Source organism: Methylosinus sp. is20ea (assembly GCF_059718135.1).
The window spans coordinates 2,372,501-2,485,483 of sequence record NZ_AP046088.1 but is presented as its reverse complement, the minus strand read 5'-3'; the positions used below and the strand labels follow the sequence as shown (position 1 = coordinate 2,485,483).

Annotated in this window: 97 protein-coding genes, 1 tRNA gene and 3 pseudogenes (2 of these 101 only partly in view); 59 read left to right on the top strand and 42 right to left on the bottom strand. The window is 66.8% G+C overall.

Annotation, left to right across the window (positions count from 1 at the left end):
• From AC6IY7_RS11435 to AC6IY7_RS11425, 3 genes are all read left to right on the top strand, one after another.
• Positions 1-412 carry the 3' portion of a DUF1214 domain-containing protein gene (locus tag AC6IY7_RS11435; RefSeq protein WP_497779188.1) on the top strand. It extends 158 nt beyond the left edge of the window, so 412 of the gene's 570 nt are visible here — the last part of the coding sequence; the start codon falls outside the window, past its left edge; its stop codon occupies positions 410-412.
• Entirely contained in the window at positions 409-1,002 is a 594-nt protein-coding gene (locus tag AC6IY7_RS11430; protein WP_497779186.1) for a DUF1254 domain-containing protein, read from the top strand. Before AC6IY7_RS11435 ends, AC6IY7_RS11430 begins: the two co-directional genes overlap by 4 nt.
• Before the next feature lie 119 nt (positions 1,003-1,121).
• On the top strand, positions 1,122-1,418 hold the full coding sequence (locus AC6IY7_RS11425; protein WP_497779184.1) for a hypothetical protein: 297 nt from the start codon (positions 1,122-1,124) through the stop codon (positions 1,416-1,418).
• 50 nt (positions 1,419-1,468) lie between these two features.
• Here the strand turns inward: AC6IY7_RS11425 and AC6IY7_RS11420 are convergent, their stop codons facing one another.
• Positions 1,469-2,551, bottom strand: coding sequence for an alkene reductase (locus AC6IY7_RS11420; RefSeq protein ID WP_497779183.1), 1,083 nt, complete (start codon positions 2,549-2,551; stop codon positions 1,469-1,471).
• Positions 2,552-2,687: 136 nt separating this feature from the next.
• Here AC6IY7_RS11420 and AC6IY7_RS11415 point away from each other — a divergent pair, with 136 nt between their 5' ends.
• The 3 genes from AC6IY7_RS11415 (at position 2,688) to AC6IY7_RS11405 (ending at position 4,767) form a co-directional block, all read left to right on the top strand.
• The gene (locus tag AC6IY7_RS11415) at positions 2,688-3,611 is read left to right on the top strand and encodes a polyprenyl synthetase family protein (RefSeq protein ID WP_497779181.1); all 924 of its coding nucleotides are present in this window, start codon (positions 2,688-2,690) and stop codon (positions 3,609-3,611) included.
• 8 nt (positions 3,612-3,619) lie between these two features.
• Positions 3,620-4,327: a DUF1345 domain-containing protein gene (locus AC6IY7_RS11410; protein WP_497779180.1), complete on the top strand. Its 708-nt coding sequence runs from the start codon at positions 3,620-3,622 to the stop codon at positions 4,325-4,327.
• A 77-nt stretch (positions 4,328-4,404) separates the two neighbouring features.
• Positions 4,405-4,767, top strand: a complete 363-nt coding sequence (locus AC6IY7_RS11405; RefSeq protein WP_497779179.1) for a cupredoxin domain-containing protein — start codon at positions 4,405-4,407, stop codon at positions 4,765-4,767.
• 119 nt (positions 4,768-4,886) lie between these two features.
• Here AC6IY7_RS11405 and AC6IY7_RS11400 read toward each other — a convergent pair whose 3' ends face one another.
• The 9 genes from AC6IY7_RS11400 to AC6IY7_RS11360 all read right to left on the bottom strand — a co-directional run bounded on the left by AC6IY7_RS11400 (position 4,887) and on the right by AC6IY7_RS11360 (position 13,982).
• Positions 4,887-6,071 (bottom strand): MbnH family di-heme enzyme, encoded by a 1,185-nt coding sequence (locus AC6IY7_RS11400; protein WP_497779177.1) that lies wholly within the window; start codon positions 6,069-6,071, stop codon positions 4,887-4,889.
• On the bottom strand, positions 6,068-7,051 hold the full coding sequence (locus AC6IY7_RS11395; RefSeq protein ID WP_497779176.1) for an MbnP family copper-binding protein: 984 nt from the start codon (positions 7,049-7,051) through the stop codon (positions 6,068-6,070). The genes AC6IY7_RS11400 and AC6IY7_RS11395 overlap by 4 nt, the downstream gene beginning before the upstream one ends.
• Positions 7,052-7,638: 587 nt before the next feature.
• Positions 7,639-8,877, bottom strand: coding sequence for a BatD family protein (locus tag AC6IY7_RS11390; protein ID WP_497779174.1), 1,239 nt, complete (start codon positions 8,875-8,877; stop codon positions 7,639-7,641).
• Entirely contained in the window at positions 8,877-9,662 is a 786-nt protein-coding gene (locus tag AC6IY7_RS11385; protein WP_497779171.1) for a tetratricopeptide repeat protein, read from the bottom strand. Before AC6IY7_RS11385 ends, AC6IY7_RS11390 begins: the two co-directional genes overlap by 1 nt.
• 86 nt (positions 9,663-9,748) lie before the next feature.
• Positions 9,749-10,660, bottom strand: a complete 912-nt coding sequence (locus AC6IY7_RS11380) for a VWA domain-containing protein (RefSeq protein WP_497779169.1) — start codon at positions 10,658-10,660, stop codon at positions 9,749-9,751.
• Entirely contained in the window at positions 10,657-11,622 is a 966-nt protein-coding gene (locus AC6IY7_RS11375; RefSeq protein WP_497779166.1) for a VWA domain-containing protein, read from the bottom strand. Before AC6IY7_RS11375 ends, AC6IY7_RS11380 begins: the two co-directional genes overlap by 4 nt.
• On the bottom strand, positions 11,619-12,068 hold the full coding sequence (locus AC6IY7_RS11370; RefSeq protein WP_497779163.1) for a DUF4381 family protein: 450 nt from the start codon (positions 12,066-12,068) through the stop codon (positions 11,619-11,621). Before AC6IY7_RS11370 ends, AC6IY7_RS11375 begins: the two co-directional genes overlap by 4 nt.
• Positions 12,052-12,987, bottom strand: a complete 936-nt coding sequence (locus AC6IY7_RS11365) for a DUF58 domain-containing protein (protein WP_497779160.1) — start codon at positions 12,985-12,987, stop codon at positions 12,052-12,054. The genes AC6IY7_RS11370 and AC6IY7_RS11365 overlap by 17 nt, the downstream gene beginning before the upstream one ends.
• Positions 12,984-13,982, bottom strand: a complete 999-nt coding sequence (locus tag AC6IY7_RS11360; RefSeq protein ID WP_497779158.1) for an AAA family ATPase — start codon at positions 13,980-13,982, stop codon at positions 12,984-12,986. The genes AC6IY7_RS11365 and AC6IY7_RS11360 overlap by 4 nt, the downstream gene beginning before the upstream one ends.
• A gap of 369 nt (positions 13,983-14,351) precedes the next feature.
• On the opposite strand from AC6IY7_RS11360, the gene AC6IY7_RS11355 reads away from it, so the two are divergent.
• From AC6IY7_RS11355 to AC6IY7_RS11345, 3 genes are read left to right on the top strand one after another with little or no spacing between them, the layout of a single operon-like run.
• Positions 14,352-17,771 (top strand): response regulator, encoded by a 3,420-nt coding sequence (locus AC6IY7_RS11355; RefSeq protein WP_497779157.1) that lies wholly within the window; start codon positions 14,352-14,354, stop codon positions 17,769-17,771.
• Positions 17,768-18,598 carry a CheR family methyltransferase gene (locus AC6IY7_RS11350; protein ID WP_497779154.1) on the top strand — a complete coding sequence of 277 codons (831 nt, stop codon included), beginning with the start codon at positions 17,768-17,770 and terminating at the stop codon, positions 18,596-18,598. Before AC6IY7_RS11355 ends, AC6IY7_RS11350 begins: the two co-directional genes overlap by 4 nt.
• Positions 18,595-20,232, top strand: a complete 1,638-nt coding sequence (locus AC6IY7_RS11345) for a hybrid sensor histidine kinase/response regulator (RefSeq protein ID WP_497779153.1) — start codon at positions 18,595-18,597, stop codon at positions 20,230-20,232. The genes AC6IY7_RS11350 and AC6IY7_RS11345 overlap by 4 nt, the downstream gene beginning before the upstream one ends.
• Positions 20,233-20,360: 128 nt before the next feature.
• Here AC6IY7_RS11345 and AC6IY7_RS11340 read toward each other — a convergent pair whose 3' ends face one another.
• The gene (locus AC6IY7_RS11340; protein WP_497779151.1) at positions 20,361-21,341 is read right to left on the bottom strand and encodes an LLM class flavin-dependent oxidoreductase; all 981 of its coding nucleotides are present in this window, start codon (positions 21,339-21,341) and stop codon (positions 20,361-20,363) included.
• Between the two features lie 242 nt (positions 21,342-21,583).
• Here AC6IY7_RS11340 and AC6IY7_RS11335 point away from each other — a divergent pair, with 242 nt between their 5' ends.
• Genes AC6IY7_RS11335 through AC6IY7_RS11325 form a run of 3 tightly spaced genes read left to right on the top strand, consistent with a single transcriptional unit; the run spans position 21,584 to position 25,307 of the window.
• Positions 21,584-23,941 (top strand): Orn/Lys/Arg family decarboxylase, encoded by a 2,358-nt coding sequence (locus AC6IY7_RS11335; protein WP_497779148.1) that lies wholly within the window; start codon positions 21,584-21,586, stop codon positions 23,939-23,941.
• Positions 23,938-24,507, top strand: a complete 570-nt coding sequence (locus AC6IY7_RS11330) for a GNAT family N-acetyltransferase (RefSeq protein ID WP_497779146.1) — start codon at positions 23,938-23,940, stop codon at positions 24,505-24,507. Before AC6IY7_RS11335 ends, AC6IY7_RS11330 begins: the two co-directional genes overlap by 4 nt.
• Before the next feature lie 47 nt (positions 24,508-24,554).
• Entirely contained in the window at positions 24,555-25,307 is a 753-nt protein-coding gene (locus AC6IY7_RS11325) for a phosphodiester glycosidase family protein (RefSeq protein ID WP_497779145.1), read from the top strand.
• A 2-nt stretch (positions 25,308-25,309) separates the two neighbouring features.
• Here AC6IY7_RS11325 and AC6IY7_RS11320 read toward each other — a convergent pair whose 3' ends face one another.
• The 3 genes from AC6IY7_RS11320 to aroC form a co-directional block, all read right to left on the bottom strand.
• Positions 25,310-25,621 carry a hypothetical protein gene (locus AC6IY7_RS11320; RefSeq protein ID WP_497779144.1) on the bottom strand — a complete coding sequence of 104 codons (312 nt, stop codon included), beginning with the start codon at positions 25,619-25,621 and terminating at the stop codon, positions 25,310-25,312.
• A gap of 106 nt (positions 25,622-25,727) precedes the next feature.
• Positions 25,728-26,765 carry a histone deacetylase family protein gene (locus tag AC6IY7_RS11315; RefSeq protein ID WP_497779142.1) on the bottom strand — a complete coding sequence of 346 codons (1,038 nt, stop codon included), beginning with the start codon at positions 26,763-26,765 and terminating at the stop codon, positions 25,728-25,730.
• Positions 26,766-26,768: 3 nt separating this feature from the next.
• Positions 26,769-27,857, bottom strand: coding sequence for a chorismate synthase (gene aroC, locus AC6IY7_RS11310; RefSeq protein WP_497779138.1), 1,089 nt, complete (start codon positions 27,855-27,857; stop codon positions 26,769-26,771).
• A gap of 134 nt (positions 27,858-27,991) precedes the next feature.
• On the opposite strand from aroC, the gene AC6IY7_RS11305 reads away from it, so the two are divergent.
• Entirely contained in the window at positions 27,992-28,486 is a 495-nt protein-coding gene (locus tag AC6IY7_RS11305; protein ID WP_497779137.1) for a DinB family protein, read from the top strand.
• A 152-nt stretch (positions 28,487-28,638) separates the two neighbouring features.
• Here the strand turns inward: AC6IY7_RS11305 and AC6IY7_RS11300 are convergent, their stop codons facing one another.
• Positions 28,639-32,739 carry a Pls/PosA family non-ribosomal peptide synthetase gene (locus tag AC6IY7_RS11300; protein WP_497779135.1) on the bottom strand — a complete coding sequence of 1,367 codons (4,101 nt, stop codon included), beginning with the start codon at positions 32,737-32,739 and terminating at the stop codon, positions 28,639-28,641.
• Between the two features lie 548 nt (positions 32,740-33,287).
• On the bottom strand, positions 33,288-33,722 hold the full coding sequence (locus AC6IY7_RS11295) for a copper chaperone PCu(A)C (RefSeq protein WP_497779132.1): 435 nt from the start codon (positions 33,720-33,722) through the stop codon (positions 33,288-33,290).
• Between the two features lie 405 nt (positions 33,723-34,127).
• Here AC6IY7_RS11295 and AC6IY7_RS11290 point away from each other — a divergent pair, with 405 nt between their 5' ends.
• From AC6IY7_RS11290 to ribB, 3 genes are all read left to right on the top strand, one after another.
• Positions 34,128-34,310 carry a hypothetical protein gene (locus AC6IY7_RS11290; RefSeq protein WP_497782827.1) on the top strand — a complete coding sequence of 61 codons (183 nt, stop codon included), beginning with the start codon at positions 34,128-34,130 and terminating at the stop codon, positions 34,308-34,310.
• A 94-nt stretch (positions 34,311-34,404) separates the two neighbouring features.
• Positions 34,405-34,743 (top strand): FAD-binding oxidoreductase, encoded by a 339-nt coding sequence (locus AC6IY7_RS11285; protein WP_497779130.1) that lies wholly within the window; start codon positions 34,405-34,407, stop codon positions 34,741-34,743.
• Positions 34,744-34,808: 65 nt separating this feature from the next.
• Positions 34,809-35,891, top strand: a complete 1,083-nt coding sequence (ribB, locus tag AC6IY7_RS11280; RefSeq protein WP_497779128.1) for a 3,4-dihydroxy-2-butanone-4-phosphate synthase — start codon at positions 34,809-34,811, stop codon at positions 35,889-35,891.
• Between the two features lie 48 nt (positions 35,892-35,939).
• On the opposite strand, the gene AC6IY7_RS11275 is transcribed toward ribB, so the two are convergent.
• Positions 35,940-36,554, bottom strand: coding sequence for a L,D-transpeptidase (locus tag AC6IY7_RS11275; RefSeq protein ID WP_497779125.1), 615 nt, complete (start codon positions 36,552-36,554; stop codon positions 35,940-35,942).
• Positions 36,555-36,897: 343 nt separating this feature from the next.
• On the opposite strand from AC6IY7_RS11275, the gene AC6IY7_RS11270 reads away from it, so the two are divergent.
• Complete coding sequence (locus tag AC6IY7_RS11270) at positions 36,898-37,830, top strand: histone deacetylase family protein (protein WP_497779123.1); 933 nt, start codon at positions 36,898-36,900, stop codon at positions 37,828-37,830.
• Between the two features lie 100 nt (positions 37,831-37,930).
• Here AC6IY7_RS11270 and ykgO read toward each other — a convergent pair whose 3' ends face one another.
• A complete protein-coding gene (gene ykgO / locus AC6IY7_RS11265; RefSeq protein WP_497779121.1) occupies positions 37,931-38,056 on the bottom strand; it encodes a type B 50S ribosomal protein L36 in 126 nt (41 codons plus the stop codon).
• 202 nt (positions 38,057-38,258) lie between these two features.
• On the opposite strand from ykgO, the gene AC6IY7_RS11260 reads away from it, so the two are divergent.
• Entirely contained in the window at positions 38,259-40,448 is a 2,190-nt protein-coding gene (locus tag AC6IY7_RS11260; protein ID WP_497779120.1) for a TonB-dependent receptor, read from the top strand.
• A gap of 65 nt (positions 40,449-40,513) precedes the next feature.
• Here the strand turns inward: AC6IY7_RS11260 and AC6IY7_RS11255 are convergent, their stop codons facing one another.
• Entirely contained in the window at positions 40,514-41,959 is a 1,446-nt protein-coding gene (locus AC6IY7_RS11255) for a lipopolysaccharide biosynthesis protein (protein ID WP_497779119.1), read from the bottom strand.
• A 269-nt stretch (positions 41,960-42,228) separates the two neighbouring features.
• On the opposite strand from AC6IY7_RS11255, the gene AC6IY7_RS11250 reads away from it, so the two are divergent.
• The 4 genes from AC6IY7_RS11250 (at position 42,229) to AC6IY7_RS11235 (ending at position 47,311) form a co-directional block, all read left to right on the top strand.
• Entirely contained in the window at positions 42,229-44,028 is a 1,800-nt protein-coding gene (locus AC6IY7_RS11250) for an alpha/beta fold hydrolase (RefSeq protein ID WP_497779116.1), read from the top strand.
• A complete protein-coding gene (locus tag AC6IY7_RS11245; RefSeq protein ID WP_497779113.1) occupies positions 44,025-45,005 on the top strand; it encodes a glycosyltransferase family 2 protein in 981 nt (326 codons plus the stop codon). Before AC6IY7_RS11250 ends, AC6IY7_RS11245 begins: the two co-directional genes overlap by 4 nt.
• Before the next feature lie 11 nt (positions 45,006-45,016).
• Complete coding sequence (locus AC6IY7_RS11240) at positions 45,017-46,291, top strand: O-antigen ligase family protein (RefSeq protein ID WP_497779111.1); 1,275 nt, start codon at positions 45,017-45,019, stop codon at positions 46,289-46,291.
• Positions 46,292-46,384: 93 nt separating this feature from the next.
• Positions 46,385-47,311 (top strand): DUF6492 family protein, encoded by a 927-nt coding sequence (locus tag AC6IY7_RS11235; protein ID WP_497779110.1) that lies wholly within the window; start codon positions 46,385-46,387, stop codon positions 47,309-47,311.
• A gap of 122 nt (positions 47,312-47,433) precedes the next feature.
• Here AC6IY7_RS11235 and AC6IY7_RS11230 read toward each other — a convergent pair whose 3' ends face one another.
• Positions 47,434-48,762 (bottom strand): MFS transporter, encoded by a 1,329-nt coding sequence (locus tag AC6IY7_RS11230; RefSeq protein ID WP_497779109.1) that lies wholly within the window; start codon positions 48,760-48,762, stop codon positions 47,434-47,436.
• A 276-nt stretch (positions 48,763-49,038) separates the two neighbouring features.
• Between AC6IY7_RS11230 and AC6IY7_RS11225 the strand changes: the two genes are divergently transcribed.
• From AC6IY7_RS11225 to AC6IY7_RS11200, 6 genes are all read left to right on the top strand, one after another.
• Positions 49,039-49,758, top strand: coding sequence for a response regulator (locus AC6IY7_RS11225; protein WP_497779107.1), 720 nt, complete (start codon positions 49,039-49,041; stop codon positions 49,756-49,758).
• A complete protein-coding gene (locus AC6IY7_RS11220; RefSeq protein ID WP_497779106.1) occupies positions 49,755-51,239 on the top strand; it encodes a sensor histidine kinase in 1,485 nt (494 codons plus the stop codon). Before AC6IY7_RS11225 ends, AC6IY7_RS11220 begins: the two co-directional genes overlap by 4 nt.
• A 147-nt stretch (positions 51,240-51,386) precedes the next feature.
• Positions 51,387-51,752, top strand: coding sequence for a c-type cytochrome (locus AC6IY7_RS11215; protein WP_497779105.1), 366 nt, complete (start codon positions 51,387-51,389; stop codon positions 51,750-51,752).
• Between the two features lie 70 nt (positions 51,753-51,822).
• Entirely contained in the window at positions 51,823-52,455 is a 633-nt protein-coding gene (queE, locus tag AC6IY7_RS11210; protein WP_497779104.1) for a 7-carboxy-7-deazaguanine synthase, read from the top strand.
• A complete protein-coding gene (locus AC6IY7_RS11205; RefSeq protein WP_497779102.1) occupies positions 52,452-52,829 on the top strand; it encodes a 6-pyruvoyl trahydropterin synthase family protein in 378 nt (125 codons plus the stop codon). Before queE ends, AC6IY7_RS11205 begins: the two co-directional genes overlap by 4 nt.
• 238 nt (positions 52,830-53,067) lie before the next feature.
• The gene (locus AC6IY7_RS11200; protein ID WP_497779100.1) at positions 53,068-54,333 is read left to right on the top strand and encodes an Hsp70 family protein; all 1,266 of its coding nucleotides are present in this window, start codon (positions 53,068-53,070) and stop codon (positions 54,331-54,333) included.
• Between the two features lie 7 nt (positions 54,334-54,340).
• Here the strand turns inward: AC6IY7_RS11200 and AC6IY7_RS11195 are convergent, their stop codons facing one another.
• Together AC6IY7_RS11195 and AC6IY7_RS11190 are read right to left on the bottom strand one after the other, a co-directional pair.
• The gene (locus tag AC6IY7_RS11195) at positions 54,341-55,693 is read right to left on the bottom strand and encodes an ATP-binding protein (RefSeq protein ID WP_497779098.1); all 1,353 of its coding nucleotides are present in this window, start codon (positions 55,691-55,693) and stop codon (positions 54,341-54,343) included.
• Positions 55,690-56,352 carry a response regulator transcription factor gene (locus tag AC6IY7_RS11190; RefSeq protein WP_497779094.1) on the bottom strand — a complete coding sequence of 221 codons (663 nt, stop codon included), beginning with the start codon at positions 56,350-56,352 and terminating at the stop codon, positions 55,690-55,692. Before AC6IY7_RS11190 ends, AC6IY7_RS11195 begins: the two co-directional genes overlap by 4 nt.
• A gap of 131 nt (positions 56,353-56,483) precedes the next feature.
• Here AC6IY7_RS11190 and AC6IY7_RS11185 point away from each other — a divergent pair, with 131 nt between their 5' ends.
• Genes AC6IY7_RS11185 through AC6IY7_RS11175 form a run of 3 tightly spaced genes read left to right on the top strand, consistent with a single transcriptional unit; the run spans position 56,484 to position 62,074 of the window.
• Positions 56,484-57,608, top strand: a complete 1,125-nt coding sequence (locus AC6IY7_RS11185) for an efflux RND transporter periplasmic adaptor subunit (protein WP_497779093.1) — start codon at positions 56,484-56,486, stop codon at positions 57,606-57,608.
• Between the two features lie 12 nt (positions 57,609-57,620).
• Complete coding sequence (locus tag AC6IY7_RS11180; RefSeq protein WP_497779090.1) at positions 57,621-60,758, top strand: efflux RND transporter permease subunit; 3,138 nt, start codon at positions 57,621-57,623, stop codon at positions 60,756-60,758.
• Entirely contained in the window at positions 60,755-62,074 is a 1,320-nt protein-coding gene (locus AC6IY7_RS11175; RefSeq protein WP_497779089.1) for a TolC family protein, read from the top strand. The genes AC6IY7_RS11180 and AC6IY7_RS11175 overlap by 4 nt, the downstream gene beginning before the upstream one ends.
• Positions 62,075-62,115: 41 nt before the next feature.
• Here the strand turns inward: AC6IY7_RS11175 and AC6IY7_RS11170 are convergent, their stop codons facing one another.
• From AC6IY7_RS11170 to AC6IY7_RS11155, 4 genes are all read right to left on the bottom strand, one after another.
• Positions 62,116-63,693: a L,D-transpeptidase family protein gene (locus AC6IY7_RS11170; protein ID WP_497779087.1), complete on the bottom strand. Its 1,578-nt coding sequence runs from the start codon at positions 63,691-63,693 to the stop codon at positions 62,116-62,118.
• A 656-nt stretch (positions 63,694-64,349) separates the two neighbouring features.
• Positions 64,350-64,955: a TPM domain-containing protein gene (locus AC6IY7_RS11165; RefSeq protein ID WP_497779084.1), complete on the bottom strand. Its 606-nt coding sequence runs from the start codon at positions 64,953-64,955 to the stop codon at positions 64,350-64,352.
• Positions 64,955-65,758 carry a TPM domain-containing protein gene (locus AC6IY7_RS11160; protein ID WP_497779083.1) on the bottom strand — a complete coding sequence of 268 codons (804 nt, stop codon included), beginning with the start codon at positions 65,756-65,758 and terminating at the stop codon, positions 64,955-64,957. Before AC6IY7_RS11160 ends, AC6IY7_RS11165 begins: the two co-directional genes overlap by 1 nt.
• A gap of 79 nt (positions 65,759-65,837) precedes the next feature.
• The gene (locus AC6IY7_RS11155) at positions 65,838-66,434 is read right to left on the bottom strand and encodes a LemA family protein (RefSeq protein ID WP_497779082.1); all 597 of its coding nucleotides are present in this window, start codon (positions 66,432-66,434) and stop codon (positions 65,838-65,840) included.
• Positions 66,435-66,742: 308 nt separating this feature from the next.
• On the opposite strand from AC6IY7_RS11155, the gene AC6IY7_RS11150 reads away from it, so the two are divergent.
• The 7 genes from AC6IY7_RS11150 to ispG all read left to right on the top strand — a co-directional run bounded on the left by AC6IY7_RS11150 (position 66,743) and on the right by ispG (position 76,029).
• Complete coding sequence (locus tag AC6IY7_RS11150; RefSeq protein ID WP_497779081.1) at positions 66,743-67,636, top strand: hypothetical protein; 894 nt, start codon at positions 66,743-66,745, stop codon at positions 67,634-67,636.
• A complete protein-coding gene (locus tag AC6IY7_RS11145; protein ID WP_497779079.1) occupies positions 67,633-68,709 on the top strand; it encodes a GSCFA domain-containing protein in 1,077 nt (358 codons plus the stop codon). The genes AC6IY7_RS11150 and AC6IY7_RS11145 overlap by 4 nt, the downstream gene beginning before the upstream one ends.
• A 175-nt stretch (positions 68,710-68,884) precedes the next feature.
• Positions 68,885-70,267, top strand: coding sequence for a M20/M25/M40 family metallo-hydrolase (locus AC6IY7_RS11140; RefSeq protein WP_497779077.1), 1,383 nt, complete (start codon positions 68,885-68,887; stop codon positions 70,265-70,267).
• An 82-nt stretch (positions 70,268-70,349) separates the two neighbouring features.
• Positions 70,350-72,875: a cation-translocating P-type ATPase gene (locus tag AC6IY7_RS11135; protein ID WP_497779076.1), complete on the top strand. Its 2,526-nt coding sequence runs from the start codon at positions 70,350-70,352 to the stop codon at positions 72,873-72,875.
• Between the two features lie 16 nt (positions 72,876-72,891).
• A complete protein-coding gene (locus tag AC6IY7_RS11130; protein ID WP_497779074.1) occupies positions 72,892-73,632 on the top strand; it encodes an N-acetylmuramoyl-L-alanine amidase in 741 nt (246 codons plus the stop codon).
• Positions 73,629-74,498 carry an SDR family oxidoreductase gene (locus tag AC6IY7_RS11125; RefSeq protein ID WP_497779073.1) on the top strand — a complete coding sequence of 290 codons (870 nt, stop codon included), beginning with the start codon at positions 73,629-73,631 and terminating at the stop codon, positions 74,496-74,498. Before AC6IY7_RS11130 ends, AC6IY7_RS11125 begins: the two co-directional genes overlap by 4 nt.
• Before the next feature lie 235 nt (positions 74,499-74,733).
• Positions 74,734-76,029: a flavodoxin-dependent (E)-4-hydroxy-3-methylbut-2-enyl-diphosphate synthase gene (ispG, locus tag AC6IY7_RS11120; RefSeq protein ID WP_497779071.1), complete on the top strand. Its 1,296-nt coding sequence runs from the start codon at positions 74,734-74,736 to the stop codon at positions 76,027-76,029.
• 111 nt (positions 76,030-76,140) lie between these two features.
• Here the strand turns inward: ispG and AC6IY7_RS11115 are convergent, their stop codons facing one another.
• On the bottom strand, positions 76,141-76,962 hold the full coding sequence (locus tag AC6IY7_RS11115; RefSeq protein ID WP_497779069.1) for a uracil-DNA glycosylase: 822 nt from the start codon (positions 76,960-76,962) through the stop codon (positions 76,141-76,143).
• Positions 76,963-77,215: 253 nt separating this feature from the next.
• On the opposite strand from AC6IY7_RS11115, the gene AC6IY7_RS11110 reads away from it, so the two are divergent.
• Positions 77,216-77,506 carry a hypothetical protein gene (locus AC6IY7_RS11110; RefSeq protein ID WP_497779068.1) on the top strand — a complete coding sequence of 97 codons (291 nt, stop codon included), beginning with the start codon at positions 77,216-77,218 and terminating at the stop codon, positions 77,504-77,506.
• 11 nt (positions 77,507-77,517) lie between these two features.
• On the opposite strand, the gene AC6IY7_RS11105 is transcribed toward AC6IY7_RS11110, so the two are convergent.
• From AC6IY7_RS11105 to AC6IY7_RS11095, 3 genes are all read right to left on the bottom strand, one after another.
• Complete coding sequence (locus AC6IY7_RS11105; protein WP_497779066.1) at positions 77,518-77,724, bottom strand: YbdD/YjiX family protein; 207 nt, start codon at positions 77,722-77,724, stop codon at positions 77,518-77,520.
• A complete protein-coding gene (locus tag AC6IY7_RS11100) occupies positions 77,711-79,804 on the bottom strand; it encodes a carbon starvation CstA family protein (RefSeq protein ID WP_497779064.1) in 2,094 nt (697 codons plus the stop codon). The genes AC6IY7_RS11105 and AC6IY7_RS11100 overlap by 14 nt, the downstream gene beginning before the upstream one ends.
• A 553-nt stretch (positions 79,805-80,357) precedes the next feature.
• Positions 80,358-81,731: a PQQ-dependent sugar dehydrogenase gene (locus AC6IY7_RS11095; RefSeq protein WP_497779063.1), complete on the bottom strand. Its 1,374-nt coding sequence runs from the start codon at positions 81,729-81,731 to the stop codon at positions 80,358-80,360.
• A 170-nt stretch (positions 81,732-81,901) separates the two neighbouring features.
• Here AC6IY7_RS11095 and fae point away from each other — a divergent pair, with 170 nt between their 5' ends.
• Entirely contained in the window at positions 81,902-82,441 is a 540-nt protein-coding gene (gene fae, locus AC6IY7_RS11090; RefSeq protein WP_497779061.1) for a formaldehyde-activating enzyme, read from the top strand.
• A 133-nt stretch (positions 82,442-82,574) separates the two neighbouring features.
• A complete protein-coding gene (locus AC6IY7_RS11085) occupies positions 82,575-82,967 on the top strand; it encodes an HU family DNA-binding protein (RefSeq protein WP_497779060.1) in 393 nt (130 codons plus the stop codon).
• Between the two features lie 320 nt (positions 82,968-83,287).
• On the opposite strand, the gene AC6IY7_RS11080 is transcribed toward AC6IY7_RS11085, so the two are convergent.
• A complete protein-coding gene (locus AC6IY7_RS11080) occupies positions 83,288-85,606 on the bottom strand; it encodes a transporter substrate-binding protein (protein WP_497779058.1) in 2,319 nt (772 codons plus the stop codon).
• A gap of 205 nt (positions 85,607-85,811) precedes the next feature.
• On the opposite strand from AC6IY7_RS11080, the gene AC6IY7_RS11075 reads away from it, so the two are divergent.
• Positions 85,812-87,080, top strand: coding sequence for an alpha/beta hydrolase (locus AC6IY7_RS11075; protein WP_497779057.1), 1,269 nt, complete (start codon positions 85,812-85,814; stop codon positions 87,078-87,080).
• Between the two features lie 19 nt (positions 87,081-87,099).
• On the opposite strand, the gene AC6IY7_RS11070 is transcribed toward AC6IY7_RS11075, so the two are convergent.
• Positions 87,100-87,792: an SDR family oxidoreductase gene (locus tag AC6IY7_RS11070; RefSeq protein WP_497779056.1), complete on the bottom strand. Its 693-nt coding sequence runs from the start codon at positions 87,790-87,792 to the stop codon at positions 87,100-87,102.
• Between the two features lie 215 nt (positions 87,793-88,007).
• On the opposite strand from AC6IY7_RS11070, the gene AC6IY7_RS11065 reads away from it, so the two are divergent.
• Both AC6IY7_RS11065 and AC6IY7_RS11060 read left to right on the top strand, forming a co-directional pair.
• Complete coding sequence (locus AC6IY7_RS11065; protein ID WP_497779055.1) at positions 88,008-89,213, top strand: YjgN family protein; 1,206 nt, start codon at positions 88,008-88,010, stop codon at positions 89,211-89,213.
• 12 nt (positions 89,214-89,225) lie between these two features.
• Positions 89,226-90,290: a M48 family metallopeptidase gene (locus AC6IY7_RS11060; RefSeq protein WP_497779053.1), complete on the top strand. Its 1,065-nt coding sequence runs from the start codon at positions 89,226-89,228 to the stop codon at positions 90,288-90,290.
• 6 nt (positions 90,291-90,296) lie between these two features.
• Here the strand turns inward: AC6IY7_RS11060 and AC6IY7_RS11055 are convergent, their stop codons facing one another.
• A complete protein-coding gene (locus AC6IY7_RS11055) occupies positions 90,297-91,454 on the bottom strand; it encodes a GNAT family N-acetyltransferase (protein WP_497779052.1) in 1,158 nt (385 codons plus the stop codon).
• A 435-nt stretch (positions 91,455-91,889) separates the two neighbouring features.
• On the opposite strand from AC6IY7_RS11055, the gene dxs reads away from it, so the two are divergent.
• Complete coding sequence (gene dxs / locus AC6IY7_RS11050) at positions 91,890-93,818, top strand: 1-deoxy-D-xylulose-5-phosphate synthase (RefSeq protein ID WP_497779051.1); 1,929 nt, start codon at positions 91,890-91,892, stop codon at positions 93,816-93,818.
• Between the two features lie 239 nt (positions 93,819-94,057).
• On the opposite strand, the gene AC6IY7_RS11045 is transcribed toward dxs, so the two are convergent.
• Positions 94,058-94,528: a hypothetical protein gene (locus AC6IY7_RS11045; protein WP_497779050.1), complete on the bottom strand. Its 471-nt coding sequence runs from the start codon at positions 94,526-94,528 to the stop codon at positions 94,058-94,060.
• Between the two features lie 168 nt (positions 94,529-94,696).
• Between AC6IY7_RS11045 and AC6IY7_RS11040 the strand changes: the two genes are divergently transcribed.
• A complete protein-coding gene (locus AC6IY7_RS11040; protein ID WP_497779048.1) occupies positions 94,697-95,872 on the top strand; it encodes a lytic murein transglycosylase in 1,176 nt (391 codons plus the stop codon).
• A gap of 7 nt (positions 95,873-95,879) precedes the next feature.
• On the opposite strand, the gene AC6IY7_RS11035 is transcribed toward AC6IY7_RS11040, so the two are convergent.
• Both AC6IY7_RS11035 and AC6IY7_RS11030 read right to left on the bottom strand, forming a co-directional pair.
• A complete protein-coding gene (locus AC6IY7_RS11035; RefSeq protein ID WP_497779046.1) occupies positions 95,880-96,512 on the bottom strand; it encodes an FMN-binding negative transcriptional regulator in 633 nt (210 codons plus the stop codon).
• Between the two features lie 29 nt (positions 96,513-96,541).
• Positions 96,542-97,867 carry a dihydroorotase gene (locus tag AC6IY7_RS11030; protein ID WP_497779044.1) on the bottom strand — a complete coding sequence of 442 codons (1,326 nt, stop codon included), beginning with the start codon at positions 97,865-97,867 and terminating at the stop codon, positions 96,542-96,544.
• A 185-nt stretch (positions 97,868-98,052) separates the two neighbouring features.
• Between AC6IY7_RS11030 and ygfZ the strand changes: the two genes are divergently transcribed.
• Both ygfZ and AC6IY7_RS11020 read left to right on the top strand, forming a co-directional pair.
• Positions 98,053-98,895 carry a CAF17-like 4Fe-4S cluster assembly/insertion protein YgfZ gene (ygfZ, locus tag AC6IY7_RS11025; RefSeq protein ID WP_497779042.1) on the top strand — a complete coding sequence of 281 codons (843 nt, stop codon included), beginning with the start codon at positions 98,053-98,055 and terminating at the stop codon, positions 98,893-98,895.
• 193 nt (positions 98,896-99,088) lie between these two features.
• Positions 99,089-99,835, top strand: coding sequence for an outer membrane protein (locus AC6IY7_RS11020; RefSeq protein ID WP_497779040.1), 747 nt, complete (start codon positions 99,089-99,091; stop codon positions 99,833-99,835).
• Between the two features lie 97 nt (positions 99,836-99,932).
• On the opposite strand, the gene AC6IY7_RS11015 is transcribed toward AC6IY7_RS11020, so the two are convergent.
• A complete protein-coding gene (locus AC6IY7_RS11015; RefSeq protein ID WP_497779039.1) occupies positions 99,933-100,523 on the bottom strand; it encodes a hypothetical protein in 591 nt (196 codons plus the stop codon).
• A 196-nt stretch (positions 100,524-100,719) separates the two neighbouring features.
• On the opposite strand from AC6IY7_RS11015, the gene sppA reads away from it, so the two are divergent.
• The 6 genes and pseudogenes from sppA to AC6IY7_RS10985 all read left to right on the top strand — a co-directional run.
• Positions 100,720-101,694: a signal peptide peptidase SppA gene (gene sppA / locus AC6IY7_RS11010; protein WP_497779038.1), complete on the top strand. Its 975-nt coding sequence runs from the start codon at positions 100,720-100,722 to the stop codon at positions 101,692-101,694.
• A 44-nt stretch (positions 101,695-101,738) separates the two neighbouring features.
• Complete coding sequence (ihfB, locus tag AC6IY7_RS11005; RefSeq protein WP_497779036.1) at positions 101,739-102,029, top strand: integration host factor subunit beta; 291 nt, start codon at positions 101,739-101,741, stop codon at positions 102,027-102,029.
• Between the two features lie 44 nt (positions 102,030-102,073).
• Positions 102,074-102,436: a LapA family protein gene (locus AC6IY7_RS11000; protein ID WP_497779035.1), complete on the top strand. Its 363-nt coding sequence runs from the start codon at positions 102,074-102,076 to the stop codon at positions 102,434-102,436.
• Positions 102,437-102,653: 217 nt separating this feature from the next.
• A tRNA-Thr gene (locus tag AC6IY7_RS10995) sits at positions 102,654-102,729 on the top strand.
• A 393-nt stretch (positions 102,730-103,122) separates the two neighbouring features.
• The gene (locus tag AC6IY7_RS10990) at positions 103,123-104,256 is read left to right on the top strand and encodes an IS256 family transposase (RefSeq protein WP_497779033.1); all 1,134 of its coding nucleotides are present in this window, start codon (positions 103,123-103,125) and stop codon (positions 104,254-104,256) included.
• Positions 104,257-104,897: 641 nt separating this feature from the next.
• Positions 104,898-105,092 (top strand): annotated as a pseudogene (locus AC6IY7_RS10985) (transposase); the annotation flags it as partial.
• 28 nt (positions 105,093-105,120) lie between these two features.
• Here the strand turns inward: AC6IY7_RS10985 and AC6IY7_RS10980 are convergent.
• The 4 genes and pseudogenes from AC6IY7_RS10980 to AC6IY7_RS10965 all read right to left on the bottom strand — a co-directional run.
• Positions 105,121-105,284 (bottom strand): annotated as a pseudogene (locus AC6IY7_RS10980) (transposase); the annotation flags it as partial.
• Positions 105,285-105,384: 100 nt separating this feature from the next.
• Positions 105,385-105,642, bottom strand: a pseudogene (locus tag AC6IY7_RS10975) (ATP-binding cassette domain-containing protein); the annotation flags it as partial.
• 81 nt (positions 105,643-105,723) lie between these two features.
• Entirely contained in the window at positions 105,724-106,575 is an 852-nt protein-coding gene (locus AC6IY7_RS10970; protein WP_497779031.1) for an energy transducer TonB, read from the bottom strand.
• A gap of 21 nt (positions 106,576-106,596) precedes the next feature.
• Positions 106,597-108,645 (bottom strand): TonB-dependent hemoglobin/transferrin/lactoferrin family receptor, encoded by a 2,049-nt coding sequence (locus AC6IY7_RS10965; protein ID WP_497779030.1) that lies wholly within the window; start codon positions 108,643-108,645, stop codon positions 106,597-106,599.
• 329 nt (positions 108,646-108,974) lie between these two features.
• Here AC6IY7_RS10965 and hemP point away from each other — a divergent pair, with 329 nt between their 5' ends.
• The 4 genes from hemP to AC6IY7_RS10945 are packed head-to-tail and all read left to right on the top strand — an operon-like array spanning position 108,975 to position 112,013.
• Positions 108,975-109,151, top strand: a complete 177-nt coding sequence (gene hemP / locus AC6IY7_RS10960) for a hemin uptake protein HemP (RefSeq protein WP_497779028.1) — start codon at positions 108,975-108,977, stop codon at positions 109,149-109,151.
• 8 nt (positions 109,152-109,159) lie between these two features.
• Positions 109,160-110,074, top strand: a complete 915-nt coding sequence (locus tag AC6IY7_RS10955; RefSeq protein WP_497779027.1) for a heme/hemin ABC transporter substrate-binding protein — start codon at positions 109,160-109,162, stop codon at positions 110,072-110,074.
• Positions 110,071-111,168: a FecCD family ABC transporter permease gene (locus AC6IY7_RS10950; RefSeq protein ID WP_497779026.1), complete on the top strand. Its 1,098-nt coding sequence runs from the start codon at positions 110,071-110,073 to the stop codon at positions 111,166-111,168. Before AC6IY7_RS10955 ends, AC6IY7_RS10950 begins: the two co-directional genes overlap by 4 nt.
• Positions 111,165-112,013 carry a heme ABC transporter ATP-binding protein gene (locus AC6IY7_RS10945; protein WP_497779025.1) on the top strand — a complete coding sequence of 283 codons (849 nt, stop codon included), beginning with the start codon at positions 111,165-111,167 and terminating at the stop codon, positions 112,011-112,013. Before AC6IY7_RS10950 ends, AC6IY7_RS10945 begins: the two co-directional genes overlap by 4 nt.
• Positions 112,014-112,310: 297 nt before the next feature.
• Here AC6IY7_RS10945 and AC6IY7_RS10940 read toward each other — a convergent pair whose 3' ends face one another.
• A complete protein-coding gene (locus AC6IY7_RS10940) occupies positions 112,311-112,496 on the bottom strand; it encodes a hypothetical protein (RefSeq protein ID WP_497779024.1) in 186 nt (61 codons plus the stop codon).
• Between the two features lies 1 nt (position 112,497).
• Between AC6IY7_RS10940 and AC6IY7_RS10935 the strand changes: the two genes are divergently transcribed.
• Positions 112,498-112,983 carry the 5' portion of a carbon-nitrogen hydrolase family protein gene (locus tag AC6IY7_RS10935; RefSeq protein ID WP_497779022.1) on the top strand. The gene runs 129 nt beyond the window's last position, so only the first 486 of its 615 coding nucleotides appear in the window; the start codon lies at positions 112,498-112,500; its stop codon lies beyond the right edge, outside the window.

Genomic DNA, 112,983 nt, shown 5'->3' with positions numbered 1-112,983 from the left:
TGCGCGCGCTGTGCTGGCGCGCTCGGGCGAGGCGCCGCTCGGGCGCGATCAGGGCCTCGCCTTCTTCGCCCGCACGGATTCGAGCGGCGCGCCACTCGACGGACGCTGCGATTATCGCATCCTCGATTCGACTCCCGCGGCGCGCTTCTGGACGCTCGGCGCGGCGAGCGCCGCGGGCCGGCTCATCGACAATCCCGCCGATCGCTACGCCTTCACCTCGAGCGAGATCACGCGGCGCGAGGGCGGCTCCTTCGAGATCGAGATCAGCGCGCAGGCGCGTCCCGGCAATTGGCTGCCGGTCGCCAAAGACCCCTTCGTGCTGGTGCTGCGTCTCTACGACACGCCGCTCGATGTCGAGTCGGCGCCCGACCCCGCGACATTTCCGAAGATCGTGAAGCTCCATTGCGCATGAAAATGTCTCGCGACTATCTCGATTGGCTGCCCTGGGCGCTCGCGACCATCTGCGTCGCGGGCTCCGTTCACATCGTCTCCGTGCTGCTGATGCCGGAGGTCGCGCCGCGCAACGCTTTCGCGCGTCTCGCCGCCGCGGCGCAGAGCGCCGAGACGACGCCGAGCGGCGTCGCGCTGCTGCCGCGCGCCAAGCCCGGCGCGGAGATCACGCCCTTCGAGGATTCGGCCTTTGTCGAGGGCGTCTGCCTCTTCGATCTCTCCAAGGGTCTGATGCGCGTGCGCGCGGACGCCGATCCGGAGGATCTTCTCGCGCTCTCCTTCCATGCGCGCACGGGCCGAATCTTCCATTCCGTGACCGATCGCTCAGCGATCAAGGGCAAGATCGACGTGCTGATCGGCGACGCCCGCCAGATCGAAGCGGTCGAGGGCGAGGACGAGGAGGCCCCGCCGCAGCAGGTGCGCGTGACGGCGCCCTCGCCGCGCGGCTTCGTGCTGCTGCGCTCTCTGGCCAGACGCGCCAGCGACCGCGACCGCGCCGAGCAGCGCCTGCGCGCGGTCTCCTGCGAGACAGTCGCCGAGCCGGAGAGCTGAAGGCGCGACGACCAGCCCAAAGGACATGACGACACGCCCAGGACATGGCGCCGCATTGCGATTCTCCCTCCCCGCGCCCACTTCCAGAGAGGAGGCCGCAGCAATAGCGAGGGCAAGCGATGAAAAAAATCATTCCCGCATTAGCGGCGTCTCTTCTGGCGGTGGCGATCGCGCCAGCGCTCGCCGAGACCACCGTCGAGACCAAGCCGCTCGCTCCGCAAGAGGAACATGGCGGCGCCGGCCATGAGGGCTGCTGCAAGATGATGCATGAGATGCGTCAGATGCACGAGCAGATGATGATGGATCACATGAAATCCATGCATCAGGGCCATGGCGAGCGAGGAGCCGGCGAGCACGGCAGTGGCGATCATAGTGGCGGCGGCCACGAGCACGAAGGCGCGCCCAAGGCCGAATAGGCGCGCGCAAGGCTCGTTTCCCCACGCCGGGAGAAACGAGCCGCGCCGAGTTACGCCGTCAGCGTCGGATAATCCGTATATCCTTTGGCGCCTTGGGCGTAGACCGTCTGATAGTCGACCTCGGCGAGCGGAGCGCGACGGCGCAGACGCTCGACGAGATCGGGATTGGCGATGAACGGCCGCCCGAAGGCGATGAGATCGGCGCGCCCGGTCGCCAGCGTCTCCTCCGCGAGCTCCAGCGTATAGGCGTTATTGGCGATATAGGCGCCGGGAAAGCTTTTCCGCAGAGCGAGATAATCGAAAGGCGCAACGTCGCGCGGCCCTTGCGTCGCGCCTTCGATCACATGGATGAAGCCGAGCTTCTTTGCCGCCAGACGCCCCACGAAATAGAAGAACACCGCCTGCGGATCGCTGTCCGACATGTCATGAACGGGACTGACGGGCGAGATGCGCACGCCGACGCGCGCGGCCTCCCATTCCTCGAGCACGGCGTCCACGACCTCGAGGCCGAAACGCGCGCGATTTTGCGGCGAGCCGCCATAGGCGTCGGCGCGCTTATTGGAGCCGTCGCGCAAAAATTCGTCGATCAGATAGCCATTGGCGCAATGAATCTCGACGCCGTCGAAGCCGGCCTCCTTGGCGTTGCGGGCGGCCTTGCGATAATCGGCGACGATTCCGGGGATTTCGTCGAGCGCGAGCGCGCGCGGGGTCGAGCAGTCGACGAAGCCCGTCTCGATCGCCACCTGCTTCGTCGTGGCGATGGCCGAGGGCGCGACCGGCGCGCCGCCGCCCGGCTGCAGCGAGACATGCGACACGCGCCCGACATGCCAGAGCTGCAGGATGATGTGCCCGCCGGCCGAATGCACGGCGTCGGTCACCTCGCGCCAGCCGGCGACCTGCTCCGGCGAATAAATTCCCGGCGTGAAGGCGTAGCCCTGCCCCTGCTGCGAAATCTGCGACGCCTCGGCGATGATGAGCCCGGCCGCGGCGCGCTGGCGGTAGTGCTCGGCCATCAGCGCATTGGCGGCGTTGGTTCCATGGGTGGCGCGCCGGCGCGTCAGCGGCGCCATGACGATGCGATTGGGCAGCGGCAGATCGCCGAGCCGAATGGGTTCGAATAAAAGATCGGTCATGTCTGTGAATTTCCTCGTGGTCCCGCGCTTCGCGCGCAACAAGTCCTTCGCCCCGCTTTCCCTCGCCCACTTGGGGATTGATCGCAAATTTGTTAGGTCCAGACCAGATGGAATGATTTTCTCGGGAAAGGGTCAGATGACCGACGACGCAGACTTCCGCCGCCGCCTGGACGAGGCCGCCAGCACGACCGAGGCCACGCTCGAGGCCCTGCTCGGGGCGCAGCCGCTCCCCGGCGAGATCGCCCGGCCGGCGCGGCTCATGGAGGCGATGCGCTATGTGGCGCTCGGCGGCGGCAAGCGGCTACGGCCGTTTCTGGCGCTCGAATCCGCCCGACTCTTCGGCGTCGAAGGCGAGGGCGCGCGGCGCGCGGCGGCGGCGATCGAGATGATCCATTGCTATTCGCTCGCCCATGACGATCTCCCGGCCATGGACGACGATGATCTGCGCCGCGGCCGGCCGACCGCCCATAAGGCCTTCGACGAAGCGACCGCCATTCTCGCCGGCGACGGCCTGCTGACCTACGCCTTCGATGTTCTGGCCGATCCGGCGACCCATTCCGACCCGCAGATCCGCGCCCGCCTCGTTCTGGCGCTGGCCCGCGCGGCCGGGCATGGCGGCATGGTCGGCGGCCAGGCGCTCGATCTCGAGGCCGAGAAGGCGACGAGCCCGCTCTCCCAGGAGGAGACGCTCCGCCTCCAGGCGATGAAGACCGGCGCGCTCTTGCGCATCTCGGTCGATTTCGGCGCCATTCTCGGCGGCGCCTCGGCTCCGGTGGCGGCCGCGCTCGGCCGCTATGGCGACGCGCTCGGCGCCGCCTTTCAGATCGCCGACGATATTCTCGACGCCGAGGGCGACGAGGCGGCCCTCGGCAAGCGCGCCGGCAAGGACGCCGAGCGCAACAAGGCGACGCTGATCGGCCTGCTCGGCCTCGACAAGGCGCGCGAGCGGCGCGATGCGCTCGTCGAGGCGGCCATCGCCGCGCTCGGCGAGACCGGGCTCGGCGCGGCGACGGGCGTGCTCGCCGAGGCCGCGCGCTTCGTCGCGCTGCGCAGCAATTGAGCGGCGCGATGAGCCGCGACGCAAACGGCCACCCGCGCTCGCGGCGCCCGCTGCTCTGGCGCGTCGTTAAGGCGCGTTCGCGGCTCTTCCTCAGCCTTTTGGCGGGCGCGGTCGTCGGCCTCCTGCTGCCCGAGAGCTGGCGGGACGTCACCCGCGCGCTCATCGGCTGGGACGTCTTCGCCACGCTCTATCTGCTGCTCTCGGCGGAGCTGATGGCGCGCTCGACGCCGCACACCATGCGCCGCCGCGCGCAATTGCAGGACGAAGGCCGGCTCGCCATTCTGGTGATGACCATCGCCACCGCCTGCGCCTCCATAGGCGCGATCGTCGCCGAGCTCGGCCCGGTCAAAAATCTCGAGGGCTTTTCCAAGCACGCGCATATTTCCCTCGCCGTGCTGACCGTCGTGCTCTCCTGGCTCTTCGTCCATCTGACTTTCGCGCTGCATTATGCGCATGAATATTATTTCGAGCGCGCCAGCGCGCCGGACCGCGCGCCCGAGCTGCGCGGCGGGCTGATCTTTCCGGGAACCGAGCAGCCCGGCTATATCGATTTCCTCTATTTCGCCTATGTGATCGGCGTCGCCTCGCAGACGGCCGACGTCTCCACCTCTTCCGCCACCATGCGCGCGGTGGCGCTGGTCCAGGGCGTGCTGGCCTTTTTCTTCAACACCGCCATTCTGGCGCTCACCGTCAATATCGCCGCGGGCTTCGTCTGAGCGCGACGGAGCGCGCCTTGCCCGTCGCGCGGAAAAAGGGCATGAGCCCGGCCACGAGCTGTAACGAGGAGCGGCGGATGAGGAGTGGAAAGGATGTGCTCGGCAAAGCGTTCGCGGCGACGCGCTTGGCCGTTCTGATCGCCGCCTCGGTGAGCCTTTGCGGCGCGGTCCCCGCGCCGACGGTCAATGTCGAAATCGAGCGTTTCGCTTTCTCGCCGGCGCGTCTCACCATAAAGGCGGGCGCGGCGATCGTTTTCGTCAATCGCGATCAGGTTCCCCATTCCCTGATCGGCGTGATGAGCGGCGAAGAAATCTTCCACTCGCCCGAGCAGGTGGACGAGGACGAGAGCTTCCGCGTGGTTCTCACGCGCCCCGGCGAAGTGAGTTATCGCTGCGGGCTGCACTCCCATATGACCGGGGTGATCTCCGTCGTCCCGTGACGGTGTCTCGCGCCTCGCAATGACGGTTTCGCCGCCTGCGAGCGACGGCCCCGCGTCGCATCGAAAAGCGTCGCATCGAAAAGCGTCGCATGGGGACCGGCCCCATGCGACGCCCCAGCTCATTTCTTCGCGGCCTGCGCCGTCCACGGATCGGAGAAGCGCGGCGAGGTCAGCAGCGTCTCATCGGTCAGCGCCTTCAGAAAGGCGAGCAGATCGGCCTTTTCCTGCGGCGTCAGTTCGACCTTGACGATCAACGGGCTCTTCAACGGATTCAACGCGCCGTCGCCGGCGTTCGGCCCCGTCTCGATCTTGCGCCCGCTGCGCGCATAAATGTCGATGACCTCTTCGAGCGTCGCCACCGACCCGTCATGCATATAGGGGCCGGTCACCGCTATGTTGCGCAGGCTCGGCGCGCGGAACTTGCCCATGTCGTCCGGGTCCTGGGTGATGTCGTAGAGGCCGTGATTGGGCTCCGGATAGGCGCCTTTTCCGTCTATGTCGTAGAGACCCGTATTGTGGAAGGGCGTCTCCGCCTCGCGCGTCTTGGCGTGCACGAATTGATCGTCGAGATTGACGCTGCCATGGCAGTGATGGCACTCCGCCTTCTCGCCGAAATAGAGATCATGTCCACGCTGCTCCGCCTCGCCGAGCTTGATCTTGCCTTGCAGATATTGATCGTATCGGCTGTCGAAGGAGATGACGCCGCGCTGGAAGGCCGAGATCGCCTTGATGATCGTGTCGAAGGAGATCTGGTCGGCCGGCTTTTTTTCCGGAAAGGACGCCGTGAACCACTTTTTGTAATCCGCATCGGCGCGGAAACGCCCGACGATCTCGGCCTTATTGGCGTCATTGACGCCCATCTCGATCGGCCGCTCGCCATAGAGCGGATTTTCCATCTGGCGCTCGAGCGTCACCAGCGCCGGATTGGCCCAGGTGAATGTCGCATGCCAGCCGGAATTGACGATGGACGGCGCATTGCGCGGCGTCTTCTCGCCGGTCGAGCCGACGCTGACGACGCGCCCATCGGTGAAGGCGCGCTCCTGCAAATGGCAGGAGGAGCAAGCGATCGTCCCATTGCCGGAGAGGCGCTTGTCGAAGAACAAACGCCGACCGAGCTGGAACTTTTCCTCCGACATAGGATTGTCGGCGGGCGCGCGCGGCGGCGGAACATATTTGGGCAGGCCCCAATTCCATTCCGCCTGCTTGTCCGCCTGCTTATCCGGCTGCTTGGCCGTCTCGGCCGAGGCGGCGAAAGCCGCCGCGACGCCGAGCGATGCGAGACCGATGAGCCAGCCGCGCCTCATTGCTTGGAGCCCACGACTTTCGCCGGCGTCCCGCCGCCGACCTTGAATGCCGGCGAGACGCCAGCCTTGGTCTGCTTGCCGGCGTCGCCCGCCCCTGCCGCGCTGTCGCCGAGATTGAGCCCGAGCGCCGCGAACACCGCCGAACATTCCGGATCGTCGAGCGCGCTCATGCAGCCGATGGCGCCGCCCTTGTCGGCGACGATGTCGGAATTCTCGAAGAGCCGCGTCAGATCGAATTCGACGCGCTGCGTCTTGGGATCGAAACGATCGAAGGCGACGGTGAAACGATTCTCATGCGCGCAGGAGACGATCTCGCCGGTCGCCGGATTGCCCTTGCAGCCGGTGGAGCCGATATGCACCATCCATGTCCGCGCCTTGGAGCCGTCGGTCTTCACCACAGGGGTCGGCGGATCGATTTCGAGAGCGATGAATCGGCGGCCCGCCTGCCAGTTCCAGGCCATGCCGACCACATCGAGAGGCGGCGGCGCGGTCTCGACATTGGAATGGTTGATGGAGACGGGCTTGCCGTCGATTATGGTCTCCACCGGCGCGCCGACCGCGAATTCGAGGCCGACATAGGAGCCCGCCGGCGCGACGCCGACGAGCTTGGTGTTCTTGGCCGGATTGCCCGCGGCGCAGGGCGCATTGCCGCCACGCGCATCCTTGAAGTCGAGCAGGGCGACGTCGCCATATTGCCACTCGTTCTGCTCCAGGGCCACGGGCGTGCGCGCGCCTTTGGCGTCGATGAGCTTCACGCCGTAAACGTAGAAGCGCGCCTCACGGAGCTTCGTCTCCAGATGACCGCTGCCGAGATTGCGCAGGAGCGCGCCGCAGCCGACCTCCTTGCCATCCGCCGTCAGCGCAAAAGAGACGGCGACGGGCTGCGTCTCGCCGCCCGCGGCGAGAGCCGCCCCCGAAGCGAGGAAAAGACATTCCGAGGCCGCCACGGCCGCAAATCCGACATTTCGCAATTTCCGCATCTCGACTTCCTCCGCCTTTTCGGCCGGGCGTTTCGCCGTCCGCAACATGCCTCGGGGGCGCCGCCTGCCTTATGAGACGAGCGAATACGCCAAAACGGAACCTCGGAACGAAAGATTTTTTGCCGCAGCGCGCAAATCCCGGTCGCGCGGCCTCACGGGATCAGAACTCCACGCGCAATGATCCGAGGAAGGTCCAGGGGCGATCGATCGCTCTGCGAGAAGCCGAGGCGCATGCTACGCGGAAAGGCGGCAGACGCCGAAATTGGTCGGCCCGTCGAGGGAAGGCCTGCATGCGAATCCGCCAAACGAACGCGGGCGCCATATAAAAACTTTAGCGACGAGCGCCAACCTCGGCGATCGCGACTTCGTCGCGCAGCAACTCGCCTCTGGGAGCGACCAAGCGCGGCGGCTCTCTGAAATCGACCGGCATTTCACGGATAGACGTTATCGGCCAAATTCGGTGTGCTCCTTGTAGAATAGCGCCGAGAGCCGGCTCCGCTCAGTTCTGATTTCTGCGACCAAGGTCTTCAGGATCGGCCCGCGTCGGACGGCCGCTTCTGGCGCCCTGCGGAAATTCGAACCGACTCCTACCCACGGCCTCGCAATTCTCCGCCTCTTCTCGCCCAGGCCGAGGCGATCGCGCGCCCGAGCTGCGCGAGCGTCGGGGGCCTCGCGGCCGAGTCCCGCCCATAGAGAAAAGCGTCGAGCGCGGCGAGCTGCGCTCCAATGTCCTCGTGCGTGGCGACCGCCCGCCAGCCCTCGCGATCTGCCTGCGCCAATTCACTCGCCGCGCGACGAAAAGCGGCGGCGTCGCCGGCGCGGGCCGCGCGGCGCAACGCCGCGAGCGCCGCCGGGCGGCGCGCGAGAGGTCGCGCGGAGTAAGCGGCGACGAGAAGAAAGACGAGAGCCGCCGTCGCGACGAAGCTCGCCAGAGCGGCGATCAGCGGTTGCGGCGCCAGCAGGCCGGGGCTCTCGCGCAGCCTCGCGGCGGCCCGCTCGTGCGCCGCCTCGAGGAAGGCGACGCGGCGCTCGGGCGCGGCCGCCTCGCGCATCCGCCGCGCCACGACGTCGAACCAGGCGATGCGGATCGGCGGCGCGGTGGCCGCGATCGACGACACGGGCCGCACGCTCCAGCGATAGACGGCGCGCGCGATCGGCCCCTGGTCGGTGACGATCGTCCGCCGCTCGACCGGCGCGGCGAAAGTGATGACGCCGGGCGCGCGGAAATTGGGCAGCGGCGGCAGGCGGTCGGCGGTAACGCCCTCGGCCTCCACAGTGACCGTGCGCCGCGCCGTCTCGCCGAAAGGGATTTTATCCGGCTCCGGGTCCCAGGAGTCCGAGATGCGCAGACTCTTGGCCGGCAAAAAACTCTCTCCCGGCGGGACGAGGCCGTCCCGCGCGCGCACCTCGATCTCGAAAGGCGCGGAGGAATATTCCGCCTCGACCTTGCCGCTCTCTTCGATGCGATAGGCGATGCGCCGCGTGAAGGGCGGGATCGTCAGCCGCCCGGCGCGCAGCGGATAGATCATCAGCACGCGCTCGACGACCGGCGTCCAGAATCCGTCGATCATCTCCTCGCTCGAGGAATCGACGCCGAATTGCTGCCAGTCGAAATCGACGAGCGAGGGCTGGATGATATGGTCGAGCAGAATGCGGCCGCGTATGGCGGAGCGCAGCACGAGCCGCAAAGGCTCGCCGACAAAGGGCGTCTCGGCGGGCTGCTCGACGCGCACCTCGACGCGTCCGACCGGCGCATCCCCCTGCTGCGCCGCGGCGCGCGCGAAGGGCAGCACCAGAAGACAGAGAAACAGCGCGAGCCGCAGCATCAATCGTCCTCCTCCAGCGGGCCGCCGCCGGCGCGCAGCCGCCGCGCCTTTTCGGCGGTGATGCGCAGCTTCAGAAAACGGCCGGGATCATCGGCGAGGCTCTGCAGCCATTCCGGGCTCGGCCGCACGGAGCGCGCCTCGAGGCGCCGGCGCACGCGGCGGTCGCGCTCATGCAGCAAAGCGGCGACGTCGATCTTCTGGCCGCCGGTGCGGCCGGCGCCCTCCGAGGCGCCGACGGCGCCCGTCGCGCCGCTGCCGCTCTCCGTCGCCTCGCCCTGGCCCTTGCCGACCTTGGACGCCTTGGCGCCGCCCCGCTCGCCCGGGCGCGAGCGCGTCTCGCGATCGCCGGCGGCGCCCTCGCCCGAGCCGCTGGCGTCATCGTCGGAATTGGCGCGCGCCCGCTGCTGGGCGGTGGCCGGCGAATTGGCCGTGGCGGCGCCATCGGCGCTCTCGCGCTCGATCAAGGCGAGGAGCAGAGCCTTATTGTAGGCGGCGTCCTCATCGTCCGGATCGGAGCGCAAGGCGCGATCATAGGCGGCGATCGCCTCCGGGTAATGCCCGGCGAGCGCCAGGGCATTACCGAGATCATAGGCGCTCTCAAAATCGTGCGCAAAGGCCGCGGCCGCCTCCTCCCACCGCCCCGCCGCATAGAAGGCGACGCCCTTCCAGGCCGGATCGGCGAAGACATGGGCCGCGGCGGACGAAAGCCCCGCCGCCAGCAGCGCGCGGCCGGCGAGCTGCTGGCCGAAAGTCCAGCCGGCGACGAGCAGCGACAGGATCAGCAAAAAGAGGGCGAGCCTGAAGGCTCGCGGTCCAGGGCGCGCATCGGACCGCGGGCCTTCAGCCTCGCTTCGCAAAGGATCGCGCGAGATCACTCGCCCCTCCCGCGCAGCGCGAGCAGCAGAGGCGCCGCCGCCAGCAGGAGAACGAAGCGCCCATAGTCCCGCCATTGCAGCGCGCGCAGCTCGCCTCGTCCGACATGGGCGACGCCTTGCGCGGCGATGTCTTCGGCGATCTCCTGCGGATGGGCGGCGTCGCCGGCGCGGCCGCGGCCGGCGGCGGCGAGCGCCGACATGGCGGCCCGGCGAGCCGGATCGCGCGCATCCGCCCCGCCGCGCGCGGAGACGAACAAAGTGTGGAGCCTGCGCCCCTCCCGCGCCAGCGCGGCGGCGAGACGCTTGGCGCGCGGATCGAGACCCTCGCCATCGGAAATCAAGGCGACATCCGCCGACACGATCTGCGCTTCGCGCAGCAGGCGCCGGGCGAAGGCGAGCGCGCGATCGGGCTTGGTCCCGCCGTCGGGAATTGTCGTGTCGTCTATGGCGAACAGCAGGGATTCGAGCGCTTTCGCATCATCGGTCAGCGGGCTCGCGAGATAGGCGTCGCCGGCGTAGAGCGCGAGGCCGAGTTGCCGCGCGCCCGAGCGCTCGAGCAGCAATTGCGCCGCCGCCACCGCCTGCGGCAATCGCTCGGCGCGGGAGACGTCGAGCAGGATCAAAGTGGCGTCGAGATTGCGGAACTGCTCCGCGCCGGGCGTTTTCACCGCCGGGCCGCAAAGCGCCACAGCGATGAGCGCGACGCTCCAGAACAGCGGGCGCTCGCGCCGCGACGCGCCGCCGATCGCGTGACGACGCGACATGGCGGCGAGCAGCGCCGGATCGACGACGCGCCGCCAATCGCCCAGCGCATCGCGTCGCCGCGTCGCGGCGATGACGAGAGCGAACGCCGGCAGAACGAGCAGCCAGAGCGGACGCAGCAGAGCGAAATCGCCGAAGTCGATCATCGCCGCTCCCGGGTCGAGAGCGCGAGCGCCATTGCGGCGCAGAATGCGAGAACGCCCGGATAGATCCAGAGCTCGCGGAAGACGATCGTCGGCGGCGCGGGAGCGGGACCTGCGACGAGCGACTCGATCGCGCGCGTCGCGGCGTCGAGCTCGGCGCTGCTGCGGGCGCGAAAGGCGGCGCCGCCGCCGATCTCGGCGATATGCTGCAAGGCGATGAAATCGACGGCGTCGGGATCGTCGGGATTGCTCGACGTGTCGTCCACGCCGAGGCCGATGGTGAAGATTTTCACCCCCATGCCGCGCGCCAGCTCGGCGACGGCCGCGGGCTCGCTGGAGCCTGTGTTATTGGCGCCGTCGGAGAGAAGAATCACCAGGCGCGAGGGCGCGCTCGAATCGGCGAGCCGCTTCAGCGCGAGGCCGAGCCCTTCGCCGATCGCGGTGGAGCGGCCGACGAGGCCGATCTCCATTTCCGCGAGCGTCGCGCTCACCGCGCGAAGATCGAAGCTCATCGGCGCGGCGGCGAAGGCCGTCTCGGCGAAGACGACGAGGCCGACGCGATCGCCGGCGCGGCGGCGGATCAACTCCGAGCCGACATGTTTCAATACGGCGAGGCGGCTCGCGGCGGCGCCGTCGAGCTGAAAATCGGTCTTCGTCATGCTGCCGGAGAGATCGAGCGCGAGCATGATGTCGCGTCCTGCGGCCGGCAGAGCGGCGACGGCGCCCGCGACGCGCGGCCCGGCGAGCGCGAGCACGAGGCCGATCCAGGCGAGCGCGCCCGCGATCTCGCGCCAGGAGAGTCGCAATCTATTCGCAGAAACGCCGGCGCCGAGCCGCTCGCGAATGGTCGCCGGAAGCGGCAGCCCGCCGCCCGGCGCCGCGCGGGAGCCGAAGAGAGCGCGCAGCAGCAGCGGCGCGGGCAATAGCGCCAGAGCGAGAGGCGTCGCCAGCTCGAGCCCGTTCATCGGTCGAGCCTCGTCAACAATTTGTGCAAGGCGCGATCGAGCGCCTCGCTCGGATCATCCGTGCGCGGACGATAGAGCGCGTCGCCATAGGCGCGGCCCTCCCCTTCGCTGAACAGAGTCGTCGTAAAAGTCGCGTCGAGCCGCGCGAGCCATGCTTCCCCATGGAGGCGCGCGACGCCGCCATCGAGCGCGCCGACGACATCGCGCAACATTTGCGCCTGCGCCGCGAGCCGCTCGGCCGCCGGCAGAGCGCGCGCGGCCGTGAGCGCCGAGAGCGCAGCGCGGCGCAGCGGCCGGCGACGCGCGCGCCAGAACAGAAAGGCGAGAGTGAGCGCCGCGGCGGCGATGCAGCCGATGAGCGCCATGACGAAAATCTCGGCGGCTCCATCCGGCGGCGGCGCGCGCAGCGGCCGCAATTGCGTGATGAGCTCAGACGGATCGGCCATCGAACCGCTCCCCGTCGAAATGCGCGAGAACGTGCGCGATCGTCTCGGCGTCGAGGGCGGCGTCGATCTCGAGCGCGCGCGCGCCGAGCCGGCGCAGACGCGCCTGACGCGCGTCCAGCGCCGGCGCCGCGCCGCGCGGGATGCGCAGCAGACCGGCCTCCGCGCCCGTGCGAAACGGATAGAGGCCCGGCGGCGGCGCCAGCTCGAAACGATCGGCGATCAGTAGAACATCGAGATCGCGTCGCCGCGCGATGCGCCCGGCGATCGCGTCGAAAGCTTCGCCCGGCGCATCGAGCGCGGTGGCGAGCGTCAGCGAGGACGATCCGCCGACGCTCTCCATTTCCTCGAACGCCGCGGCGAGCGGCGGCGCCGCGGCGAGCGGCGGCTCCGCGGTCCCGGCGCTCTCGTCGAGAGCGGCGCGATGCGCTTCGGCGAGCGCGACCAGCAGCGGCGGAAGGTTTCGCGCGCCCGCCGCCCAGCCGAAGCAGCGCGCGCCCGCAGAGCCGATCGCGCCGAGGCCGACGCGGCCTTGTCCATCGATCACGCGCCAGGCGGAGGCGACGGCGGCCTCGGCCGCCGCGACCGAGCGAAAGGCGCGGCGCGTGCCGAACAACATGGATGCGCGAAAATCGACGAGATAGAGCACGCAGCGCTCGCGCTCGTCGTGAAAGGTGCGGACATGCGGCGCGCCTGTGCGGGCGGTGACATTGCGGTCGAGGCTGCGCATATCGTCGCCGTCCGACCAGGGCCGCACGTCATAGGTCTCGGCGCCGCGCCCGCGCCGACGCCGCGCCACGCCGCCGAGCGGCGCCGCGGCCGCGGCTCTACGCGCATCGCTGCGCGCGGAGAGCAGCCGCAGGCGCATCAGCGCCTCGACATCGAGATCGACTCCGATGGCGCGCTCCTCCGCCGCGCTCATGCAGGCGGAACCACATCGAGATAGGCGCGGATGATCGCGCGCGGCGTCTCGCCCTCGGCGAGCGCGCGCCAGCCGAGAATGGTGCGATGCGAGAGAACATCGACGGCGAGCGCGCTCACATCCTGCGGCGCGACATAATCGCGCCCGTCGAGAAAGGCGCGCGCCTTGGCGGCGGCGGCGAGCGCCAGCGTGCCGCGCGGCGAGGAGGGATGTGCGATCTTCGCCGCCAGCTCCGGCGCGATCTTCGCGTCGCGCGGCGCGGTGACGAGGCGCACGATATAATCCTTGATCGCTGCGGAGAGATAAACCGATTTCGCCGCATGGCGCGCCGCGGCGATCTCCTCCGCCTCCAGCGCAGGTGGCGCGATGAACTCGCCTTGATCCTCACGCTCGACGAGATCGAGAATGAGGCGCTCGGTCGCGGCGTCCGGAAGAGCGAGCTCGACATGAAGCATGAAACGGTCGAGCTGCGCCTCGGGCAGCGGAAACGTGCCTTCATGCTCGATGGGGTTTTGCGTCGCCACCGTCATGAAGGGATCGGGCAGCGCATGGGTCGCGCCGGCGATGGTCGCCTGACGTTCGGCCATGGCCTCGAGCAGCGCCGATTGCACCTTGGGCGGCGCGCGATTGATCTCGTCGACGAGCAGCAGCGAATGAAAGATCGGCCCAGCGGCGAATTCGAAGACGCTTTTGTCCTGCCGCCAGATCGACGTGCCGGTGATGTCGGCCGGCATCAGGTCCGGCGTGCATTGAATGCGCGCGAATGAGAGATCGCACGCACGGGCGAGCAGCTTGACCGCGCGCGTCTTGGCGAGGCCCGGCGCGCCCTCGAGCAGCACATGGCCGTCGGCGACGAGGCCGATGAGCAGCCGCTCGACCAGCGCATCCGCGCCGATGAGACGCTCTTGCAAAAATGTCCTGATCTCCGCGAGCCGGGCGCCGGGATCGCCGGCGCGGCCTTGGGCGAGAATGCGAAGCGGTTCCGTCAGATTCATGCGATGGGTCCATCGGCGGCTGTTGCGCGGCGCCGACGGACTTTCGCCTCTGAGGCGCGCGCTGTCGAGGGAAAACTGGCGCGAGGAAACGGGCATTTTTCCCGATTAATCAGGGCATTCGACCCATGACGCGGTGGTCGCCGCATCCGCCGCCCACTCGTCCGCCGCCCGACCGGCCTATTGACGGCTCGATCCCACCATCTATACCGATGATACGAATGGTCGTTTCGACGTCCGTTCGGGCCATTTCGCAACCGTAAGCCTTTTCACCGTGCGGGCCCCAATGATGCGGCGCTATCTCGCGAGACTCCGGCCCGTCCGAGGCGGCGCATTTGCCCGAGCCGGGGCATCCGCGCGCAGGGGCCGATAATGTCCCCCGGCGAGACAGACGCCATTTTCCTCGTGGACCAGACCTCGCTGCGCGCGACGCATGGGCTCGACGAGACGACCTTCGAGGATGTGCGCTTCGTCGGCGCGTCGCTCTCGGTCCGCGTGCCGGAGCTGATCGAGGATTTCTACGCCTGGCTGCGCGGCTTCAGCGATTTCGCCCATTTCTTCGCAGATCCGCGCATGCTCATGCGCGTGAAGGCGCAGCAGAGGGATTATTGGACCGATTTCCTCGCCGCGGAGGTCGATGACGCCTATGTGGAGCGTCGCCGCGTCATCGGGCGGACGCACGCCCGCATCGAGCTCGGCCTGCTCATCTATCTGCTCGCCATGGAATTCGTCTCGGCCTGGCTGCGCCGCGAGATCGAGGCGGATGCGCGGCTGCGCGAGAACGCCACCGCCGCTCTTTCCGTCCGCAAGCTGATCGCCTTCGACTCGGCCATCGTCGTCGACACCTATGGCGCGCTCACGGCGCAAAATCTCGAGGACCATCGCGAGCGCCTGCATCATGTCGCCAGCGTGATGCGCGCGGTGACGGAGGGCGATCTCGACCGCCGCATCGATCTCGCCGGCCCCGGCGACATTCTGGGGCTTTCGCTCAATGATCTCGTCGACAGCCTGCGCGGCGTCGCCGGAGAGATGGAGACGATCGCCGGCGGCGATTATTCCGCGCAGCCGGCGCCGCGAAGCGAGAAGGATCAGCTCGGCAAATCGCTGCAGACGATGACCCGCGCGCTGCGCGAGGCCTCCGAGCGCAACGAGCGCCAGATGTGGCTCGCCGAGAACGAGACCGCGCTCGGCCAGGCGATGAGCGGCAATCCGACGATGCGCGAGCTGGCGCAGCGTGTGCTGTCGCTGCTCTGCCGCGCGCTGAACGCGCAGGTCGGCGCGCAATATGTCGCCGAGGACGGCGGCGCGACGCTGCGGCTCGCCGGAGCCTATGCCGCCGTCTCCGGCATGCGCGAGCGATGGCGACTCGGCGAGGGGCTGGTGGGCCAGGTCGCGCTGGAGAAGCGGCGCATCATCGTGAGCGACATTCCCGAAGACGGGTTCAGCATTCATTGGGGCCTCGGCGAGACCCCGCCCCGCCATCTCATGATCTTTCCGCTGCTGCACGAGGGCGAGGCGCGCGGCGTCATCGAGCTCGGCGCGCTGACGCCCTTCTGCGAAAGGCGTCTCGAATTTCTCGACATCGTCTCGGCGAGCGTCGGGCAGGCGATCGGCTCCGCCGAGGCGCGGGCGCGCATCGAGCAATTGCTGGAAGAATCGCGCGCCCAGGGAGAAGAGCTCACCGCGCAGCAGGAGGAGCTGCGCCAGGTCAATGATACGCTGGAGGAGCACACGCGGGCGCTCGAGCTGCAGAAGGAGAATCTGCTCGCGACCGAATCCGCGCTGCGGCAAAAGGCCGACGAGCTCGAGCGGACGAGCCGCTACAAATCGGAATTCCTCGCCAATATGTCGCATGAGCTGCGCACGCCGCTCAACAGCTCGCTCATTCTGGCGAAGCTGCTCGTCGACAACAAGGGGGGAAATCTCGCGCCGGAGCAGATCAAATATGCGCAGAGCATCTATTCGGCCGGCAATGATCTCCTCGTGCTCATCAATGATATTCTCGATCTCTCCAAGATCGAGGCCGGCAAGATCGATCTCGATATGGAGCCGATGGCGATCGCCACGCTTCTCGCCGATCTCGAGCGCCGCTTCGAGCCGCTCGCGGCGGAGCGGCGGCTGCAATTCTCCGTCGGCGTCGAGCCCGGCGCGCCCGAGACGATCGAGACCGATCGCCAGCGCCTGCAGCAGATCCTCTCCAATCTGCTCGCCAATGCGGTGAAGTTCACCGAGCGCGGCGGCGTTCGCCTCCTCGTGCGGCGCGAGGATTCGCAGCGCCTCGCCTTCATCGTAGAAGACACCGGGATCGGCATTGCCGACGATCAGCAGGAGACGATCTTTCAGGTCTTTCGCCAAGCCAATGGCGCGATCAACCGCAAATTCGGCGGCGCCGGCCTCGGACTCTCCATCTCGCGCGAATTCGCCGAGCTGTTGGGCGGCGTGCTCACCGTGCGCAGCGAGCCGGGACACGGCAGCGCCTTCACTCTGCTGCTGCCGCTGCGCGCCGATGGCGCGCCGGCGCCGCCGACGCCCGTCGCAAAGCGCGAGGAGGCGCCGCCGCCAGCCGCGGAACGCGCGCCGACGCCGATCGCCGACGACCGCGACGCGGGCGCCGATTCGCGCCGCATCGCGCTGATCGTCGAGGACGATCCCGCCTTTGCGGAAATCCTCCGCGATCTCGCGCGCGAGCTCGGCTTCAAATGCATCGTCGCGGGCGCGGCCGGCGACGCGCTGCTGCTCGCGCGGCGGTTCCGGCCGGAGGCGGTCGTGCTCGACATCGGGCTTCCGGACCAGTCGGGCCTCACCGTGCTCGAGATGTTGAAGCGCGACCCCTCGATCCGCCATGCGCCGATTCATGTGGTCTCGGTGCACGACTATCAGAAAGTCGCGCTGGAGATGGGCGCCGTCGGCTATATATTGAAGCCCGCCAAGCGCGAGCAGCTCGTCTTGGCCTTCCGCCTGCTCGAGGAGCGGCTGCAACGCGACAAGAAGGCGATCCTGATCGTCGAGGACGAGGGCGTGCAGCGCGCCGCGCTGATCGACCTCTTGTCGTCCGCCGGCGTCGAGATCGTCGCCGTCGCGACCGCCGAGGAGGCCTTGCGCGAGATCGACAGCCGGCCCTTCGACTGCGTCGTTCTGGACCTCATGCTGCCGGGCGTCAGCGGCTTCGAATTCCTGGAGCGCGTGAGCCGCGACGCGGCGCGCTCGGCGCCGCCGGTGATCGTCTATACGGCGCGCTCGCTCAGCATGGACGAGGAGCAGAAGCTGCGGCGTCTGTCGAAATCCATCATCGTCAAAGGCGCGCGCTCGCCGGAACGGCTCATCGAGGAGACGACGTTGTTCCTGCATCAGGCGGAATCGCAACTGTCGCCCGAGCAGCAGCATATGCTCGAGATCGCGCGCAGCCGCGACAGCGTTCTCGACGGCCGCCGCCTGCTGCTGGTCGAGGACGACGTCCGCAATATATTCTCGCTGACCGCCGTGCTCGAGCGCGAGGGCGTCGCGGTGCAGATCGCCCGCAATGGCAGGGAGGCGCTGGAGCGCATCGATCGCGATCCGGCGATCGACCTGGTGCTGATGGATCTGATGATGCCGGAGATGGACGGGCTGACGGCGATGCGCGCGATCCGCGAGCACGAGGACAAAGCCGCGCTGCCGATCATCGCGCTGACCGCCAAGGCCATGCCCGACGACAGGGAGCAATGCCTCGCCGCCGGGGCCAATGATTATATCTCCAAACCGATCGACATAGAGAAGCTCTTGTCGCTGATCCGTGTATGGATGCCGAAATGATCGCTCTCGACTCCGACGAGAAGGCCGAGATCGAGCTGGACCTGCTGCTCGAGGCCATCTACCGGCTCTACCAGCACGATTTCCGCGGCTATGCGCGCTCCTCGCTGCGCCGCAGCGTCGCGCGGGCGCAGGTCGCGCTGCGATGCGCGACGATCACCGATCTGCTCGACCGCATCGTCCATGACGGGAGCGCATTCGCGGAAACGCTTTGTCATCTGACGATACAAGTGAGCGATCTGTTCCGCGATCCTGGCTATTTCCGCCGGCTGCGCGAGACGATCGCGCCGCATCTCGCCACCTATCCGTCGCTGCGCGTCTGGGTCGCCGGCTGCGGAACCGGCGAGGAGGCCTATTCGATCGCCATTCTCCTGCATGAGGAGGGGTTGCTCGAGCGCTCGCTCATCTATGCGACCGACATCGACAGGACGAGCATGGCGATCGCGCAGGCCGGCGCCTATGAGCTCTTCCGCATGGGTGGTTTTGCCGAGAATTATCACGGCTCCGGCGGGCGCGCGGCGCTCTCCGATTATTTCGTCGCCCGCGGCGCCTGCGCGAGTGTCGTCCCCTTTTTGAAGCAGCGCATCTTGTTCTGCGACCATAGTCTCGCGACCGACGCCGCCTTCGCGGAAATGCATCTCATCTCGTGCAGGAATGTGCTCATCTATTTCGACAAAGCGCTGCAGGATCGCGCGATCGGCCTGTTTCGCGAATCGCTCTGCCCGCGCGGATTCATCGGCCTCGGGCCGAATGAATCGCTCGCCTTCTCGCGTCATGCGTCTTCTCTCGAGATTCTTTCGACTGACGAGCAGATCTATCGGGTGAAATGATGAGAGCGATTGAAAACTCTTCGAACCCGTCCGGCCGTCGGCGATCGTCGACCGCCAATTTCGACGCCGGCCGCACGTCCAAGCTTCCAGTCGTGCTCATCGTCGACGATTTCGCGGAGAATCTGCTCGCGATGGAGGCCATGCTCCGCTGCGACGAATTCGAGATCATCACGGCGCGATCGGGCCGCGCCGCGCTCGACATTCTCCTCGACAGGAGCGTCGCTCTCGCCATCATCGACGTGCATATGCCGGAAATGGACGGATTCGAACTGGCGACGCTGATGCGCGGCGTCGAGAAGACGCGCTATGTGCCGATCGTCTTCGTGACCGCGCATTCGCCGGACGTCACACGCATGTTCAAAGGCTATCAGGTCGGCGCCGTCGACTATCTGTTCAAGCCGATCGACGAGCAGGTGCTGCGCGGCAAGGTCGACGTCTTCGTCACGCTCGATCGGCAGCGGCAGCAGCTCCTGCAGGTCGAGCGCATGCGCGAGATGTTCGTCGGCATTCTCGGGCACGATCTCCGCAATCCGCTGCAGAGCATTCTGACCTCGGCCGAGCGCTCGCTGACGCATGCGCAGGACGACGATCTGCGCAAGGCGCTGCAGGTCATTCGCCAGAGCGGCGGCCGCATGTCGCGAATGATCGACCAGATCCTCGATCTGACGCGCATCCGATTGGGAAGCGGCCTCGCCATACGGCCCGCCGTGGCGGATTTTCGGCGGATCGTCGAGCAGATCGCCGACGAGTTCGCCGGGCGCGACGGCGCCCTCGAGCTCGACTTCGACGGCGACATGCAGGGCTCCTGGGACGTCGACCGCATTCTTCAGCTTCTGTCCAATCTCCTGGGCAACGCCGTCGAGCACAGTCCGCCGGGCGCAAAGATCGCGCTGCACATCGACGGCGCCTCGGCCGATTGGCTGGCGATCGGCGTCTCCAACGAAGGACGGGGCGTGCCGAGCGGGCTGCGCGACGCGCTGTTCGAGCCCTTCACCAGCGGCGACCGCACGCGCGGGCTCGGGCTCGGCCTGTTCATCTGCCGGCAGATCGTGCTCGCGCATGGCGGAACGATCGAATTCGACTCGGACGACGATCGGGGCACGCGGTTTCGTATTCGGCTGCCGCGCCGCTGCGTCGCGGAAACGCGCGCCTCCTTCGATTTACGCGACTCTTTCGGAGCCGACGGACGCCGGCCGGAGGCGGAGGAGTTGCGCGGCGCTCTCGCCGGATTCGGTCCGCGCCCCTCTCGCAAGGGCGTGATCCTCGTCGTCGACGACGACCCGGATGTGCGCGACTCGCTCGAGCTGCTGCTGACGACCGAGGGCCATGAGGTGTTCTCGGCGGCCGACGGCGACGCGGCGACAAAGGTCGTGGTCGGCGACCGCGCCCGGCCGGATATGGTGATCATCGACTATCATCTGCCGAATGGCGTTCAGGGGCCCCTCGTCGTGCGGCGGCTGCGCGAATTGCTCAACCGCGACCTGCCCGCGCTGGTGCTGAGCGGCGGTCCCTCGGCGTCGGAAGCGGGCCGCATCCCGCTCCAGAATAGCACGCAGCTCGGCAAGCCCGCCGATGTCGAGCGGCTGCTCGAGACGATCCAGCGGCTTCTCGCGGACGGCGCGGGGCGCGACTGATCCGACCACGGCGGAACGATAGCCGGCGCGCGTCATCACGAGCGAAGCGAAGCGAAGCAATCGCTCCGCCATGGAGCGGATCGCTTCGTCGTTTCGCTCCTCGCAATGACGGCCCGCGGCATGCGCTCTCAAACGCCCGCGGCGTCGAGCCGCGGGCGAATCTTCGCGGCGAAATCATCGAGGCTCGCCAGCGCGCGCGCCTCATTCGCCGTCGCCGGCTTCAGCAGCAGCGAGCGCACGCCGAGGCGGCGATGAATGTCGACGATCGTCTCGGCGATCTCGTCATAGCCGCCGATCAGCGAGCGCTCGACGATCTCGACGGGATCGAAGGAGGCCGGCGCATTCTGCGCGAGAAAAATCCCGCGCATGCGATCGGCGAAACGCGCGATGAAGGGCAGCGCCTCGTCGAGCGCGCGCTCGCGCGTCTCGGCGGCGTAATAGAAGCGCGCCAGAGCGAGACGCAGATCGGCGCGCGGCAAGGTCGCGCGATAGGCGGCGACCGCCTGCTCGATCTTCGCGATCGGCACGGGCGAGGCCGCCATCATGCCGAAGCCCTTGCGCGCCGCATGCGCGATCGCGGCCGGCGTCGATGTGGCGATCCAGGTCGGAATCGGCTTTTGCAGCGGCTTGGGGCAGAGCGCGAGATCATCCACCTGAAAATGTGCGCCGGAGAAGGTGACGCGATCCTCATAGAGCAGACGCTCGATCAGCTCGAGCGCTTCCAGCGTGATATCGCGCGTCTCGTCCTTGGCGGCGTGAAAATGCTTGTTCTGCGCCGGAAACGGCCCGCCCTTGGCGACGCCGAAATCGAAGCGGCCATTGGAGAGAACGTCGATCGTCGCGACATCCTCCGCCACCTGAATCGGATTGCGGAAAGCGAGCAGCACCGCCGCCGAGCCGAGCCGCACGCGCGAGGTGACGCCGGCGAGATAGGCGAGCAGCGTCAATATCGACGGGCTGACGGCGTCATCGTCGAAATGATGCTCGGCGACCCAGGCCTCCTCGAAGCCCACCTCCTCCGCGCGAAGCACGAGGCGCGTCTGCGCATCGAAGCAGCTCTTGTAATCGCGGATGGGATTTTCATAGGTGCAGAACACGCCGATGCGCATGGCCGGCCCGCCTCCTCGATGGTCCGCTATATAGGACGGATACACAGCTATAGCTATAGGCGGCGGTCCGGCCGGCGGCAAGCGGCGGATCGCGCAAATCTCGAGCGGCAGGATGCGACGCTCCGGCGCGCCGAGCGAAGGCCCCTGGCGCGGCGGAAAGCGCCGTCACGATTATGTCATCAAACAAGGCTGTGTGTGCGCGAGCTCCTCCTCTTCAGCGCCAGCGCCACAGGCCGATTCCCATGGACTTCTCCCGTCGCTTCACTTTTCTCTTCTCCGCGCCCAATTTCGAGGCCGACGAGCTCGAGGGGCTGCGCGTCAATCAGATCATCGCGGCGATCGAGAGCATGGGCTTCCAGGTCGTGCGCGCGCGGCGCGTGGAAGACGCCGAGCTCGTCGTGCAGACCGACGCCGCCATCGGCTGCCTCGTCGTCGATTGGGGCAAGAAAGGGCTCGAGGGCAAGACCGCCTCGCTCATCGATCTCATGCGCAGGCGCGGCCTCGAAATGCCGATCGTGCTGCTCATTCGCCGCAAGCGCTTCGAGGATATTCCGGTCGAGGTGCTGGATTTCATCGACGGCTATATCTTCCTCGCCGAGGAGACGCCGGAATTCATCGCCAAAAATCTCGTCTCGCGCTTGAAGCAATATGCGGAGACGCTGAAGACGCCCTTCTTCGGCGCGCTGGTCGATTACGCCGAAGAGGGCAATCAACTGTGGACCTGCCCGGGTCACAATGGCGGCATTTTCTACAGCCGCAGCCCGATCGGCCGCATCTTCATGGAGCATTTGGGCGAAGCGGTGTTCCGCGACGATCTCGACAATTCCGTCATCGAGCTCGGAGATCTCTTGACGCATGAAGGCCCGGCGCTCGCCGCGCAAAAGGCGGCGGCGGAAATCTTCGGCGCCGAGAAAACCTATTTCGTGCTCAACGGCACATCGACTTCCAACAAGGTCGTGCTCACCAATCTGATCGCCGAGGGCGATCTCGTCTTGTTCGACCGCAACAACCATAAGGCCGCGCATCATGGCGCGCTGCTGCTCGGCGGCGGCGTGCCGATCTATCTGCCGACGACGCGCAATGCGCATGGCCTGATCGGGCCGATCGATCACGAGGCCTTCGATGAGGAGAGATTGCGCGAGCGCATTCGCGCCAATCCGCTGGTGAAGGACAAGGACGCCTGGCGCAAGGAGCGCCCCTTCCGCGCCGCCGTCGTCGAGCAATGCACCTATGACGGCACGATCCATAACGCCGAATGGATCGTCGGCAAGATCGGCCATTTGTGCGACTACATTCTCTTCGACGAGGCCTGGGCCGGCTTCATGAAATTCCATCCGCTCTATGAGCGGCGCTATGCGATGGGGCTCAAGAATCTCACCGAGGCGTCGCCCGGCATCGTCGCGACGCAATCGACGCATAAGCAGCTCGCCAGCTTCTCGCAGGCCTCGCAAATCCATGTGCGCGACCGCCACATAAAGGGCCAGCGACGGCGCGTCGAGCATCGCCGCTTCAATGAAGGCTTCATGCAGCACGCCTCCACCTCGCCCTTCTATCCGCTGTTCGCTTCGCTCGATGTCGGCGCGCAGATGATGAAGGGCCGCTCCGGCGAGCTGTTGTGGGACGACACCATCCGGCTCGGCATAGAGCTGCGCAAGAAGCTGCGCGCGGTGCGGCGCGAGTTCGAGGCCAAGGAGCAGGACCCGGCGCGGCGCTGGTTCTTCGATCCTTTCGCGCCCGATCGCGTCTCCATTCCCGACGCCGCGCGCGAGACGGGCGCGCATCGCGTTCCCTGGGAGAGCGTGTCGACCGATCAGCTCGCGCGCAATCCCGAATTCTGGGCGCTGGCGCCGGATGCGCGCTGGCACGGGTTTTCAAACATGGCGCCGGGCTTCGCGATCACCGATCCGGCCAAGCTCACTCTGCTGACGCCGGGCTTCGACCGCGAGAGCGGCGCCTATGCCGATCATGGAATCCCGGCGCCGATCGTCGCGCAATATTTGCGCGAGAACCGCATCGTGCCGGAGAAAAACGATCTCAACTCGCTGCTGTTTCTGCTGACGCCGGGCGTCGAATCGAGCAAGGCGGGAACGCTCGTCTCGTCGCTCGTCGCCTTCAAGCGCCTGCATGACGACAATGCGCTGCTGCAGGATGTGATCCCCGAATTCGTCGCGCGCCGCGCCGCGCGCTACAAGGGCGTGCGGCTGCGCGATCTTTGCGGCGACATGCATCGCTTCTTCAAGGAGGCGAACGCCAGCGCCTTGCAGCAGGCGCAATTCCGGCAGGAGCATCTCCCCGAGATGGTGATGACGCCGCGCGAGGCCTATCTGCGCCTCGTGCGCAATGAGGTGGATTTCCTGCCGATCGACGAGATCGACGGCCGCATAGCGACGACGCTCTTCGTCATCTATCCGCCGGGCATTGCGACGATCGTTCCGGGCGAGCGGCTCGACGAGGCGGCGCGGCCCATGCTCGAATATTTGCGCATGTTCGAGCGCAGCGCCAATCTCTTCCCCGGCTTCGATTATGAGATCCAGGGACTCTACAAGCAGTGGAACGGCGAGGCGAAGATGCGGCTCTACACCTATGTGGTGCAGGAATGAGCACGATCGAAGCGAGCGCCGAGCGCGCGACGATCCTCGTCCGCCCCTCGCGCGACGAGGATGTCGACGCCATGCTGGCGATCTATCTGCAGCATGTGCGCAAAGGGCTCGATCCGTCCGAGGCGCCGCTCTACGAGCCGCCACAGAAGGAGGATTTGAAGCGGCGACGCAAGAATATGGGCAATCATCGCCTGCCGCATCTCGTCGCCGAGCATGAGCGCGCCGTCGTCGGCTACGCCTATGTCGTGCCGTTTCGCAAGCGGCCGGCCTATCGCTATGTCGTCAAGCATTCGATCTATGTCGATCCGCGCCATCTCCATCGCGGCGTCGGCCGGCTGCTGCTGCAAGCCCTCATCGACGCCTGCGCGGCGGCAGGCTTTCGGCAGATGATCGGCTATGTCGACGCCTCCAACGCGGCGTCGCTGAAACTGCATGAGGCGATCGGATTTCGGCAGGCCGGCACTCTCTCCGGCGTCGGATTCAAATTCGGCAGCTGGACCGATTCGGTAATTTTGCAGCGCTCGCTCGGCCCCGGCGCGGCGACGCCTCCCGATGCGCGAAGCTGACGGCGCCCATGCGAGCGAATCGGCGCGTCGTGCTTTATGATCGGCGCATGATTCCGCTTCGCCGCCTCCTGCCCTTCGCCCTCTTGCTCATCTTCGCCTCGCCCGCGGCCGCGGCGTCGCGCAATCCTTGTCAGGATGTCGAGGATGGAGGCGCGAGCTACACCATCTGCGTCTTCGACACGCGCAGCGATTCCATTCGCCTCTTCCTCGCCGATGCGAAAGGCGAGGTCTATGGCTCCTTCTCGGCGCTCGACGCCGCGCTCGCGCAAAGAAACGAGAAGCTCCTCTTCGCGATGAACGCCGGAATGTATGACGAGCGGCGCCTGCCGATCGGGCTCTATGTCGAAGGCGGCCATTTGGAGAAGAGCGCCAACACGCATTCGGGCGCCGGCAATTTCCATATGAAGCCCAATGGAATTTTCTGGGTTGAGGGCTCGCGCGCCGGCGTCACCGAGACGCAGCGCTTTCTCAAAGAGCGGCTGCATCCCGCCTATGCGACGCAATCGGGACCGATGCTCGTCCTCGGCGGACGCATCAATCCGCGCATCCACGACACCGGCACGTCGATGAAGATCCGCAATGGAGTCGGCGTGCGCGACGGTCATATCATCGCATTCGCCATCTCCAACCAGCCGGTGACCTTCCACGCCTTCGCTCAACTTTTTCGCGAGCGTTTGAAATGTCCGGACGCGCTCTTTCTCGACGGCTCGATCTCGGCGCTCTATGCGCCTTCGCTGTCGCGACACGATCGCTTCCGCCCGATGGGGCCGATCGTCGGCGTCGTCGAGCGGGCGCGGTGACTTTACGCCGCTTCGTTGACGGTGAAGGCGCCGACGAAATCCGGATCGGCGAGAATCTCGCCCGTCTCCCACAGCAGATAATCGCCGGGGCCGGCGATGCGGAAGCGGCCGAGGTCCGGCGGTAGCCGAACTGTGCGGCCCGCGTCCTTGCCTTCGAGCTCTATGTCGACGCCGGTTCCGTCGATGGCGGCGATCGTGCCGAACATCTGGCGTAGCACCTTGCCATGCGGCGTCACGCGGGTGAGACCGATGAGCGCGCGCTTGCCGATCATATGCGCGCGAGCCTCGCTCCATTCACTCCTGCCGAACTCCATTGTCCTCTCCCATCACGAATTGTTGCACGACGTCTCTGATGCAGAGATGCCATGATCGAGGTCGTCCTTGATGTGCGCCCGCGCACGCGCCGGGCGGGGACGAGGCCTACGCCCCCATCAGCGCGCCGACATGAGCGGCGATGCAGGCGGCGAGATCGTCCGGCCGATAGCCGCCCTCGAGCATTGAGACGACGCGCCCGTCACAGCGGCGCGCGGCGATCTCTGCGAGGCGCAGCGTAAGCTCGGCGAAGTCCTGACGTTGCAGGCGCAAACCGCCGAGAGGATCGTGCAAATGCCCGTCGAAACCGGCGCAAATGAGGAGGATGTCCGGCGCAAAATCGTCGAGGCGCGGGAGAATCGCCTGCGTCCAAGCCTGCGCAAACTCCACGCCGCCGGAGCCTTTGGCGAGCGGGGCGTTGACGATGTTGTCATGCGCGCCGCGCTCGCTCACGGCGCCGGTGAAGGGATAGTGCGGCGATTGATGCGAGGAGCAATAGAGGATGTTTTTCTGCGACCAGAAGATCTCCTGCAATCCATTGCCGTGATGCACGTCGAAATCGACGATGGCGACGCGCTCGGCGCCATGGGCGGCGATGGCGTGGCGCGCGGCGATGGCGGCGTTATTGAAGAAGCAGAAGCCCATTGCGGTCTCGCGCGTGGCATGATGGCCGGGCGGGCGCGTGGCGACGAAAGCGTTGCGGGCTGCACCGCGCATCACCGCGTCGACGGCGAAGCTCGCGGCGCCGGCGGCGTGAAGCGCGGCCTCGAGCGAGCCGGGGCTCATGACGATATCGGGGCCGAGCGTCGCGAGCCCGCTTTGCGGCGCGGCTTTCTCGAGACGCTCGAGCAGAGACGGCGCGTGAACGGCGAGGATCGCCTCGCGCAAAGCCGCCGGGGCTTCCGCGCGGCGCAGCGTGGGAAAGTGATCCGCATCCAAGGCGGCGGCTATGGCGCGCAGCCGCTCGGGCTGGTCGGGACGGCCTGCGCCGACCTCATGCGCGAGGCCGGATGCGTGGGTGACGAGGAGGGTCGTCGGCTCGGCGCCGCCCGCCGCGACGACATCTGGCGAAAGCGCCAGCCCCGCCGTTAGCGCAAGCGCCCGCCTGCGGGTGAAAGAGGATGACGCCGCCGCTCGTCCGACCATCGGCTAGCCGCCCACCTGCCCCCTGTGCCGCAAGAAATGGTCGGCCAGCACAATGGCCATCATCGCCTCGCCCACCGGCACAGCGCGTATGCCGACACAGGGGTCGTGGCGGCCCTTGGTGACGATCTCCGTCTCCTGGCCGTTGCGGTCGATCGTGCGGCGCGGCGTCAGAATGGATGAGGTCGGCTTGACGGCGAAACGGGCGACGATCGGCTGGCCGGTCGATATGCCGCCGAGCACGCCGCCGGCCTGATTGGACAGAAACACAGGCTTGCCGTCCGGCCCGGCGCGCATCTCATCGGCGTTGGCTTCACCGGAGAGCTCGGCCGCGGCGAAGCCGGCGCCGATCTCCACCCCCTTCACGGCGTTGATCGACATGAAGGCGCTGGCGAGATCGGAGTCGAGCTTGCCATAGATGGGCGCGCCCCAGCCGACGGGGACGCCTTCGGCCACGACCTCTATGATCGCGCCGATGGATGAGCCCGATTTGCGCACGCCGTCGAGATAATCGGCCCAGAGCGTCGCCGTCTCCGCATCGGGGCAGAACAGCTGGTTGTTCTCCACCTCCGCCCAGTCGAAGCGGGCGCGGTCGATTTTATGCGGGCCGATCTGCACCAGAGCGCCGCGTATGGTGACGCCGGCGAGCACTTTGCGCGCCACAGCGCCGGCGGCGACGCGCGCCGCGGTCTCGCGCGCCGACGAGCGCCCGCCGCCGCGATAGTCGCGAACGCCATATTTCGCGTCATAGGCGTAATCGGCGTGGCCGGGCCGGTATTTCTCGGCGATATCGCCATAATCCTTGGAGCGCTGGTCGGTGTTCTCGATCAGCAGCGCGATCGGCGTTCCGGTCGTCACCTGCCGGCCGGCGGAATCGGCAAAGACGCCGGACAGGATTTTCACCGCATCGGCCTCCTGCCGCTGCGTGGTGAAACGCGACTGGCCGGGCTTGCGCTTGTCGAGAAAGAGCTGAATCTCGGCCTCGGTCAGCTCCAGCCCCGGCGGGCAGCCGTCGACGACGACGCCGAGCGCCGGCCCATGGCTCTCGCCGAAAGTGGTGATGCGGAAGAGATGGCCGAAGCTGTTGTGGGACATGGAGCGCCGATCACAAATTTGCCGAGGGCCGGTTGTAGGCGCCGGCCGCCGCGGGGTCAAACGCGAATGGCGGGCCGTCTCCTCATGTCCTACACTGCAGCCGAAGTCAGCGCCGAATAGGGCCCGCCCGAAACATGATCACCCCCGCCTTCGCGCAGAAAATGGCGCGCTACAACGCCTGGCAGAACGAGAACCTCTACGCCGCGGCCGATACGCTCACGGATGAGGCGCGGCGCGCCGATCGCGGAGCCTTCTTCAAATCGATCCACGCCACGCTCAATCATCTGCTCTGGGCCGATACGATGTGGATGTGCCGCGTCGCCGGCGGGCCGAACCCCGATGTTCCTTTGGGAGAATCGGCGTCTTTCCGCGCCCATTGGGCGGCGTTGAAGCAGGAGCGCGCGGCGATGGACACGCGGCTGATCGCCTGGGCCGACGCGCTCGACGAGGCGGCGCTCGAGGGCGATTTTTCCTGGTATTCTGGCGCGTCGCAGGCGCAGATCGCCAAGCCGCGCAAGCTCATCGTCGTCCATATTTTCAACCATCAGACCCATCATCGCGGACAGGTCCATGCGATGCTGACCGCGGCCGGCGCGCGGCCGCAGGACACGGATTTGATCTTCATGTGAGACGGTTTCCGGCTGATCGGCTCGCGCGGCCTTCGCCGCCTTCCTTCTCCCCGCTCGCGGGGAGAGGGGGAACGCGAGCCGGAGCATTCAGCCCGAAACCGTATAAGACGGAATCCACGAGCCTTTTCAGGCGCCCAAACGCGGCCGCATCCTCACGCCGCTTTGCTGGCCGCGCGCTCCGGCGCGGCAACGACTTGCGCCGTCTCTGCCGGCTCGGCCGGCGCGCCGATCCATTCGGAATGCGCCGGAATCTTCTCGCCCTTCATCACCACGGTGAGCGGGCCGAGCCGCGCGAAATCGCCGACATGGGTGTCATAGAGCACGGTGGAGCCGGCGCCGACGGTCACGCCGCGGCCGATCTCGACGCGGCCGACCTTCATCACCCGGTCCTCGTAGAGATGCGTCTGCAGCGCGGCGACCTGATTGAGAGCGGCATAGTCGCCGACCTTCACACAGTCGAATTCGGTGATGTCGGTCATGTCCATGAACACGCCCTTGCCGAATTTCGAGCCGAACAGGCGCAGCATCCAGGGCAGGAAGGGCGTGCCGCGCAAATGCTCGAGCAATATTTTGCCGGCGAGGCCCCAGTAGAGCACGGCGCAGGCCTCGGTGCGCATGGCCCAGAAGGACCACATGGGCTTCACCTGCGGCTCGTAGCGGCCCATGGTAATCCACTTCACCGCCACCACGACGAGCGTCATGCCGAGCGAGATCAGCGTCGAAGAGAGCACGAACAGCCAGAACACCGACCAATAATCGCCGTCGATGAGCTTCTGGCCGAAGCTCTCCACCGCCCATGTGCCGAAAGTGATGAACAGCATGGTCGGCAGCGAGACATTGACCGCCTCATAGCCGGCGCGCGCGGCTTTTTTCCAGAAGGGCGGCTGATAGGTCCAGGCGGCGCCGCCGCCGTCGAACGTCTGGCGCACCGGCAGCTTCATCGGCGGCGAGCCGAACCAGGTGTCGCCCTCGGAGAGCTCGCTATTGGCCGGCGGCTTGGATTTGATGCCGATCAGCGCGCCATTGGGGATTTCGGAGCCCGGCGGCACCACGGCGTCATTGCCGACGAAGACGCGCGCGCCGGTCTTCACTTTCTTCAGATACATCCAGCCGCGGCGCATATCCTCGTCGCCGAGCACGACCTCATCGGCGATGAAGCATTTCTCGCCGATCTCGACGAGATCATAGCGGCCGGAGAGATTGGTCGAAATCTCCGAATCCTTGCCGATCTTCGCGCCCATCAGCCGGTACCATGTGCGCATGTAGAGCGTGGCGAACAGCGAGGAAAGCGTCTCCAGCGTCACCTCGGTGGCGAGCGCCACCGCCCATTTGCGCAGATAGAAGCCGGACCACACCGAATAGGTGCCCTCCGAGACGCGCGGCAGCACGGTCCAGCGGAAGACCACGATGAAGGCCACGGTGACGAGCACCAGCACAAAGGCCGTCGGCCAAGCGAATACGGGGATGGCGGCGAGGTAATAGGCGTGATCGACATCCGTTATGCCGAGCCAATTGTCGAAGCGGTCGAACACCCAGAAGGCCGGGAAGATCGGCAGCAGGCCGAGCGGCGGCAGAGCCAGCACCAGCACGGTGAACATAAAGCCCATGGCGAGCCGTTGCGGCGTCGAGGCCGTCGATTGCGGATCGAGCGTGCGGGCGTCGACATCGCCCTTATAGCGCGCCGGCGACCCGTCCCAAATCTCATAGGCGCCGATATGCGAGCCGGCGGGAACAGAGGTCAGATCCTCGAGCGCGCCGCCCTCGCCGATGACGACATTCTCCTCGATGACGCAGGAGGTGCCGACATAGGCGTCGGCGCCGATGTCGATCGTCCCGATAATCAGCTCATTGCCGACGACGCGGGCGTTGGCGAGCTTCAGCTTGGAGCCGAGGCTCGCGCCATCGCCAATGCTGACGAGGTCGATCGCGCCGACGTCCAACTCGCCGATGATGGCGTCCTCGCCGATCTTCGCGCCGAGCGCGGAAAGATAGAGGCGCATCAAGGGCGAGCATTGGAACCATTTGGCGTGGGTGAGGCCCATGAGCCGCTGCGCCAGCCACCAGCGGTAGTAATAGACGCCCCATAGCGGGTAGCGCCCCGGCTTGGTGCGGCCGATGACCAGCCATTTGCCGAGGATCGACACCGCCACAGTGGCGATGTTGACGCACATATAGACGCCGAGCAGCGCCGCCACTTCCTCGAGGATATTCGCGTCCGGGGAGGTGAGCAGCTGATAGGAGACGAAGACGCCGAGCCATTGCGAGGTGACAAAGGCGAGGATGAAAGGCAGCGCCGCGGCCTGGGCGAGGCCGCAGAGAAAGCGCCGCAGTAGCGGCGGCGGCGTGAAGGACAGGTCGCGCTGCGGCCCGACAGTCGAGGCCTTGCCGTCGAGATGCGCGGCGAGGGCGCGCAGATTGCGCTGGGCGTAGAGGTCCTGCAGCGTGATCGAGGAAAGATGCGCGGTCTCGCGCACCACCGAGACGAAACGCGCGGCGAGCAGCGAATGGCCGCCGAGATCGGTGAAGAAATCGGCGTCGAAGGGGATCGCGCCGGGCGGCAGCACGCGCTTGGCGGCGTCGAGCAGCACCGCCTCGGTGGCGCTGCGCGGCTCCTCCTGCGCCTCCGTGTCGATGAGCGGGGCGGTCAGCGCCACGCTCTTCAGCGCTTTGCGGTCCACCTTGCCGGAAGAGAGGCGCGGCAGGGCGGCGACCACCTCGAAACGCGCCGGAACCATGTAGGAGGGCAGGAACTCGCGCAATTTCGCCCGCAATTCGCGCGGGTCGGGCACGACCGCCGTCGCGCCGACGAGAAAGGCGACGAGCTCGTCCAGCCCATTCTCATTGCGCAGAACCACGGCCGCCTGGCGGATATGATCGAGGCGCGAGAGCGCCGATTCGATCTCGCCGAGCTCGACGCGAAAGCCCCTGATCTTCACCTGATCGTCGATGCGCCCGCGGAAATGGAGGTCGCCGTGCTCGTCCAGCGCCACGGCGTCGCCGGAGCGATAGAGGATCGGATCGGAGCCGTCCGACGGATAAGGATTGGCGATGAATTTCTCGGCCGTCAGCTCGTCGCGGCGCAGATATCCTTTCGCCACGCCCGGCCCGCCGATGAGCAGCTCGCCCTCGACGCCCGGCGGCAGCAACGCCAGATTTTCGTCGACGACATAGCAGCTGTAATTGGGGATCGGCTTGCCGATCGTCACTTTCTCATTCGGCCAGACCTCCGAGACGGTGGCGACGACGGTCGCCTCGGTGGGGCCGTAGCTGTTGAAAATGGTGCGGCCGATGCGCGTCCAGCGCTCCGCCACCGAGGGCGGGCAGGCCTCGCCGCCGAGCACGATGGTCTTCAGCGTCACGACGTCGCGCGGCATGGCGGAGAGCAGCGTCGGCACAGTGTCGAGCACGGTGACGCCGGCCTCCTCCAGAATATCGGGAAGCGCCTCGGTCTCGCCGATGATCTGCGGCGTGGCGACAAAGAGCGACGCGCCAGCGAGATAGGGAATCCAGATCTCCTCCATGGAGAGGTCGAAGGCGACGGACGCGCCCTGGAACACCACATCGGAGGCGGAAATCCGGTAGATCTCATTGGCCGAGCGCAGATAATGACAGATGTTGCGCGCCGTGACGACAATGCCCTTGGGCGTCCCCGTCGAACCGGAGGTATAGATCAGATAGGCCGCATGATCGCCCGTCGCGCCGAGCCCGCGCGGATCGGGGCAGACGCCTCCGACTATGGCGATCTCCTCGTCGACCAGCGTCTCGACCGAGACCGAGGAGGCGGCCTTGCCGGCGAAAGCGGCGGAGGTCAGCAGCGCCTTGGCGCCCGCGTCGGCGAGGCAGACGGCGATGCGGTCGACCGGCGCGTCGGCGTCGAAGGGCAGCCAGGCGGCGCCCGTCTTGGCGATGGCGATCTGGGCGATCAGCAGCTCCGGGCCGCGCGCGCCCCACAGGCCGACCACGTCGCCCGGACCGATCTCCCGCGCCGAAAGGCCGCAGGCGATGGCCGAGGCCTGCGCATCGACCTCGCGATAGGTGAAACGCCGCTCCAAAGTCGCCATTGCGAGCCCATTGGGCGTCGCCGCGACGCGGGCGGCAAAAATCTCGCAGAGCAATTCGTCGCGCAGCAGATGCGGCATGGCGGCGCCGCGCAGCGCCGCGCCCACAGCCTCGGTCCGTGCTTCATCCTCGGCGACAGGCGAGCTCTGGTCGATCGGCGAGCTCTGCGCGAAATTGGGGTTCAACTCGTTCATCGCGTGACATATCCGCGGGAAAATCCGCGCTCATCTAGCATGAGAGCGAAGGCCGATCCTATCCCGCATTCAGGCTGAATGCGGGATGAACCCCACTATGGGAGGGAATTTGTCGCCGAAAAGACCAGCGCAAATGACGCCGTCCCTTTTTGCGTCATATTCGTGACGAACTGGTTACAAACGAAGATCGCCTCCATGGTCGGCCGTTTACGATGGCGCGCCGGGAAAAGGGCTCGGAGCCGCCTCGTCGCGGCGCGGCGGCCGGCCCCGCCAGCGAAGGCTCCAATTTTCGTAAATTTCGCAATTTCCGTAAATTTCGCATGCAGACCGCTCTCGAACAACCCGGCGGCGGCCTTGTCTCAGGCGGTGCGGCGAAAGCGGCCGGGCGCCGAGCCGCCTAGCCCCTTCCGCCTCTGGCCGTTCCGCCTGGACCGCGGCCCGTCCCGCGATCTTCATCCGAAAGATCGAAATAGGGGCGCCCGGCGATTCGGCCATCCGGGCGCGATCCATTCGGGCGATCTGTGCGGGCGGAGCGCTGGACGCGCCGATCAGGGCGTATGCAACCGCTCGACGTGGAACAGCACCGGCTGCGGCCCCGCGCGCTCGAACCGCAGCGTCCCGCGCACGGTCGCGCCCTCGGCGAGCGGGCCCCTCAGATCGACCAGCATGAGATGATAGCCCTTCTCCCTGAAGTCGACGACCGACTCGGCCGGGAGCGCGACGCCCTCGGCGAGCGGCCGCATCCGTCCGACGCCATCGGCCACTTTCGTTACATGCATCTCGACGCGATCGGCCGCCTCCGCCTCCACGCCGAGCAGCCGGTCCTCCGTCTTGCCGTCATTGCGCAGCGCGAGATAGCAGGCGCCGGTCGTCACGCCCTTGGGCGGCGTCGCGCACCAGGCGCGCTCCACCTCGATCACGGCCGGCGCCGCGAGCGTTGCCGTCGCGAAAAGAAGCAATAGGACGCAGAGCGCTGGCCGCATGCAAAAGGTCCCGATTCCTATAGAGCACGAAAGGTCGCGCCGCCGCGGCGAGCCTGTGATCATGTCTCGAGCCGATCGTCGAACATGCCCCTCGCCGCCCGGTCCGCAACTTCGGCGCCAGCGCGCAGAGACACATACATAGCGCGAAACGTCGCGCCCACCGCATTTCGGGGCGAATTTCGCAATGGCGTCTAAACCGACGCATCGATATCGCGCGAGGCGCGACGATCACGATCGAACGCATGGTCGTCGAGCGCAATCGCGCGCGCCGCGTGGCGGCGGGCCGCAGCGCCATGACGCTCAACGCCGGACGCGAGGACATCGACATAAGCGCATTCGACAAACCAAAGAAAAAATAAAAGGAAACGCGCGACGGGCCGCGGCGGCTCGTCGCAAGAGTGGAGGATCACAGTCGCGGCCAGGAATATTCGCGTCACCTATTCCTCGCCGTTCCGCAAGAGCTACGATCTCGACGTCGATTATCAATATATCGAACGCAAGATCGAGGAGAGGCTTTCGGTCCTCGAGACCGAGAAGCTCTCCGTCGCGGACGTCATCACCAAGGCGACGACCGGAGAGGACGCCTAGCGATCTGCACATTGTCGCGCCCTACACCTATGATCACATCTCCTTCGAGGCGATCCAGACCAACTGGCTCGCCGAGATCGTCGAATGCGATCGCGTGTCGTCGAATGTCGTGCGGCTCGTTCTGCAGCCTCTGACCGCCGATGGCGCGGCGCCGATCGCGCCGAACTTCGCCCCCGGGCAATTCGTCGACATAGAGATTCCCGGCACGCATACGCGCCGCTCCTATTCCATGGCCTCGGTCGCAGAGGATGGTCGGCTCGAATTCTTCATTCGCCGGCTGCCGGACGGCGGCTTCTCGAAATTCCTGCAGACGCAGGCGAAGGTCGGCCTGCGCGTCGCGCTGCGCGGACCGGCGGCTTTTTTGCTTCGCCAGGGGAGGCCGGCGCGCCGCCGGCCAAATCCATCGCAAAAGTCGTCGATCGCAAAAGTTTGAATCCCCCGAGGCGGGGGAGTAGAACAGCCGCGCCGGCCGATGCGCCGGGAACAGCGGAGCCCGTCTTGTCCCATTCCGTCACCGAGGCCATAGAGGCGATCGGACGCGGCGAAATCATCGTCGTCACCGATGACGACGACCGCGAGAACGAGGGCGACCTCATTGTCGCCGCCTCGCTCTGTAGCCCCGAGAAAATGGCCTTCATCATCCGCCATTGCTGCGGCATCGTCTGCGCGCCGCTGACGCTGGAAGAAGCGCGCCGCCTGCATCTCGCGCCCATGGTCGCCGCCAATGACGCGCCGCTCGGCACCGCCTTCACCGTCAGCGTGGACGCGCGCGAAGGGCTCACCACCGGCATTTCCGCCGAGCAGCGCTGCAACACGGTGCGCGCGCTCGCCAATGGCAATCGCGGCCCGCATGATTTCGTGCGGCCCGGCCATGTCTTCCCGCTCATCGCCAAGGATGGCGGCGTGCTGATGCGCTCCGGCCATACGGAGGCCGCCGTCGATCTCTGCCGCCTCGCCGGCCTGCCGCCGGTCGGCGTCATTTGCGAGCTCGCCAATGACGACGGCACGGTGATGGCCGGCAAGCAGATCGTCGATTTCGCCGCCACGCATGGGCTGAAGCTCGTCTCCACCGCCGATCTCATCGCCTATCGGCAAGCGCGCGAGAAGCTGGTGGAGCGCGTCGCCTGCTTTCCGGTGAAGACCTTCGCCGGCGAGGCGACCTGCTACGCCTATGTCAGCGCCTTCGATCCGGTGCAGCATTTCGCCTTTGTCGTCGGCCAGATCGGCGACGGCAAGGGCGTGCCGGCACGGCTGCATCGCGCCGACATCATCGCCGACGTCTTCGGCGGCGCGGACGCCATCCGGCGCACGATGGAGCGTTTCGCAGCGGAGGGACGCGGGGTGCTGGTCTATCTGCGCGACGGCGCGGCGGGCGTTCCGGTCAATCCGATCGTCTCGGACAACCGCAATTCGGAGGAAGCGCGCACGGCGCAATGGCTGGACGTCGGCCTCGGCGCGCAGATTTTGAAGGATCTGGGCGTGAGCTCGATCCGCCTGCGCACCTCCAAGCCCAAGCCCCGCACCTATGTGGGCCTCTCGGGCTTCGGGATCGAGATTGTGGCGGTGGAACCGCTGGAGTGAGGGAAAACTCCCTCTCCCCGCTCGCGGGGAGAGGGAGAAGACGCCCCCTCAGATCACCACGACATTCGCGCCGACCTTGACGCGGGTATAGAGGTCGATCGCGTCAATGTCGCGCATTCGGATGCAGCCGGAGGAGACGCTCTGGCCGATCTTCTCCGGCTCATTGGTGCCGTGGATGCGGTACAGCGTGTCCTTGCCGTTCTCGAACAAATAGAGCGCGCGGGCGCCGAGCGGATTGTCCGGGCCGCCGGGCAGGCCGCCGGCGTCGGCCGTCGGCTGCAGATGCGGCCAGCGCTCCAGCATGTCCTTGGGCGGAATCCAGCGCGGCCATTCCTGCATGCCGCCGATGACGGCGCGTCCGGCCCAGCCATAGGCCTCCTGGCCGGTGGCGACGCCATAGCGGATCGCCTTGCCGCCCGGCTCCACGAAATAGAGGAATTTATTCTTCGTGTCGACAATGATGGAGCCCGGCGGCTCGCTCGTCTTGAAGTCGACGAGATAGCGCTCATAGGCCGCCCCGACGTCCGCCGTCGGCACCAAAGCCATGAATTGCGCGTCGCGCCCGCTGAGCTGCGGATCGGCCAGGCGCGGCCCCCCGGCGGCGTTGCAGCCGGCGAGCGACAAAGCGAGAACCGCCGCGACGAAACCATGCCTCGAATCCATGAACTCGCCCTTTCTCGACACGCGAAACAGCTATTTAGGAATTTGCTTACCATAATCTTACTGAACGCAAACATCGGTTCCAGAATAATTCCCGACCTGTGGCCGCGAGGCAACGGCGGCGGATGACGTAAGACCGCTTTTTGAGAATTTTTCCGGCGCCCTCGCGGCGCGGCGGCGTGCTACAAGGGCCCCGACTTCTTTAGAGCGCTTTCCGATCGAACGGAATCGTTCGATCGATCAGAATTCGCTCCCATGAAAGAAAGCGAGAGCGCCATCCGATCCGACTGGATCGGATGGCGCTCTCGCAGGCGAGTTCTTCAGCGAGGGTCGTGAGCGGCTGGCCATGACGAGGACCCTGTTCATCACACATGAGAGCGGCCTCGCGCATAATATGGGCGCAGGCCATCCCGAGCAGCCCGACCGGCTGCGCGCGATCGAACGCGAGCTCGAGGCCGAGCATTTCCGGCATCTCATTCGCGTCACGGCCCCTTCGGTCTCCCGCGAGGCGCTGTTGCGGGTGCATCCCGAGAGCCATTTGCGCGCGATCGAGAAGGCCGCGCCGCGCGAAGGCCTGGTCGCGCTCGACCCCGACACGCTGATGTGTCCCGAATCGCTCGAAGCGGCGCTGCATGCGGCCGGCGGCGGCGTCGCCGCCGTGGACGAGGTGATGACTGGGGCGGCCGACACGGCCTTCGTCTGCGTGCGCCCGCCCGGCCATCACGCCGGGCCGACGACGCCCATGGGCTTCTGCATCTTCAACAATGTCGCCATCGCCGCGCGCCATGCGATCGCCGCCCATGCGGCTGAGCGCGTCGCCATCGTCGATTTCGACGTCCATCACGGCAATGGGACGCAGGAGGTGTTCTGGGCGGATCGGCGGGTGATGTTCTGCTCCACCCATCAGGCGCCCTATTATCCGGGCACGGGGGCGAGCGGGGAGACCGGCGAATTCGACCAGATCGTCAACGCCCCGCTCTTTGCGGGCGCGACGGGCGACGATTTCCTCGAGGCGCTGACGAGCCGCATCCTGCCGCGGCTCAAAGATTTCGCCCCGGATCTCGTGCTGATCTCGGCCGGTTTCGACGGCCATCGCGACGATCCGCTGGGCGGGCTGCGTTTCCTCGAGCGCGACTATAGCGAGGCGACCAAGCGCATCATCGACGCCTCGATGCGCAGCGCCGACGGGCGCGTCGTCTCTCTGCTCGAGGGCGGCTATGATCTCACCGCGCTCGGCCGCTCGGCGGCGGCGCATGTGCGGGCGCTGATGGGCGCCTGACGGACAGACGCCTTATCGCCAAGCGGGCCTCCAAGCGGACCTCACGGACGAAAAACGCGCCGCTGCGAGGCGGCGCGCCATCATGACAGGAGGCGAAGGCTCAGCCCTGGCGGGCTTTGAAGCGCTTCTGCACCTTATTGATGACGTAGACGCGGCCCTTGCGGCGCACGATCTGGTTGGCGCGATGGCGCGAACGCAGAGACTTCAGCGAATTGCGGACTTTCATCGGTCGATCCCCGGGCAAAAGGTCTAATGGCCGGGGTGAACGCCCAGCGCCTCGTGGCCGCAGCCTATGCCCGATTTCGCGTCTGCGATCAAGCCCTCGGCCTCTAATCGTCCCTCGTGGCGCCGCAGCAGATTGACAGCGGCCGAGGCTCAGGCGCATTATCGATGTTATGTTATAACATATGCTCTCGGGGGCGAGTTTCATGGAAAAACCTTCTGTGCGCAACGCGCTTTCGGGCGGAATGCTCCTGGCCGCGCTCGGCCCCGGCTCGGCGCTGGCGCAGGAGGCGCTGCCCGACATCGAAATCGCGGCGCCGAGCCCGATCCAGCGGCGCGCGCCCGCGACGGCGCAATCGCCCACCGCGCCCGAGACGCGCGGCGCTCTCCCGATAGTCGCGGATCAATTCGCCACTGTGACGGTCGTGGATTCCGACGAGATTCGCCGCTCCGGCGGCGCGACGCTCGGCGATCTCCTATTCTCCAAGCCGGGCATCACCGGCTCGAGCTTCGCGCCGGGCGCCGCCAGCCGGCCGATCGTGCGGGGCCTCGACGCCCATCGCGTGCGCATACAGGAGAATGGCGTCGGCTCGAGCGGCGTCTCCGAGCTCGGCGAGGATCACGGAGTCCCGCTCGATCCGCTCGGCGTCGGCCGCGTCGAGGTGGTGCGCGGCCCGGCCACGCTGCGCTGGGGCTCGCAGGCGATCGGCGGCGTCGTCAACGCCACCAATAATCGCATCCCCGAGGCCCTGCCCTGCCGCGGCGACGAGCAGCTTCCCGGCCCCTGCACGCGACTGGAGACGCGCAGCGCCGTCTCCACCGTCGACGCCGGGCTCGAGCAGGCGGCGCTCGTCGATGTCGGCCAGGGCAATTTCGCGCTGCACGCCGACACGCATGGCCGCCGCACGAGCAATTACGCCATCCCCTCCTACCCCTATCTCGCGCCGACCGATCCCGCCCCGCTGGTCTTCGGGCGGCAGCCCAATTCCTATATGCGCTCGGGCGGCTGGTCGGCCGGCGGCTCCTACATCTTCGATCGCGGTTTCTTCGGCGCCTCGGCGACGCAATTCGAGAGCACTTATCGCATCCCCGGCATGGATTCGACGGAGAGCCGCACGCGCATCGAATTGCGCCAGACGAAAGTGACCGCCAAGGGCGAATATCGGCCGCCCGCCTCCTTCGTCGACGCGATTCGCCTCTGGGCTGGCGCAACGGATTACAAGCATCACGAGGTCGGCATCGGAGGCGGCTTCGACGGCATACAACAGACCTTCACCAATCAGGAGCAGGAGGGCCGCCTCGAGGTGCAGCTCGCGCCCTTCGATCTGCGCTTCGCCAAGCTCACCACGGCGCTCGGCGTGCAGGGATCGCATCAGCGCCTCTCGGCGCCCGGCGTCGGCGGCAATCTGTTCGACCCCAATGAGTCACGCGCAATCGCCTTCTATCTGTTCAATGAATTCAAGCTCACCGACTCGCTGCGCCTGCAGCTCGCCGGCCGCATCGAGAACGTGGAAGTTACGGGGCAGACGCCCGATCTCTTCCTCGATCCGACGATCTCCTTCAAATACGACCGCAATTTCACGCCGAAGAGCATCGCCGTCGGCCTGCTGCAGGACGCGCCCTTCGACACGATCGCGAGCCTGACGGCGCAGCATGTCGAGCGCGCGCCGCGTGGCCCCGAGCTGTTCTCGCACGGCGTCCATGACGCGACGGGAACTTTCGACATCGGCAATCCGCTGCTCGGAATCGAGGCGGCGAATACGGTCGAGGTCGGTCTGCGCCGCGCCAAAGGGCCATTCCGTTTCGAGGCGACGTTTTTCTACACGCATTTCGACGGCTTCATCTATCGCCGCCTCTCCGGCGAGAGCTGCGACGACGCTTTCGACAGCTGCTCGCCGGCCGGCGCCGGCGGAGCGCTCAATCAGGCGCTCTATTCGCAGCGCGACGCCACCTTCCGCGGCGGCGAGTTCCAGAGCCAATGGGATGTCGTCCCGCTGGCGGGCGGCCTGCTCGGAATCGAAAATCAGATCGATGTCGTGCGCGCGACTTTCGCGGATGGAACCAACGTGCCGCGCATTCCGCCGGTGCGCCTCGGCGGCGGCCTCGTCTGGCGCGACGCCAATTGGCTGGCGCGCGTCAATCTGCTGCACGCCTTCGCGCAGAACAATATCGCGCAAATCGGCGAGACGCGAACCAAGGGCTATAATCTGCTGAAGGCCGAAATCAGCTATAAAATCGCGCTGCCCAAGGGCGAATTCCCCGCGCGCGAGGTGAGCGTTGGAATCGTCGGCGACAATCTGCTGAACGCCGACATACGCAACAGCGTTTCTTACAAGAAGGACGAGGTTCCGATGCCGGGCGCCAATGTGCGGCTGTTCGCCAATTTCGTGTTCTGATCGGTCTCCCGTCGATCGCTTCGCTCGCCGAACCGATCGGCCCGAAAACGTAGGAGCCGGAATCGTCAGGCGACGGGGCTCTGACAAGCGCGCGCGCCGAGGCGCCGCGCCACGCCGCCGATGAGCGCGCGCGTTTCGGCGAGATCGAAAACCAGAGCGATGGGCGCATAGGCGGCGACGCCGGCGCCGACCAATAGGATGAGCGCGAGCGCCGGCGGCAGCGCCGCCACCTTCGCCGAAAGAGCGTAGACGGCGGCCGCCATCGCCGCCGTCGCCGCGCCGACGAGCGCGAGCCGGCCGAGCGGCAGCGGCATGGCGAAAGCCACGCGGCTCAGCGCATAGGCCTGGGCGCAGCCGAACATCTCCGCCGCCAGCCTCCCCCACACCGCGCCGGCGAGGCCGAAACGGTAGATCAGCAGCGCCGAGACGATGAGGTTGAAGACGAGGATCGAGCCCGTGTTCACCAGATAGAAACTATTGCGGTTGGACAGCAGAAAGCTCGTGTGCAGATATTGCTGCGTCAGAATCTGGAACACCACCGCCATCGCCAGGACAGGCATGGCCCAGCGCCCGGTCTCGCGGAATTCCGGGCCGAGCACGAGATCGGCGATCTGCGGCGCGACCAGCGCGAAGCCGACGCAGGCCGGCAGCACGACGGCGAGCAGCAGCTCCATCGACTTCTCGAGATGGCGGCGCGCCTCCGCCTCGCCGCGCTCGGCGAAGAGCCGCACGGCCATGGGCACGAAGGCGGTGGAGACGCTGATCGCCGGAATGATCAGCGCCTGCCGCACGAGATCGAGGCTCGCGCCATAGCGCCCGGCGTCGGCGACGCCCGCGAGCTCGGCGAGCAGGAAGCGATCGGCGACCGTCGCCAGCGCCATCAGCGACATTGAGAAGGTGAAGGGCAGCCCGGCCTTGGCTATGTCGAGGAGTCGCGCGCGGTCGAGCCGCGGCCGCGCATCGCCCCAGGCGGCGCGCCAGAACAGCGCCGTCGCCACGACCAGCGCCGCCGCGGAGGAGGCGAGCAGCGCCGCGCCGCTCGCCGAGGCGAGAGCCACGGCGACGCCGAGCGCGGAAACGAAAAGCGCGCGATAGACAGTGCCGCGCAGATAAGCGAGCGCCTTCTGCGCCGCGCGCAGCGATTCCTGGCTCGTCTCATAGAGCGTGACGGCGAAGGCCAGCAGCACCGCGGCCGCCGAAACCGGCGCGGACAGGCCGGTGAGCCGCGCGACGACGAAGAACAAAGGCGCAGCCGGCGCGAGCAGCGCCATTGCGGCGAGGATCGCGCCGCGAATATCGGCGCCGTCGCCCTTCGCCTGCTCGCGCAATATCGCGAGCTTCAGCGCGCTGGCGAGGAATGTGGCGAGCAGAGTGGCGAAAGCGAAGCCGAGCAGATAATCGCCATAGGCCGCGACGGCGAAGACGCGCGTGAACACAATGGTGTTGAGCAGGCCGAAGATTGCGGAGAACACATTGGCCGCGAAATAGACGACGGTCTGCCTGGCGAGCATGGGCGCTGCTGTCCTTGTCGAAAAGCCGAAGCGCCGCTGTGCCATTCGGGGACGAAGGAGCGGCCGGCGCCGAAAAATCTCGAAGAATCATGCCAGCCGTCCGAAGGCGCCCGCTGGCATGGTTTCTTCTTCATTCGGACAGACGGTGGCTTTTTGCGCCGATTTGAACCGAATAGAAAGCCTGAGCCGAGGAATGGCTCGCAGCTCCCGGAAGAAAGCCTTAAACCGAGCGTGGTGTGATTATGCGTGAGCGTGAGCGAGTTGAAGATATGAATTCCACCCCGGTCGCGATCGGCGAGAGCTTCGGCTGGTTTCATCACGCCGACGGGGACCGCGGCGTCGTGATGTGCGCCTCCATCGGCTATGAAGGGCTTTGCGCGCATCAATCCTGGCGCGTCCTCGCCGATCGTCTGGCCGGCGCCGGCCTGCCGACGCTGCGCTTCGACTATCCAGGCGAGGGCGATTCGCTCGGCGATCCCGCCGATCCGGCGCTCGTCGATTCCTGGCGCGAGCAGATCCGCGTCGCCGTGCGCTGGATGCGCGAGGCGATCGGCGTGCGCGAGGTGACGCTCGTCGGCCTGCGTCTCGGCGCGGCGCTGGCGGCCGAGGTCGGCGGCGTCGAGCGCCTCGTCCAGATCGCGCCCGTGGTGAAGGGCTCGAGCTATTTGCGCGAGCTCAAGATGATGGCGCGCGTGCTCGCGGCGAGTGGAGCGACGCCCGAGGCGAGCGTCGCCGCAGCGACCGCCAGCGACGACATCCATCTCGAAGGATTTACGATCACGCAATCCATGGCCGCCGCGATCAAGCGCATCGATCTGACGCGCCTCGAGGCCGCGCCCGCCGAGCGCGTGCTGTTGCTGCACGATCCCGCGGCGAAGCCTGCGCCGGAATTCGTCCAGCGGCTCGAATCGCTCGGCGCGCGCGTCACGACGCGGGAGCTGCTCGACTATCGCGCGCTGACGCCGGCGCCCATGCCGCCGCCGCCGCCGCTCGCCGATCTCGACGCCGTCGTCGCCTTCGCCAGCGAAGGCGCGGGGCGCGCGCTGACGTCGCGTCCGCCGCAGGGCGCGCTCGCCACCGAGCATTTCATCGAGCGCGCGGCTCTGTTCGGCGAGCACAGAAATCTCGCCGGCGTGCTGTGCCTGCCGCGCGGCAAGCCGAAGATGACGGTGCTGATGCTCGACACCGGCGCCAATCATCACATCGGCTGCGGCCGCTCCACTGTCGATTTCGCCCGCTCGCTGGCGCGTCAGGGGTTCGCCTCGCTGCGCATGGACACGCTCGGCATCGGCGATTCCGCGGTTCTCGAGGATGGGCCGCGCGCCGCTCTCTATGAGATGCAGCGCGCCGCGGACGTCTCGGCGGCGCTGGATTTCCTCGAGATGCGCGGCCTCGAGGAGGTCACGATCTATGGCGTATGCAGCGGCGCGGCGCTCGCGCTCTACGCCGCCCTCGCCGACGAGCGCGTGAAGGCTCTGGCGCTCGCCAATCTCCAGGTCTTCGGCCGCATCGACGGCGAGGATCGCGAGAAGCTGCTGGAGATGGGCTTTGCGGCGACACACACTTATGTCGCCAAAGCGATGAGCGCCCGCGCCTGGGCGCGCGTCGCCACTGGCGAAGTGTCGGTCGGCAAGCTCGTCGACATCGCTTCGGCGCTGCTTCGCCGCAAGGCTTCGGCCTTCGCCGGCGCGCTCGCTCAGCGCCTCGGCCTCGCGCATGGCAAGGCGCGCGAGGCGCGGGCCAATTTCTCCAAGCTCGCGGCGCGCGGCGTCCGCATCCTGCTGCTGCATGGCGATCATGACGTCGGCAGAGAGGCGATGGACGTCTGCTTCGGGCCCGACGCCCACTATTTGAGGAACCTGCCCAATGTCGCGATCGACGTCATCGACGGCGCCGATCACGCGCTCTCCTCGGCGCTCTCACGGGAGGCGTTGCTGGAGAAAATGACTTTTTTTCTCCTGGCGGCTGACCGCGACGCGGACCCCGGCCGCGACAATCGCAGAGCGATGGCGGGCGCTCTGACCCTGGCGGCGCTCGGCGCCCTCACTCTGACGACGAATCTGGAATGACACAAGCTTCACGACGTCTCCCCGAACCCGCCGCAGCGCCCATCGCCAACGCCTCTCGCGTCGAAGCGGTCGTCTGCATTCCGACCTTCCGTCGTCCCGACATGCTCGCGACGACGCTGGCCTCGATCGAGGCGCAGGCGACGCAAGTCGCCTTCGCCGTCGTCGTTGTCGACAATGACGCCGCCGCGCCGGTCGGCCTCGACGTGGCGCAGTCCTTCTTTCGCGACGGCCGTCTCTCCGGCATGGCGACAGTGGAGCCGCGTCAGGGCAATGTCCATGCGATCAATGCGGCCTTTCGTCTGGCGCGCGAGCGCTATCCTTCGGCCGAATATTTCCTGATGATCGATGACGACGAGCGCGCCGAGCCGCAATGGCTCGACGAGATGGTCGCCTGCGCGCGCCAGGGCGCGGATATCGTCGGCGGCCCGGTGACGCCCATCTTCCCCGACGAGGCGCGCCGCGCGTTTCGCGATCATCCGGTGTTCTGGCCCGCCTTCGGCGAGACCGGCCCGGTGCCGATGATCTACGGCACCGGCAATTGCCTGCTGTCGCGCCATGTGTTCGACGGGCTCGCCGTTCCCTCGCTCGATCCGAGCTTCAATTTTCTCGGCGGCGGCGACACGGAATTCTTCACGCGCTGCCGTCGCGCCGGCTTCACCTTCTTCTGGCGTCAGGAGGCGCAGATCTATGAGCAGGTGACGCCGGGCAGGCTCGAGCTCGGCTGGGTGCTGCGCCGCAGCCTCGCCACCGGCGCGATCAATTACAGTATCGATCGCCTCGCCGCGCACAGCCTGCGCGAGCGCCTGCTGCTCGTCGCCAAGAACATCGCGCTGGGGCCGATCTCGCTGCAGCGCGCGCTGCTCATGCTGCGGGACTCCAAACATCCGCTCGCCGCCGCTCATCCGATCGGCATAGCCATCGGTCGGCTGCTCGCCTCGGTCGGACTGATGCCGCAGCCCTATCGCTATTCGTCATGACGGATGCGGGGATGTCGTCCGCCGGCGGGCTGGACGAGCTCGACGCGCGCGGCCTCGTCTTCTGCGCCATACTGCTCGTCGGCTGGATCACCTTCTCGCCCTTCGCCGATCTCGCCTCGCCGGAGACGCTGGAGCTCGCGGAGGGCCGCGACTTTCAGGTCTACGCCGCCTTCGGACTAATGGCGGCGGCGTCCTTCTTCTATGTCTGGCGCACCGACCGGCAGGCGCTCGCCGCGCTCGCCACGCCCACCAACATCGCGCTCGCCGCCTGGATCGGCGTGACGCTCGTCACCTCGCAGGAAATCTCCAACTCGCTGAAGCGCGTGGCGATGTTCGGCTGCGTCGGGACATGCTGCCTCTCGCTGTTCCTGCTGCCGCGCGGCCGCGACGATCTCGCCAAGCTATTGAGCATCGTCGCGCTCATCATCGTCGGCCTCTCCTATTTCGGCCTCGTCTTCCTGCCGCATTACACGATCCATCAGGCGACCGACATTGGCGAGCCGCAGCTCGCCGGCGATTGGCGCGGCGTTTTCGGCCATAAGAATGTCGCCAGCGCCGTCTTCTCCATGCTGACCTTCATCGGCATTTTCGTGCTGCGCGCGGGCCGGACCGTCGAGGGATGGGCGATTTTCGTCCTCTCTCTCCTCTTCGTGCTCTGCTCGGGCGGCAAGAGCTCGACCGCCATTTGTCTGACGACGATCACTCTCTCCTTCCTCGCCGAGCGCACGCGCAATGTCGTCTTGTGGTCGATCATCGTCTTCTCGCCGCTGGCGCTGCTGAATTTCTTCGGCATAGGCTCGATCCTGTTTCCGCAGCTCGGCGCCATCGCCTCGGCTCTGCCGCTCGACGCCTCCTTCACCGGCCGCACCGACATTTGGACTTTCGCTATTCCGAAAGCCGGCGAGACGCCGATCTTCGGCCATGGCCTCGGCGCATTCTGGAACACGGCGGCGTTGCGCTTCGGCGGCGAGGACACGACGATCTGGGCCGGCAACGCCGCCCATGCGCACAACGGCTATCTCGACACTGTGCTGGCCATGGGCCTGCCGGGCCTGGCTTTCACCTTCGCGGCGCTGATCGTGCAGCCGGCGCGCGATGTTCGGCGCGTCTGCGCGCGCGGCGATGAGCCGGCGGTCTCATTGCTTTTCCTGCAGATTTGGATGTTCAGCCTCTATCTCAACTCGCTCGAGAGCTTTTTGTTCGATCGCGCCAATCCCGGCTGGATCGGAATGCTCTTCGCCCTTTTCGGCATACGCTTTCTCGCAGAGTTCAAGATTCGCGGCTGAACGGCCCCGGCTTTGCGACTTGGAAAGAGAAACCGGGAAACTGTCCCATTCTGGCACGGCGGCGGCCTGCTCCAACGTCATCGGGGAACGCCTATGGAACGACCGATCGCGCTCATCACGCCCACCCATCGCGCCGACCGCGAGCGCTTCGCGCTGCTCTGCGAGAGCATCGACCGGCGCCTCACCGGCTATGAGCGTCACTATGTCATCGTCAATGACGACGATATGGAGCTGTTCGCCGAATTTTCCGGCCCGCGCCGCATGATCCTGCCCTGCTCGCGTTTCCTGCCGCGCTGGCTGCGGCTGGTTCCACCCTTTCTGCTGCGCAATGGACGCCGCGTGTGGTGGTCCTTTCGCTCGCGGCCGGTGCATGGCTGGCACATTCAGCAGATGCTGAAGATCGCCGCCGTTCTGCAATTGCCGGAGCAGCGCTTCTGTATCGTCGATTCCGACAATGTGATCATCCGCCGCTTCGACATCGGCGCCTATGCCGGCGGCGCCCGCTCGCCGCTCTATGTCGCGCGCGGGGCGATCGCCGCCGACGCGCCACTGCACGCCAAATGGATCGCCAATGGCGACAGCCTGCTCGGCCTGCCGCCCAGCACTTTCCCGGCCGACGATTACATCGGCAATCTCATCGTCTGGGACAAGGATGCGGTGCGCGCCATGACGCGCGCGATCGAGGACGCCACCGGAATCGACTGGTTCCTGGCGCTATGCCGCACGCGCGCTTTCTCCGAATATCTGCTCTACGGACAATTCGTGCGCCATTCGCCGCGGTTGATGGCGGCGCATGAGATCGTTCCGCAGAGCCTCGCCGTCGCCTATTGGGACGAGGAGCCGCTCGACCGCGCAGGCCTTGCCACTCTGCTCGACGGCGCCTCGACCTCCAAGATCGCCCTCTGCGTCGAATCCTTCTCGCGCACGCCGGTGCAGGCCATTCGCGAGGCGGCCGGCCTCGCCGTTCCCGCGGCCACATCGCCCTTCGCGCCCCACCTCGCCGGCGGCGCCGCCGCCTGATCGGCGATGCGAGCCTCTAAGGCTCGCATCGCATCCGTGCGCTAGCCCCGATCGGGTCGGATGATCGCTTCGCGCAGCCTTCGCCGCCTTCCTTCTCCCCGCTCGCGGGGAGAAGGAGAACGTCAGCGGGCGCGCTCCATATCGATGCGCGAGGCGGAGCGCGTCTCCGGCATCAGCGCATAGACGATCAGCGAGCAGAAGATCGCCGCGCTGACATAATAATAGAACCAGCTCTCATGCCCCTCGCGCTTGAACCAGAGCGCGACATATTCCGCGGTGCCGCCGAACAGCGAGACCGCGATCGCATAAGGCACGGCGACTCCCGTCACCCGCACAGAGGCGGGAAACAGCTCCGCCTTCACCAGCGCATTGATCGACGTATAGGCGCCGACGATGAGCCAGCCCGCCAGCACCAGAACGAAGGCGGTCCAGGGGTCGCGCGCGGTCTGGATCGCCGTCATCAGCGGGACGGTGAACAGGCTTCCGAGCACGCCGAAGGCGATGAGCAGCGGACGCCGGCCGATGCGATCCGACAGCGCGCCATAGACGGGCTGCAGCGCCATTGCGAAGGTGAGCGAGCCGGCGCTGATCCATGTCGTTTGCGCGTCGCTCAGCCCCGCGGAGAGCTTCAGGAATTTCTGAATATAGGTGGTGTAGACATAGAAGGCGAGCGTGCCGCCCATCGTCAGCCCGACGACCGTCGCCGCCTCGCGCGGATAGGATAAAAGCGCGCGCAAGGAGCTGCGCCGCCGCCGCGAAGCTTCCGCGGTAAAAGCCTGCGTCTCCTCGAGATCGCGCCGCATGATCAGCGCGAACAGCGCCAGCCCCGCGCCGATCGCGAAAGGAATGCGCCAGCCATAGGCGCGCAATTCCTCCGGCGTGAAGACGAGATTTTGCAGGACGAGCAGCACCAGCAGCGCCGTCAGCTGGCCGCCGATGAGCGTGACATATTGAAAGCTGGAATAGAATCCGCGCCGCCGCGAGGCGGCCATCTCGCAGAGATAAGTGGCGGAGGATCCATATTCGCCGCCGAGGCTGAGGCCCTGCAACAGCCGCGCGAACAAGAGCAGCGCCGGCGCCGCCTCGCCGATCGTCGCATAACCCGGCGTGGCGGCGACGATGAGCGAGCCGAGACACATCAGCAGCACGGACAGCGTCAGCGCGCGCCGGCGCCCGAAACGGTCGCCGATCTCCCCGAACAATGCGCCGCCGATCGGCCGCATGAAGAAGCCGAGCGCGAACACGCCGGCGCTCGACAGCATTTGCGCGACGGGATCGTCGCCGGGGAAGAAGGAATTGGCGAAATAGAGCGAGAAGGCCGAATAGACGTAGAAATCGTACCATTCGACCAGATTGCCGAGCGAGCCGACGACGATCGCCTTCAACCGGCGCGCGGCGTCGGCGAGGCTCTCGTCTTGGTCTTGCGTCAGCCCCTCGCTCGCCTCCGGCAAACCCGCCCTCGCCTCTCGCTCGTCTCGCGACGACTATGGGCCGGCGCCGGCTCCGAGGCAAATCGGCGCGTCGCCGCGCGGTTCCGCGTTTCCGCCGCTTTTCCGCACCGTCGCGCAAATTTGCGAAGGGAGGGGCCTCGTCCTGAAAATGACGGAAAAACGCCCTGCTTACGTCCGCCCATCATCGACTTGGAAACGATCGGGACATATTCTCGGGATAGGTCTTGCTGGACGCGGCGGAACGCCGCCGCGCGAAGCCCCGCGGGTGCGCTCGACGTGACGAAGACAGATGCGGTCCTCCTGGTCGAGGACGACGCCGAAATCGGCGAATTGATCTCTCGCTATTTGCAGACTCATCAGATCGACGTCGCCGTCGTCGCCGATGGCGGCGCGATGGACACGGCGCTCGCGCGGCGCGAGTTCGATCTCGTGATCCTCGATCTCAATCTGCCGGGCGAGAACGGGCTCTCCATCTGCCGCAGGCTGCGCGCCGACCGCAATCTGCCGATCGTCATCGTCACCGCTCAGGGCGAGGACGTCGACCGCATTCTCGGGCTCGAGATGGGCGCCGACGATTATCTGGTGAAGCCCTTCAATCCGCGCGAATTGCTGGCCCGCATCCGCTCGGTGCTGCGCCGCGCGCGCGCCGCCTTCACCAGCAAGGACGAAGCAGCCGCGCGCTATTATCTCTTCGAAGGATGGCGCGTCGACATAATGGCGCATCAGGTGACGACGCCGGCGGGCACCAAAGTGGCGCTGACCAGCGCCGAATTCGATCTGCTCTATGCGCTGTGCGAGCGGCCCAATCGCGTGCTCACGCGCGACCAGCTCATCGATCTGACGCATGGCCCGACCGCCGGCCCCTTCCAGCGCAGCATAGACGTGCTCATCAGCCGGCTGCGCCAGAAGATGGAGAGCGACCCGAAGAACCCGCGCTACATCCAGACGATCCGCTCGGAGGGCTATTTGTTCACGCCGCAGGTGGTGCGCGCGTGAAACGATTTTGGCGCGGGCTGCGGCCCGATCATCTGGCGGGGCAGATCGCCATTCTGGTGCTCGCCTCCATCGTGCTGTTCCACGCCTGCGTGACCATAGCGGTGCATTTTTTCCACTATGAGCGCGCATTCCGCGAAGACCGCGTGTTTCGCGAGGAGCGCGCGCCGCACGCTCATAGCGCGTCGATCGAGACGGCGGCCGCCCTCGCCTGGGCCTTCGATCTCGCGGCTGTGGACGAGCGCGAGCAGCTTCTCGCCACGCTCGGCGATCTATCGCGCGGAACGCGGCCCGAGCTCGCCGCGGAGCGTCCGCTCGCGGCGCAGACAGCCCGCGCCGAGCCCGCGCCCGGCGCGCTACGCGCGCGTTTGTGGCCGGGCGCCGAAATCTTCGCATCCGCGCCCGACGGCCATTCCGTCACCATCGCGCTGCGCAAGGGCGGCTATCTGACGCTCACCCCGCCGCCGCGCGACGCGCGACGCGAGGGCTTCGGCGATGGCCGCCCGCGCGGACCGCCGCCGGGCGGCGATTTCCCCGGCGCGCAGCCGCCTCCGCCGCAGAGCAGCCTGGCGCCGCCCCCCGACCTGCCGCCCGTGACGGGCATCTGGCTCGCCTCGGCGCTGTTCTTCCTGATCTGCGCCGCAATACTGACCTTCTGGACCTCGAGCGCCGTCGTCGCGCCGCTCGTCGGGCTCGCGCGCCAGGCCGAGAAATTCCCGAGCGATTCGGGCGAGCGCGAGCTCTTGGTCGAGAAAGGGCCGCAGGAGGTCCGCGATCTGACGCGCTCGCTCAACCGGATGCAGGCGCGCATCTATTCGATGATCGCGGCGCGCTCGCGCGTGCTGGCGGCGATCAGCCATGATCTGCGCACCATCATCACGCGCATGCGGCTGCGCGCCGAATTCATCGACGACGAGCCCTTGCGCGCCAAAATGCTGCATGACGTCGATCTCATGGATTCGATGCTCTACAAGAATCTGCTCTTCCTGCGCGAGGAGCGCTACCGCCACACGCAGGAGATCGTCGATCTCGACAGCGTGCTGCAGACGGTGGCCGATCAATTCGCCGATCTCGGCCATGACGTCGCCTATGAGGGCGACGGGCGGCGGATGGTGATCGGCTCGCTCACCGATCTGCAGCGCGTCTTCGCCAATCTCGTCGAGAACGCTGTCGCCCATGGGAGCCGCGTCGTCATCTCGGTGGCGCGAAGCATCGACGACGGCGTCCAGATCGACGTCGCCGACGACGGTCCTGGCATTCCCGATGCGGAGAAGGCGCAGGTCGTCGAGCCTTTCGTGCGTGGCCAGCCGGGGCGCAACCTCAACGAGCATGGCGGCTTCGGCCTCGGCCTCTCCATCGTGCGCGCCCTCGTCGAGGAGGCGGGCGGCACGCTGCGGCTGCTCGACCGCCAGCCGCATGGGCTCGTCGCCCGGGTGACGCTGCGCCCGGCCGAAAAGGCGACCGCCGAGACTGTGGCGGCCTGAGCGCAGCTCGCGCCTGCGCTGTCTGGTCGCGGCCCCTCGGCGCGACCCGCGTTTCTCGGCGGCGCGGATTCATGGTCTCATGTCTCATCTGCGAGTCGGGCGGCGCGTTCCGCGGCCGCGCTCGCGAAAGCCGACGAGGAGCCTCGCATGAAAATTCCGCGCCGCCTTTTTCAGTCGCTCGCCCTTCTCGCGGGTTTTTGCGCGCCGGCCGTCGCCGCCGACGCCGCCCATGGCAAGCGCGTCGCCGAGCGCTGGTGCGCGTCCTGCCATGTGGTGACGAGCGCTCAGAAGACCGCCAACGCCGACGCGCCCTCCTTCGCCGACGTCGCCCAGCGCCGCGCCGACGCCAAGGCGCTGGCCAATTTCCTCGTCGATCCGCATCCGAAAATGCCGGATATGCATCTGTCGCGGCGTGAGATCGAGGATATCGTCGCCTATATCCGCAGCCTCGACCCGCGCCCGCGCCCGCCCGAGCAGCAGCTCGACCGCTATGAGCGGCCGAAGAACGGGTGAGCGCCGCCCCGCTGGACCCCCGCCGCGCGAGGCCGTAATCAATCCCGATCGCTCCACGGGACCAAAAACCATGGCCTATGCGGTCAAGGAAGCCTTCAAGACGCTGCAGGGGGAGGGCCGCCATGCCGGGCGGGCCGCCGTCTTCTGCCGTTTTGCCGGCTGCAATCTGTGGAGTGGCCGCGAGGCCGACCGCGCCGCGGCGACCTGCCGCTTCTGCGACACGGATTTCATCGGCGTCGACGGCGAGAATGGCGGCAAATTCTCGGGCGCCCAGGCTCTCGCCGCGCATCTGGCGCTTCTGTGGGGTGAGGGGCGAGAGCGGCGTTTCGCCGTCTTGACCGGCGGCGAGCCCATGCTGCAAATCGACGCCGCGCTGCTCGACGCGCTCCACGCCGAAGGCTTCGAGATCGCCGTCGAGACCAATGGGACGCTCGCCGTCCCGCCTGCGGTCGATTGGATCTGCGTCAGCCCCAAGGCGGGCGCGCCGCTGGTCCAGACGACGGGGGACGAGCTCAAGCTCGTCTATCCGCAGAAAGGCGCCGAGCCGGAGCTGTTCGAAGGGCTCTCCTTCGACCATTTCCTGCTGCAGCCCATGGACGGGCCGGACGTATTGCGCAATACGAGGGCGGCGATCGACTATTGCCTGGCGCATCCGCTGTGGCGGTTCTCGCAACAGACGCACAAGGCTATCGGAGTGAAATGACCATCCAGTTCGAAGTCTATCGGGAGTTCTGCTTCGAGGCGGCGCACGCCCTCTATGATCCGGAGCACCCGACCGGCGGCAAATACCGCAATCTGCACGGGCATTCCTTCCGCGTGCGGGTGACGCTGCGCGGGCCGCGTCAGGACGGCGAGGAATGGGTCATGGACCTCGGCAAGCTCGGCGCGCGGCTGCAGGAGCTGCGCGAGCGGCTGGACCATTCCTTCCTCAACGAGCTGGAAGGCCTCGGCAAGCCGACGCTCGAGAATTTGTGCGTCTATATATGGAAGGACCTCGAGCTTTCCCTTCCGGCGATCCACGAGGTCGGCGTTTTCCGCGACACCTGCAATGAAGGCTGCGTGCTGAAGAAGCAGTGAGGGCGAGGGCTGAGACCGACCGCGCCCCCTCCCCTCGCATTTGCAAAATCGCGCGAAAAATTGCAGTTTCGCGCGAGATTCGGACGGCGGCTGTCCGTCCTCCCCGGCTGCTTCGCAAAGCCCAGAACCCCATCCGTTCCGTCATCCGGCCGACGCTCGCGCGTGCGCGCGTTCGTCGGGGCGGCGGCGCGCTTTTCGCTCTGCGATCGCGCGCAATGGACAAGAAGGAGACAAGCTCGTGAGCCTCGCTTGCGGGATCGATTTCGGAACCTCGAACTCCTCCGTCGGCTTCATGGCCGGCGGCGAGCCGACGCTCGTCCCGCTCGAGGGCGAGAGCGTCACCATTCCGAGCGCGATCTTCTACCCGGCCTATGGCGGCTCGCTCAGCTTCGGCCGCGCCGCGATCGGACTCTATATCGACCGCGAGAACGGCCGGCTGTTTCGCGCGATCAAGAGCATTCTGGGCGGCTCGCTGATCCATGAGACGACCGCCGCCGGCGGCAGGCGCGTCGCCTTCACCGCAATATTGGGACGCTTTCTGCATCATCTGAAGGAGAAGACCGAGCTTCGCGCCGGCCGCTCCGTCGAGAGCGCCGTGCTCGGCCGCCCGGTGTTCTTCGTCGACGACAATGAGGCGGCCGATCGCGTCGCGCAGGATCAGCTCGCCGCGGCCGCCCATGCGCAGGGCTTCAAAAATGTCCTTTTCCAATATGAGCCGATCGCCGCTGCGCTGGACTATGAGCGGCGCATCGAGCGGGAGGAGATCGCGCTGATCGCCGACATAGGCGGCGGCACCTCGGATTTCTCCATTGTGAAGGTCTCGCCGAAGAATCGGCGCAAGATCGAGCGCAAGGACGATATTCTCGCCAACGCCGGCGTCCATGTCGGCGGAACCGATCTCGACTATCGGCTGAGCCTCAAGCAGGTGATGCCCTTGTTCGGCTATCAGACGCGGCAGAGGAAGCGCCCGGAGCTCGATCTGCCCAATGGCTATTTCCACGATCTCGCGCAATGGCATCGCATCGCCTTCCTCTACAATAATAAGAGCCTCGAGGAATTGAAGCAGCTGCGCGCCATCGCCGACGAGCCGGAGAAGGTCGATCGCTTCGTGCGAGCGATCGACGATCGCGCCGGCCATCGCGTGGCGGGCGATGTGGAGGCGGCGAAGATCGTCATCTCCGACGCCGCGACCGCGATGATCGACCTCGCTTATATCGACGAGGCGCTGCAAATCGAGACATCCCGCAGGCTGTTCGAGGAGACGATCGCCAATGAATGCCGCAAGCTCTCCAATTGCGTCGCCCATTGCCTGAAAATGGCCGGAGTGACGGCGGAGGAGATCGGCACGGTGTTCTTCACCGGCGGCAGCACCTCCATTCCGGCGATCGAGCGCGCCTGCCTCGTCCATACGCCGCGGGCGAAGATCGTGCGCGGCGATAAATTCGCCAGCGTCGGCGTCGGGCTGACGATCGATTCGGGGCTGAAATTCGGGCCCGGCGCCTGAGCGGCGCTCAACCCGTCGCCTGCCGCCCGGCGGCGGCCGAGAGATCGACCTCCACGCGCAGCCCGCCGAGCTCGGAGCGGGAAAAGCGCATGTCGGCGCCATAGGCGTCGAGCACATCCTGCACGATGGCGAGGCCGAGGCCGGCGCCGCCGGTCTCGTCCAGCCGGCCGCCGCGGCGGCGGATGAGCGATTCGCTCCCCTCCGGCAGGCCGGGCCCGTCATCCTCGACGACGAAGCGCCCCGCCACGGCGGAGACGCGAATGCGCGCGCTCGCATGGCGCGACGCATTCTCCATGAGATTGCCGAGAATCTCCATCAGATCGACGCGGTCGACGGCGACGCTTGCGTCGGGCGCGATGCGCATGTCGAAGGCGGCCGTCGTCCCCGCCGAGGCGAGCGTGCGCGCCAGCGCATCCACCACCTCGGCCACCGGCGTCTGCTCGCCGCCGCGCGCGAGGCCGCGGCTGCGCACCCGCGCCAGCTCCCGCGCCACATGACGATGCATGGCGTCGCCGATGCGGTCGAGCGAGCGCGCGATCTCCGTCTCGCCCTTCTCGCGCAAGAGGCGGGCGTCGGCGGCGAGCGCGGTGAGCGGCGTCTTCAACCCATGGGCGAGATCGGCGGCGCGATTGCGCGCGCGCGCGATTTCCTTGTCGCGCTCGTCGAGCAGGCCGTTGACCTCGTCGATGAGCGGCAGCACCTCCGGCGGCGCCGGCGAATCGAGCCGACGGCGGCGGCCCTTGGCGATCTCGCCCACCGCCACGCCGAGGCCGGCGAGCGGCGCGAGGCCGAGCCCGACCTGAATCCAAGTGGCGAAGGTCAGCCCGACCGCGATGAGAAACAGCGCCGCGACCAGCTCCGCGGCGAAAGCGTCGCGCGCGCGGGCGACGCCAGAAAGATCGAGCGCCGCCAGCACACGGACCCGCAGAGGCGCGGCGCCGCCGAGCGCGACGCAGCGCTGCCCGCCGAGCAGCGCATTGCCCCAGGGCCCCTGCAGGCGATGATAGAAAATCCGGTCGCCGCTCTCGCAGCCGGCGGGAAACGCCAGCGCCTCCTCGCCGAGCGAGGCGGAGCGCTCGACGTCGCGGCCGTCTTCGCTCGCAACCTGCCAATAGAAGCCCGAGCGAAAGCGCGCGAAACGCGGGTCCGGCGTCGCGGTGATGATGCGCAGACGTCCGTCGGCGTCGACGGCGAGATCGGAGACGAGCTGGCGGACATAAGTCTCAATGTCGTCGTCCATCGTGCGTTCGACATGATGCTCGAACAACAGCACCAGCACGAAGCCGGCGAGCGCGAGCGCGGCGGCGATGGCGGCGGCTCCGGCGAGGAACAGTCGCAGACGCAGCGAGCGCGTCCTCATGCGTCGAGATCGGGCATCAGATAGCCGAAGCCGCGCCGCGTCTCGATGATCTCGGCGCCGAGCTTCTTGCGCACGCGGCCGATCAGCACTTCGAGCGCGTTGGAGCTCTGCTGGTCATGGCCATAGACATGCTCGACGAGCTCGGATTGCGGCGCCACCTGCCCGCGGCGGTGCAGAAGATAGGCGACCAGCCGATATTCGATCGCCGTCAGCTCGACCGGCGCATCGTCGATCTTGATCGTCATACTGCGCTCGTCGAGCGAGAGCGCGCCATTGCGCGTCACGGAGGAGGCGTGTCCGGCCGAGCGGCGGATGATGGAGCGCAGCCGCGCCAAAAGCTCCTCGGGCTGAAAGGGCTTGGGCAGATAATCATCGGCGCCCGCGTCTATGCCGGCGACGCGCTCGCTCCAGGAGCCGCGCGCGCTGAGCGCCAGCACGGGCGTGCGCCGGCCCTGCTCGCGCCAGCGCTCGAGCACGGCGAGCCCATCGAGGCCGGGCAGGCCGAGATCGAGAATGACGGCGGCGAAATTCTCGGTGTCGCCGAGAAACCAGGCGTCCTCGCCATTGGCGACGGTGTCGACGACATAGCCCGCCGCTTGCAGCGCCTTCGCCACATCGCGGGAAATGCGCTCGTCGTCTTCCACCAGCAAAATTCGCATGACGCAGGGCTGCGGTGCTATGATTCGCTCGGATTTGGTCGCCGCGTCAGCGTCGAGTTCGAGCTCGTCAGCTTTTCGTCAGCTTCGATAAGCGAAATTGCGCCCCGACGCAAAGACCGGTCCCAGGCGGAATGAAAAGAAAAAGGTTTCAATATCTTGTCCTCGCCCTCGGGCTCGCCGGCGCGCTTTGCGCGAGCGTGGCCCTCGCCGCGGAGGACGTCGCCATTCCGCTGCGCGAGCAGGATATTCAGGCGGCGGGCATAGAGACGAAGCCTGTGGAAAAAGGCTCCGGCTCGGACGAGCTCGTCGTTCCGGGAACGGTGACGGTTCCGCCGCAGCAATTGCGCATGGTCGCCGCCCCCGCCGCCGGCCTCGTCGAGACGCTGCTCGTCTCGCCGGACGAGGAGGTGAAGGCGGGCGACGCGATCGCCACTTTGAAATCCTCCGAGCTGATCGAGGCGCAGCGCGCCTTCCTCCAGGCCGCCGCCGACGCCGCGCTGGCGAATGAAAAGCTTCGCCGCGACGAGCAGCTCTATAAGGAGCGCATCATTGCCGAGCGCCGCCTGCTGGTGACGCGCGCCGAGGCCGCGCAGGCGCGCTCGCTGCTCGACGAGCGCGGCCAGTTGCTGGCCCTCCACGGCATGACCGAGCCGGCGATCGAGGGCTTGCGCAAGGAGCGCCAGCTCGCCGCCGCGCTCACCGTGCGCGCGCCTATGTCCGGCGTCATTCTCGCGCGCCATGCGACGGTCGGCGACCGCGTGATGGCCGCGGCCCCGCTCGTCACCATCGCGCGGCTCAACCCGATCTGGGTCAATCTGCAAATCCCCATCGGCCGCGCCGCCGGGCTCGACCGCACGGATAAGGTCGTGCTGCCGAGTCTCGGCGTCGAGGGAAAGCTCATCCGCATCGGCCGCACCGCCGATCCGGCGACGCAATCGGTCACCGCGGTCGCGGAATTCTCGCCCGGCAAAACCCCGATTCGACCGGGACAGGCGGTGCAGGCCATTCTGCGCCTCAAGGGAACGGGAGGAACGCTGTGGCGCGTGCCGGCCGACGCCGTCGTCCATTATCGCGACAAGGACTGGGTGTTTCTGCGCTCTGCGGATGGTTTCCGCGCCGTGCCGATCGCCCTCGTCTCGGAGACGCCGCAATATGCGTCGATTCAAGGACCGCTCTCCGCCGCCGATCACGTGGCGACGCGCGGAATGCTGACGCTGCTCGCCGAGCTGGCGGCCAAGGAACCGAGCGCTAAGTGAGCGAAACGCGACATGCTCGATAAACTCATCCAAGCGGCGCTCGGCCAGAGGCTCCTCGTCTTTCTCGCGGCGATCGCTCTCGCCGTCTGGGGCGCGCACGCCTATTCCAAGCTGCCGATCGACGCTTTTCCGGATGTCGCCCCGGTGCAGGTGCTCGTGTCCATGCGCGCGCCCGGCCTCACGCCCGAGGAGCTCGAGAACAGAGTCACCGCGCCGATCGAGATCGCCGCGCGCGGCATTCCCAATCTCGTGCGCATGCGCTCGACGACGCGCTATTCGGTGGCGCTGCTCACTTTCGAATTCGCCGAAGGCACCGACATTTTCTGGGCGCGCACGCAGGTGAACGAGCGCCTCGCCTCGGTCGCCGACCAATTGCCGGCGGGCGCCTCGGGCGGCCTCGCGCCCATCGTCACGCCGCTCGCCGAAATGCTGATGTTCACCCTCGTCGGCGGCGGCCTCACGCCCGCCGAGCAGCGCAGCCTCGTCGATTGGACGATCCGCCCCGCCCTGCGCGGCCTGCCCGGCGTCGCCGACGTCAATGTGCTCGGCGGCTTCGTGCGCACATTCGAGGTCGCGCCCTCGCCGCCGGCCATGGCGGCGCGCGGCATCACGGTGAAGATGCTGAAGGACGCGCTCGAGGAGAACAATCGCAACGACGGCGCCGGCCGCGTGCGCGACGGCGAGGAGGCGCTGCTGGTGCGCGCCGAGGGACGGCTGCGCACGCTGGAGGACATACGCTCCGTCGTCGTCGCGGCGCGGCCGGCCGGCGTGGTGCGCGTCGCCGATGTGGCCGAGGTGCGCAATGGCGCGCTGTCCCGCAACGGCGTCACCACGCGCAATGGCGAGGACGAGGCGGTCTGGGCGCTGGTGCTGGGCCTGCGCGGCGCCGACGCCAGCACGGTTGTCTCCGGCGTCAAGGCCAAGCTCGCGGAGCTGAAGCCGCGCCTGCCGGAAGGCGTGAAGGTCGACATCTTCTACGATCGCAGCGAGCTCATCTCCAAAGCCGTGTGGACGGTGCAGAAAGTGCTGATCGAGGCCATCGTCCTCGTCGTCATTCTGCTCTTCCTCTTCCTCGGCAATCTGCGCGCGGCGCTCGTCGTCTCGCTGATCCTGCCGCTCGCCGCGCTCTCCACATTCGCCATCATGCGGCTCTATGGGCTGTCGGCCAATATCATGTCGCTCGGCGGTCTCGCCATCGCCATCGGCATATTGGTCGATTGCGCCGTCGTCGTCGTCGAGAATGTCGAGCATCGCCTCGCCGGAATGGCGAAGGCCGACCTTCAGGACCGCATCCGCATCACTTACGAATCGACGCGCGAGGTCGCGGGGCCCCTCGTCTCCGGCGCGGTCATCATCATCACCGTCTTTCTGCCGCTGCTCTCGCTGGAAGGGCTCGAGGGGCGGCTGTTCGCGCCGGTCGCGCTCACCATCGCCTTCGCCATGGGCTCGGCGCTCATTCTCTCGCTCACCGTGGTGCCGGCGCTGGCCGCCACTCTGCTGCGGGCCGGCGGCAGCGACGAGCCCTGGCTCGTGCGCAAAATCTCCGCCTTCTATGATCCGCTGCTCGAGCGCGCGCTGCGCCGGCCGCTCGTCGTCGGCGCCGCCGTGACCGTCGGCCTCGCTCTGGCGCTGCTCGCCTCCAATCACATCGGCCAGACCTTCATGCCGGTGATGGACGAAGGCACGCCGGTCATCACCGTGCGCAAGCATCCGACCATCAGCGTCGACATGACCGCCGAGACCGATATGCGCATAGAGCGCGCGCTCATGGCGCGCGTGCCGGAGATCAAGGGCGTGATGGCGCGCGCCGGCGCCGACGAGCTCGGCATCGACCCCGTCGGCCTCAATGAGACCGACATGTTCCTGACGCTGGCACCGATGGACAAATGGCGCGAGCCCAATATGGCCTGGCTGCTCGGCGAGATGCGCCAGGTGCTCGACAGCTTCCCCGGCATTTCCTACGCCTTCTCGCAGCCGATCGACATGCGCGTGCAGGAGATGATCATCGGCGCGCGCGGCGATGTGGTGGTGAAAGTGTTCGGCGACGATATCGACGAATTGAACCGTCTCGCGCGCGAGATCGCCGGGACATTGCGCAAGATCGAGGGCTCGCGCGACGTCTTCGCGCTGCAGAATGACGGCATGCGCTATCTGACCGCGCGCATCGACCGCCTCGCCGCCGGCCGCTTCGGCCTCAACGCCAGCGAGATTCAGGACGGCCTGCGCATTTGGGTGGACGGAACGCAGGTCGGCCTCGTGCTCGAAGGGCCGGTGCGCACGCCGCTGGTCATCCGCGGCGATCCCGTCTCGCGGCGCTCGCCAGTGGATTTCGCGCGCGTGCCGGTCGTCTCCGCCGACGGCAAAGTGGTGGAACTGTCGCAGCTCGCCGACATACGCGCCGAGAACGGCCCGATTCAGGTGATCCGCGAGGAGGCGCGGCGCTACGCCACCGTGCTCTCCAATGTCACCGGCCGCGATCTCGTCGGCTTCGTGGCCGACGCCAAGGCCGCCGTCGCCAAGGAAGTGCATGCGCCGCCGGGCTATGAGCTCGTCTGGGGCGGGCAGTTCGAGAATCAGCAGCGCGCCTCGGCGCGGCTCGCCATCGTCGTGCCGCTGGCGCTGGGGCTCATCTTCCTTCTGCTCTATCTCACCTTCGGCTCGGCGTCGCAGGCCCTGCTCGTCTTCTGCAACGTGCCTTTCGCGGCGATCGGCGGCGTCATCGGCCTGTGGCTCTCCGGCGAATTCCTCTCCGTGCCGGCCTCGGTCGGCTTCATCGCGCTGATCGGCATCGCCGTGCTCAATGGCGTCGTGCTCATCTCTTACATCAACAAGCTCGTCGCCGACGGCCGCAGCGTGCACGACGCGGTGCGCGAAGGCGCGCGCCGCCGCATGCGGCCGGTGCTGCTCACCGCGACAATCGCCGCGCTCGGCCTCGCGCCCTTCCTCTTCGCGACCGGCCCCGGCGCGGAAATCCAACGGCCGCTCGCCATTGTCGTCATCGGCGGCCTCGTCACCGCGACGGCGCTCACATTGCTGCTCTTGCCAATTCTCTACGATCGCTTCGACTTCAAGCGCCTGCTGCGCGTGCGCGCCGCGACGCAAGCGCCCTCCGCGACGCCGGACTCGCGTTGGCGGATCCAGCGCCGATGACACGCTCGCACGGCGGCGCTCGTCCGCTCCTCTCGCTTCTGCTCGTCCTTCTCCTCGCCTCGAGCGCGGCCGGCGAGACGAAGCCGAAGCTCTCGGTCTCGCCTCTTCCCCCGGAGACGAAAGCAAAGCCCAGAGGCAAGCCGCCGGGAAAACCCTTCGGCCTCGTGCTGGCGCGCCATCTCGATCAGGCGATCGGCATAGACGCGCAGAGCGCCGCGCTCGACGCGCAGCGCCGCGCGGTGGCGGCGCGCTATGCGCAGGCCAATTCCTTCACCCCCGGCTCGCCCTATTTCGGCGGCTCGCGGCAGGAGCGCGTCAAAGGCAATGTGCAGGGCTATCGCGAATCGGAGCTCGAGATCGGCATGCCGATCTGGCTGCCCGGCGAGCGCGAGGCCTATGAGCTGAACGTCAACGCCGGCGTCATCGAGCTCGACGAGCGCCTGGCGCTGCGACGGCTCGACGTGGCGGCGCTGGTGCGCGACGCCTGGTGGACGGCGCAGCGCGCGGCCAAGGACGCATCGATCGCGCGCGATCGGCTGGCGACGGCGCGCGATATCGGCCACGACATGAAACGGCGCGTCGAGCTCGGCGAGAACGCCGCGCAGGACGAATTGCTCGCCCGCAACGAGACGCTCGCCGCCGAGACGGAAGTCGCGCAGACCGACGCCGCCGCCAAGGCCGCGCGCGTCGCCTATGAGGTGCTGACCGGCGGCGCGACGCCGGACGGAACGCTGGAGGCGCCGCTGCCGGCGCGCCCGCCCGAGGATCATCCGGCGCTGCGCACGCCGGTCGCCGCTCTCGGCAAGGCGCAGACGCAGATGCGGCTCATCGAGACCGGCTTCATCGACAATCCGGAGATCGCCGTCTTCGGCCGCAATGAGCAGGGCACAGAGCCCGCCACGGAAAACCCGCTCCGCTCCAACAATAATACGGTGGGCGTGCGCTTTCGCATTCCGCTGCCGACGCCGGGCCGCAATATTCCGCGCGTCGCCGAGGCGCAGGCGGAGGTCGATCGCGCCGCCGCCGAATTCGCCCGCGCGCAGCGGCTCGTCGCCGCCGAGATCAACGCCGCCCGCGCCGCCGTCGCCGCGACGCGCCGCGCCGACGGCCTCTCGGCCAAGCGCCTCTCGGTCGCGAGCGAGCAATTCGATCTGGCGCGGCGCTCCTTCCGGCTCGGCGAGATCAACGCTTTCGATCTCTATCGCGTGCGCCAATTGCAGCTCGACGCGCAGCGCGCGCGGGCGAGCGCGGCGATCGATCTCGGCGTCGCGCTGTCGCGGCTCAATCAGGCCTTCGGCTACGCGCCGACTTTATGAAGGCGAGGAATGCGAGCCAAGGCTCGCAATCCATAGAACGACTACCCCTCGAGCCCCAGCGCCTGACGCACTTTGGCGGAATAGCCATAGAGATCGCCGCGCAATTGCAGCCGACCGTTCTCATCCACGAAAACCGTGAAATATTCGATGTGGATCGGCAGCGGACGCGCGAGATTGATGTAGCGCTCACTGCCGCCGATGAGCTTGCGCACACGCTCCTCCGGCCAGCCGCTGCCCGGCCCGAGCACCGCCTCCGCGAGACGGAAGGGCTGGTCCACGCGCACGCAGCCATGGCTCAAGGCGCGATGCGCGGAAGAGAACAGCCCATGATTGGGCGTGTCGTGCAGATAGACGGAGAAGTCGTTCGGGAACATGAATTTGATGCGCCCGAGCGCATTGGATTCGCCCGGCTTCTGCCGCACGAAGGTCTGCCCCTTGCGGGTGATCACCTCATAGCCGCTCGCGGCGATCGCGCCGAGGTCGCCGCCATATTTGGGCAGCATCTCCTTCGTCAGGATCGAGGGCGGCACATTCCAATAGGGATTGACGATGATGAATTGCATCTTGTCGGAGAACACCGGCGTCGGCGTGCCTTCCTTGCCCACGATGACGCGGGCGCGATGCGCGACCCTGCCCTCGCGCACCAGCGCAAGCTCGAAATCCGGAATGTTCACCTCTATGCGGCTCTCACCGAGATCGCGCGGCAGCCAGCGCCAGCGCTCCATATTGGCGATGATCTCGGCCTCCACCTGCGCATTGGAACGCCGCGCCGGCGCGCTCGGCGTCTGCGCGCCCGGCGCGGCGTCATGCGCGACCGAATGCGCGGCCTCGGCGAAACGCCTGTCGAGCTCCGGCAAGCCGGCGCTGCGCAGCTCCACCAGCTTGCCGCGCAAGGCGCGATAGCCTTCATGCGGCGGATTATAGTCCTGCAGCGCGTCGCCAGCGCGCGCGCCCGCGGCGGCGATCGTCGCCAGCACGGCGCCCGGCTCCGGCAGCGCGGGATGCGCGCCGATGAGACGCGACAGACGCCGCGGATCGATGCGCCCGCCGGCCGCCTGAGTCGCATAGGCGACGACGGCCTCCGAGAGCGCGAATTCATCCGTGTCGCCCGAAGGCTTCGCCTCGGACGGATAGGCGAGGCCGCGCAGATCGAGGCCATCGTCGCGCGCGCGGCTCAGCCGCTCTATGGCGACGGACGCCGAGGCGCGCCAATCGGCGCCCTCGCGCCACAGCGGCGCATAGGCGCGCTGCGCATAAAAACCGGCGACCGCTCTGCGCCGCGCGCGCTGCTCCACCCCGCGCGCCGCGCCGCTCCAGGCGTCGAGCGCCGCCGCGAAAGCGCGCTGCTGCTCGCCGATCAGCGCCTCGGCGACATCGAAGCCGCCAGACGCGGGCAAAACAGCGATCGAGACGGAATTGACGACGGGAAGCAGAGCGGATATCTCCGGCGGCGCAAAGCGCTCCGCCGGCGGCTCGCCCACATGCAGCCAAGAGACCTCGAGCTGCTGGACGAGCGGCGGCGGCGCGACGGCCAAAGGCGCGCGGAACGGCGCATGCGGCGCCGGCGCCGCGCTCGATGCGGCGACGAAGGACGAACCGAGCCCGACTGCGAACGCCAAGCCCGACGCGCGCGCGAAACGTCCGGACGCATGCCCAAAACTGCCGCGGAACACCATGCTCTCCTGCCTCACGCCACTTCGGCGGCGTCGCCCTCTGGGCGCGCCCGCGTCTCGAAACATGCTCGCGCGAAACCTCGCCGCCCGACTCGCGCCCTACGGATATTAACGTAAACGGGTTAATGCTTGGAATAAGCTTCCTTGGCTTCGATCGTCCGAAAGATTGCTTTTTCATTAACGACGGGCCGGCCGCGGAGTCGAGTTGCGGCTATCGCGCGCCCGTCTCGCAATTAGCTGGGCGCGACCTTTTGTAGCGAAGCCGCATCGCCGAGCTTTCCGCTGCAAATTCAATGTGCTCACGAATTTCCGCGCCATTCTGCCGCAGATGCGCGCGATTGTCGGCGGCGCCGCAGCGGCGCAGTTTTCTCGTCGACGACGCGAGAGACGTCGTCACAAAAAAATTTACTGAGGGAGAATCGTCATGCACAGCAATGCGGAGCTCGTCAAAGCGGTCGCCGGCATCATCGGCGCGCTCGCCTTCTTCATCATCGTCCTTCACCAGCTCACCCGGCTGATCGGCTGAGAGCCTTCTCCTCGCGCGACTTCCCGGGGCGCCCCCGCGGCGTCTCCGGGATTTTTCTCGAGCGACGCGGCTTTTTTCAGATCACATAGATTCTGTCCGGCAGCTCCTCCTGGCCGCCGGGCGGCACATGTTTCGACAGCAGCCGCGCGCATTCGTCGATCGAATCGACGAAACCATCGGCGATGCGGCCCTCCCGCACACGCGCGAGCAGCAGATCGAGCGCCGCGCGCCAATCCTCTTCGGGAATCTTGCGCGCTATCCCCTCGTCCGCGACGATGCGCGCATAGCGCTCGCCGAGCGAGACGAAGATCAGCACGCCGGTGCGGTCCTTGGTCGCCGAGACGCCGCGCGTGAAAAATTGCTCGATCGCGGCGCGATGGGCGCGCTCGCGCTTGACGAAACGGGGCGTCAGCGCGAGCCGCAGCGGAGGCAGCGAGAACAGCAGCGCCGCGCCGATGAAGACGAGAATTTGAATGGCCAGAATGAGCCGCACGCCGAGCTCGGTGAAGATCACCAGCGGCCAGGGCGCGACGAGCGCGACGAGAGCGGCGAGCAGCGGCGGCACATAGGCGTAGTCGGAGGAACGGCGCGCCAGCACGCAGACGATCTCGCCCGCGGTGCGCCGCTCGGCCGCCGCTATCGCCGCCGCTATGCGCGCCTGATCCGCGTCTGAAATGGGCATCACCAATCCCCCGAGGCTCCGCCACCGCCCGACGAGCCGCCGCCGCCTGAAAATCCGCCGCCGCCATCGCCGCCCCAGGAAGAACCGTTGGAGCCGCCGCCGCCCCAGGAGGAGCCGCCGGACCAGCTGTCGTTGGAGGGCGGGAAATAGATGATCGGCCCGCGCCCGCCCCGATAGATGCGCCGCCCGCCGCCGCGGGCGTTGGCGAGCATGGAGAAGAAGACGAACAGAAACAGCCCGAAGACGATGAAGGGCACGATCTGGTCGAAGCCCGGCTCCTGATGCTCGGCGCGCACTTTGATGCGCTTCTCCCATTCGGCCGAATCGCCGCTCAGCACTTCTATGATTCCATCGACGCCACGCTCGACGCCGGCGCCGAAATCGCCGGTCTTGAACTTCGGCGTCACCGCGGTGGCGATGATGATCTTCGAGAGCGCGTCGGTGAGCGTGCCCTCGAGCCCATAGCCGACCTCTATGCGCATCTTGCGCTCATTGGGCGCGATGAGGAACAAGACGCCATTGTTCGCCTTGGCCTCGCCGAGCTTCCAGAAGCGGAACAGGCCATTGGCGAAAGTTTCTATATCCGTGTCCTGCAGCGACGGCACTGTGGCGACGACGAGCTGAATGCCCGACTTCTCCTCCAGCTCTTTCGATTTGGTCTCGACGTCGAGCCGCGCCGCCGGCGGAAGAATATGGGCGTCGTCGACGACGCGGCCGATGAGCGCGGGAAAATCGAGCGCCGCGAAAGCGAGCGCCGGCAGCAGGACGAAGACCAGCAGAGCGAGACCTCGTGTCCCTCGCATCGTGGCGAAAAAGCCGCGGCGACGCGAAGGCCACGAAGGAAGCGACGGCATGAGCGGCGATCTCCCGTGAAAAAAGAGTCTAGAACTTCACCGTGGGCGCCTGCTCCGCGCCGGCGCTGGCGGTGAATTCGGCGAGCGGCTTGGTTCCGGCGAAGACGGTCTTGGCCCAGAGAATTGTCGGGAAGGTGCGCAGCGAGGTGTTGAACTCCCGCGCCGCCTGAATGTAGTCGCGCCGCGCCACGGTGATGCGGTTTTCCGTGCCTTCGAGCTGCGACTGCAAGGCCAGGAAGTTGGTGTTGGCTTTCAGATCCGGATAGGCCTCGCTCACGGCGAGCAGCCGCCCCAGCGCGCCGGAGAGCTGCGCCTGCGCCTCCTGGAACTGTTTCAATTTTTCCGGATCGGTCAGCTGCGAGACATCGACCTTGGCCTGCGAGGCATGAGCGCGCGCCTCGGTCACGGCCGTGAGCACGTCCTTCTCATGCTTGGCGTAGCCCTGAACCGTGGCGACGAGATTGGGGATGAGATCGGCGCGGCGCTGATATTGCGCCTCCACCTCGGCCCATTTGGCCTTGGCCTCCTCCTCCTGCGTCGGAATGGTGTTGTAGCCGCAGCCCGAGAGCGAGAGAGCGAGAAAGAGCGCGGCGAAGAGAGACGGCCAGCGGAAGGAAAAGCGCATCCGAAAGTCTCCTCATGACGTCATCCGCCCCGCCGAACGGAGCGCGCCTGATACTTAGGCTCCACATATGACGTTGGGAAGAGCGGATGCAGCCGGAAGAGGCGGTCTGACCCGACATCTCGCCCGACGGCGAAAGCGTCGCAGCCGGAGCGTCGGCCTCGCGAGCGAGCCGCTCGACGTATCGGGACCGGCGGTTTCCCGATACGGCGCTTCTCTCGACGAATTTCACAATTTTGGGCTTCTCTGATACGCCTCACCGGTGGAATCGCTCGAGGCGCTCGAGCAGGATGCGGGCGACGGGAAGGACGATGCGCGGAACGATTGTGCCGATTTCCGACGAATCATCCGCGCAACTCGCAGAGATCAGTCTATTATTCGCGGGAAATCGCATCGAGGAGGCGGAGCTCGTTCTGGCCGGCCACTCGCATCTCGAAGCCATCGCCGGAAGTCTGTCGTCTCGAGAGCCCGCGTCCGCGAAGTTCCTGGCCGACCACAGAACGGCCATTTTGCACGGTGTTCCCGACAGTGACTATTGGCGCGCATTGACTGTCGTCGCGCCGGGGAAAACCATTGTTCTGTCGTGGATGGGCAATCAGCATATGTCTTTTCTGTTTGCGCCCTTCGGCTACTTCGATTTCATCTACAGCAAAAAGCCGGATCTTCCTTTGCTGGCGCCGTGGGACATGCGCGCCTTGCCTATGGCCGCGGCCGCGCGATGGCTACGGAGGCTTTTCGAGCGCGGGCGAAAGCCGGCCCTGCGCGCCAAGCTGGCGCCCGAGCAGCTCGTCAGGGACCATTTCGCGGCGAGTCTGGCCGAACTATCGGCGCTATTGTCCAGTCTCATGGCGGCTGGCGCGCGGAAAGTCATCGTCCTCGGCACGCCGGCCTCGCGCGGCGAAGAAGTGGATGTGTTGGCGCGCGTGGGAGGCGACGCCTTTTTTCAAAACATGCTCGATATCTTCCTCGATCATGTCGGCTCGGCGCCGGTCATGCCGCTTTCGGTTCGCGTGAAGATCTGGGGCGCCTTGCAAGATGGTCTCGAGGAAACAGCATTGGCCGCGGGGGCCTGTTTCCTGAAGTCTCCCGATGAGAGCTTCGATTGGAAAAACGGGCTGAAGCCCGACTATTGGGCGGCGGATATTTCGCACGCCAACGAAAGCTATGGCGCATTGGTCGTGCGGCAACTGGGTCTCTTGCCGTGACGAAGACGCCCTACCAAGCGGCCGCGCGCACATCCTTCTGGTCCAAATCCGTCTCACGCGACTTCGATCCGCGCGATGTGGCCAAGGTCCGCGCCCCCCTGCTGCGCCAGGGCGACAGAATCACGAGCGCCGGAAGCTGCTTCGCCGCCAACATCATTCCCTATCTGGAAAAGGCCAATTACGAATATTTGCGCACGGAATGGCGGCCGCTCGCCTTCGGGCCTTGCTCGGAGAATTTCGGATACGACACCTTCACGGCTGCTTACGGCAATATTTACACAGCGCGGCAATTGTTGCAGCTCTTGCGCCGCGCGCGCGGGTCCTTCAAACCGAAGGAAAGATTTTGGGCGGAGGACGCGACATTCGTCGATCCGTTCCGACCGGGGCTGAAATATTTCAGCAGAACGGCCTTGGAATTCGACATGCTCACGAAACAGCATTTGAGCTGCGTGCTGGACGGAATCGAGAAGGCGACCGTCTTTATCTTCACGCCGGGTCTGACGGAGGCGTGGGCGTCACGCAGCGACGGCGCCGTCTATCCGGCCTGTCCCGGAACGATCGCGGGGCGATACGAGCCGACGAAGCACGTTTTTCACAATATGACCGCCGAGGAGACTGCGCGCGACACCAGCGCATTCATTCGAGAGGCGAGAGCGATCAACAAGAAGCTGCGTTTCATCCTCACCGTATCTCCCGTGCCGCTCGTCGCGACCGCCACGGACCGGCATGTCTTGGAGGCGACGATCTACAGCAAGTCGGCGCTCAGAGTCGCCATGTCGCAAGTCGCGGCGGCGCATGAGGACGTCGACTATTTCCCGGCCTATGAGATCATCGCCGGCCCCCAGGCGCCGCATGAATTTTTCGAGGCCGACCGCCGCGAGGTCAGCGCCATCGGCGTCGAGGCGGTGATGTCCGCCTTTCTCGGCGCTTCGGAAATAAATCCGGCCGTGGATCAGTTGAGCGAGGCTCGGAGAACCGCCTTAGAGACGAGCCAGAAGGTCAGACAGCTCTCGGAAGCTCTGATCGCCGCCGAATGCGAGGAAGCGATGGCCGATCGCCAATGGCGGCGATAGCCGCACGGAAGGCGGGAGAGGGAAGGCGGGAGAGCCCCGGCGGCGCGATCGGAGCCGCATCGCTCTTTTCATGACGCTCACTCCGCACTAGCTTCGACGATCGAGCACATCGTTTTCATCGAGCGGCGGCAGCCCCTCTCGGGCGCGCGGCGCCGCTCGCAGCGGAGCGCCTTTCATGTCGACCGAAACCGTTCTCGACTCCTTGGACGCCGATCTGCCCGCCGCCACGAATCGCCTTTTCGACTTTCTGCGCATCAAATCGGTCTCCACCGATCCGGCCTTCGCCGGCGAATGCCGCCACGCCGCCGACTGGCTCGCCGGCCAGCTGCGCGAGCTGGGCTTCGAGGCGAGCGTGCGCGACACGCCCGGGCATCCGATCGTCGTCGGCCACGCCAAGGCCAAGCGGCCGGACGCCCCCCATGTGCTGTTCTACGGCCATTACGACGTGCAGCCGCCGGACCCGCTCGACCTCTGGGTCAGCGATCCTTTCGATCCGCGCCTCGTCCAAGGCGAGAAGGGCGAGGAGATCGTCGCCCGCGGCGCCTCGGACGACAAGGGCCAGCTGATGACCTTCCTCGAGGCCTGCCGCGCCTTTCAGCGCAATGGCGGCCTGCCCTGCCATATTACTTTCCTCTTCGAGGGCGAGGAGGAGACCGGCTCCCCCTCCCTGCCGGATTTCTTCGCCGCCAATCACGAGGAGCTGTCCGAGCCGGCGCTGGCGCTCGTCTGCGACACCGGCATGTGGAACGCCAAGACGCCCGCCATCACCACAATGCTGCGCGGCCTCGCGCAGGAGGAGGTGATCCTCACCGCCTCCGATCGCGATCTGCATTCGGGCATATTCGGCGGCCCGGTCGTCAATCCGATCCATGTGCTCGCCAAGATCATCGGCGATCTCCACGACGCCGAGGGCCGCGTGACGCTGCCCGGTTTCTATGACGGCGTCGCCGAGCTGCCCGAGGAGATCGCCGCGCAATGGCGCGGGCTCGAATTCGACGAGACGGCGTTTCTGAAGAGCGTCGGCGTCGCGCGCCCGGCGGGCGAGCGCGGCCGCAGCGTCATCGAGCAAGTGTGGTCGCGCCCCACCTGCGACGTGAATGGAATCATCGGCGGCTACACCGGCCCCGGCGCCAAGACCGTGCTGCCGGCGCAGGCGAGCGCCAAAATCTCCTTCCGCCTCGTCGGCGCGCAGGACCCGGAGAAGGTGCTCGACTCTTTCCGCGCTTTCGTGCGCGAGCGCCTGCCGGTCGATGTGCGCGCCGAATTCGTTCCCCATGGCGCCTCGCGCGCCTTGCAATTGCCCTTCGGCTCCGAGGCGCTCACGCGCGCGCGGCGGGCCTTGCAGGAGGAATGGGACAAGGAGGCGGCGCTGGTCGGCTGCGGCGGCTCCATCCCGATCGTCGGCGCCTTCAAGCGCGATCTCGGCATGGACACGCTGATGATCGGCTTTGCGCTCGAGGACGACCGCATTCATTCTCCCAACGAAAAATACGCCTATAGCTCGTTCAAGAAGGGCTCCCGCTCCTGGGTCCGCGTCCTCGCCGCTCTGGCGGCGTGAGGCGTCTCCGCCCTGCTCCTCGAGGGGCAGGGCGGACCGTGAAACGGTCCGGTGTGGGGCAGCCGGACGCCGAGGGAATCGAATGGGGCTCCGCGCATCACGACCAGAGCCCCGGCCGGCGAATGATTTCGCGCCGCTCTCCGATCGCGAGGCGGCGGCGCGCCTCGCGCATTTCGGCGCCAATGAGCTGGAGCAGCCCGCGCGCCGCTCCTGGCTGCTGATCGCTTTCGCCGCATTGCGCGAGCCCATGTTCGCGCTGCTGATCGTCGCGGCGCTGCTCTATCTCGCGCTCGGCGACATTCACGAGGGCCTGCTGCTCACCGCGGGCGCCTTTCTCTCCATCGGCCTCGTGGTGGCGCAGGAGACGCGCAACGAGAATGCGCTCGCGGCTCTGCGCAGCCTCGCGGCGCCCAACGCCCGCGTGCTGCGCGCCGAAGGCGAGCGGCGCATTCCGGCGCGCGAGATCGTCCCCGGCGACATTGTGCTCGTCGGCGAGGGCGAGCGCGCGCCGGCCGATGGCGCGCTGCTGCGCGGCGACGTTCTCTCCGTCGACGAATCGGCGCTCACCGGCGAATCGGCGCCGGTCTGGAAAGCCCCGGCGACGCTGGTGGACCCGCTGCTCGATCCCGAGCCCGGCGAGGAGGCGCCTTTTCTCTTCGCCGGCACGCTGGTGACGCTCGGCCAGGGCGCGATGCTGGCGACGCGCACCGGACGCGCGACGCGGCTCGGCCGCATCGGCCGCTCGCTCGAATCGATCGAGCCGGAGGAGACGCCGCTGCAAAAGAGCACCGGCCGCGTCGTCGCGATCTTCGGCGCGCTGGGCATAGGCTTCTGCCTTCTCGTGGCGCTCGCCTATGGGCTCGCCTTCGGCAATTGGATCGCGGCGGGGCTGACGGGAATAACCCTCGCCATATCGCTGACGCCGGAAGAATTCCCCATGGTGCTGGCGGTGTTTCTGGCGCTCGGCTCCTATCGCCTCGCGCGGCGCAATGTGCTGGCGCGCCGCTCCGCCGTCATAGAGACGCTGGGCGCGACCGACGTGCTCTGCGTCGACAAGACCGGCACGCTGACGCAAAACCGCATGGAGGCGGCGTTTTTCCTGCGCGGCGCGGACATGTGGCGTCCGGGCGAGGGCGCAACGCCCGACGAGATCGCGCCATTGCTGGACGCGGCTTTGCGCGCCAGCGCCGCCGATCCCTCCGATCCGATGGATCGCGCGCTGCATCGCCTCGCCAGCGATCTGCCCGCGAGCGCGGCGATCACGCGCAGCTTTCCGCTGCGGCCGGAGACGCTCGCCTTCGTGCAGACATGGCGCGCGGCCGACGAAGGCGTCGCCTCCTTCGCCAAAGGCGCGCCGGAGGCGATCGCCGGCCTCTGCCGCCTGGACCCGGATGCGCTGCGCCTTCTGACCGCCGAGGTCGCGACCATGGCGGCGCATGGGCTGCGCGTTCTCGCCGTCGCCACGCATTGCGGGCCATTGCCGCGCGAGGACGATCCCGGCTCCGGCATTTTTGCGCTCGACGGGCTCGTCGGCTTTCTCGATCCGCTGCGCGAGGATGTCCCCGAGGCCGTGGCGCTGGCGGCGCGCGCCGGCATTCATGTGGTGATGATCACCGGCGATTATCCGGCGACGGCGATCGCGATCGCGCGCCAGGCCGGCATAGAGACGCGAGACGGCGCGCTGAGCGGCGCCGAGATCGCCGCTTTGAACGACGCCGCCCTCGACGAGGCGGTCGAGACCACGCGCGTCTTCGCGCGCATCCGCCCGGAGCAGAAGCTCGCTCTGGTGGAGGCTTTCAAACGCAATGGCCATATCGTCGCCATGACCGGCGACGGGGTGAACGATGGCCCGGCTTTGCGCGCCGCCCATGTCGGCGTCGCCATGGGCCAGCGCGGAACCGACGTCGCGCGCGAGGCGGCTTCGATCGTGCTGCTCGACGATCGCTTCGCCTCCATCGTCGCGGGCGTGCGCAGCGGGCGGCGCATCTTCGCCAATCTGCGCAAGGCGCTGATCTTCGTGACCGCCATCCATGTGCCCATCGCCGGCCTCGCGCTCACGCCCATACTCTTCCTGCTGCCGCCTGTGTTCTATCCCGTGCATGTGGTGGCGCTGGAGCTCGTCATCGATCCCATTTGCGCGCTCGTCTTCGAGGGCGAGCCGGCCGAGCGCCATATGATGGAGGAGCCGCCCCGCTCGCCCGCCGAGCCCTTGTTCGGCCTGCGCCAGATCGGCGCCGGCTTTCTCGACGGCGCCGTTCTGCTCGCGGCGCTGCTCGGCGTCTATTTCGTCTCGATGCGGGCCAACGAGGGTGAAGGGGAGACGCGCGCGCTGGTCTTCGTCGGCCTCGTCATCGGCAATCTGGCCATGGCCTTCGCCTCCGCCGCCGGACCCGGAACCGCCTTTTTCGACAAGCGGCGCGTCGCCTTCTGGATCATAGCGACGATCACGACGCTCGCGCTCGCGCTGATCGTCTATCTTCCCGCGGCGGCGGAGCTGTTCCGCTTCGCTTCGCCGGAACCGAAGGCGCTCGCCTATGTCGTCGCGACGGCGCTGGTCGCCGGCGGCTGGTCGGGAGTATACAAGGCCTTCCGCAGACGCCGAGGATGACATCACCGGAATCGCAATGCCCTCACCCGACACGCCGCACGCCGCCGATTTCCGCACCTCGCCCAATCACGGCGAGCGGCTGACGCCCATCTCCGCGCTGATCCTGCATTACACCGGCATGCCGACGGCGGCCTCGGCGCTGGCGCTGCTCACCAGCGCCGAATCGCAGGTCTCCTCGCATTATTTCGTCGATGAGGATGGGACCATTCTGCAGCTCGTGCCGGAGGCGCGCCGCGCCTGGCACGCCGGCCGCAGCTTCTGGGCCGGCGAGACCGATCTGAACTCCGCCTCCATCGGCATAGAGATCGTCCATCCCGGCCATGACGATCCGCGCCCCTTTCCGGATCTGCAGATCGAGGCGGTGGCGGCGCTGTGCCGCGATATTTGCGGGCGCTACGGCATAGCGCCGCGACGCGTGCTCGGCCATTCGGACATCGCCATCGGCCGCAAGATCGACCCCGGCGAATTCTTCCCCTGGAGGGCTTTGGCCGAGCAAGGCGTCGGCCATTTCGTGGAGCCGGCCGCCATCGTCGGCGGCGCGATTCTGGAGACGGGCGCGCGCGGAGCGCAGGTGACGCGATTGCAGCAGGCGCTCGCCGATTACGGCTATAAGATCGACGTCACTGGCGATTATAACGCCGCCGCCGCCGGCGCCGTCGCCGCCTTTCAGCGGCACTTCCGCCCCGCTCTCGTCGACGGCCGCGCCGATTCCTCCACCATCGCGACCCTTCGCGCGCTGACCGAGACCGGCGCATGAGCGAGACGAAATTCGTCGTCGTCACAGGCGTCTCCACCGGCATAGGCTATGCGCTGGCGGAGACGCTGACGGCGCAGGGCTTCCACGTCTTCGGCAGCGTGCGCACGGAGGCCGACAGCGAGCGATTGCAGGCGCGCTTCGGCGCGGCCGGCTTCACCCCGCTCGTCTTCGATGTCACCGACGCCGCCGCCGTGGCGGAGGCGGCGCGGGAGACCGAGCGGCGGCTCGAAGGCCGCGCTCTCGCCGGGCTCGTCAACAATGCCGGCGCGGCTTTTCCGGCGCCGCTGCTCTATCAGCCGATCGAGGAGGTCCGCCTCCAGCTCGAGGTCAATGTCATCGGCCAGATCGCCGTGACCCAGGCTTTCGCGCCATTGCTCGGCGCGAGCCCCGAAAAGCGCCGCGGCCCGCCCGGCCGCATCGTCAATATGAGCTCGGTGGCCGGCAGTCTCGCCTCGCCCTTTCTCGGCGCCTACGCCGCCTCCAAACATGCGCTCGAAGGCGCCTCCGACGCGCTGCGGCGCGAGCTGATGATTTTCGGCGTCGATGTGGTGGTGATAGAGCCGGGCGTCATCGCCACGCCTATTTGGGACAAGGCCGAGAGCGCCGATTTCGGCCGCTATGATTCGACGATCTACGGCCCTTCGGCCCGCAGGCTCCAAAAATGGGCGGTGGAGAAAGGCCGGCTCGGGCCGCCGCCGGAGCGCGTCGCCGCCGCCGTGCTGCGCGCGCTGACCGAGCCGCGGCCCCCGGCGCGCATTCGCGTCGTGCCGAACTATCTATTGGATTGGCTGCTGCCGCGCCTGCTGCCGGCGCGGCTGGTGGACCGCATCCTCGCCAAGCGAATGGGGCTGCTGCCGCCGGCTTGACGCGGGGCGCGTTCCGGCCCACCAAGAGCCGATCCGATTTCCGGTGACGGGTCCGCCGTATTTCCCCTTCTCCCCGCGAGCGGGGAGAGGGTCGGGGTGAGGGGCTGGGGCGCGAGCCCCGGTGGAAAACGCCCCGAGCCCCTCATCCTCACCTTCTCCCCGCGCGTGGGGAGAAGGAAGGCGGCAAACGTCGCGCGAAACGATCGCCTGGAAGATCGAGGGGACAAGACCGACGATGACCGACGAAATCGAGACCCGCCTGCCCGACCCCATCATCGCCGAGCCCGCGCCGCGCCATAAAACATGCGCGGTCAGGATCGGCAGCGGGCCGCGCGCGGTGACGCTCGGCGGCGGCGCGCCCATCGTCGTGCAGTCCATGACCAACACCGACACAGCCGATGTCGACTCCACGGTCGCGCAGATCGAAGCGCTGGTCCGCGCCGGCTCGGAGCTGGTGCGCATCACCGTCGATCGCGACGAGGCGGCCGCCGCCGTGCCGCATATTCGCGACCGGCTGGCGCAAAAGGGCGTCGACGTCCCGCTGATCGGCGATTTCCATTACATCGGCCACAAGCTGCTCGCCGATCATCCGGCCTGCGGCGAGGCGCTCGACAAATATCGCATCAATCCGGGCAATGTCGGCTTCAAGGAGAAGAAGGACCGGCAATTCGGCGCCATCGTCGAGCTCGCCATCAAGCATGGCAAGGCCGTGCGCATCGGCGCCAATTGGGGCTCGCTCGACCAGGAGCTGCTGACCCATCTGATGGACATCAACGCCAATGCCGCCGCGCCGCTCGACATGCGCGCGGTGACGCGCGAGGCGCTGGCCCGCTCGGCGCTGATCTCCGCCGAGCGCGCCGAGGAGATCGGCCTGTCGCGCGACAAGATCGTCATCTCGGCCAAGGTCTCCGCCGTGCAGGACCTCATCGCCGTCTATCGCATGCTGGCGCTGCGCAGCGACTATGCGCTGCATCTCGGCCTCACCGAGGCGGGCATGGGCTCCAAGGGCGTGGTCGCCTCGGCGGCGGCGCTCGGCGTGCTGCTGCAGGACGGCATAGGCGACACCATCCGCGTGTCGCTGACGCCGGAGCCCGGCGGCGACCGCGCCAATGAGGTGCGCGTCGCGCAAGAGATTTTGCAGACGATGGGCTTTCGCACCTTCGTGCCGCTGGTCGCCGCCTGCCCCGGCTGCGGCCGCACCACCTCCACCGTGTTTCAGGAGCTGGCGCGCGATATTCAGTCGCATATTCGCGACCGCATGGCCGTCTGGCGGCAGGATTATCCGGGCGTCGAGACGCTGAATGTCGCGGTGATGGGCTGCATCGTCAACGGACCGGGCGAGTCCAAGCACGCCGATATCGGCATATCGCTGCCGGGCACGGGCGAGGCGCCGACGGCGCCGGTCTTCATCGACGGCAAAAAGGCGATGACGCTGCGCGGCGAGGGCATAGCCGAGGAATTCACCCGCATCGTCGAGGATTATGTCGCCCGCCGTTTCAGCGGCGGCGCAAAGGGTGAAGCGGCGGAGTGAGCGGACGTGATGCGCGCCTGAAGGCTCGCGGTCCAGGGCGCGCTCGCTCGGACCGCGAGCCTTCGGGCTCGCATTCATCCGCTGCGGAAAAGCGCGCTGGATGAACTGTTTTCACCCCTGCCCCGCCACGGTGCGCAGATCGCGCCAGGCGCGGCGCTTCATCGCCGGCGTCCTGAGCAGGCTGGCGAGCGAGGGCGCGAGCAGCGCGCGCACGGTCCCGCCGCCGCAATCATAATCGAACCAGGCGCCGCGATAGCGCGCGACATCCGGCGCGCCGAGCGCCGCGCGAGCGGCGAAATCGCCGAGGATCAGCAGCGCGCGCGGCGCGGCGAGCGCCACATGGCGACGCAGAAAAGGCGACAGCGCCGCGATCTCGGCGGCGTTCAGCTCGCGCGCGCCGGGCGGACGCCAGGGCGTCGCATAGGCGAGATAGGCGCTGGAGCGATCGCGCCCGATCGCGCGCAGCATATTGTCGAGCAGGCGCGCCTCCGGCCCGACGAAAGCCGCGCCGCCGCGCTCCTCCTCCTCGCCGGGCGCGAAATCCAGCGCCATCAGAGCCGCGTCTTGCGTCCCGGCCGAAAAGAGAAAATGGCCGGCGGTCGCCTTCAACGCGCAGCCGTCGAAGGCCTCGAGCCTCTCGCGCAGCTCGTCGATCGTCGTCGCCGCGGCCGCGGCCTCGCGCGCGGCGCGGGAGGCCTCCTCCGGAAAGACGGGCGCGCTGCGGACAGGACGCGTCTCCCGAGCGGGCGCAGCGGCGCGCGGAGAGGGCGCAGCCGCAGGAGCCGGCGCAGCGGCGCGTGCCAGCGGCGCAGCGCTCTCGGCAAAGCGATCATGCGGCGTCTCGTCGACGGCTATGTCGACGCCGACCGACAGATACCAGTCGACGAGCGCGGCGAGGCCCGGCTCCGGAGCGAGATCGGCGTCAGCGGACATGCGGAGAGATTAGAGCAGGCTTCGACAAAGGTGAAGGCTTCCGATGGGGCGAAGGCTGCCTCCGGCGAGGGCGATCGCCATTCCTCCGATTGCCCCGATGGGGAGCATGGCCGTCCTTCACCCATCGGCGCGACTGCGTAGATTATCGATCTACGCCGCGCCCTGTGTCGGACATAGGCTGGCCACAATCAAGAATGTGCCGAGGGTGGAAACAAGCGTTCTCCAAATCATCACTTACATCAGAGAACTTCACATGATCGACCTGATCGAAAACGTCGCTAGAGCGTTGTTCGGGAGATTCGGTTCCAAGCGGGAACATTGGGACGAGGCGTCGCTCGCCGAGCGCGAGGCGTTTCGTCACGCCGCGGAAGACGTGTTGCACGAATTCGCCTCCCTCGCCCCCGTCGAGACCGCGGAGCTCGTCGAGAAAATTCGTGAAACGCGGCAAACGCGTCTCGGATTTCTCTATATGGCCTATGCGCTCAACACTTCGGAAGCCGCTGCGCTACTCGCCTATCGGGCGCTCGGACGGGCCGAGTGCTGAAGGGGCGCCGCTCAACAGCAGCGCATCGCGCGCCGGCCGCCCTCGCCGAAACGGCTCGCCTGACGCTCGAGGAAGAACTCCTCGCGCGTCATCAGCGGCTCGTCGGCATGAGTGGCGCGCCGATGCGCGACATAGGCGTCGTAATCGCCCTGCCCGATCATCAGCCGCGCGCCCTCGCGCAGCTTCCGGCCGAGCTTGGCGAGATCAAGCGCGGGCAATCCGCAGATCGTGCAGCTCATCGCTCGTCTCTCTGGTGGTGACGCTCGTCGCGCGCCGCGCCTCGCCGATCGCCCGGATGCCGAAGAACAGCATCGACAGCACGAGGGCGATGAAGACGGCGCAGAGCGTCGTGTTCACATAATCGTTGAAGACGATGCGGCTCATCTCGGCGGCGGTCTTGGCCGGGGCCAGCAGTCTGCCCTCCGCCGCGGCGGCGGAAAAGCGCGACGCATGGGCGAGGAAGCCGATCTTGGCGTCGGGATGGAAGATTTTCTCGAGGCCCGCGGTCAGCGTGCAAATGTAGAGCCAGGCCGCCGGCGCCGCGACGACGAAGGCGTAGCGCTCCCGCTTCATGCGGAACAGCACCACGGTGCAGAGCGTGAGCGCTATGGCCGCCAGCATTTGATTGGCGATGCCGAACATGGGCCAGAGCGTGTTGATGCCGCCCAGAGGATCGACGACGCCCTGATAGAGGAACCAGCCCCAGCCGGAGACGGCGAGCGCGGTGGCGGCGAGATTCGGCGCCCAGGCGCGCGTATGCTTGAAGCGCGGCCAGAAGGTTCCGACGAGATCCTGAATCATGAAGCGCGCGACGCGCGTGCCGGCGTCCACAGTGGTGAGGATGAACAGCGCCTCGAACAGAATGGCGAAATGATACCAGAAGGCGGTCATCGAGGCGCCGCCGATCGCCCCCGACAGGATTTTCGCCATGCCGACGGCCAGCGTCGGCGCGCCGCCCGCGCGCGAGAGCACCGTTTTCTCGCCGACCTCGGCGGCGGCCTGCGTCAGCGCCTCCGGCGTGATGGCGAAGCCCCAGGACGAGATGGTCTGCGCCGCCGTGTCGACCGTGGAGCCGATGACGGCGGGCGCGCTGTTCATCGCGAAATAGACGCCGGGATCGAGCACGCTGGCGGCGACCAGCGCCATTATGGCCACAAAAGACTCCATCAGCATGGCGCCATAGCCGATGAAGCGGATCTGCGCCTCGTCGCCGATCATCTTCGGCGTCGTGCCGGAGGAGACGAGGGCGTGAAAGCCGGAGATGGCGCCGCAGGCCAGAGTGATGAACAGGAAGGGGAAGACCGAGCCCGCGAAGACCGGCCCGGTTCCGTCGATGAAGCGGCTGACCGCCGGCATTTTCAGCTCCGGCATGACGACGAAAATGCCGAGCGCCAGCGAGGCGATGGTGCCGATCTTCAGAAAGGTGGAGAGATAGTCGCGCGGCGCGAGCAGGAACCACACCGGCAGCACAGAGGCGACGAAGCCATAGCCGATCAGCATGAAGGCGAGCGCCTCGCCCTTGAAGGAAAACAACGCCGCGAGCGCCGGCGTCTCGGCGACAGTGCGGCCGAGCGCTATGGAGGCGATGAGCAGGACAAAGCCGATCGCCGACATTTCAAAAATGCGGCCGGGACGCAGATAGCGGCCATAGACGCCCATCAGCACGGCGATGGGCAGGGTGGCGAAGACGGTGAAGAAGCCCCAGGGGCTGTCGGCCAGCGCCTTGACGACGATGAGCGCCAGCACGGCGAGCAATATGACCATGATGGTGAGAATGCCGATCATCGCCACGAGGCCGGCCGTCTGGCCGAGCTCGGTCTTGATGAGATCGCCGAGCGACCGCCCGTCGCGCCGCGTCGAGATGAAGAGCACGACGAAATCCTGCACCGCGCCGGCGAAGACGACGCCGGTGAGCAGCCAGAGCGTGCCCGGCAGATAGCCCATTTGCGCCGCGAGCACGGGGCCGATCAGCGGCCCGGCCCCGGCTATGGCCGCGAAATGATGGCCGAACAGCACATATTTGTCGGTCGGCACATAATCGAGACCGTCATTGCGGCGATGGGCGGGCGTCTTGCGGCCGGGGTCGAGGCCGAGCGCGCGTTCGGCGATGAACAGCGAATAGAAGCGATAGGCGAGGAGATAGACGCAGATCGCGGCAGTCACCAGCCACATGGCGTTGACGCTCTCGCCGCGCGCCGTCGCCAGAGTGAAGAGCGCGAAGACGCCGATGACGGTGACGGCGGTCCAGAGGGCGACCGAGCCGAGCTTGCGGCCGGGCGTGGCGAGTGAGAGGGACATTGCGCGAGCCTCGGCGTTTCCGGGATGGGCCGGGGGGACGTCATTCGTCTCCCGGCATTTTCCCGAGAAATAGGCCAAAGGCGCCCGCCGCGTCCAGCCGCGAGGGTCACACATTGCTCCTGCCGACGCTCGGCGTCCTCGGACTGGCGCGCCGCGCCGTCAGGAACAAGAGCGGCTAGTTTGGAACCTTTTGAAGGGCCGCAGATTGAACAGCGCGGGCGACGAATTCTGACAGGAGACGCTCATGCACTGCGGAGATTGTCGTTTTTGGCGCCAGCCGGACAACCAATGCCGCCGAAACGCCCCCCTGCCCATGCGCGGCCAGCAAGGAACCATGGATACGGCCTGGCCCCTCGTGGCCTCCGAAGATTGGTGCGGCGAATACCAGCCCGGTTACATCGACAGGACCAGCCTGCCCGTGGAAGCCCAGGCTCGCGCCCGGACCGGACACAAGGAACGCGCCCAGCACTGACGGCGAGCCGGACAGCGCGACGCCGAGCTGCGAGAGGAGGCTTCGCCAGCCTCCTCGGATCGCGGGCCCGGTCTTATCGGCTCACTTCACCGAGGTCTGCACCGGCTTGGTCGCGCCGCTATAGGACACGCGCCAGATCGTCCCATTGCCGTCCTCGCTCACCAGCAGAGAGCCGTCGCGCGCCACCGCGACATCGACCGGACGCCCCCAGACGCGCGTGTCGTCGACGACGAAGCCGGTCAGAAAATCCTGATACTCCCCGGTCGGGACGCCATCCTTGAAGGAGAGGCGCACGACCTTGTAGCCGGTGCGCTTGGCGCGGTTCCAGGAGCCGTGCAGCGCGACGAAGGCGTCGCCCTGATAGTCCGCCGGAAACTGGCCGCCCTCGTAGAAGGCGATGCCGAGCGGCGCCGAATGCGGCTGAAACAGCACATCCGGCGTGGTGATCTTATCGGAAAGATCGGGCCGCTCGCCGGCGTGGCGCGGCTCCTCATGCGCGCCGATGTAATGCCAGGGCCAGCCGTAGAAGCCGCCCTCCTTCACATGCGTCGCATAGTCCGGCGGCAGATCGTCGCCGAGCATGTCGCGCTCATTGACGACGCACCAGAGCGCGTCGGTCTTCGGCTGCAATTGCAGGCCGGAGCAATTGCGCAGCCCATTGGCGACATTGCGCCGGCTCCCGCCCTCCGGATCGATGGCCAGCACTGTGGCGCGCTCGAATTCGGCGCCCGCGCTCGCGCCGAGTCCATGCGCCGCCTCGAGCTGCGCGACCTCCTGCGCCGTGGGACGCGGATGGCCTTCGGCGACATTGGTCTTGGAGCCGACGGAGACATAGAGCGTCTTGCCGTCGCGCGAGAAGACGAGATCGCGCGTCCAATGGCCGCCATCGGCGCCGGGCAGCGCGGCGATGGTCTCGGCGGGGCCGGAGGCCTTCAGATCGCCGTTCCGATAGGGAAAGCGCAGCACTTTCGTCGGCGTGCCGATATAGACGAAGCGCGGCTCCGGCCCCAGCGGATAAAAAGCTATCCCATAGGGGCGCTCGAGTTCTGTGGCGAAGACATGCGAGGCGGCGGGCGTGATCTTCCCATCCTCGAGGCGGAAAATGCGCACGCGCCCGCCGACGCTCTCCGTGACGAAAATATCGCCGTTCGGGGCGAAACGGATGACGCGCGGACCCTCGAGCCCGGAGGCGAAGACTTCCGCTGAAAAACCTTCCGGCGTCTTCGGCGCGGCGCCGTCCGGACGCGGGACCACCTGCGAACGCGAGGCGGTGGGCTCGCTGGCGAGCGGCGCGGGCAGATCCGGCGGCGCGATCTTGCGCCAGGTGCCGGGCGCGTCCTGACGCCAATCGCTGAAGGCGGCGGCGCCGACGAGGCGACGCGCCGGCTCCGATTGCGCAAGGGCGTGACCGGCAAAGGCGGCGGCCAGGAGAAGTGTCGGGACGATGGTCTTCATTGCGGCCTCTCTCGAAACATGACCCCACTCTAGCTCGCCTAAATCACATTTAGAAGATAGAATTAAACACTGTCGCGCAACGCCGTTTTTCTCCCTTGCGGCCCGCCCCTTCCTGCGGCCTTCGGCCGGTGCTATTCGACCGCCTCCGACGAATGGAAGGGAAAAACGATATGAGCGAGATCTGGCTGGCGACGGGCGAAGCGACGGTTCTGGCGGCGGATGGGCAATATACCGACGCCATGCCGGAAGTGCTGATCGGCAATGTGAAAGGCCCGGTGGGGACGGCTTTCGCGTCGATGACGGGCCAGGTCGCGGGTCATCCGCGCATGTTCGTCATTCGCGATCTCAATCAGCAGGTGCGCCCCGCCACCATGATGACGACCAAGATGACGGTGCGCTCCAACGATTATGTGGAGCTGCTCGGCGGCGTCGTGCAGGCGGCCACGGGCGACGCCATCGTCGATGCGGTTTCGGAAGGACTCATTCCGAGAGATCAGGTGAATGATTTGGTGATGATCATCATGATCTGGCTCGATCCGCGTTGCGCGACCGATCCGAACCTCGACCGGCGCGATCTCTATCGCACCAATTACGAGGCGACGAAACTCGCGATTTCCCGGGCGATCAAGGGCGAGCCGACGATCGACGAGCTCATCGCCAACCGCAAAACGGTGACGCATTATGCGCTGGAAGGCGTGTTCGACGAGTGATTTTGCGCAGCCGGCATTGCAAAAATCACGCGCCGCGCCGATTGCGAATCACTTCTCGAAGCGTTAGCAAACGAATCCTCACGTGGCGCGTCTGATGTGATGCGTCTCTTTTCGGATTCGAGGGAGATTTGCGATGGCCAAGGCGAAGAGCGACAAGCCTGTGGCGGTGGCCAAGAAGGCCAAAAAGCCCGAAGCCGCTGCGGTTCGTCCGGTGAAGGAGAGCTTGACCAAAGCCGCCCTCATCAATCTTCTCGCCGAGCAGAACGAGCTGCCGCGCAAGACCGCCGCGGCGGTCTACGCCACGCTCGAGGAAGTGTTCCTCGGCTCCGTGCATCCGCGCGGCGTCGGCGAGTTCACCCTTCCCGGCCTGCTGAAAGTGTCGCTGCGCAAGGTTCCGGCGCGCAAGGCCGGCACTCTGGTGCGCAATCCCGCCACCGGCGAGATGGTCAAGGCCGCCGCCAAGCCGGCGAGCGTGCGCGTCAAGATCCGCGCGCTCTCCAAGCTGAAGACGGCCGCCACGCCTTGATCGCGCGGCCGCGCGGCGCCTTCTGGCTCTCGCGTCACGATGAAGGTCGCCTCTATTTTCGCGCCGAGAGCGCGGGGGCCTGTCATTGGCCCTCGCTCTCGGCGTCGTCATGACCGCGGCGCCATGCGCAGCGGCGAGCGAACGGCTCGAAAACGACGCGCATAACTCTGTCGCAAAGCCGTCGAGACGCGCCGAACCGCGGCGTTCCCCCCGCGCCCCCGCGGGGAGACCGGGGCGGTCCGCCGGGAGGCCAGCGCCGATGATCGGTGATTTTCCTCCATTGCCGATACGCCCGCGCGGTTTCTGAACCACTCGGTTCGTCACGCGGCTTTCGCCTTTCCGGCCCGGTTCTTGGTGAGCCAGGGGCTCCAGGGCTGTGGCGCGATCAATCCCTCCCCGACGAAGACCGGCGCTATGCGCCCGCGCGCGACGCGGCCGACGAAGGCCGGCTTGTGCAAATGCTGCGTCTCCGCATCCAGCCGCAGGGCGAAGCCGCTCGGCCCGCGAATCATATGCAGGGCGAGCGCGCGGCGCACGGCGGCGACATCGACGACGCCAGCCGCGGCGACGGCGGCGCGCCACAGCTCGAAGCCGATATAGGTCGCCTCCATCGCGTCATTGGTCGTGGCGTCGGGGGCGTTCTTGTAGCGGCGCCATTGCTCCACGAAGCTGCGGTTCTCCGCGCAATCGATCGCGTGAAGATAGTTCCAGGCGACATAGAGGCCGTCGATCTCGCAATCGGCGAGAGCCGGCAGCTCGGCCTCTCCGATCGACAGCGACATGATCGGCGCAAAGGCGAGAGCGCCGAGAGCGCCGAAGAAGCGCAGATTGGCGTCGCCGCTGACCGTCGAGACGATCGCCGCGCCGGGACGCGCGGTGAAGCGGCGGATGTCCCTGGCGATCGCGCTCCAGTCTTCGAGGCCGGACGGCGCGTATATTTCGACGATATCCTCCCCGCCGACGCCCTTTGCGGCGAGATAGGCGCGCAAAATGGCGTTGGTGACGCGCGGATAGACGTCGTCATTGCCGATGAGCAGAAAGCGGCGCGCGCCGAGGCCGCGCAGAAAATCGACGGCCGGAATCGCCGTCTGGCTCGGCGTGCCGCCGGCGTAGACGATATTGGGCGAGCGCTCCTCGCCCTCATATTGGCTCGGATAGAAAAGCAGGCCCTTCGCGCCTTCGATCACCGGAAGCGCGGCCTTGCGCGAGGCGGATGTCCAGCAGCCGAAGATCGCCGCGACGCCGCGCTCCTCCAGAAGAATGCGCGCCTGCTCGGCGTAGAGCTCGGGATCGGAGCGCGGGTCCATGATCGCCGCCTCGAGCGGGCGTCCGAGCAGGCCGCCCTGCGCATTGCACCGCTCGACGAGCATCACCAGCAGCTCCTGCAGCGGGCGTTCGCTGCTGGTCATCGTGCCGGAGAGGGAATGCAATATGCCGATGCGGATCGCGCCATTGTCGAGATCGGCGAAATAGCGATCGACGGCGCCGACGAGGCTTCTCGAGCGGCCGAGCAGCGATTCGGCGGTCGCGAGCGCCGAGCGGCCGGCCGTCTCCGCCTGCGCCGCCACGCCGCCGACATCCGGCAGAGCCTCGCCGACGTCGCGGGCGACGATCGCCGCGCGTGCGCCTATGCGATCGAGCTCGGCCGCCTCCCGGCCCAGAGTGTCGGCGAGATCGCGGTTGACGCCCGCGACCGCCTCGACGCTCGACGACACTTCGGCGATCGCGCCCACCGTCTCCTCCACTGCGAAGCGGATGGAGTCGATCTGCGCCTCTATGTCGGCGGCCGCGCGCGACGTCTGATTGGCGAGCGTCTTCACCTCGCTCGCCACCACGGCGAAGCCGCGTCCGCTCTCGCCGGCGCGCGCCGCCTCTATAGCGGCGTTGAGGGCGAGCAACGAGGTCTGGCCCGCGATCGACTGGATCAGCTTGCTCACCGCATCGATGCGGGCCGCCGCGGCGGCGAGGCCGCGCACGATCTCCTCCGTGCGCGCGAGATCGGCGACGGTGCGGCCGCCCGCCTCGCGCGCCGCCGCGACCTGATGCGAGGAGCGCGCGACGAGATCGCCGATGGCGTTGCGCGCCGCCAGAGCGAGGCCGTCGACGTCCTGCGCGGCCGTCGTCGCAGCCGAGGTCGCCTCGGACAGGCGGCGCATCATATCGCCGTTGCAGGCCGAAAGATCGCCGGCCGCGGCCCGCGTCGTCGCGCTCGCGGCGACCAGCGCGCCATCGGTCTCGGCGGCGCGGTCGCGCAGCCGCCGCGCGAAGAAGCCGCGCCCGGCCTCGCGTATCGACAGCTCCGCCTCGCGGCTGCGCTCGGCGACGGCGAAGGCCTCGGCGGCGATCGATGCGCGGCGCATCTCTTCGGCGATGCGCCGGAGCCGCGCAGACAAATGATCGCCCGCGCGCGGAAAAGCGGCGTAGCGGTCGCCCGCGGCGATTCTCTCCAGCGCCGCGATCTGCGACGAGAGACGGCGCTCGATCGCGAGGGCCGCCGCGAGCGCGGCGAGCGCCGCGGCCACACAAGCGGCGCGCGGATCGCCGCTCGACCAGCCGACGACGAGCGGCGCGACGGCCGCCGCGACGATCGTCGCGAGGAGAAAATGGCAAGGAAGTTTCACGGCCGCTTTGTTCGCCATAGGTCGCACGCCCTGCTATCGGTCTGAAATTTTGTGTATAATTTCGCTATATACCGGTTACCGCCACCTTTCGACGGCGCGCTTTTTGCGCCTCGATTGTCGGCAATCGGCGCCGAGATTTTCAGCGCGCGAGCCCGCGGAGGCTTCGGAAGCGCGTGACTCGCCTCGGCCGGCGGTTTATTCCCGAGATCGGGAGCTTTGCCGAATGAACCGATTGCCGAGACGATTTTGTGTTCCGTCTTTCGCCTTGTGCCTCGCCCTCGCGGCGAGCGGCTGCGGCGGGCGTCCACATGGGGTGCTGACCCCGCAGCCGCAGACGGCGGGGACGAGCCGCGTCGAATTGCTCGTCGCCACGACGCGCAGCGCGCAGGGCGCCGCGCCCGGCGATCTCTTCACCGGCGAGCGCGGCAAAGGCCTCGCCTTCGCCGATATCGCCATCTCCATACCTCCGGACGGCGCGCGCCAGATCGGCGAGGTGCAATGGCCGGCCGCCCTGCCCGGCGATCCCGCCCGCGAATTCGTCACGCTGCGCGCCGATCCGCTCGACCAGCAGGAGGCGGTGCGCCGCTTCGACGCGCGCATCGCCAAGACGCCGAAGCGTCAGGCGCTGGTCTTCGTCCACGGCTTCAACACACTCTTCGCCGAGGCGGCCTATCGGCTCGCACAGATCGTCCATGATTCGGGCACGAATGCGCTGCCGGTGCTGTTCACCTGGCCCTCGCGCGGCAAGCTGCTCGACTATGGCTATGACCATGAGAGCGCGAGCTATTCACGCGACGCGCTGGAGCATGTGCTGCGCACGCTGGCCAAGGACCCTTCGGTCGGCGAGATCTCGATCCTGGCGCATTCCATGGGCAATTGGGTGACGCTGGAGGCGCTGCGCCAGATGGCGATCCGCGACCATGGCCTCGCGCCCAAGATCAGGAATGTGATGCTCGCCGCCCCCGACGTCGATTACGACGTCTTCTCGCGGCAGATCGCGCAGATCGACGAGCATCGCGCCATTTTCACCCTCTTCGTCTCCCGCGAGGACGAGGCGCTGGCCGCCTCCCGCCGTGTGTGGGGCGACAAGGTGCGGCTCGGCGCGATCGATCCGCAGCGCGAGCCCTTCAAGGACACGCTGGCGGAACGCCGCTTCCAGGTCGTCGATCTGACCACTGTGAAATCATCCGATCCGCTCGGCCACGGCACTTTCGCGCAATCGCCCGAGGTGGTGCGCTCGATCGGCGCGCGCCTCGCGGAGGGCCAGACGCTCGCCGACAATCAGAGCGGAGTGGGCGAGCGGCTCGGCCAGGTGGCGACGGGCGCGGCCTCGGCGGTGGGCACGGCGGCGAGCGTCGCCGTCTCGACGCCTTTCGCCGTGGTCGATCCGCGCACGCGCGAAAACCTCGGCGATCAGCTACAGCGGCTCGGAGAGCAGATGGGCGATACGGCGACGGCCGGCGCCGATGTCGTCGCGCGGCCGCTGCGGTGAGGCTCACCCGGGCGGAAATTCACCAAGGCACATCGCGGCCGCGATAGTCGATGAAGCGGCCGGTGTCGGCGATGGTCAGCGCATCGATCGCCTCTATGAGGCCGACCGCGCTCTCCTCGACCGAGAGATCGGCGTTCTTGCCGCCCATATCGGTGCGCACCCAGCCGGGACTGAGCGCGACGACAGTGACCTTCTCGCGCTTCAGATCATGGGCGAGGCCCTGCGCGATCTTGTTCAGCGCCGCCTTGGCGGCGCGATAGGCGATATTGGTCGAGCCCTCCGTCGCCATGGAGCCGAGCCCGCTCGACATCAGCGCGATGCGCGGATTGTCGGCGCGCAGCATGGCCGGCAGAAAGGCCTGCACGAGACGCAAAGGCCCCAGCGTGTTGACGTCGAAGAGATCGAGCGCGCCCGCAAAGTCCATGTCCAGAGTGGATTGGGTCTGCGGCCCATAGGCGCCGGCGTTGCAGACGAGCACGTCGAGCGGCTCCGCGAGATCGCGCGCCGCGGCGCGGATTCCCGCCTCGTCGCGCTGGTCGAAGACTTGGATGGAAAAGCGCGCGCGATGGCGCGCGACATCTTCTTGCAGACGCGCGCGCGCCTCCTCGCTGCGCACAGAGGCGGTGACATCGTCGCCACGGGCGGCGAGCAGGCTGGCGAGCCCGTGGCCTATGCCCTTATTGGCGCCGGAAATGAACCAGTGCTCCGCCATTGGCTGCTCCCGAATTCGATGGGAGAAAATATAGCGCGTCTTTCCCCGCCGTCAGGGGCCCCCGCCGCGGAGGGGACGCGGCTCGGCCGAATTGGCGCGATTCGAATTGCGATTCGAATCGGCTTGCCGCCGCCGGCGCCGTTGCTTACTGTGCGAACCGGTTACATTACCAATCCGGTTACATTACGAGTCATTGCGAAAGGCGGTTCGCATGAGTGACGTTTCCCTCGCGGACGACAGCGTCGTCACGCAGCCTTCCCGCGTCTGCGCCTGCGCCTGCGCCGGTCGTCTTCACTGGCGACAATGGCGAGTTCCGCCGCCTCGTGACGCGCGGCGCGCTGCTCGAGCTGGCGACAGCGGGCTTCTATCGTTTCTGGCTGGCGACCAATATGCGCCGCTATCTGTGGTCGAACACGGTCATCGGCGGCGACGCGCTCGAATATATCGGCACGGCGCGCGAGCTTTTGTTCGGCTTCTTCTTCGCGCTCGCCATTCTCGCGCCCATCTATCTCGCCTATCTGCTCGTCGGCCTCGAGGCGGAGCGGACCCGAGCCTTCGCCTCGCTGCCGCTCGGCCTGTTCTTCGTCGCCTTCGGCCAATTCGCCATTTATCGCGCGCGGCGCTATCGGCTGCATCGGACCTCCTGGCGCGGCCTGCGTTTCGGCATGGGCGGCTCCGGCCTCGCCTATATGGTTCGGGCGATCGGCTGGGGCGCCCTGATCGCGCTCACGCTCGGCCTCGCCCTACCCTGGGCCGAGGCGGCGCTCGAGCGCTATAAGATGCGCCATACTTTCTATGGCGCGCTGGAGGGCGACTTCGTCGGCCGCGGCGGCGATTTCTTCAAGCGCGCCGGCTGGATTTGGTTCACGGCGCTCATTCTCCTGCTCTCGCCCTATGTCATCGGCGCAGTTTTCCGTGGGCCGGTATGGATATTGGCCGGCGTCATCTATGTTTTCGGCGCTCCGGCGCTGTTTGCCGCCTTCAAGACCGAGCAATGGCGCTGGTGGCTCCAGGGGCTGCGCCTCGGCGGCCTTCGCCTCGAGACAAATCTGACGACGAACGCGCTGCTCGGCAATTATTTCGTTTTCTTCGGCATTTTCATCGGCGTGATGCTGCTCTTCGGCGTGTTCGCCGGAGTCGTGGCGACGATCGCCGGCGCCGGCCGCGGGATATCTCCCGTGGGGACGCCGCAGCTGCCGACCACGACGCTGGTCGCGGTGATCGCGGGCTATGTCGTAACCTTCCTCACCATCGGCGTCGCCGCCCGCATCTATCTCACGCAGCGCATCTGGAAGATCGTCGCGAGCTCGCTCGCCGTCCATGATTTGGCGCTGGCGGAGGATGTCGCGGCGCGGGCGGGGCCGGCCGCGAATGCGATCGGCGAAGGCTTCGCCGATAATCTCGACGTCGTCGGCTTCTGAGGGACCGGATCGATGAGCGAGCGAGACGCGGCCGTCGTCTATTTCGACGGTCTCACCAGCCGCAAGCGCTGCGTCGAGCTGCGTTTCGGCGCAGCTCTGGAAATCGTCGAAGACGGCGCGACGCTCGCCTCCTGGCCCTATGACCAAATCCGCCGCATCGAGGCGCCGGGCCTCGCGCTGCGGCGGGAGGCGGCGGGAGCGGGCGAGCTGGCGCGGCTCGAATTGCGCGATGCGCGCCTGCATAATGAAATTCTCGCGCGCTGCGCGCGTCTCGAGGGCGTCGCCCCGCCCGGCTCGACGCGCGCGATCGTCTATTGGTCGCTGGCGGCGACGGCGAGCGTCGTCGCTCTGATCTGGTTCGGCATTCCCTTCGCCGCCGATCGCATCGCGCCGCTCGTGCCGGCCTCCTTCGAGCGACGGCTCGGCGAGGCGGCGGAAGCGCAATTGCGCTCGATCTTCTCCGCCAAAACCTGCAGCAGCGAAAAAGGCGAGGCGGCGCTCGCGGAATTGTCGGAGCGGCTCCAATCACGCGCGGCGCTCGAGGAGCCGGCCCGGATCGAGGCGCTCGATTCGGCCGTTCCCAATGCGCTCGCTCTGCCGGGCGGCAAAATCTATGTGTTCTCGGCGCTGCTGACGCGCGCGCAGACGCCGGATGAAGTCGCCGGCGTCATCGCCCATGAGCTCGGCCATCTCAGACATCGCGACGCCATGCGCAAGCTCATCGCCACGGGCGGAACCTCTTATCTCATCGGCCTGTTGTTCGGCGACGTCACGGGGGCCGGCGCGCTGGTCTTCGCCAGCAAGGCGCTCATCGGCGCCGCCCATTCGCGCGAGGCGGAGACGCAGGCCGATGAATTCGCCGCCGATCTGATGGCGCGGCTCGGCCGGCCGGCCAAGCCGCTCGGCGATTTGCTGACGCGCATCTCCGGATCGGAGAACGGCGCCTTCGGCCTGCTGCACGACCATCCGCTGACGGCCGCTCGCCTCGCCGCTTTCGCCGCCGCGGACAAGGGCGAGCGCGGGCCGCCGCTGCTCGACGCCGAGCATTGGGCGGCGCTGAAGGCGATCTGCCAGTGACGCCGCTCACCGCGCCTTGCGGTTCACCAGGCGGTGATAGAGGGTCTTCGCCGCTTCGCGCAGGCGACGGCGCCAGACTTCCTTGGCGTGCGCCTCGGCGAATTGGGTGACGCCGTCGGTCTTCGCCTGCACCATCAGATCGCAGACGACGAGGCGATCCGGCCAGCAGCGCTCGATCATGTAATGGCCGGGGATGGCGCAGGAATCGGTCAGCGCGATATCGTCGCGCTCCGACTGCGTCTCGGTGATGGCGTAGACGAGCTGCACGCCGGGCGCCTGGGCGCGCAGGCTCTCGTCATAGGCGATCTTCCAGAAATAGGAGCGGCCATAGCTCTCGATGACGACGCCCATGGCGATCGGCTTGCCGGCGAGCTCGAGGCTGTGAATGCGGATCTTGCCCTCGCGCGCCAGGAGGCGCGTCGCGCTGCGCACGAAAGTGGCGAGCGAAGGATGGCCGAGCAGCGCGCCGCGCTCGGCCTTCCAGCCGCTCGCCTCCAGCGCCAGAAAATCCTCGGTGGCGCGGGGAATCTCGGCGGGCGTCGAATAGATGACGCGCTTCAATTCGCCGGCCTCCTCCAGGCGGCGGCGGCGGCGGCGCATCTCGCTCAGCGCCTTGCGCGAGGATGTGCGGGTCCAGACCTCCTCCGGATCGCCGCCCGCGAGCAGCGCCGCGCGCTCATGGCGGTCGAGCACGCGCCAGTCGCGCCCCGTGGCCCGCGCGGCGCGGGTGAAGGCGGCGAAGACCGGCCCGCTCATCGGCGTCTTGGGAATGAGCACGGCGCCCGCGCGGCGATTGCCGGCAAACCAGTCGAGCAGCGCGGCGGCGGCCTCCTCGGCGCAGTCGCGGTCGAGCAGCGGCGTCGCCGACGCGGCCTGCTTGTGCAGCCAGCCCCGCGCCGTCGCCGCGCCGAGCGAGAAGCCGGGCGCGACGATCGGAAACAGCGCCACGAGCCGGCGCGCGCCCTGCGGCGCGATCCGCTTCCAGACGGTGACGAAGACCGGGCGCGACTTCGCCGGAAAATGCCGCGCCGCCGGAAGCGCGAAACCCGGCTCCAGAAAGCCATTGGGCTCGACGGAGCGCGACACGAGATCGGCCCAGTCGCGGACATGCTCGCTCATCCGCTCGACGCCGAGCGCCTCCGTTTCCAGCACTCCATTCGTCATGACGCCTACGCGGCCGGCCGCGCTCTGTTCGGAGGCTCTCGCAGGGCCGGGAAGACTTCCCAGGAACGCCGTCCTATTGATCCAAAATGGCGCGGTGGCCATGATTCGCCCCTCGTCGCTTGTCAGTTTCGCGCAGGTCCCACGCCATTGCGAGACGAATCGCGCCGACCTGCGGAGAGCGTTTCAAGAGCGAGGCCAAGGCGGGCGCCCTTTCACGCCGAATTCGGCTGTGGGAAATTTGTCACAGAGTAGATAAATATTTGGGGATCAAGGGGATCGGGAGAGAGCCCGTGCTCGTCCGCGGTTGCGCGCGCGCTTCCTCCCGTGCCAGAGTGACACTGCCGAGGTCCGGCATTTGCCGGATGTGGCGGACCCGCTATATGAGTTCACCTGCGGTCGAGTCCTTTTCGGCCCGTCCAGACCAGAGTAGGCGCTTTGACGACTTCGAAGACCCCCCTTCTCGACCGGATCGAAACGCCGCAGGAACTGCGCAAGCTGCAGCCGGGCCAGCTCCGCCAGCTCGCCGACGAATTGCGCCGCGAGACCATTGACGCCGTCTCCGTCACCGGCGGGCATTTGGGCGCCGGGCTCGGCGTCGTCGAGCTGACGGTCGCGCTGCATTATGTGTTCGACACGCCGAATGACAAAATCGTCTGGGACGTCGGCCATCAGACCTATCCGCACAAGATTCTGACCGGCCGCCGCGACCGCATTCGCACGCTGCGTCAGGGCAAGGGGCTCTCCGGCTTCACCAAGCGCGCCGAGAGCGAATATGACGCCTTCGGCGCCGGCCATTCCTCGACCTCGATCTCGGCCGGCCTCGGCATGGCGGTCGCCCGCGACCTCGCCGGCGGCTCCAATCATGTCGTCGCCGTCATCGGCGACAGCGCCATTTCGGCCGGCATGGCCTATGAGGCGATGAACAACGCCGGCGTGCTCGATTCGCGGCTCATCGTCATTCTCAACGACAATGACATGTCGATCGCGCCGCCGACCGGCGCCATGTCGGCCTATCTCGCCCGCCTCGTCTCCGGCGGCGCCTTCCGCACCCTGCGCGAGACGGCCAAGCAGCTCGCCCGCCATCTGCCGCATTTCCTCTACGACAAAGCGCGCAAGGCGGAGGAGTTCTCCCGCAGCTTCATCACCGGCGGCACTTTGTTCGAGGAGCTCGGCTTCTATTATGTCGGGCCGATCGACGGGCATAATCTCGAGCATCTGCTGCCCGTGCTGACCAATGTGCGCGACAAGGACGACGGCCCGGTGCTGGTCCATGTGGTGACGCAAAAGGGCAAGGGCTATGGCCCCGCCGAGGCCGCGGCCGACCGCTATCACGGCGTCAACCGTTTCGACGTGCTGACCGGCGCGCAGGACAAGCCCAAGGCCAACGCGCCCTCCTACACCAGCGTCTTCGCCAAGAGCCTGGTGGCGGAGGCCGAGCGCGACGACAAGATCGTCGCCATCACCGCGGCCATGCCGGCCGGCACCGGCCTCGATCTGTTCGAGAAGACCTTCCCGGAGCGCATGTTCGACGTCGCCATCGCCGAGCAGCATGCCGTGACCTTCGCCGCCGGCCTCGCCTGCGAGGGCTACAAGCCTTTCTGCGCGCTCTATTCCACCTTCCTGCAGCGCGGCTATGACCAGCTCGTGCATGACGTCGCGATCCAGCATCTGCCGGTGCGCTTCGCCATCGACCGCGCCGGCCTCGTCGGCGCCGACGGCGCGACCCATGCGGGCGCTTTCGACCTCGCCTATCTCGGCTGCCTGCCCGGCATGGTGATGATGGCGCCGGCGGACGAGGCCGAGCTCGTCCATATGGTCGCGACCTCGGTCGCCTTCGACGAAGGGCCGATCGCTTTCCGCTTTCCGCGCGGCGAGGGCGTCGGCGTCGAGCTGCCGGAGCGCGGCGAGATTCTGGAGATCGGCCGCGGCCGAATCATTCGCGAGGGCTCGAAAGTCGCCATCCTCTCGCTGGGCACACGGCTCGCCGATGCGCTCACCGCGGCCAAGGAGCTTTCCGGCCGCGGCATTTCGACGACGGTGGCCGACGCCCGTTTCGCCAAGCCGATCGACCGCGATCTGCTGCTGCGGCTCGCCGCCAATCACGAGGTGCTCATCACGATCGAAGAGGGCTCGATCGGCGGCTTCGGCTCGCAGGCGTTCCAGATCCTGTCGGAGCATGGCGCGCTCGACGGCGCGCGCGGGGCGTTCAAATTCCGCGCGATGATGCTGCCGGACGTCTATCTCGACCATGACAAGCCGGACATCATGCTGGCCCGCGCCGGCCTCGACGCTCGCGCGATCGTGGCCAAGGCGCTGGAGGCGCTCGGCGACGAGCGCGGCGCCGCGCGGGCGAGGATCGCCTGATTCCGAATCTGACGGCGCGACTCCTTCTCCCGTTCCGGGAGAAGGTGGCCCTCGCGCCAGCGAGGGTCGGATGAGGGCGGCTGCGGTTTTCGAGTTGAAGGTTCGAAGTCCGCTGTGACGGAAAGAGCCCTCATCCGACCCCGCCATTAGCCCGGCGCTTGCGACGGGCGTCCTTTCGGACGCCCTTTTGCGGGGCCACCTTCTCCCACAAGTGGGAGAAGGGGATTCCCGCCCTTCTTCTACTGCTTGTAGACGTTGCCGTCGGGGCCTTTCCAGCCGTCGCCGTCGGCGTAGAAGCGATATTCCTCGTCGAAGGCGACCGTCTCGCCCGGCGCCACATATTGCTTGCCCTTGGGATCGCTGTTGCGCGGCGCGGTCACATAATGCTTGCTCGCCGAGCAGCCCTCGGGAAACTTGCCGTCGTCCGGCTTGCATTCGAGATTGGCGCCCTCCGGAAAGGCGACGGAGGCGTTGAAGAAGAGCTCGAAGCCCTTCTCGCCGGTCGCATGCATCTCCAGCCGCTCGGTCATCGTCTGCTTGAAGGACAGAATCTTGCCGGGCTTATCGAAGCGCTGCTTCAGCAGATTATCGAAAATCTGGCGCGCATGGGCCTCGGTCGGATCGGGGCAGCCGAACCAGCAGATGGCGGCGGCGCGGTCGATGGTCAGTGGCGCGACGGCGAGCGTCAGCGCGAGAAGTCTCGAGAGCATGGGGTTCCTCTTTTTTCGTTTGGTGTCGCGCCGTTTTCGGATCGGGCGCCGTCGCGGTCCGTCTTGGGGCGGGCTCTGGTCATAAATTAGCCGATCTCGGCGCCGAAATGAACCGAAACGGACGATCGCGGCAACCAAGCGCTAACCATCCGTTCCTAGCATCGGACCATGAAGATCATACATAAGCTCCCGGCGATCCTCGCCCTCATGCTCTGCGCCGCGCCGGCGCGAGCCGATTTTGCCTCCTGCCTCGCCGGCCTGCGACATGCGGCCGCAGGCGCGGGGGTCTCGCAGCGCGTCATCGAAAGCGCGACGGGCGGGCTCGAGCCCAATGACGCCGTGAGCTTCATGGACAAGCAGCCCGAGTTCAAGACGCCGATCTGGGATTATCTCGCCGGCCTCGTCGACGAGGAGCGCGTCGACGAAGGCCGCGCCATGATGCGGCAGCACGCCTCCGCCCTGCATGCGGCGGAGCAGCGTTACGGCGTCGATCCGGCGACTGTGGTCGCCGTATGGGGCGTCGAATCGGATTTCGGCAAGAATTTCGGCAAGCGCAGCGTGGTGCAATCGCTGGCGACGCTCGCCTGCGAGGCCCCGCGCCGCAATGATTACTTCAAAGGCGAGTTCATCGCCGCGCTGAAGATTTTGCAGAGCGGCGACATAGCGCCCGAGGAGTTCAACGGCTCCTGGGCCGGCGCCTTCGGCCATACGCAATTCATGCCCTCGACCTTCCTCGGCACGGCTGTCGATCTCGACGGCGACGGCCGGCGCAACATCGCCAGCTCGGCGGCCGATTCGCTCGGCAGCACCGCGAATTTCCTGCGCAAGGCCGGCTGGCGGCCGGGACTGCGCTGGGGCTTCGAGGTGAGCGTCCCCTCGGGCTATAGCGGGCCCTCCGGCCGCACCAGCCGCCAGCCCATGTCCGCTTGGGCCGCGCGCGGGATCACGCGGCTCGACGGCGGCGCGCTCGGCGACGGAGCGGCGGCGCTGCTGCTGCCGGCCGGCCGCAATGGCCCGGCTTTTCTGGTGACGCATAACTTCGACGCCATTTACTCCTACAACGCCGCCGAATCTTATGCGCTGGCGATCGCCGTGCTGTCGGATCGGCTGCGCGGGCGCCCCGGGATACAGACCGCTTGGCCGACCGACGATCCCGGCATCTCGCGCGCCGAGCGGCGCGAGATGCAGGCGCTGCTGGCCCGCCATGGCTATTCGGTCGGCGAGCCGGACGGCGTGATCGGGACCAAGACGAAGGAAGCCATCGCCGACTTCCAGGGTCGCGCCGGGCTGAAGGCGGACGGACGGGCCGGGAAGAAGACGCTGGAGGCCCTGCGCAGCCGCTGAAACGCGCTCACTCCTTGGTCGCGAGCGCCGCCATCGCCTTCGCCATTCGCTCGGCGACCTCGCCGCCTTCCGCCTCGAGCCCCGCGATCACGCCGGCGCGATCGGCGGCGTTGCGGTTCTGACTGAGCTTGCGCTTTGCCTCGATGCGCGTGATCGACAGCTCTTTGCCAACGATCGCTTTCAAAATGGCGTCGATAAAATCATCCGGCGCATCCTCGATCGCCCAGGGCATGGGCCGCGCGGATTCGTGACGCGCCGTCAGATCGCGCAGCAATGCACGAATCCAATTCGCATCCTCGATCGCGCGCAGGCGGCCATAGACATGGACCGCCTCGTAATTCCAGGTCGGGACGACCTTTCCGGTCTCGCGCTTCGTCGCATACCAGGACGGTGTCACATAATGATCGAGGCCGGTGAAGATCGCGAGCGCCTCGCTGGCGGAATCGAAATCTCGCCACAGCGGATTGGCGCGCGCGACATGGGCGCGCAGCACATTGGCCTTCGAGTCGAAGAGAAAGGGAATGTGATCGGCGACGATCGCGCCCTTCACGATCCGCGTGAGCGCCGCGTGCGGATGCGCGTCGATCAGCGCGGCGACCGTCTCGAAATCCTGCTCGTGAAATATGTCCGGCAGATACATTTCGCGTTCTCGACAAGAAAGGCCGACACTCACAACGCCTGCTGAAACCGTATCGGCGCGCCGCGCGAGGGCGCCAGCAGTTCGCCTTCCCACATCACCCGGGCGCCGCGAATGATCGCGCCGACGGGCCAGCCGGTCACCTCGACGCCATCATAGGGCGTCCAGCCGCAGCGCGAGGCGATCCAGCCGTTGCGGATGGTCTCGCGGCGCTTCAGATCGACCACGGTGAGATCGGCGTCATAGCCCACGGCGACGCGTCCCTTGCCGGCGAGGCCGAACAGCCGCGCCGGGCCGGCGCTTGTGAGGTCCACGAAACGCTGCAACGTCAGCCGGCCGGCGTTCACATGGTCCAGCATCAACGGAACCAGTGTCTGCACGCCGGTCATGCCGGAAGGGCTCTCCGGATAGGGCTTGGCCTTTTCCTCGAGCGTATGCGGCGCGTGGTCGGAGCCGAGAACGTCGACGATTCCTTGCGTGACGCCGCGCCATATCCCCTCGCGATGGCGGGCGTCGCGCACCGGCGGATTCATCTGCACGAGCGTGCCGAGCCGCAAATAATCGTCGGACGTCAGGGTGAGATGATGCGGCGTCGCCTCGACGCTGGCTATATCCTTGTGGCGGGCGAGAAACTCGATCTCCTCCGCCGTCGATATATGCAGCACATGGACGAGCGCGCCCTTCTCGCGCGCGATGCGCAGCAGTCGCTCGGTGGAGCGCAGAGCGGCGATCTCGTCGCGCCACACCGGATGCGAGGTCGGATCGCCCGGAACGCGCAAGGATTTGCGCTCCTCGAGCCGATATTCGTCCTCGCTGTGGAAGGCGGCGCGCCGCCGCGTCTTGGCGAGGATCTCGCCGACGCCGGCGTCGTCGGCGACGAGCAGCGAGCCGGTGGACGACCCCATGAACACTTTTATCCCCGCCGCGCCGGGCAGGCGCTCGAGCTCGGGAATGTCCTTCGCGTTCTCATGCGTGCCGCCGACCCAGAAGGCGAAGTCGCAATGCGCCCGGCCCGAGGCGCGCGCCATTTTGTCGGCGAGCTCGGCGGGGCCGGTGGTCAGCGGCTTGGTGTTGGGCATCTCGAACACCGCCACGACGCCGCCGAGAACGGCGGCGCGGGTTCCGGTCTCCAAATCTTCCTTATGCGTCGGGCCGGGCTCACGAAAATGCACCTGCGTGTCGATGACGCCGGGCAGGATATGAAGGCCCGAGCAGTCGATGCGCTCGCCGGCCGCGGCCAGCGAGAGATCGCCGATCTCGGCGATCTTGCCGTCGCGGAGCCCGATGTCGCGCGGAGCCACGCCGTCCTGATTGACGAGCGTCCCGCCGGCGAGAATGATGTCATAGGTCTTGGGCATGGCTGGCGCCTCGCTTGCAGGTGTCGGCGGGACTGTGGAAATTTCGACGCGAACGGGGCGTCGCCCTCGCTAGACGATCTAGCGCACATTGGAGCAGGCCGGAACCCGGGAGCGGGCCGGAACCCGCTCGCGCGACGGCGAGAGGAGCCTGTCGGTTCGCCGACCTCATTGGAGCACATCGGACAATGACCAGCGCCACACTTCTCTCGGACCGGGGCGTCGTCGAGGTCGCCGGCGCCGACGCCGCCAAATATCTGCACGGCATTCTCACCCAGGATGTGAAGTCGATCGCCGCCGGCGATCTGCGCTTTGCGGCGCTGCTCACGCCGCAGGGCAAGATCATCGTCGATTTCTTCATCTTCGCCAAAGCGGGCGAGGAGGGGCTGGTCCTGCTGCTGGATTGCGCCTCCGATATGATCGAGACGCTGCTCGACCGGCTGAAATTCTACAAGCTGCGCGCCGCGGTGACGCTGACCGACCGCAGCGCCGATTATGCGAGCGTCGCCTTCCCGGAGGCCACCGCCAAGCCGCAGATCGACGCCATAGCGCTCAGCCCCGATCCCCGCGCGGAGAGCCTCGGCTGGCGCGGCCTGGTCACGCGGGAGATCGCGGCGACCATCGCCACGGCGCCGCGCGACGCCTATGACGCCAAGCGCATCGCCGCCGCCGCGCCCGAGGGCGGCGTCGACTTCATCTATGGCGACGCCTTCCCGCATGAGGCCAATATGGACCGCCTCGCCGGCGTCGATTTCAAGAAGGGCTGCTTCCTCGGCCAGGAGGTGGTCTCGCGCATGAAGCATCGCGGCCCGGTGAGGAAACGCGTCGCCACCTTCCATGCCGAAGGCGCGGCCCCGGCGCCGGGCACGACGATCAAGGCCGGCGAGGTGGAGATCGGCGTCACCGGCTCGGCCGTGGGCGGCGAGGGGCTGGCGCTGATCCGTCTCGACCGGCTGGCCGACGCCAAGGCCGGCGGCGCGACACCGCTCGCCGGCGGCGTGCCATTGGAATTCACGGTCGCGGAAGGGTGACGCCGCGAGACCGATTGCGGCGACGATGTGGCTTCCGGGCGGCAGCTTCGCCGCAATCTGTGACATAAATATCGCCTCGAGGGACAAAGTCGAGCTCGAGCGACTGGAACGGCCGAGATCATGTTGAACCCTGCCGCCGACGAGCCCAAGTTGGCTGCAGGGGGCCATGGCCCAGTCAGTCGAGACTTTACACATGAAAAAGCTGTTTCTCGCTTCGATCTTCGCTTTGGCCGCGCAAGCGTCGTTCGCGGCCGATCTCCCCAGCCGGAAGGAGGCGCCGGCCTTCGCGCCGCCGCCGCCGCCTCCTCTGATCTGGACCGGCCTCTATGTCGGCGGCAACGTCGGCGCCGGATGGCTCGATCGTTACAATCGCGACGGCGTGGTCTCGAGCTGGAATGGCGCCGGATGGGCCCAGGGACTGTCCTGGGGAGACAACGGAAACACGAATGTCGGCGTCGTCGGCGGCGGCCAGATCGGCTATAATTACCAGTTGTCGCCCTTGTTCGTCGTCGGCCTCGAGACGGATTTTCAGGGTTCGAGCATCGGCAACGAGTCGCCGAGCGGCTTCGGGGTTACGCGAGCCGTGGACTGGTTCGGCACGGTCCGAGCCCGTGTCGGCGTCTCCTTGTTCAGCCCGCAGCTCCTGTTCTACGGCACGGGCGGTTTCGCTTACGGCGACATCGGCCTCAAGCACGGCGCATGGGCCAGAAATCTGAAGCAGACGGGCACGGGCTGGACCGCGGGCGCCGGCGTCGAATGGGCGTTCCTTCCCAACTGGTCGGCCAAGGTGGAATATCTCTACCTCGACATCGGCGCGAGCGACTGGGGCGGATACAATCAGGTGGAGCAGCGCATCCATCAGCACACAGTCCGCGCGGGCGTGAACTATCACTTCAATCTGTTCACGCCGCCGGCCCTGCCGGTCGTCGCGAAATACTGATCGCCGGAAAGCGGCGAAGGCCGGGGTCTTGCGCCCCGGCTTTTCCGCTCGGTAGAGACGCTTCCGCGGTTCCGCTTCCACGCTCCCGCCGCTTCGCTCATCGCGACGGCGCCGTCGTTCCTCGCCGACGCAGCGCGACATAGCCGAAGCGCCCGCCGACCCCGGCGACCAGCAGGCCGAAAAAGAGGTAGGCGTAGAATTCGGTGTTGTCGATCAGCCCCACGGTGAAATGGTGGCGGCCGACGAATTCCTTCGCGCCATCGTCGCTCGCAAGCCTGGCGTAGAGCGCATATTTGCCTGCCGTCTGAATATTGACGTCGAAGTTCACCATGCCGTTGCGGAACTTCTGCAAGGGCAGACGCATGACCGTGTCCGCCTCCGCAGGCTCGCCGGCGCCTTCGACGTCGCGGATGACGCGAATGTCCCAATTCATCTCGCGCAGCTCCGCGTCCGGCGCGTCGAGCGCGATCACCGTCGCGCCCGTATCGGGGAGCACGTCGCAGACGCGATCGATGTTCTTCTTGGGCTGCATGGCGACGAATTTCATCGCCTTGTCGGCGCCGAGCGCCACGGGGCACTCCGGATCATAATAATGCCAGCCGGCCGCCATGGCCGCAGGGGCGGCGAGAGTGGCGCCGGCGAGGGCGAGCGCGGCGGCAAGGCGCAAACGAAGGCGAGGCGAGACCAATTCCCCTATACTCCCCGAGGCTTCCGATCTGCGGCGAAACTGCAATTTTTTTTGCGATTTTGCAATTCGATCCTGAGGCGCGCCGAGGCTCGAAAACAAACTCGCGCGGAAGCGTCTCGCGGGCCGATTCCCTCCGGGCCCGAAACAGGCTAGTGTCGCGCGTCGCGCCCTTCCCTGTCGAGCTACGAGTCCCGGCATGTCGCTTCCCAATGAATATTTGATCGATCGTCGCCGTCTTCGCCGCAAGCTCGGCTATTGGCGCATTCTGGCCGTCGTCGCCGTCGGCCTCGCCGGACTGGCCGCCTTTGCGCGATTCGGCGAGGGCGGGCCCGGCCCCGCCGCCAAGCTCTCCCCCCATATCGCCCGCCTCGCGATCAGCGGCATCATCACCGGGGACAAGGCGACGCTCGACCTCATCAAATCGATCGGCGAATCACATGCGAGCGCCGTGCTGGTGAATATCGACAGCCCCGGCGGCACGACGACCGGCTCCGAGAAGCTGCACGACGAGCTGCGCCGCCTCGCCGAGAAAAAACCCATGGTCGCCGTCGTCGGCACGATCGCGGCTTCCGGCGCCTATATCGCCGCCATCGCCTCCGATGAGATCTTCGCCCAGGGCAATTCGCTCGTCGGCTCGATCGGCGTGCTGTTTCAGTTCCCTAATGTCTCCCGGCTGCTCGACACTGTGGGCGTGAAGGTGGAGGAGGTGAAATCCTCGCCCTTGAAGGCCGCGCCCAATGGCCTCGAGCCGACGAGCGACGCGGCGCGCGAGGCGATCGCCGCGCTGGTCGCCGATTCCTACGACTGGTTCAAAAAGCTGGTGAAGGATCGCCGCAAGCTGGACGATGCGGAGCTCGCCAAAGTCGTCGACGGCCGCGTCTTCACCGGACGCCAGGGCGTGCCGCTGAAGCTCGTCGACCAGCTCGGCGGCGAGCGCGAGGCGATCGAATGGCTGGAGACCAATAAGGGCGTCGCCAAAAAGCTGCCTGTGCGCGACTGGAAAGACAAGAGCACGCTGGAGAAATTCGGCCTCGTCGATTCGATGGCTTCGGCGGCGCGGGCGCTGGGGCTTTCGGCGCTCGCCGCCGCGCTGGAGCGGGCGGGCGTCGTCGCTCAGCAGGGGCTGCTTGACGGTATGGTCGCGATTTGGCACGCTCCTACGCCCGATTGAGGCTCCCGATCGATGCGGTCACGTCGGTAGAACTGGAACGTCGCATGATCAAATCCGAACTCATCCAAAGAATCGCCGCCCGCAACGGGCATCTCTATCAACGCGACGTCGAGACGATCGTCAGCACGATCCTCGACGAGATCACGCTGGCGCTCGCGCGCGGCGACCGGGTCGAGCTGCGCGGCTTCGGCGCCTTCTCGGTGAAACGGCGCGAGGCGCGCACCGGCCGCAATCCGCGCACCGGCGAGCAAGTGTCGGTCGACGAGAAATCCGTGCCCTTCTTCAAGACCGGCAAGGAGATGCGCGAGCGGCTGAACGAGGCCGCCCGCGGCTGACCCGAAGAAGGGGCGGACATGAGCGGACGAAGTAGGAAGGTGACATGAGATCGGTTCTGCGCATCCTCGTCTTTGTTCCGCTGGGGCTCCTATTCTTATATTTCGCCGTGGCCAACCGGGCTCCGGTGAAAATTTTCCTCGACCCGTTTCCGGGCGCCGGCGAGAGCGGTCCGTCCTTCGAGACGCCGCTCTATCTGGTGGTTCTGGCGGCGATCGCTTTGGGCGTCGTCGCCGGCGGCCTGTCGTCTTGGGTGGCGCATGGCCGCTATCGCCGCGCCGCCAAGGCCGCGCGCGCCGACGCCAAAAAGGCGCGCTCCGAGGCCGACCAGCTGCGCGGCCAGGCGCTGGCGAGCCTTTCGCCGGCTCCGGGGACCTCGAACCGCTCTTTGCGCAACGACCTGGGATGAACAGGGCCATCGCGCTTGAAAAACCCTTTCGGCGCCGCTAAGAGGAACGCCTCGACGCAAAGGCCCTCGAGCCCGCGTCCTGGCCGCGATAGCTCGGCTGGTGGAGCGTATCTTCGCGATTGGCGGTTCGGCCGCTGAGCGCGACGCTGCATCAAAGAGCTGGCGCGGGCGGACGCGAGCGAATGAGGGATTGTCGGGCGTGAGCCCGAAAGAGAATGCCGCTTTAGCTCAGCTGGTAGAGCACATCATTCGTAATGATGGGGTCGGGGGTTCGAATCCCTCAAGCGGCACCACTTCACCTCCCCGAAGACGAGATCACGCGCGGCCATCGCGGGGGGAAGGTGCCGGCACGCAGCGCGATCAACAGAACAGCAATATCGCGAATTGCAGAGCCAAATGCTCCGAGCCGCGCACGCTCGCTTGGCCGCGCTCATATATTCGCCGATCGAAACGCGCTTTTCGACCAATTCGCAAAACGCCGCATGAGCGATGGCGATCGTGCAATCGGCGGCAAGGCCCCGTTGCTCTTGGTCGTGCCGCTGCCTGTGGTGTAGCAGTTCGGGAGCAAGCCGCTCGCGCAGCGCGCTTTTCATAGCGCCGTAGCGAGCGAGCGGCTTGCGGCGGCCACCGGCGATTCTCCGGTTAGGGTCGGTTTGCGAATCTCAACGCAACCGAGGAACCCACCGATGACCGACGAGATGATGAGCCTGCGGGCGCTTCTGGAAAAGTCCCCCGACGCCGATTTCCTTCGCGAGATGATCGGTTTCGCGGCCGAGCGGCTGATGGAGCTCGAGGTCGGCGCGAAGACCGGCGCCGCGCTCGGCGAGCGCTCGCCCGATCGACTGGCCCAGCGCAACGGCTATCGCGATCGCGACTGGGAGACCCGAGCTGGAACGGTGGAGCTGCGCATCCCCAAGTTCCGCAAGGGAACCTATGTTCCATGCTTCCTCGAACCTCGCCGCATGGCCGAGAAGGCGCTGACGGCGGTCATCCAGGAGGCCTATGTGCAAGGCGTCTCGACGCGCTCCGTCGACGACCTCGTGAAAGCCATGGGCGGCTCTGGGGTCTCCAAGAGCCAAGTCAGCCGACTATGCGAGGAGATCGACGGACGAGTCAAAGTCCGCCAGAACAGCCGCATCGTCTCGGTCGCCGTGATCGTGACCATCGGCGTCAACAACGACGGAAGACGCGAAGTGCTCGGCATGGACATCGGCCCTTCGGAAGCCGAAACCTTCTGGATCGACTTTCTGCGCAAGCTCCGGCGGCGCGGTCTGCGCGGCGTCAAGCTCGTCGTCTCCGACGCCCACGAGGGAATAAAAGCCGCTGTCGCCAAGGTGATGCACGCCGGCTGGCAGCGTTGCCGCGTGCACTTCATGCGCAACGCGCTCGCCCATGTCGGCAAGAGCGCCCGCCGGGTCGCTTCCGCCTTCATCGCCACGGCTTTCGCGCAGGACGACGCCGACGCCGCCAAAGCGCAGTGGCGCAAGGTCGCCGATCAGTTCCGGCCCACCTTGCCAAAGCTCGCCGTTCTCATGGACGAGGCGGAACAGGACGTGCTCGCCTACATGACCTTTCCCACGGACCATTGGCAGAAGATCTATTCGACGAATGGTCTCGAGCGGGTGAACGGCGAGATCAAACGCCGCACCGAGGTCGTCGGCATCTCTCCCAATGAGGACGCCATCACCCGGCTCGTCGGCGCTATCCTTCTCGAGACGAACGACGAATGGGCCGTGCAGCGCGGTCGCTACATGACGCTGGAAACCATCGCGCCTTTGAGCGATGATCCGACCGTCAGGCTGTCCGCCGTGACCGCCTGACCCTTCCGGCCATAGCCGGAAATCCCGGTGTCCGCCTCGATCCAGCTACACCACGCCTCCGGACACGATCCGGCCCACGGCGAATGCTTACCGAGAACCCTAAATCCCCGGTAGCGCAATGCGACTCGAATCAAAAGCCCGACGTCCTTTCGGAAGTCGGACTGATTTGCTATTCGCCGGATGTTTGGTTGCGGGGACCCGCAACACCCGATTCTTGCGGTTGGTCGAACGGGCGATCCCCAAACTCGCCGCATAAAAAATCACCGCGGTTGAATACGACGTTTGGCTGTCCTAGCCCCACGCCGAAAGCTGGAACCCGAGGCCCCTACCCTCAACTGCGCGCTTCGACCAAGGAAGCTTCTATATTCGCAATCGAACGGAACTCCGCTAGCGCGTTAGCTCTCGATGGAATAAAGCCGGGTCGTCGCCAAAATGCACGCGGCTTCATCATCAATGACATTGACCATGAGTGCTCGGTCTATGACGAGCGGGCCGCCGTTGTTATACGAAATCCGGCTGATTGGCTCGGCGATGGGGATTCCCGCGGCGAATCGAAGCAGTTAATCTTTGTCGTCATTGACGTGCCCCTGAAAAATCCCACCAGCATCGATTAGAGTCCGACCGATTGCAGGACGGACACGATGAAGAAGAAACGGTTCACGGAAGAGCAGATCATCGGGATTTTGCGGGAGCAGGAAGCCGGCGCGAAGGCGGCGGACCTCGCTCGCAAATACGCGGTTTCGGAGACGACGCTCTACAATTGGAAGGCCAAATTCGGCAGGATGGACGTTTCCGAGGCCAAGCGGCTGAAGGCGCTGGAGGAGGAAAATGCCCGTCCGCCGGCCTTCTACCGGCTGAACCGTCCGTTGTGCGCAGACCGTAGCACTCGGGCATTTCCGCCACGGCGCGCCCGAGCGCAGAAGCCAGAAAATGCCATTCAGCAACCGTCGATCGTCTATGCGCGGAACGCCCTGCGGCTTGTTCGCAAGATGCGGCTCGATCGCCGCCTTCCATTCGAGATACGTCACCTCGTAGGGTCACACCATCATTGCCTCGATCAGGAACTGACGCAGAATATCCTTCGTCCGCGCCCCCGCCGCCATGCAGATGCCGATCTCGCGCGTGCGCCGAATCGAGGGCGCTGGTCGGCTCGTCGGCGAGAACGACCTGCCCACACCATCAATCAGCGCGCGGGCGATCGAAACCCTCTGCTTGCTAACCTCCTGACAATTCGCTCGGGCGATGGTCGAGGCGATCGGACAGGTCGAGACGATCGAGCAGCTCCTTCGCGCGTCGACGACGCTCTTGCGGAGCATATCCGGCATAGGCGGCGGGGACCTCGACATTGTCGATCGCGCCGAGGGTAGGAATGAGATCATAGTGCTCGTCGCGGGCGTTCGTAGTGGCGCCTCGTGGGCTCGGCAAGCGTATTGGGACTCCGCGTCACCGGCGCGCGCCGCGAGCCCCTCACCTCAGATTGTAGTTCACGCCAGCCGAAATACTCATCGTCGAGGAACCGTTCGGCATGGCTGGGAATGGCGAGGCGCGCCGCACCATGGCGAGCGTCGCGTCGTCCAGCATGGCGGCGCCCGAAGATCGCACGAGAGCGACGGATAGGACTTCTCCATGCGGCGATAGGGTGAAACGAACGACGGTCGAGCCGATCACATTGCGGTCACGCGCAGAATTCGGATATTGCTTGAACCGCGCGAGATGCGCGAGCGCCAGCGCGCGATAATTCACGCTCTCCGCCGTCCCCGCCGCCGTCGAACCGAGCTGGCCGCCTCGCGCCGAAGCATTGCTGTGACGCTCGCCCTTACCCTCCCCGCCGACTCCCGACCGGGGCGTCTCCTCGCGCACGCGCGGAGCCTCACTGTGAGATGCGCGCTCATGTCGGATTTTCTTCGGCGGAACGACCTGCCGCAATGGATCGCGCGGCTCCACAGGCGCCGAGATCATCACGGGCGCGGCCTCTGCGAGAGGCGTCTCGTCCGGCGCGACGATGACGCTCTGCATCTCCTGCGCCTCCGTGTCTGCGATATCGCCGGGAGCCGCTTGCTCGGAAGCGCTTTCTCGCGCCCCGAGCAGGAGTTGCACGTCGATCGGCGTCTCGCCTCCCCTCGGGGGCTCTGTGCGCTCACTCGCAGTCGACGAGAATATCGCGACGACAATGGCGTGGCCGATGAGCGACAAAGTCAATGATCGGCCGAGGCGTCGATCATGGAGGCGCATCGGACTAAGGCCGTCAGCCATCGCGTCGACGCGAGCCGCCGGCGTCGTCACCCTGCTCGCTTCGCCCTGCGCAACAACCATCGTCATCGCGGCGATCCCCGACCTCTGTCAATTCGATGCGAATTTCACCGCGACGGCGAATTTCACGGACAAGCCGGCGCTGGGCAGAGTGTTGAGATATTGCGTGAATTTCCGGTTCGTCACATTGGACAGCAGCAGATTGGCCGAGACCGTGTCACTATAGGCGTAATTCGCGAAAAGATCGACATAGTCATAGGACTTCGCAGGCGTCGTCACCGTGGTCGGGCTGCGGTCGACCGCCGTGTAGCGCCCGCCGACCGTCAGCGCCGACTCGAGAAGACGCAGCGCCAATGTCGTCGTGATGCGGCCGGGCGCGACGCTCTCGAGCGGAGCGTTGGTCGCGACATCCTTGCCGTTATTGATGAAGCCGGCCACCGAAAGGAATCCTCCGCCCCAATCATAGGCGCCTTCGCCCTCGAAGCCGCGTATCTCCGCCTTCGCCACATTGAGATATTGATATGATGTGATTGAGAAACAGAGGTAAGGAGTGCGGGCGCAGGTCGAGGTCGGCATGCCGGGGATGAAGGGCACGAGATAAGGCGCCCCCACCGTCTCGAAGTCGATGAAATTGTCGATCCGGTTCTGGAAGGCGTTCAGCTTGCCGCGAATTTTGTCGCCGGCGATGAGCACGTCGTCATATTTGACGTTGACGCCCGCCTCCACATTATGCGCGACCTCCGGCTTCAACGAGGGATTGGGAAGAATATTGAAGGCCGGGAATGGATGCGTGCCCGAGATCAGCGTCTCTGTTATCGATGGCGCGCGATAGCCTTCCGCATATGTGCCGTAGACCTCGACCCCCGGAAAGGGCGTTACGCCGACAGTGATCTTCGGCGATAGGCGACTGCCGCCGGAAGAATAGGCGCCGCCGGACAAAGCGTAATCGTCGAAGCGTAGCCCGCCGAGCACGCGCAACCAAGTTCCGTAGCGCGCTTCGTCCTGCACGAAAGCGCCCGAGAGACGCCGGTTTCCAGAGGGCGTGAGCGCGGAGACGAATTGTCCGGCGTTGTCGACCGTCGTCACATGGTCTTGGGCGTTGTCGCCGCCGAAGGTCAATGCATGATCGACGCTCCAAGTGACGAAACGCGCCGTGTTGTGAACGTCGACGCCCCATGTGCCGATGTGATCTTCGAGCCCCGTGCCCGGAAGAACGCCTAGCGCCCGATAGGTGGAGGTCGGCGTCAAAACGATCTGTCGATTTCGCGTCTCCGTATAGTAGGTCTTCATGCTGAGGTCGACGAACGGGACATCCGGCCGCGAGAAGCGATAGCCGAGCGTGAAAGTGTTCGCGTCGACATCGTCCTTGAAGCGCGTGCCGGAGCCGCTCGTTCCATTGTTGACGAAGCGATAGTTCTGCATGAGCGCCGTTGCGGCGACCTCGTGACCTTCGTCGGGACGCATGGTGAGTTTCATCAACCCGCCCGCCAATTCGCTGCCGGTGTCCTCGACTTTCTGTCCTTCGCCGTCCTTGTATGGCGTGCGCTTGCGATAGACGAACTGGCCGAAGGCGTCGGCCCATTCCGTCGGGCGAGCGGCGAGCGACGTGCTCTCGAGCAGGCTCTGGCCATTCGTTCCAGAGCCGAGCTTCTGGACGGCGCCATACTTCTCTCCCGGCGCGAGAATGTCGTCGACGCCGCGCGTGCGAAAGGACACGACGCCGCCGATCGCGCCCGAGCCATAGATGTTGGACACGGGCCCGCGCACGACATCCGCTTGCGAGAGAAACTCCGGCTCAAGATAGAAGGTGCCATTCGCATTATGGCCGGAAATCTGAAAATTCTGCCTTGCGCCGTCAATGAGAACATTCACGCGGCCGAAGTCCTGGAGGCCGCGGATATTGATCGACTGACCCGGATCGTTCTGGCTCTCCTGCGTCGCGACGCCGGGAACATTGCGCATCATGTCCGCGATGGTCGAAGGCTGAAAGCGCTCGATCTCCTTGCGGGTGACGACGCTAGAGCCGGTCATCGAATCGACGGGCGCTTCCTCGGTCTTGGTCGCGGTGACATTGATCGTGTCCAGCCCATCGACATCTTCTTTCACGCCGCGAGACTGCGCATGCGCAGAGGCCGTCATAGCGATTGTCCACGAGAGCAAAACAGGCAATCCGTATGGACGTCGTCGAATCGAACAAGACATGCAACCTCCAGACAACACATTGTTCGTCTGGCTGGCGGGCTCGGCTCGATGGCCTAGCTGGCGGGCTGGTCGACCCCCGAGCTTGCGGGGTGATACGTAACGTCACCCGCAAGTCGCTTCCGATCAAGGTCGAAATCGATCGCGCTCGTTACAAGATTTCCAACAGCGAAAAGCGGCGCTGCCGCTCTCTGCAAGCCTTCCAATGAAGTCGCATCAATATTGACGACAGCGCTCGCGTTGCCGATGCTTTCTGTCGAGAGGTCGAAATGGACAAGACCGACAGCGATCGCGCGCCAGATCCTTCGTTCGGCGCGGAAAAAAGAACGCGCGAGATTCAAATCCGTGAGCTCTTGGGCGACGCCAAAGAGGCGACGCTGATCCACGCCGGCGAACGCTATCGCCTGCGCATCACCTCGAACAACAAGCTCATCCTGACGAAGTGAGGGAATTCGTGATCGTCCATCGCCGCGTCGAGTATAAGTTTCATCGCTTGCGGGCGGCAGCCGCACTCGCCGTCGCGCTGCTCGTCGTGTCGCAAGCCGCCGCCGGCGACGCTGATCGCATCGTCGCCGTCGGAGGCTCGCTCACTGAGATTCTCTATGCGCTCGACCGGCAAGACCGTATCGTCGCCGTCGACACGACGAGTCTCCATCCGTCTCGCGCGCTCGCCGAAAAAACGAATGTCGGCTATTTCCGCGCTCTGTCGGCGGAGGGTGTTCTCTCCGTCCGCCCGTCGCTCATCTTGGCCCTGCAGGGTTCCGGCCCGCCAGCGGCGGTTCAGTCGCTCACCGAGGCAGGCGTGCGCGTCGTGACGATCCCCGACGCCCCATCGGCGGAGGGCGTTGTCGCCAAGATCGAAGCGCTCGGCCGTCTGGCGGAAGCGCGCGCGAGCGCCGAAAGGCTCGCGGCCGATGTGCGCGCGCGCTTTGCCGCCCTCGCGGCGCTGCGCGCAACGATCACGAAAAAGCGACGCGCGCTGTTCGTGCTCGCTCTGCAGAACGGACGCGCGCTCGTGGGCGGACGCGGGACGGCGGCCGACGCCATCATCGCCCTGGCGGGCGGCGATAATGTCGCCGCCGCGATCGAAGGCTACAAGCCGATGGCCGACGAGGCGATCGTTGCCGCGGCGCCAGAAACGATCATCATGATGAGCTCCGGCGCCGAGGGCGCGCCGGACGTTTTCTCGCTGCCCTCTTTCGCGCAGACTCCCGCAGCGAAGACACGCTCCCTGTTCATGCGCGATGGGCTCTATCTCATCGGCTTCGGCCCGCGCGCGCCCGAGGCGGCGCGTGAGCTGATGGCGGCGTTCTATCCCGATGCGCAGATTCCGGGTGTTCACGCCGCAGCGAAGGACGCACGCGAATGACGGCCTCGGCCGAGGCGGCTACGATTTCGCTCGCGCGTTTCGCGGACCGCAGGCGACGGCGCACACTGCTCATCGGCGCCGTCATGGCCTTATTCTGCGCGATCTCCGTCGTTCTGGCGCTCGGAAGCGGCGCCGTCCCGATCGCGCCGGCGAAAACGCTCGACATTCTTTTCGCCGCCATATTCGAGAGAGGCGCTCTTACGCAGGATCGCGACGCGATGATTCTTCTCGATCTTCGCTTGCCACGCGTCCTTCTCGGCCTCGAAGTCGGCGCCGCGCTCGCCGTGTCTGGTGCATCGATGCAGGGGCTGTTCCGCAATCCGCTCGCCGACCCCGGCCTCATCGGCGTGTCGAGCGGCGCGGCGCTGGCGGCGGCGGCGACGATCGTTCTCGGCGACAGGCTGTTCGCCGGCGCCGGAGGGGTCGCGCCCTTCTTCATGCTGCCGCTCGGGGCGTTCTGCGGCGGACTTGTCACGACCCTCCTCATCTACGCTATCGCGACGCGCGCCGGCCGCACATCGATGGCGACGATGCTGCTCGCCGGCGTCGCGCTCGGCGCTTTGGCGAGCGCGCTGACCAGTCTTCTGGCCTACATGTCGGATGATCGGCAGCTGCGCGATCTCACCTTCTGGTCGCTCGGCAGCCTCAATGGCGCGAGCTGGAGCAAGGCGACGGTCGTCGGCGCCGTCATCGCGCCCCTGCTGCTCGCATTGCCCTTGCTCGGCCGCGGTCTCAATGCATTGGCGCTCGGCGAGGCAGAGGCATTTCATCTCGGCGTTCGCGTTCAGCTCGTGAAGACCGTGACGATCGGGCTCGTGGCGCTCGCTGTCGGCGCGGGCGTCGCTGCGGCCGGCGTCATCGGTTTCGTCGGCATCGTCGCGCCCCATGTCGTGAGGTTGGCGACGGGGCCGGACCATCGCAGCCTGTTGCCGCTCGCCATACTGCTCGGCGGCGCATTGCTCGTTTCGGCCGATACGCTGGCGCGCGTCGTCGCTGCACCTGCCGAACTTCCGCTCGGTGTGCTCACCGCGGCGATCGGCGCGCCCTTATTCCTATGGCTTCTGCTGGGTCGGAACAGGGATCTCTGGTCATGAGCCCGATTGTCGAAGCGCGGCGGCTCTCCTATCGCATCGGCGGCAAGCTGCTCGTGGAGGGCGTAGATCTTTGCCTCGAGGCCGACCGCCTCGCGATCGTGATCGGCCCGAACGGCGCCGGCAAGTCGACCTTGCTGTCGCTTCTGGCCGGCGCCTCGAAGCCGCAGACTGGCGAAATATTCTATAGCGGCGAACAACTCGACCGATTGCCGGCGTGGCGCATCGCCGCCCTGCGCGCCGTGATGACGCAGAATGCGCATCTCGCCTTTCCTTTCACCGTTTTCGAGGTGGTGAGCCTCGGGCTCGACGTCGTCGGCCGCGCGCTGCCTGAGGGGCAGAGGCATTCGATCGTCGCGCGTAGCCTCGATGCGGCCGATGCGATGCAACTTTGCGAGCGCGATTACGGAAGCCTCTCCGGCGGCGAGCAGCAACGCGTCCAATTCGCTCGCGCTCTGTGCCAGCTCTTCGCCGGCCGCAGCATCGGTGAAGGTCGAATGCTGCTTCTCGACGAGCCGATCGCAAATCTCGACCTGCGGCACCAGCTCGCGCTCATGGACGCCGCGCGTGACATCGCCGATCAAGGCTCGGCAGTGCTCGCGGTCTTGCATGATCTCAACATCGCAGCCGCCTATGCGGACGAGCTCGTCGTCATGTCGCAAGGGCGTATCGTCGCGAGCGGCCCGCCCGCCGAGGCGCTGACCGATAGCCTCGTCTCATCCGTCTTCGAGACCGATCTGCAGCTCGGCGTGGTCCCGCCGAGCAGTCTGCCTTTCCTCTTGCCGCATGGCTATGCACGCCGGCGGCATTGGTCGAAAAGCAGGTTGCGACGGTCGGCCGCGATTTGAATAAATTTGCGCCGCAATGCAGCACTTTGCACGTCGGTGCGATCTGCCTTATTCGGCCGCGGAGATGAATTTCGCGCGTTGGGCAAGTTTATCGCCGCATCTCGGAAAGCTTCTCTCACATCGGCAAATTCTTCAGAAACGCAGCGTGGCAAACGTCATCTGGGATCGTTGCAGAATCTTCCCCAAATTGTACGCTAGAGGTTCGTCATTTTCCGATTCAAGACAGGATTCCCCGAATCGGCGAGAGCCTGATTCCTTTACGTCATTCGCATGGCGGAGGAGAAAGATGGCTCATGCCTACAGCCAGGATTTGCGTGATCGATGATCGACGCCGCGTTGAAGGGCCTTTCGGCGCGTCAGGCGGCGGCGCGTTTCGGGGTCGACGATGCGACCGCGATCGTCTGGGTTCGCCGCGCGCATCAGACCGGCGAACGCGGCGCGCGCAAACAGGGACAGCCGAAACGCTGCAAGCTCGACCCGCATTGTGCAGCAGCCTGTTGCACAATTGGATGGACTTTGCGAGATCAACGCCCGGCCGTACCGGCTGCCGCACGAACTGCGGGCTGGACAGCTGCGCGCACCTCTTCATAGACGGCGATGCCGGAACCGCCCGCACAACAGCCTGTATGTGATCTCGGACGAAGGCCTGCCGGTCGTTCGATATGACAAGAGGCTCTGCTCGCATACCGAGCTGACGGATTGGTATGTGCCTGGCAGAGAAGCCATGACGTTCGAGATAGACGGATTCAAGTTTGGGGTCGCCCTATGCATCGAGTTGCATTTCCCTGAGCTGTTCGCCGAGTATGAAAGGCTCGGCGTCGATGCTATGCTGTTCTCGGCCTATGCGGATGATCCGATATTCGCGGTCATGGCGCGGGGCCCATGCCGCGACCACTGTTTCTGGCTGAGCCTTTCGACGCCTGCGCAATGCGGGGAGCGGTTGCCTTCGCCCTCGACAAGGCCCGCCCTT

What these genes read in the sequence shown, in the direction of transcription:
- AC6IY7_RS11430 (WP_497779186.1), top strand. Translation starts at nt 409, where the DNA reads ATGAAAATGTCTCGCGACTATCTCGATTGGCTGCCCTGGGCGCTCGCG.
- AC6IY7_RS11425 (WP_497779184.1), top strand. Translation starts at nt 1,122, where the DNA reads ATGAAAAAAATCATTCCCGCATTAGCGGCGTCTCTTCTGGCGGTGGCG.
- AC6IY7_RS11420 (WP_497779183.1), bottom strand. Translation starts at nt 2,551, where the DNA reads ATGACCGATCTTTTATTCGAACCCATTCGGCTCGGCGATCTGCCGCTG.
- AC6IY7_RS11415 (WP_497779181.1), top strand. Translation starts at nt 2,688, where the DNA reads ATGACCGACGACGCAGACTTCCGCCGCCGCCTGGACGAGGCCGCCAGC.
- AC6IY7_RS11410 (WP_497779180.1), top strand. Translation starts at nt 3,620, where the DNA reads ATGAGCCGCGACGCAAACGGCCACCCGCGCTCGCGGCGCCCGCTGCTC.
- AC6IY7_RS11405 (WP_497779179.1), top strand. Translation starts at nt 4,405, where the DNA reads ATGAGGAGTGGAAAGGATGTGCTCGGCAAAGCGTTCGCGGCGACGCGC.
- AC6IY7_RS11400 (WP_497779177.1), bottom strand. Translation starts at nt 6,071, where the DNA reads ATGAGGCGCGGCTGGCTCATCGGTCTCGCATCGCTCGGCGTCGCGGCG.
- AC6IY7_RS11395 (WP_497779176.1), bottom strand. Translation starts at nt 7,051, where the DNA reads ATGCGGAAATTGCGAAATGTCGGATTTGCGGCCGTGGCGGCCTCGGAA.
- AC6IY7_RS11390 (WP_497779174.1), bottom strand. Translation starts at nt 8,877, where the DNA reads ATGCTGCGGCTCGCGCTGTTTCTCTGTCTTCTGGTGCTGCCCTTCGCG.
- AC6IY7_RS11380 (WP_497779169.1), bottom strand. Translation starts at nt 10,660, where the DNA reads ATGATCGACTTCGGCGATTTCGCTCTGCTGCGTCCGCTCTGGCTGCTC.
- AC6IY7_RS11375 (WP_497779166.1), bottom strand. Translation starts at nt 11,622, where the DNA reads ATGAACGGGCTCGAGCTGGCGACGCCTCTCGCTCTGGCGCTATTGCCC.
- AC6IY7_RS11370 (WP_497779163.1), bottom strand. Translation starts at nt 12,068, where the DNA reads ATGGCCGATCCGTCTGAGCTCATCACGCAATTGCGGCCGCTGCGCGCG.
- AC6IY7_RS11365 (WP_497779160.1), bottom strand. Translation starts at nt 12,987, where the DNA reads ATGAGCGCGGCGGAGGAGCGCGCCATCGGAGTCGATCTCGATGTCGAG.
- AC6IY7_RS11360 (WP_497779158.1), bottom strand. Translation starts at nt 13,982, where the DNA reads ATGAATCTGACGGAACCGCTTCGCATTCTCGCCCAAGGCCGCGCCGGC.
- AC6IY7_RS11355 (WP_497779157.1), top strand. Translation starts at nt 14,352, where the DNA reads ATGTCCCCCGGCGAGACAGACGCCATTTTCCTCGTGGACCAGACCTCG.
- AC6IY7_RS11350 (WP_497779154.1), top strand. Translation starts at nt 17,768, where the DNA reads ATGATCGCTCTCGACTCCGACGAGAAGGCCGAGATCGAGCTGGACCTG.
- AC6IY7_RS11345 (WP_497779153.1), top strand. Translation starts at nt 18,595, where the DNA reads ATGATGAGAGCGATTGAAAACTCTTCGAACCCGTCCGGCCGTCGGCGA.
- AC6IY7_RS11340 (WP_497779151.1), bottom strand. Translation starts at nt 21,341, where the DNA reads ATGCGCATCGGCGTGTTCTGCACCTATGAAAATCCCATCCGCGATTAC.
- AC6IY7_RS11335 (WP_497779148.1), top strand. Translation starts at nt 21,584, where the DNA reads ATGGACTTCTCCCGTCGCTTCACTTTTCTCTTCTCCGCGCCCAATTTC.
- AC6IY7_RS11330 (WP_497779146.1), top strand. Translation starts at nt 23,938, where the DNA reads ATGAGCACGATCGAAGCGAGCGCCGAGCGCGCGACGATCCTCGTCCGC.
- AC6IY7_RS11325 (WP_497779145.1), top strand. Translation starts at nt 24,555, where the DNA reads ATGATTCCGCTTCGCCGCCTCCTGCCCTTCGCCCTCTTGCTCATCTTC.
- AC6IY7_RS11320 (WP_497779144.1), bottom strand. Translation starts at nt 25,621, where the DNA reads ATGGAGTTCGGCAGGAGTGAATGGAGCGAGGCTCGCGCGCATATGATC.
- AC6IY7_RS11315 (WP_497779142.1), bottom strand. Translation starts at nt 26,765, where the DNA reads ATGGTCGGACGAGCGGCGGCGTCATCCTCTTTCACCCGCAGGCGGGCG.
- aroC (WP_497779138.1), bottom strand. Translation starts at nt 27,857, where the DNA reads ATGTCCCACAACAGCTTCGGCCATCTCTTCCGCATCACCACTTTCGGC.
- AC6IY7_RS11305 (WP_497779137.1), top strand. Translation starts at nt 27,992, where the DNA reads ATGATCACCCCCGCCTTCGCGCAGAAAATGGCGCGCTACAACGCCTGG.
- AC6IY7_RS11300 (WP_497779135.1), bottom strand. Translation starts at nt 32,739, where the DNA reads ATGAACGAGTTGAACCCCAATTTCGCGCAGAGCTCGCCGATCGACCAG.
- AC6IY7_RS11295 (WP_497779132.1), bottom strand. Translation starts at nt 33,722, where the DNA reads ATGCGGCCAGCGCTCTGCGTCCTATTGCTTCTTTTCGCGACGGCAACG.
- AC6IY7_RS11275 (WP_497779125.1), bottom strand. Translation starts at nt 36,554, where the DNA reads ATGGATTCGAGGCATGGTTTCGTCGCGGCGGTTCTCGCTTTGTCGCTC.
- AC6IY7_RS11270 (WP_497779123.1), top strand. Translation starts at nt 36,898, where the DNA reads ATGACGAGGACCCTGTTCATCACACATGAGAGCGGCCTCGCGCATAAT.
- ykgO (WP_497779121.1), bottom strand. Translation starts at nt 38,056, where the DNA reads ATGAAAGTCCGCAATTCGCTGAAGTCTCTGCGTTCGCGCCATCGCGCC.
- AC6IY7_RS11260 (WP_497779120.1), top strand. Translation starts at nt 38,259, where the DNA reads ATGGAAAAACCTTCTGTGCGCAACGCGCTTTCGGGCGGAATGCTCCTG.
- AC6IY7_RS11255 (WP_497779119.1), bottom strand. Translation starts at nt 41,959, where the DNA reads ATGCTCGCCAGGCAGACCGTCGTCTATTTCGCGGCCAATGTGTTCTCC.
- AC6IY7_RS11250 (WP_497779116.1), top strand. Translation starts at nt 42,229, where the DNA reads ATGAATTCCACCCCGGTCGCGATCGGCGAGAGCTTCGGCTGGTTTCAT.
- AC6IY7_RS11245 (WP_497779113.1), top strand. Translation starts at nt 44,025, where the DNA reads ATGACACAAGCTTCACGACGTCTCCCCGAACCCGCCGCAGCGCCCATC.
- AC6IY7_RS11240 (WP_497779111.1), top strand. Translation starts at nt 45,017, where the DNA reads ATGTCGTCCGCCGGCGGGCTGGACGAGCTCGACGCGCGCGGCCTCGTC.
- AC6IY7_RS11235 (WP_497779110.1), top strand. Translation starts at nt 46,385, where the DNA reads ATGGAACGACCGATCGCGCTCATCACGCCCACCCATCGCGCCGACCGC.
- AC6IY7_RS11215 (WP_497779105.1), top strand. Translation starts at nt 51,387, where the DNA reads ATGAAAATTCCGCGCCGCCTTTTTCAGTCGCTCGCCCTTCTCGCGGGT.
- queE (WP_497779104.1), top strand. Translation starts at nt 51,823, where the DNA reads ATGGCCTATGCGGTCAAGGAAGCCTTCAAGACGCTGCAGGGGGAGGGC.
- AC6IY7_RS11205 (WP_497779102.1), top strand. Translation starts at nt 52,452, where the DNA reads ATGACCATCCAGTTCGAAGTCTATCGGGAGTTCTGCTTCGAGGCGGCG.
- AC6IY7_RS11195 (WP_497779098.1), bottom strand. Translation starts at nt 55,693, where the DNA reads ATGAGGACGCGCTCGCTGCGTCTGCGACTGTTCCTCGCCGGAGCCGCC.
- AC6IY7_RS11190 (WP_497779094.1), bottom strand. Translation starts at nt 56,352, where the DNA reads ATGCGAATTTTGCTGGTGGAAGACGACGAGCGCATTTCCCGCGATGTG.
- AC6IY7_RS11185 (WP_497779093.1), top strand. Translation starts at nt 56,484, where the DNA reads ATGAAAAGAAAAAGGTTTCAATATCTTGTCCTCGCCCTCGGGCTCGCC.
- AC6IY7_RS11180 (WP_497779090.1), top strand. Translation starts at nt 57,621, where the DNA reads ATGCTCGATAAACTCATCCAAGCGGCGCTCGGCCAGAGGCTCCTCGTC.
- AC6IY7_RS11175 (WP_497779089.1), top strand. Translation starts at nt 60,755, where the DNA reads ATGACACGCTCGCACGGCGGCGCTCGTCCGCTCCTCTCGCTTCTGCTC.
- AC6IY7_RS11165 (WP_497779084.1), bottom strand. Translation starts at nt 64,955, where the DNA reads ATGCCCATTTCAGACGCGGATCAGGCGCGCATAGCGGCGGCGATAGCG.
- AC6IY7_RS11160 (WP_497779083.1), bottom strand. Translation starts at nt 65,758, where the DNA reads ATGCGAGGGACACGAGGTCTCGCTCTGCTGGTCTTCGTCCTGCTGCCG.
- AC6IY7_RS11155 (WP_497779082.1), bottom strand. Translation starts at nt 66,434, where the DNA reads ATGCGCTTTTCCTTCCGCTGGCCGTCTCTCTTCGCCGCGCTCTTTCTC.
- AC6IY7_RS11150 (WP_497779081.1), top strand. Translation starts at nt 66,743, where the DNA reads ATGCGCGGAACGATTGTGCCGATTTCCGACGAATCATCCGCGCAACTC.
- AC6IY7_RS11140 (WP_497779077.1), top strand. Translation starts at nt 68,885, where the DNA reads ATGTCGACCGAAACCGTTCTCGACTCCTTGGACGCCGATCTGCCCGCC.
- AC6IY7_RS11135 (WP_497779076.1), top strand. Translation starts at nt 70,350, where the DNA reads ATGGGGCTCCGCGCATCACGACCAGAGCCCCGGCCGGCGAATGATTTC.
- AC6IY7_RS11130 (WP_497779074.1), top strand. Translation starts at nt 72,892, where the DNA reads ATGCCCTCACCCGACACGCCGCACGCCGCCGATTTCCGCACCTCGCCC.
- AC6IY7_RS11125 (WP_497779073.1), top strand. Translation starts at nt 73,629, where the DNA reads ATGAGCGAGACGAAATTCGTCGTCGTCACAGGCGTCTCCACCGGCATA.
- ispG (WP_497779071.1), top strand. Translation starts at nt 74,734, where the DNA reads ATGACCGACGAAATCGAGACCCGCCTGCCCGACCCCATCATCGCCGAG.
- AC6IY7_RS11115 (WP_497779069.1), bottom strand. Translation starts at nt 76,962, where the DNA reads ATGTCCGCTGACGCCGATCTCGCTCCGGAGCCGGGCCTCGCCGCGCTC.
- AC6IY7_RS11110 (WP_497779068.1), top strand. Translation starts at nt 77,216, where the DNA reads ATGATCGACCTGATCGAAAACGTCGCTAGAGCGTTGTTCGGGAGATTC.
- AC6IY7_RS11100 (WP_497779064.1), bottom strand. Translation starts at nt 79,804, where the DNA reads ATGTCCCTCTCACTCGCCACGCCCGGCCGCAAGCTCGGCTCGGTCGCC.
- AC6IY7_RS11095 (WP_497779063.1), bottom strand. Translation starts at nt 81,731, where the DNA reads ATGAAGACCATCGTCCCGACACTTCTCCTGGCCGCCGCCTTTGCCGGT.
- fae (WP_497779061.1), top strand. Translation starts at nt 81,902, where the DNA reads ATGAGCGAGATCTGGCTGGCGACGGGCGAAGCGACGGTTCTGGCGGCG.
- AC6IY7_RS11085 (WP_497779060.1), top strand. Translation starts at nt 82,575, where the DNA reads ATGGCCAAGGCGAAGAGCGACAAGCCTGTGGCGGTGGCCAAGAAGGCC.
- AC6IY7_RS11080 (WP_497779058.1), bottom strand. Translation starts at nt 85,606, where the DNA reads ATGGCGAACAAAGCGGCCGTGAAACTTCCTTGCCATTTTCTCCTCGCG.
- AC6IY7_RS11075 (WP_497779057.1), top strand. Translation starts at nt 85,812, where the DNA reads ATGAACCGATTGCCGAGACGATTTTGTGTTCCGTCTTTCGCCTTGTGC.
- AC6IY7_RS11070 (WP_497779056.1), bottom strand. Translation starts at nt 87,792, where the DNA reads ATGGCGGAGCACTGGTTCATTTCCGGCGCCAATAAGGGCATAGGCCAC.
- AC6IY7_RS11060 (WP_497779053.1), top strand. Translation starts at nt 89,226, where the DNA reads ATGAGCGAGCGAGACGCGGCCGTCGTCTATTTCGACGGTCTCACCAGC.
- AC6IY7_RS11055 (WP_497779052.1), bottom strand. Translation starts at nt 91,454, where the DNA reads ATGACGAATGGAGTGCTGGAAACGGAGGCGCTCGGCGTCGAGCGGATG.
- AC6IY7_RS11045 (WP_497779050.1), bottom strand. Translation starts at nt 94,528, where the DNA reads ATGCTCTCGAGACTTCTCGCGCTGACGCTCGCCGTCGCGCCACTGACC.
- AC6IY7_RS11040 (WP_497779048.1), top strand. Translation starts at nt 94,697, where the DNA reads ATGAAGATCATACATAAGCTCCCGGCGATCCTCGCCCTCATGCTCTGC.
- AC6IY7_RS11035 (WP_497779046.1), bottom strand. Translation starts at nt 96,512, where the DNA reads ATGTATCTGCCGGACATATTTCACGAGCAGGATTTCGAGACGGTCGCC.
- AC6IY7_RS11030 (WP_497779044.1), bottom strand. Translation starts at nt 97,867, where the DNA reads ATGCCCAAGACCTATGACATCATTCTCGCCGGCGGGACGCTCGTCAAT.
- ygfZ (WP_497779042.1), top strand. Translation starts at nt 98,053, where the DNA reads ATGACCAGCGCCACACTTCTCTCGGACCGGGGCGTCGTCGAGGTCGCC.
- AC6IY7_RS11020 (WP_497779040.1), top strand. Translation starts at nt 99,089, where the DNA reads ATGAAAAAGCTGTTTCTCGCTTCGATCTTCGCTTTGGCCGCGCAAGCG.
- sppA (WP_497779038.1), top strand. Translation starts at nt 100,720, where the DNA reads ATGTCGCTTCCCAATGAATATTTGATCGATCGTCGCCGTCTTCGCCGC.
- ihfB (WP_497779036.1), top strand. Translation starts at nt 101,739, where the DNA reads ATGATCAAATCCGAACTCATCCAAAGAATCGCCGCCCGCAACGGGCAT.
- AC6IY7_RS11000 (WP_497779035.1), top strand. Translation starts at nt 102,074, where the DNA reads ATGAGATCGGTTCTGCGCATCCTCGTCTTTGTTCCGCTGGGGCTCCTA.
- AC6IY7_RS10990 (WP_497779033.1), top strand. Translation starts at nt 103,123, where the DNA reads ATGACCGACGAGATGATGAGCCTGCGGGCGCTTCTGGAAAAGTCCCCC.
- AC6IY7_RS10970 (WP_497779031.1), bottom strand. Translation starts at nt 106,575, where the DNA reads ATGACGATGGTTGTTGCGCAGGGCGAAGCGAGCAGGGTGACGACGCCG.
- AC6IY7_RS10965 (WP_497779030.1), bottom strand. Translation starts at nt 108,645, where the DNA reads ATGACGGCCTCTGCGCATGCGCAGTCTCGCGGCGTGAAAGAAGATGTC.
- hemP (WP_497779028.1), top strand. Translation starts at nt 108,975, where the DNA reads ATGGACAAGACCGACAGCGATCGCGCGCCAGATCCTTCGTTCGGCGCG.
- AC6IY7_RS10950 (WP_497779026.1), top strand. Translation starts at nt 110,071, where the DNA reads ATGACGGCCTCGGCCGAGGCGGCTACGATTTCGCTCGCGCGTTTCGCG.
- AC6IY7_RS10945 (WP_497779025.1), top strand. Translation starts at nt 111,165, where the DNA reads ATGAGCCCGATTGTCGAAGCGCGGCGGCTCTCCTATCGCATCGGCGGC.
- AC6IY7_RS10940 (WP_497779024.1), bottom strand. Translation starts at nt 112,496, where the DNA reads ATGCGGGTCGAGCTTGCAGCGTTTCGGCTGTCCCTGTTTGCGCGCGCC.